A 115,343-nucleotide genomic window follows, 5' to 3' on the forward strand; every position below is an offset into this window, starting at 1 on the left:
CGATAACCGGTGTCGGGGTCGACCTCGGCCGGTTCGAGGAGTCCCACCTGGTGGTAGTGCCGGAGCGTCTTGACACTCAGGTGGGTCATCGTGGCGAAGCGTCCGACGCTGACGGTTGCGGTCATGATCGCTCAGTACTGGGGTGTGCGGTTATTCACGATGAACAACGTAGCGATCTTGGCGTCGTGGACCCTGATGTAGTTGGTCATGATCAGCGGGTCGGGCAGCCCCGTCTTGTCGTAGTCGCCGTCGTAGCGGCACCGCACGCACCACATGCCGGCGTTGTCGACCACCTCCACGGGTTCGACCGTGACGTGGGCGCCGGTCAACTCTTTGGTCACGAAAGCCCGGATGCGCTCGGCTCCCCAAAATTCCCGCGAATCGTCATTGACGAGGGCGTTATCGGCGAAGGTTTCCACAATGGCGTCCACGTCGAAGCTGTTGATCGCGGCGATGTGCGAGGCGATCACCGGGTCGAGTGCTGGCTGTGCGGTCATGTTTCCCTCCTGGATCGTTTGTCGACTTCGAATGAGTCACAGCGACAACCGTCTGCCCTCCCCCCAGGGGAGGGTCAAGCCCGCTCGCTCGATCCCGACGCGCGCAAGCCTCGATTGCGCGCGTCGATCTCCTCTTGGCTGGCCGGGACCAGCCGGTCGCCACCGGGCGCCGCGGTCGCCTGGGAGCGGACGGCGTGGGGCCGCTGGTCGTGTTCGTATTGCTCGAGCGCCCTTGTCAGGTCGGCGGGGTTCTCGCGCAGGGCTTGGGCGAGGAACCAAGCACCGGTCAATGCCAGCGCGGTGCCGCGGCCGGAAAGGGGCGAGGCGCAGTGCGCGGCGTCGCCGACCAGGACGACACGGCCATGGCGCCACGTGGGCATATGAATCTGGCTTACCGAATCGAAGTAGAGCTCGGGGTCCGCAACCGCCGCGTCGACCAGCTCCCGGACCCGCCATTCGGTGTGACCGGCGAACGCGTCGTTGAGTATTCGCTTCTATGCCGCGAGGTCGTGATAGTCGTAGTCGATCCACGGCGAGCGAAAGATCAAGACCGCCAACGCTTTATCGTGGTAGGCGGCGATGCCGGCCAGATGCCCCGGGAAGCTGTACATCGGGTTGGTTCGCCCGCTCGCGGAGTAATCCGGCAGGTCTGCGAGTGCGACGTAGAAGCCGAGGTGGTGAAGAAACCGCTGCTCGGGCCCGAAGGTGAGCCGCCGCACCGTCGAGTGCATCCCGTCGGCGCCCACCACCAGGTCGTAGCGATCGACCGCACCCGAGGTGAAGCGGACGTCGACGCCACGATCGCCATCGTCGATCGCGCTGACGGATTCGCGGAACCGCAACTGCACCGAGGGGCCCAGATGGTTGTGCAGGATCTTGGTGAGATCTTCGCGAGGGATCTCGATATCGTCGGAGGAATCACCGATGTCCTCGGGCAATTCGGCCACCACGGTCCCGTCGCGATCGACGAATTGCACCCGTTCGGTCATGTCGATCCGGCGCTCGCGGATCTCGACCAGCACGCCCATCTTGTCGGCGACGGAGATCGAGTCGCCGCGAATGTCGATGGGGGATCCGTTGACCCGCAGATGGTCTGCGCGCTCGACGACGGTGACGTCGTGGCCGTCGGCCCCAAGGTCGATCGCCGCGCTGAGGCCGGCAACTCCGGCGCCGGAAACGAGAATGCGCATCGAACGGATTCCTTCCAGTTTAAGATATGGTCTGTATCCTAGGAAGATAGGTCCGACCGTTAGGAAACGCAATGTCTCTTAAATCACGCGGCGGGCCGCAGCGGCGGCGGGGGCGCGCCCTGGAAGAGGCGCTGCTGGATTCCGCGTGGGAGGAGCTGACCGAGCGAGGTTACGACGCCTTCACCGTCGACGGCGCCGCCGCGCGGGCCGGGACCAGTCGCGCGGTGCTGTACCGGCGTTGGTCCAGCAAGCAGGAGCTGGTGGTCGCCACCTTGGCCTACGTGGCAGGCAAGGACGTGGTGGTAGCCCCCGACACCGGCAGTCTGCGTGGCGACGTCGTCGGGCTGCTGCAACAGGCCAACAAGGTCAGGATCGGGTTGGCGGTGCAGGTTTTCATGCAGCTCGGCAGCCTCTACCGCGAAACCGGTACCAGCCTGGCCGACCTCAGCGCCTTCGTCCGGGGCGGTCGGGACACCGCCATGGAGCAGGCGATCCAGCGCGCCGTCGATCGCGGCGAGATCGATCGCGAACGCGTGACCGAACGCATTGCCCGGCTGCCTGCGGACCTGTGGCGGCACGAGATCTTGACGACGCTGCAACCACTGCACGACGAAGCCATCGAAGAGATCGTCGACACCATCTTTCTGCCGCTGGTGGGCGCGCAGACGCCCGCATCGCCGCCGTGATGTAACCCGCCCGTGCAGCGCGGGAGAACATCGGCGCCGCGGGTGTCTCGGTAGGGTGTTATGGCTGATCATGACGATCGCGCGGTGTCCGGGGAAGGTGGGTGCGGAGTGCAGGTGTCGGATGAGCTGCGCCCCGGCAGGGGCGTGGGCGTGCGACTGCCCGCGCTGGCGGCTCAAGTGTGCGCGGTGTCGGCCGACGGCGGCGCTGTGCCGGACCTGCCGATCACCGGCGTGACGTTGCGGGCTCAGGATGTGCTGCCCGGCGACCTGTTCGCCGGGCTGCCCGGCTCGACCACCCATGGCGCCCGCTATGCCGGGGACGCGATCGGACGTGGCGCCGTCGCGGTGCTCACCGACGCCGCGGGCGTCGGCGAAATGGGCATCTCCGCCGTGCCGACCCTGGTGCACCCCGCGCCGCGCAGCGTGCTCGGCGGGCTGGCGGCCACCGTGTACGGAAACCCGTCCGACCGGATGACGGTCGTCGGCATCACCGGCACCTCCGGCAAGACCACCACCACCTATCTGGTCGAGTCGGGGCTGCGTGCCGGCGGCCACACCGCGGGCCTGATCGGCACCATCGGCATCCGCATCGACGGCGCCGACATCCCCAGCGCGCTGACCACTCCGGAAGCCCCCGCGCTGCAGGCGATGCTGGCCGCGATGGCCGAGCGCGGGGTGGACGCCGTCGTCATGGAGGTCTCCAGCCACGCGCTGACGCTGGGGCGGGTCGATGGAACCCGTTTCGCGGTAGGCGGTTTCACCAACCTGTCCCGCGACCACCTCGACTTTCACCCCACCATGGCCGACTACTTCGACGCCAAAGCGCTGCTGTTCGACCCGGCTTCGCCGTTGCACGCCCGCCGCGCCGTGGTGTGCGTCGACGACGAGGCCGGGCGCGCGATGGCCGGCCGGGCCGCCGACCCGATCACGGTCAGCGCCGAGGGACACGACGCCGATTGGCGCGCGACGGACGTGACACCGATCGGGGCAGGGGGGCAGGAGTTCACCGCCGTGGACCCCGCCGGGGGTCGACACCGGATCGGCATCCGCTTGACGGGTGCTTACAATATTGCGAATTGCCTTGTGGCGCTGGCGATTCTCGATGCCGTCGGGGTATCCCCGGAGCGGGCGTCGGCGGGGCTGCTGAACACCCGGGTGCCGGGGCGGTTGGAAGAAATCGACCGTGGCCAGGATTTCCTGGCCCTCGTCGACTACGCCCACAAGCCGGGCGCGCTGCGCGCGGTGTTGACCACCCTGCTGCGGCCGGGCCGTCGGCTTGCGGTGGTATTCGGCGCCGGTGGCGATCGCGACCCGGGCAAGCGCGCGCCGATGGGCGCCGTCGCCGCCGAGCTGGCCGACTTGGTCGTCGTCACCGACGACAATCCCCGCGGCGAGGACCCCGCGGCGATCCGCAGCGAAATCCTCACCGGCGCAACCGAAGTCGCCGCAAAAGCGGAAGTGGTCGAGATCGGCGACCGGCGCGAGGCGATCCGGCACGCGGTCGGCTGGGCCGGCCCCGGCGACGTGGTGCTGATCGCCGGTAAGGGTCACGAAACCGGGCAGCGCACCGGCGATGTCGTTCGCCCGTTTGACGACCGCGTCGAACTCGCGCAGGCGTTGGAGGACCGCGCATGATCGACCTGACCATCGCGCAGATCGCCGAGATCGTCGGCGGCACCCTCGCCGACATCTCCCCGCAGGACGCCGCCGAACGGCACGTCACCGGCACCGTCGAATTCGACTCCCGGGCCGTCGGTCCCGGCGGGCTGTTCCTGGCCTTGCCGGGTGCGCGCGCCGACGGACACGACCATGCGGCGGCCGCGATCGAGGCGGGTGCGGTGGCGGTGCTGGCCGCGAGGCCGGTCGGCGTCCCCGCCATCGTCGTCGCCCCCGAACCGGGGGACAGCCGCGCCGGGGTGCTCGAGCACGACCCCGACGGCTCGGGCGCGGCGGTGCTGGCAGCGCTGGCCAAACTGGCCAAGGCGGTAGCCGAGGAGCTGGTCGTCGGCGGGCTGACCATCATCGGGATCACCGGCTCGTCGGGGAAGACGTCGACCAAAGACCTGGTCGCCGCGCTGCTCGAACCGCTGGGCGAGGTGGTGGCCCCGCCGGGATCGTTCAACAACGAGCTCGGTCATCCCTGGACGGTGCTGCGCGCGACGCGGCACACCGACTACCTGGTCTTGGAGATGTCGGCGCGCCATCCCGGCAACATCGCCGCGCTGGCGCGCATCGCCCCGCCCTCGATCGGCGTGGTGCTCAACGTGGGCACCGCGCACCTCGGCGAGTTCGGCTCGCGCGAGGCCATCGCACGCACCAAATCCGAACTGCCGCAAGCAGTTCCAGCGTCCGGTGTGGTCATCCTCAATGTCGACGACCCGTCGGTGGCGGCTATGGCGCATCTCAGCTCGGGCTGGGTGGTGCGGGTCAGCCGCTCCAGCGAGACCGACTCGGGACCCAGCGACGTCTGGGCGGAGGGCGTGTCGTTGGACGAATTGGCCAGGCCGCGATTTACCCTGCACGCGATGGACGCGCGAGGCGCTCTCGAAGCCGAGGTACGCCTCGGCGTGTACGGCGAACACCAGGTCAGCAATGCGTTGTGTGCCAGCGCGGTCGCCCTGCAGTGTGGCGCCAGTATCGAGCAGATCGCCGCGGCGCTGGCCGCCGCCGGCCCGGTGTCGCGGCACCGGATGCAGGTGACCAACCGCGCCGACGGGGTCACCGTCATCGACGACGCCTACAACGCCAACCCCGATTCGATGCGGGCCGGACTGCAGGCATTGGCCCAGATCGCCCGCGGCGGACAGAACCAGAGGCGCAGCTGGGCGGTGCTGGGGGAGATGGGCGAGCTCGGCGAGGACGCGATAACCGAGCACGATGCCATCGGTCGGCTGGCGGTGCGCTTAGATGTGTCTCGACTCGTTGTCGTGGGAATGGGGAGGTCGGTAACCGCCATGCACCACGCTGCGGTCCTCGAAGGGGCATGGGGCTCGTGGGGTGACTCTGGAGATAGAGGGGCCGTGCAGGTGGCCGACGGCGACGCCGCCCTCGAGTTGTTGCGGGCCGAGCTGCGACCCGGCGACGTGGTCCTGGTGAAGGCGTCCAACGCTGCCGGACTCGGCGCCCTGGCCGAGGCGCTGGCCGCGGATGACTCGGCGGGCGGGGACCGCCCGTGAGGCAGATCCTGGTCGCCGTCGCGATCGCCCTGACCGTGTCGATTCTGCTCACCCCGGCGCTGATCCGGCTGTTCACCAAGCAGGGTTTCGGCCACCAGATCCGCGAGGACGGCCCGCCCAGCCACCACACCAAACGCGGCACCCCGTCGATGGGCGGTGTCGCGATCGTGGCGGGCATCTGGGCCGGCTACCTGGGCACCCACCTGGCCGGGCTGGCGTTCGACGGCGAGGGCGTCTCCGCGTCGGGTCTGCTGGTGCTGGGTCTGGCCACCATGCTGGGTGGCGTCGGCTTCCTCGACGACCTGATCAAGATTCGCAGGTCGCGCAACCTGGGGCTGAACAAGACGGCCAAGACCGTCGGGCAGATCCTGGCAGCGGTGCTGTTCGGGGTGCTGGTCTTGCAGTTCCACAACGGCAACAACTTGACGCCGGCCAGCGCGGATTTGTCCTATGTGCGCGAAATCGCCACCGTCACACTGGCTCCCGGGCTGTTCGTGCTGTTCTGCGTGCTCGTCGTCAGCTCCTGGTCCAACGCGGTCAACTTCACCGACGGCCTCGACGGGCTGGCCGCGGGCTGCATGGCGATGGTCACGGGTGCCTACGTGTTGATCACCTTCTGGCAGTACCGCAACGCGTGCGCCACCGCGCCGGGCCTGGGCTGCTACAACGTGCGCGACCCGCTGGACCTGGCCCTGGTCGCCGCCGCGACCGCGGGCGCGTGCATCGGCTTTCTGTGGTGGAACGCCGCACCCGCCAAGATCTTCATGGGCGACACCGGCTCGCTGGCGCTGGGCGGCATCATCGCGGGACTGTCCGTGACCAGCCGCACCGAGCTACTCGCGGTGGTGCTGGGCTCGCTGTTCGTCGCCGAGGTCGTCTCGGTGGTGCTGCAGATCCTGGCCTTCCGGACCACCGGGCGCCGGGTGTTCCGGATGGCGCCCTTCCATCACCATTTCGAGTTGAGCGGCTGGGCCGAAACGACAGTGATCATCCGCTTCTGGCTGCTCACCGCGATCGCCTGCGGTCTGGGTGTGGCCCTGTTCTACGGTGAATGGCTCGCCACGGTCGGCGCGTGACATGCCCGGGCTCGAACCTCTGGTGGCGGGTGCGCCCGTCCTGATCGCCGGCGCCCGGGTGACCGGCCGGGCCATCCTGGGTGCGCTGACCCGGTTCGGTGCCGTGGCCACACTGTGCGACGACGACCCGGCCATGCTGAGCCCATACGCCGAAAATGGCGTTCCGACAGTCGATCCCGCGACGGCAATCGAGCAGATTGCCGAGTATGCGCTGGTGGTCACCAGCCCGGGATTCCAGCCGTCGGCGCCGGTACTGGCCGCCGCCGCGGCGGCGGGCGTGCCGATCTGGGGTGACGTCGAGCTGGCCTGGCGCCTCGACGCCGCGGGGAGTTATGGGACGCCGCGCCGCTGGCTGGTTGTGACCGGGACCAATGGCAAGACCACGACGACGTCGATGCTGCATGCCATGTTGATCGCCGGCGGCCTGCGCAGCCTGCTGTGCGGCAACATCGGCGACCCGGTACTCGACGTCCTGGACCAGCCGGCCGACCTGCTGGCCGTGGAACTGTCGAGTTTCCAACTGTTCTGGGCGCCGTCGCTGCGGCCCGAGGCGGGTGTGGTGCTCAACATCGCCGAGGACCACCTGGACTGGCACGCGTCGATGGCCGAGTACACCGCGGCCAAGGCCCGGGTCCTGAGCGGCCGGGTCGCGGTCGTCGGGCTGGACGACGGCCGCGCCGCCGCACTGTTGAGCACCGCGGCAGCGCCGGTGCGGGCGGGTTTCCGGCTGGGCGAGCCGGCCGTGGGGGAACTTGGCGTGCGCGACGGTCAGCTGGTCGACCGCGCGTTTGCCGACGACCTGGCCCTGCTACCGGCCGCGTCCATCCCGGTGCCGGGCCCGGTGGGCGTGCTCGACACCCTGGCCGCGGCGGCGCTGGCCCGCAGCGTCGACGTGCCGGCCGAGGCGATCGCCGAGGCCATCTCGACGTTTCAGCCGGGCCGGCATCGCAGCGAGGTCGTCGCGGTGGCCGACGGAATCACCTACGTCGACGATTCGAAGGCGACCAACCCGCACGCCGCCGAGGCGTCGGTGCTGGCCTACCCGCGGGTGGTGTGGGTGGCCGGCGGTTTGCTCAAGGGCGCATCGCTGGACGCGGAGGTCGCCAGAATCGCATCCCGGCTGGTCGGCGCGGTACTGATCGGCCGAGACCGCCAAGAGGTTGCCGAGGCGTTATCGCGACACGCGCCCGATGTCCCCGTCGTCCAGGTTGTGACAGGCGAGGATGCTGGTATGCATGCGACTGCTGATACTAAAGTGACAAAAGTTGACAGTGTGGGGGATAGTCTCGGCGCTCGTGTGATGACCGCAGCTGTGGCGGCGGCCCGTGATTTGGCCAAGTCGGGCGATACGGTGTTGCTGGCACCGGCCGGGGCCTCGTTTGACCAGTTCAGCAGCTACGCCGACCGTGGTGACGCATTCGCGGCCGCCGTGCGCGCGGCGCTGCGGTAGGCGGGTGTGGGTAGCGCGCTGACCCGGCGCCTTCGCCGGGGCAACAAGAAGATCGAGGCCCCGCCGGCGGTGACGGCGGATTCCGTCTTGGAAGATGCCACGACCTTGGAAGATGCCACGGCCGACGGCGAGGCGCCCACCGACGCGATGGAGGCAACCGAGGCCACCGAGGCGCCCGAGAGCGCCGAGCGCACCGAAATCTCCGACGTCCCCGAGCCGGACGAGGCGACCACGGCCCAGCCGGCCCAGGCGGCAAAAGTCCAGCTCAAGGATCCGCAGCACAGCCCGCGCGCCCGGTTCGGCGCCTGGCTGAACCGGCCGATGACGTCGTTTCACCTGATCGTCGCGATCGCCGGGTTGCTGACCACGCTGGGGCTGACCATGGTGCTGTCGGCCTCGGGCGTGCGGTCCTACGGCGACGACGGGTCGGCGTGGGTGATCTTCGGCAAGCAGGTGTTGTGGACGGTCATCGGGGTGTTCGGGGCCTATGTCTCGATGCGGCTGCCGGTGCGGTTCATCCGGCGGGTGGCCTTCCCGGCCTACGTCGTCACGATCGTCCTGCTGGTGCTGGTGCTCGTTCCCGGCATCGGAAATCTCGCCAACGGCTCGCGGAAGTGGTTCGTCGTCGCGGGCTTCTCGATGCAGCCCTCTGAGCTGGCCAAGATCGCGTTCGCCATCTGGGGTGCACACCTGCTGGCGTCGCGGCGCCTGGATCGGGCCTCGCTGCGCGACATGCTGATCCCGCTGGTTCCGGCGGCCGTCATCGCGCTGGGGCTGATCGTGGCCCAGCCCGACCTCGGGCAGACCGTGTCGATGGGCATCATCCTGCTGGCCCTGCTGTGGTACGCCGGATTGCCGCTGCGGGTCTTCGGGACGTCCCTGCTCGCGGTGTTCATGGCCGGCGCGGTGCTGGCGATGTCGGCCGGTTACCGGTCGGACCGGGTGCGCTCCTGGATCAACCCCGAAAACGACCCGCAGGACACCGGCTACCAGGCCCGTCAGGCGAAATTCGCGCTGGCCCACGGCGGTATCTTCGGCGACGGCCTCGGTCAGGGCACCGCCAAGTGGAACTACCTGCCCAACGCGCACAACGACTTCATCTTCGCGATCATCGGCGAGGAGCTCGGGTTCATCGGCGCGTTCGGGCTGCTGGCGCTGTTCGGGCTGTTCGCCTACACCGGGATGCGGATCGCGCGCCGCTCGGCCGACCCGTTTCTGCGGCTGCTGACCGCCACCACGACGATGTGGATCCTCGGGCAGGCCTTCATCAACATCGGCTACGTGATCGGCGTGCTGCCGGTGACCGGCCTGCAGCTGCCGCTGATATCCGCAGGTGGAACATCGACGGCCGCAACGCTTTTCATGATCGGCATCATGTGCAACGCGGCACGCCATGAGCCGGAGGCGGTGGCCGCGCTGCGCGCCGGGCGCGACGACAAGATGAATCGGCTGCTGCGGCTGCCGCTGCCCGAGCCGTACTCGCCGACCCGCCTTGAGTCGTTTCGCGATCGCAAGCGCGCGCCGCAGCGACCGTCGCGGCCGCCCGCCCCGGCACGCGGCCGCAAGGCCCCCGCCCGCAAAGCCGAGCCACCCGCCCGCAAGGCCGCGCGCCAGCCCGAGCCGCCGCTGCGGCCGGTTTTCCCGCGGACAGCCGCCCGCGCGAAAACCCGCTCAAGGCATCATGGTTCTGATCAGCGCTACCCGAGACAGGGAGCCGGTCAGCGTCAAACACGGCGCGCTCGCGCATTGGAAGGTCAGCGTTACGGGTGAACCACACGATCAAGGAGCCGGCCGGCGGGCAGGGGGTTAGTCCCTCGCCCGCCGGTACCGCATCATCGGCCCGGCCATCGGTCAAGGCCGGCTTGTCGGTCGTGTTGGCCGGCGGCGGCACCGCCGGCCATGTGGAGCCCGCGATGGCCGTCGCCGACGCCCTGCGCGCGCTGGATCCGCAGGTCAGGATCACCGCGCTGGGTACCGCGCGCGGACTCGAGACCAGGCTGGTGCCCGCGCGCGGCTACCACCTCGAGCTGATCACCCCGGTGCCGCTGCCCCGCAAACCCGGCGGTGACCTGGCCCGGCTGCCACCGCGGGTGTGGCGCGCCGTGCGCGAGACCCGCGCGGTGCTCGACTCCGTCGACGCGGACGTGGTCGTCGGATTCGGGGGCTACGTGGCCCTGCCGGCCTACCTGGCCGCCCGCGGCATTCCCGGGATCCGGCGTCGCGTCCCGGTGCTGATCCACGAGGCCAACGCCCGCGCTGGGCTGGCCAATCGGGTCGGTGCCCGGTCCGCGGACCGGGTGCTGTCAGCGGTGCCGGATTCCGGGCTGCGGCACGCCGAGGTGGTCGGGGTGCCGGTCCGGGCGGCCATCACCACGCTGGACCGCGCGGCACTGCGCGCACGGGCGCGGGCACACTTCGGGTTCGCCGAGGACGCGCGGGTGTTGCTGGTGTTCGGCGGTTCGCAGGGCGCGGTCTCGCTCAACCGCGCGGTCTCGGCCGCCGCCGCCGACCTGGCCGCAGCGGGCGTGTCCGTCCTGCACGCGCATGGGCCCAAGAACACCCTTGAGCTGCGCGAACCGGAAGCCGGCGATCCGCCGTACCGGGCAGTGCCGTACCTCGATCGGATGGACCTGGCCTACGCGGCCGCCGACCTGGCGATCTGCCGGTCCGGGGCGATGACGGTCGCCGAGGTGTCGGCCGTCGGCCTGCCGGCCATCTACGTTCCGCTCCCGATCGGCAACGGCGAGCAGCGGCTCAACGCGCTGCCGGTCGTCAACGCCGGCGGTGGCATGGTCGTCCCGGACGCCGCCCTGACGCCGGACGTCGTGGCCCGCGAGGTGGCCGGGCTGCTCACCGACCCGCCGCGGCTGGCGACGATGACCGCGGCCGCCGCCCGGGTGGGGCATCGGGACGCCGCGCTCCAGGTCGCCGAGGCGGCCCTGGACATCGCCCGACAAGCACGCGACAGCGGGCCGCTGTCCGGCCGGAGGGGCGGGAAGACGCCGTGACCGCCGACCAGTTGCCGCCCGAGCTGCACCGGGTGCACATGGTGGGCATCGGGGGAGCCGGCATGTCGGGCATCGCCCGCATCCTGCTGGACCGGGGCGCGCAGGTATCGGGGTCCGACGCCAAGGAGTCCCGCGGTGTGGACGCGCTGCGGGCTCGCGGCGCGCTGATCAACATCGGGCACGATCCGTCGTCGCTGGACCTGCTGCCCGGCGGCCCCACCGCGGTCATCACCACCCACGCCGCGATCCCGAAGACCAACCCCGAGCTGGTCGAGGCCCGCCGCCGCGGCATTCCGGTGCTGTTGCGGCCGACGGTGCTGGCCAAGCTGATCGCCGGGCGCACCACGCTGATGGTCACCGGCACCCACGGCAAGACCACCACGACGTCGATGCTGATCGTGGGGCTGCAGCACTGCGGGCGCGACCCGTCCTTCGCGGTGGGCGGGGACCTCGGCGAGGCCGGCACCAACGCCCACCACGGCAGCGGCGACTGTTTCGTCGCCGAGGCCGACGAAAGCGACGGCTCGCTGCTCGAGTACACACCCGACGTCGCGGTGGTCACCAATATCGAGATCGATCACCTCGATTTCTACGGCAGCGCCGACGCCTACGTCGCGGTCTTCGACTCGTTCGTCGAACGGCTGACCCCGGGCGGGGCGCTGGTGGTCTGCACCGACGATCCGGGGTCGGCGGCGCTGGCCCGGCGCAGCAGCGAGCTGGGCATCCGGGTGCTGCGCTACGGCTCCGGCCCGCCGGGCGAGCCCGGCCGGGAGGCCCCCGCAAGCGGGAGGTACCCCCAGGCCGCCACGCTGCTGTCCTGGGAGCAACAGGGCACCGGCGCGGTCGCTCACATTCGGCTGGGTGACGGGCCGGTGCGGGCGATGCGGCTGTCGGTGCCCGGACGGCACATGGCGCTCAACGCGCTCGGGGCGTTGCTGGCCGCGATCGAGGTCGGCGCCCCGACCGACGAGGTGCTCGACGGGCTGGCCGGTTTCGAGGGCGTGCGCCGCCGCTTCGAGCTGGTCGGCACGGTGGGATCGGTGCGGGTGTTCGACGACTACGCCCACCATCCGACCGAGATCAGCGCCACGCTGGCCGCGGTCCGCACGGTCGTCGAGCAGGGCGGCGGGGGTCGCTCGCTGGTGGTGTTTCAGCCCCATTTATATTCGCGGACAAAGGCTTTCGCGGCGGAGTTCGGTCGCGCGCTGGATTCCGCCGACGAGGTTTTCGTCCTCGACGTGTACGGCGCCCGGGAACAGCCGCTGGCCGGTGTCAGCGGTGCCAGCGTCGTCGAGCACGTCAGTGTGCCGGCACGCTACCTGCCGAACTTTTCCGGGGTCGCCGAGCAGGTCGCCGCCGCCGCAGGTCCCGGGGACGTGATCGTGACGATGGGCGCGGGCGACGTGACGCTGCTGGGCCCCGAGATCATGACCGCGCTGCGGATGCGGGCCAACCGCGGCGCGCCCGGTGCGCCGGGAGTGTTGCGATGACCGAGCCCAACGACACCACACCCACCGACCTGGTCGCCGATTCGGCCGCCGAGCCCGGCGAAACAGGCCCAACCGTCGCCCCTGCCGAGTCGGCCGAGAACGCGATCACCGAACCGATCCCCGTCGACGAACCGCGACGCGCTCAACCCGAGGACGAGCAAGCCGAATTCGAGGGGCCACGCCGCCGGGCCCGCCGCGAACGGGCCGAGCGCCGCGCCGCGCAGGAACGCGCGACCGCGATCGAGCAAGCCCGCCGCGAGGCCAAGCGCCGGGCCAGCGGGCGCATCGGTAGCGGGCCCGACGGCCCGAAAAAGCCCGCGCGTGGCGTCGTCCGGGGCTTGAAGATGTTGCTCGCGACGGTGATGTTGGTGATCGTCGGGGTCGGACTGGCGCTGATCCTCTACTTCACCCCAGTGATGTCGGCGCGCAACATCGTGGTCACCGGCACCGGCGCGGTGACCCGCGAAGAGGTCCTCGACGCGGCGCAGGTGCGAGTCGGCACACCGCTGCTGCAGATCAACACCAACCAGGTCGCCGACCGGGTGGCGGCGATCCGCCGGGTGGCCAGCGCCCGGGTGCAGCGCCAGTACCCGTCGGCGCTGCGGATCACGATCTTCGAGCGAGTTCCGGTGGTAGTGAAGGACTTTCCCGACGGCCCGCACCTGTTCGACCGCGACGGCGTGGACTTCGCCACCGGCCCGCCGCCGCCGGCGTTGCCGTATATCGACGTCGCCAACCCCGGGCCGAACGACCCGACGACCAAGGCCGCGCTGCAGGTGCTGTTGGCGCTGCGCCCCGAGGTCGCGGGCCAGGTGGGCCGGATCGCGGCACCGTCGCTGGCCTCGATCACCCTCACGCTCGGCGACGGGCGCGTGGTCATCTGGGGCACCACCGACCGCACCGATGAGAAGGCCGAAAAGCTCGCCGCCCTGCTCACACAGCCGGGTAAGACCTACGACGTGTCCAGCCCGGATTTGCCGACCGTCAAGTAGCGAACTGCCCTCCGGGCACGCCAAACGTGAAAAAAATGACCAAAAATTGCGCGCGGCGCGTCGGCGCGCCTGCGGGGTTAGTGCGCGTAGTACCCATACCGTTCTGGTTGCGCGGAAGTACTTGACATAACTCTAACTCTATGGTTGAGGTTGAGAGTTTGCCAGGGGGAGCCGCCACTGTACCCGTAAGAACCGAATCCCCACCAGGGAGGAAGACGAGATGATGACCCCCCCGCATAACTACCTGGCCGTCATCAAGGTTGTGGGTATCGGTGGCGGCGGCGTCAACGCCGTCAACCGGATGATCGAACAGGGCCTCAAGGGCGTCGAGTTCATCGCGATCAACACCGATGCGCAGGCACTGCTGATGAGCGACGCCGACGTCAAGCTCGACGTGGGCCGCGACTCCACCCGCGGATTGGGCGCCGGCGCCGACCCCGAAGTCGGGCGCAAGGCCGCCGAGGACGCCAAGGACGAGATCGAAGAGCTGCTGCGCGGTGCCGACATGGTGTTCGTCACCGCCGGTGAAGGCGGCGGAACCGGAACCGGCGGGGCACCCGTCGTCGCCAGCATCGCGCGCAAGCTGGGCGCGTTGACAGTCGGCGTCGTCACCCGGCCGTTTTCGTTCGAGGGCAAACGACGCAGCAACCAGGCCGAAAACGGCATCAACTCGCTGCGCGAGAGCTGTGACACCCTGATCGTGATTCCCAACGACCGGCTGCTGCAGATGGGTGATGCCGCGGTATCGCTGATGGACGCGTTCCGCAGCGCCGACGAGGTGCTGCTCAACGGCGTCCAGGGCATCACCGACCTGATCACCACGCCGGGTCTGATCAATGTGGACTTCGCCGACGTCAAGGGCATCATGTCCGGCGCCGGCACCGCGCTGATGGGCATCGGATCCGCACGCGGAGAAGGTCGTTCGCTCAAGGCCGCCGAGATCGCGATCAACTCGCCGCTGCTGGAAGCATCGATGGAAGGCGCCCAGGGCGTGCTGATGTCGATCGCCGGCGGCAGCGACCTGGGCCTGTTCGAGATCAACGAGGCCGCTTCGCTGGTGCAGGACGCCGCCCATCAGGACGCCAACATCATCTTCGGGACCGTGATCGACGACTCGCTGGGCGACGAGGTGCGCGTCACCGTCATCGCGGCGGGCTTCGACGCGGCCGGGCCGGGACGCAAACCCGTGGTCGGCGCCGGCGCCGACAAGGGGGAGAAGGCCGGCGGTGCACACCGGATCGAGTCGGCGAAGGCGGGCAAGCTCACCTCGACGCTGTTCGAACCGGTCGACGCCGTCAGCGTGCCGGTGCACACCAACGGCGCGACGCTGAGTATTGGTGGCGATGACGACGACGTCGATGTGCCGCCCTTCATGCGCCGCTGAGAACGGCCATGCGCACCCGGCCACCCGACGGGGACGGCCGGCGGGCAACGAAATCTCCGGATACTGGTCCTGTGAGCGTTCGCATTCGACGAGTGACGACCACCCGCGCGGGCGGCGTCTCGAAGCCGCCCTTCGACACCTTCAATCTCGGCGACCATGTCGGTGACGACCCCGCGGCGGTGGCCGCCAATCGTGACCGGCTGGCTCGCGCGATCGGCCTGGGAGCACACCGGGTGGTGTGGATGAACCAGGTGCACGGCGATCGGGTCGAGGTTGTCGACAAGCCGCGGGGTGCCGCGTTCGACGACACCGACGCCTTGGTGACGCGCACGGCCCGGCTGGCGCTGGCGGTGGTGACGGCCGACTGCGTGCCGGTGCTGCTGGCCGACGCGCGCGCCGGGGTGGCCGCGGCGATCCACGCCGGGCGCGTCGGCGCGCAGCGTGCAGTGGTGGCTCGCACGGTCGAGACGATGCTGAAACTGGGCGCGCGGGCCGAGGACATCTCGGCGCTGTTTGGTCCGGCGGTCAGCGGACGCAACTACGAAGTACCCGCGGCGATGGCCGACGAGGTCGAAGCTGCGCTGCCCGGCAGTCGCGTCACCACGGCGAAGGGAACGCCCGGACTCGACCTTCGAGCCGGAATCGCTTGCCAGCTAAAGGATTTGGGCGTTATCTCGATCGACATCGATCCGCGCTGCACGGTCGAGGACCCCGCCCTGTTCAGTCATCGTCGCGACGCGCCGACCGGGCGGCTGGCGTCACTGGTCTGGATGGAGTGACCTCGATGGCGGTTGGAATGTCGGACTTGGGATCGAGTCAGGGCGGCCGCGAAACTGAATTGACTCATGCGTTGGCGGCAATGCGTTCGCGACTAGCGGCGGCCGCGGAAGCCGCGGGTCGCAATGTCAGCGAAATTGAACTACTCCCAATTACCAAATTCTTTCCGGCTACCGATGTCGCGATTTTGTCTCGATTGGGTTGTCGGTCGGTGGGCGAATCCCGCGAACAAGAAGCGGCGGCAAAGGTGGCGGAACTCACTCGCTTGGCAGGGTCTTCGGCGGCTTCCGGGCCGCATCAGGATTCGCGAGAGTTGCACTGGCACATGGTGGGACAGATTCAGCGCAAGAAGGCTCGTGCGCTGGCCCGCTGGGCGCACACCGCCCATTCGGTCGACAGCTCGCAACTGGTAACGGCGCTGGAACGGGCGGTAACGGCGACGTTGGCCGAGGGTGGACGCCAGGATCCACTGCGCGTCTACGTTCAGGTCAGCCTGGACGGCGACGTCTCGCGCGGCGGCATCGACATCGCGGCGCCGGGGACTGTCGACGAGGTCTGCGCGCAGGTCGAACAGTCGCCGGGCCTGGTCCTGATGGGACTGATGGGCATTCCGCCGCTGGATGCCGACCCCGACGCGGCCTTTGAGCGGCTGCGATCCGAACACCTGCGGGTGCTCGAGGCGCACCCGAATGCGCTCGGTTTGTCCGCCGGGATGTCCAACGATTTCGAAATCGCCGTGAAACACGGTTCGACGTGTGTGCGTGTCGGTACCGCGCTAATGGGCCCGCGGAGGCTACCGTCACCGTGAATAGTCACTTTAGTCACGCCTTCATCACAGACAACAGAAATCCCAGGGGCTAGAAGGGGTCGTACGCAATGAGCACACTGCACAAGGTCAAGGCCTATTTCGGTATGGCCCCAATGGACGACTACGAAGACGAGTACTACGACGACCGTGCGCCGTCGCGCGGTTTCCCTCGTGCTCGCTTCGACGAGGGCTACGGCCGCGGTTATGACGGCCCCGACTACGACGACCCACGTGGCGAGCCCGGTGACTACGCGCCTCCCGGTTACCGCGGCGGTTACGCCGACGAGCCGCCGCCGTTCCGCGGCCGCGAGTTCGACCGACCCGACATGGGCCGTCCGCGTCTGGGGTCGTGGCTGCGCAGCGGTTCGACCCGCGGCGCGCTGGCCATGGACCCGCGCCGGATGGCGATGATGTTCGAAGAGGGCCACCCGCTGTCGAAGATCACGACGCTGCGGCCCAAGGACTACAGCGAGGCCCGCACCATCGGCGAGCGGTTCCGCGACGGGACCCCGGTGATCATGGACCTGGTGTCGATGGACAACGCCGACGCCAAGCGGCTCGTCGACTTCGCGGCCGGGCTGGCGTTCGCCCTGCGTGGCTCGTTCGACAAGGTGGCGACCAAGGTGTTCCTGCTGTCGCCCGCCGACGTCGACGTCTCGCCGGAGGAGCGCCGCCGGATCGCCGAAACCGGTTTCTACGCTTACCAATAACCCCATCCGCCCCGCCTGGGCGCGGGGTCAGGTGTTGGGCGCTCGTCTGCCGATGCGGCCCATCTGAGGTGTCCGCTCAACGGCGAGTCGGTACTCTTGCGGTTGCCACGCTGTCGCGCGGGGATTGACATCTCATCGGTAAGGTCGGGCTCTCGTTGGTGCTGTTCTTTCAGATCCTTGGGTTTGCGCTGTTTGTCTTTTGGCTGCTACTCATCGCTCGGGTCGTCGTCGAGTTCATCCGGTCGTTCAGCCGTGACTGGCATCCCACCGGCATCACCGTCGTGATCCTGGAGATCATCATGTCGATCACCGATCCGCCGGTGAAGCTGCTGCGCCGGCTGATCCCGCAACTCACCATCGGGGCGGTCCGCTTCGACCTCTCGATCATGGTGCTTCTGTTGGTCGCGTTCATCGGCATGCAGCTTGCTTTCGGCGCCGCGGCGTGAGCCGTGTTATGTGCCGCGGGCTCTAAGCGACGGTTTGGCCACGGATCGGCCTCGGTTTGATGCGCGCGATTTGCAAATTCTAAGGATTGAGATTTTATGACTCTTAGTGTTTGAAATTGGTTCTTATTTATTGGGCTAATCGGCAACCGCCGGGTCTGGTGTGACAGGATGGGCGGCAGTTGCACAACCGCTGCCACTCCGTTCTACACTTTTGAGAACGTTTGACGGGAACTTGAGGGGACGAAACAATGCCGCTTACACCAGCCGACGTCCACAATGTGGCGTTCAGTAAGCCGCCTATTGGCAAGCGCGGTTACAACGAGGACGAGGTTGACGCGTTCCTCGACCTGGTGGAAAACGAGCTGACACGGCTGATTGAAGAGAACTCCGATCTGCGCCAGCGGGTCGAGGAGCTCGACCGTGAATTGGCCGCCGGTGGCGGCGCCGTCCCCGCTGCGCAGCCCGCTCCTGTTGCCGCCCCCGTCTTCGAACCCGAGCCCGAGCCGGAACCCGTCAAGGCGGCGCCCGCCCCGGTGGCCGCGACCGGCACCAACGAGGAGCAGGCCCTCAAGGCGGCCCGCGTGCTCAGCCTGGCCCAGGACACCGCCGACCGGCTGACCAGCGGTGCACAGGCCGAGTCGGAGAAGCTGCTGTCCGATGCGCGTGCCAACGCCGACCAGATCCTGACCGAGGCCCGCCAGAGCGCCGAAGCGCAGGTCGCCGACGCCAAACAGCGTTCCGAAGCGATGCTGGCCGACGCGCAAACCCGCTCCGAGGCGCAGTTGCGTCAGGCCCAGGAGAAGGCCGACGCCCTGCAGGCCGACGCCGAACGCAAGCACTCCGAGATCATGGGCACCATCAACCAGCAGCGCACCGTGCTGGAAGGCCGCCTCGAGCAGCTCCGCACCTTCGAACGCGAGTACCGCACCCGCCTGAAGACCTATCTCGAGTCCCAGCTCGAGGAACTCGGCCAGCGCGGATCGGCGGCGCCCGTCGACTCCAGCGCGGACGCCGGTGGGTTCGATCAATTCAATCGGGGTAGTAACTAGCCGGAAGCAGTGCCGCACGCCATGTTTGGCACACTGATGTGCACTGGACCTGGCTGGTCCCGCCCTGTGGCTGGAGGATGACCGATGCTGATTATCGCGCTGGTACTGGCCCTGATTGGGCTGGTGGCCCTGGTGTTCGCGGTCGTGACCAGCAACGAGCTGGTGGCCTGGGTGTGCATCGGCGCCAGCATCCTCGGTGTGGTGTTGCTGATCGTCGACGCCCTGCGGGAGCGGCAGCGTCGCGGCACGAGTGACGAAGCCCACGACGAGCAGCCGGCCGAAGACGCCGAAGCCGAGGCGGTCGACTACCCGGAGGAAATCGCGGACGAAAGCGCCGAGACGCCGGCCGACGACGAGACGGTGGCGGCTCGTGGCGAGGACTCGGCCAAGTAATTTCAGCGCGTCGGCGTACTCAGAAGCTGGCGCACCTCCTGATCGCCGACCTGGTGAAAGTCGCCGTACACCTGCCCGACGGCTTCGAATCCGGGCGGCATCGTCGTGCACACAACGTCGTCGGCCACCTGCGCGAGTTCGCGGCAGGCCGACGGCGGTCCGACCGGGACAGCGACGACGATCGACACCGGCGCGGCCGCCCGGATAGCCTGGACGGCGGCCAGCATGCTGGCGCCGGTGGCGATGCCGTCGTCGACCAGGATCACGATCTTGCCCCGCGGGTCGGCGGGCGGGCGGCCACCCCGGTACGCATGCTCACGTCGCGCCAGCTCGGCCGTCTCGCTATCGATGACCTCCCGCACCTGCTCTTCGGTGATATGCAGGCTGGCCACCACGTTGTCGTTCATCACCACACCGCCGCCGCTGGCCAGCGCGCCCATCGCGAGCTCCGAGAAGTGCGGCAGCCCGAGCTTGCGCACCAGGAACACATCCAGCGGGGCGTGCAGGGCCGAGGCGATCTCCCAGGCGACCGGAAGGCCGCCGCGCGCCAGCCCCAGCACTAGCACGTTGCCCTTTTCGCGGTAGGGCATTAGCTGCCCGGCCAGCGCGCGACCGGCTTCGTGGCGGTCCCCGAAGGTTCGCGAGGCTCGCGTAGCCGAGCGGCGAAGGAAGCCGTTCCGTGGGTTCATGGCCAGTGGCACAGTTTACGCGCCGCGGACCCTGCTGATCGAATAGCTTGTGCATCAATGGGATTGGCTAGCCGAAGGCGGGCAAACATTCGCCCCCGGCCAATACACTGCTCTGGTGACGTCACTCGAGGTGGATCTGGCGGTTATCGGCTTCGGCAAAGGCGGCAAAACCCTGGCGGGCGCTTTGGGCAGGCGCGGCTGGCGGGTGGTGATGATCGAGCAGTCGCCGTTGATGTACGGCGGCACGTGCATCAACATCGGCTGCGTCCCTACGAAATCGATGGTGTTCCGCTCCGAGCACCTCGACGCGGCCACCGCCCATCCGGATCGCTACCGCGAGGCCATCACCGCCACCGCGCAGTTGACCGCGTCATTGCGCGACATCAACTATGCGGCGCTCGATCGGATCGAAACGGTGACGGTGCTGACCGGCCACGCATCCTTCACCGATTCACATGTATTGAATGTCAAAACCATTGACGGACAATCGATTACCGTGACCGCGCAATGGATCGTGGTCGGTACCGGCTCGCGCCCGGTGTTGCCGCCGATCCCCGGCCTCGCCGATGCGCCCGCCGTGTACACCAGCACGGATCTGCTCGGCGAGGCCGCGCTGCCGCGGCGGCTGACCGTGCTGGGCGGTGGCTACGTCGGTGTGGAATTCGCGGCGATGTACGCCGCCTACGGGTCGCAGGTGTGCATCCTCGACCGCGGTCCGCGCGTGCTGAGCCGCGAGGACGACGATGTTGCCGACTGCGCCCGGGACATCCTTATCGGGCGCGGCATCGACATGGTCACCTCGGCGGCGGTCAGCGCCGTCTCCGCCAACGCCGGCGGCGGCTCGACCGTTTCCTACCGGGTCGACGGCGTCACGCGAACCGTCGACACCGACGCCATCCTGGTGGCGCTGGGACGCGAACCCGTCACCGACGGGCTCGACCTGGACGCGGCGGGCGTGGAGACGACGGCCGCGGGCGCGATTGTGGTTGACGACCACCTGCGCAGCAGCCAGCCGCATATCTTCGCGGTCGGCGATGTCAACGGCGGACCGCAGTTCACCTACATCTCGCTGGACGACTACCGGGTCGTGCTTTCGCAGCTGGCCGGCGATGGCAGCCGGAGCACCGCGACCCGTATGGCGGTGCCCTACGCACTGTTCATGACGCCCCCGCTGGCGCGGGTCGGCCTCACCGAAAAGGCCGCCAGGGAAACGCACGACGTCAAGGTCGCCACCATGCGGGTTGCCGAGATGGCAACGATGCCTCGGGCGCGGATCGTCGGCGAGGATGCCGGCCTGATGAAGGTCGTCGTCGATGCCGACAGCGATACCATTCTCGGCGCGGCGCTGCTGTCCTACGACTCGCACGAGGTCATCAACACGGTGGCGCTGGCGATCCGGCACGGCATTACCGCCACGGAGCTGCGGGATTCGATCTACACCCACCCATCGATGACCGAGGGGTTCAACGGCTTGCTCGCGGCGCTTTAGTCGCCTCGCATCGCGGCCACCACTTCGGCGGTATCGGCGACGTGATGCGCCAAGAAGGCGTAGTTCACCAGCGCGGCCGGGTAGCCGTCACCGCGGGTCGGATGCCGCGGCCCCGCCGTGGCATCGCGGAAGACGGTGACCTCGAAGCCCTGCTCGAGCAGATCCCGCAGGTGCGATTCCACGCACATGTTGGCGAGCATCCCGCACAGCACGATCTTGGTGATCCGCCGTTTGCGTAGTTGCAGGACGAGGTCATTGGTCTGTGGACCCCACACCTTGTGCGGGCTGGCGACGACGGTAGTCGCGTCCTCGATGAACGGTTTGAGCACGTCGAGCCAGTCGGCACCGGATTCGGCGAACCCGTCCAGGCTCAGCGCGCCGACACGGCCAAAGCTGTTGGTAGCCAGCTCGTCTGACTCGAGTGGGCCGTTGAAGAGCCACTTGTGGTCGGTGGGGTAGAAGTAGTGCGGTGAGACGAACAGTCCATAGCCGTGCGCCTTGGCGGCGGTGAAGATGTCGACCAAATGCTCGACGGTTTTGTTCTCGGTGACGCTGGCCTCCAGGACGGCCCAGTTCACCCCGTTGGGGCTCAGCACGTCGTTTTGCGGATCGATGACGACGACCGCGGTTTCGGCGGGGTCGTATTCCACTACGACTCCTGACTCGCGATTTTGCAAATGTGTCCGAGGGGGGACTTGAACCCCCACGCCCATTAGTAGGGCACTAGCACCTCAAGCTAGCGCGTCTGCCATTCCGCCACTCGGACCAGACCAACGAGAGTTGGCAGCTAAGGCTAGCGGATCGGCCCGCGCGAGCCCAACTTAGCTCGCCGACGAGTCGCCGCGAGAGTTCCGCTGCCTGAACCCGGCAACGGCGGCAGTGGTAGGAAAGGTGGTTGTGACAGTTGAGAACGGAGTTCCCAACCATCCGAGCGACGATGTGGTCGAAGTCGTCAGCAGGCTGATCCGGTTCGACACCACCAATACCGGGGACCCCGAGACCACCCAGGGTGAGGCCGAGTGTGCTCACTGGGTGGCCGAGCAGCTCGCCGAGGTCGGCTACCACCCCGAATACCTCGAATCCGGCGCGCCCGGACGGGGCAATGTCTTCGTTCGCCTGCCGGGTGCCGACCGCTCACGGGGCGCGCTGCTGATCCACGGGCATCTCGACGTGGTGCCGGCCGAGCCCGCCGACTGGAGTGTGCACCCGTTCTCGGGCGCCGTGGAGGACGGCTACGTCTGGGGTCGCGGCGCGGTCGACATGAAGGACATGGTCGGCATGATGATCGTCGTCGCCCGCCAGTTGAAGCAGGCGGGCATCGTGCCGCCGCGCGATCTGGTGTTCGCGTTCGTGGCCGACGAAGAGCACGGCGGCAAGTTCGGGGCACACTGGCTGGTCGACAACCGCCCCGACCTGTTCGAGGGCATCACCGAGGCGATCGGCGAGGTCGGCGGGTTCTCGCTGACCGTGCCGCGCCGCGACGGCGGCGAACGCCGGCTGTATCTGATCGAGACGGCCGAGAAGGGCATCCAGTGGATGCGGCTGACCGCCCGCGGGCAGGCGGGGCACGGCTCGATGGCCAACGACCGCAACGCGGTCACCCTGCTCGCCGAGGCGGTCGCCCGGATCGGCCGTCACCAGTTCCCGCTGGTGCTGACCGACACCGTCGCGGAGTTCCTGGCCGCGATCAGCGACGAGACCGGCCTGACCTTCGACGCCCAGTCCGACGATCTGGACGGCGCGATCGAAAAGCTGGGCCCGATGGCCCGCATGCTGTCGGCGGTTTTGCGCGACACCGCAAACCCGACGATGCTCAAGGCGGGGTACAAAGCCAACGTGATCCCCGGGACCGCCGAGGCGGTGGTGGACTGCCGCGTGCTGCCCGGCCGGCTGGCCGCATTCGAGGCCGAGATCGACAAGTTGATCGGGCCGGACATCACCCGGGAGTGGATCAGGGACCTGCCGTCGTATGAGACGACGTTCGACGGCGATCTCGTCGAAGCGATGAATGCCGCGATCTTGGCTGTCGACCCGGACGGCCGTACGGTGCCATACATGCTCTCCGGTGGCACCGATGCGAAAGCCTTCGCGCGCTTGGGAATTCGCTGCTTCGGCTTCGCGCCGCTGAAGCTGCCGCCGGAATTGGATTTCGCTTCGCTGTTCCACGGTGTCGACGAGCGGGTACCCGTCGATGCGCTGCGGTTCGGCACCGACGTGCTGGCCCACTTCCTGACCCACTGCTAGAAAACTCACCGAAACGAGAGGATCGCCCATGAGTTCGCCGTCCGACCCGTATGACGCCCTGCCCAAGCTGCCGTCGTTCAGCCTGACCTCGACCTCGCTCACCGACGGCCAACCGCTGGCCAAGCCGCAAGTCAGCGGCATCATGGGTGCCGGGGGAGAAGACATCAGCCCGCAGCTGAGCTGGTCGGGATTCCCCGCGGAGACCCGCAGTTTCGCGGTCACCGTGTACGACCCCGACGCCCCGACGGCCTCCGGGTTCTGGCACTGGGCCGTCGCCAACCTGCCGGCCGACGTCACCGAACTGCCTGCGGACGCGGGTGACGGTCGTGAGCTGCCCGGCGGCGCTTTGGAGCTCGTCAACGACGCCGGCATGCGCCGCTTCATCGGCGCCGCGCCGCCGCCCGGACACGGCCCGCACCGCTACTACGTCGCGGTGCATGCGGTCGACGTCGACAAGCTCGACCTCAGCGAGGATGCCAGCCCGGCGTTCCTGGGCTTCAACCTGTTCCAGCACGCGATCGCGCGGTCCTACATCGTCGGCACCTACGAACAGAAGTAGGTGAGCGCTCGCGCGTGCGTGCTCGTCCTACCGGGCGGCCGCGTGCGCAGCGATGAGGCGTCGCGGTGGTGGCAGCCGGCCAACATCCGGATGATGTTGGTCGCTGCCGCCCTGCGGTGGCGGCTGGGCCGCGGCGCCGAGGTGCGCCGGGTCCAGTACCGGCTGCGCGGCTGGAACAGCCCGCGTTACGACCCGGTGGTCGACGCGACCGCGGTGTTCGATGCCGTCCGTCGCCGTTTCGAGCCGAAAAACATTGTGCTGGTTGGCCACTCCATGGGCGGTCGAGTCGCGACTCGACTGGCCGCCGGCGGGCAGGTCGGCGCGCTGGTCGCGCTGGCGCCGTACTGGCCCCGGGACGACGGTGACCTGATCGAGGCGCCGACCCGGCTGCTGGTCGTGCACGGCACCGCCGATACCCGCACCGATCCGCAGGCCTCACGCGTCCAGACGCTGCGGGCCCGTGAGCGCGGGCTGGACGCGCAGTGGGTGGGAATCGAGGGTGCGGGCCATTCGATGGTGCGGCCGTACTTCGAATGGCACCGTCGCACAGGCGATTTCGTCGCCGAATATCTTTCGGGCCGCGCCTAGGCCGCGGCCCTTGTCGGTGGGCGGCAATAGCCTCCGGCCATGCGTTCTGTAATTGATCTGGCCGGGTCCGAGGTTGCCCTCGACGCCGCGCTGCTTGGTATTTCCAAGTTGTCGTTCGAGGGACTTACCACTGCCGAGCTGTGGGAGTTGCTGGAACGCTACGACTTCATGATGGGGAAGCTGGCGGCGCGCAAATACGAGCTCACCAGCCCCTTCTCGCGGCATCGCAACACCTAAATCACTCAAATCACTTGAGTCACTACCGTTTCAGTGGTCTCGCGCAGGACGTTCTTGTCGGTGGGCCTCGGTATCATTCGAACATGCGTTCGAGTAGCCGCGAGGAGATCCAAGCGGATTTCGACGCGCTGCGTGGCGCGGTGTCACGTGTCGTCGGGCATTCGTTTGATGCGTTGACCACTCCGGAGCGGTTGGCGTTGTTGGAGCGCCTCGAACGCGAGACACGGCGGCTCCGGGTACCGGGGCATGAGTTGATCAATCAGGTTGCCGAGCAGGCTACGCCGGAAGAGCTGGGCGGCAAGGTTTCTCATGCCTTGGCCGACCGACTGCGCATCTCTCGTGGCGAGGCCGGCCGGCGAATTGCCGAGGCCGCCGATTTAGGGCCGCGGCGCGCGATCACCGGCGAGCCGCTGCGGCCGCTATTGACCGCGACCGCTGAGGTCCAGCGCGACGGCAAAATCGGCCCATCCCACATCTCGGTGATCCGCCAGTTCTTCGACCGGTTGCCGCAGTCGGTAGACATTGAGACCCGGGAATGCGTCGAGAGGGATCTGGCCGAACACGCCGCCCAGTATCGGCCCGAGCAGCTCGCTAAGCTCGCCGACCGGCTGGCCGCTTGCCTGAATCCCGACGGCAACTACACCGACGAGGATCGTGCCCGCCGACGCGGATTCGTCCTGGGCAAGCAGGACATGGACGGCATGTCCCCGGTGCGGGGCTGGCTGACGCCGGACGCGCGCGCCACCGTGGAGGCGGTGTTAGCCAAGCTCGCCGCGCCGGGGATGTGCAACCCCGAGGACGAAACGCCTGTCATCGACTGCCCGTCCGATGACGCACCACGCGACCTCCGATCGATGGCCCAACGTAACCACGACGGCCTCCACGCCGCGCTACGGGCACTGCTGGCCAGCGGAAAACTCGGACAGCACAACGGTTTACCGGCCACGATCATCGTCACCACCACGCTGAAAGACCTCGAAGCGGCGACCGGCACGGGCCTTACCGCTGGAGGCGCCCTGCTACCGATGACCGACGTGATCCGCCTGGCCCGCCACGCCCATCATTACCTGGCGATCTTCGACGAGGGTGATGCCATCGGGCGGTATCACACCAAGCGATTGGCTTCACCCGGTCAACGAATAGTGCTCTACGCCAAGGATCGTGGTTGCACACACCCCGGCTGCGACGTGCCCGGCTACTTGTGCGAGTTGCATCACGTCGAGGACTGGGCCAGCACGCACCGCACCGACATCGACCAGCTCACCTTCGCGTGCGGTACTCATCACAAACTTCTCGAGACCGGCTGGACCACCCGAAAACGCAGAGACGGTGCGACCGAATGGATTCCACCACCGCATCTCGACCACGGCCAGCCGCTAATCAACACGTTCCATCATCCCGAGAACGTCTTGGTCGACGGCGAAGACGGTGCGGCCTAGCCCGGCGGGGTGCCGGGCAGCCGCTCCGCCGATCCGACCGCATCGCTCAGCGACGCGAAGCCGCCGTCGTGCAGCCGCTTCGCGATACCGTCGTGAATATGCTTGGGCCACAAGCCGCCTCCGTAGATGAAGCCGGTATAGCCCTGCAGCAGTGACGCGCCCGCGGTGATCCGCTCCCACGCGTCGTCGGCGTACTCGATGCCCCCGACGCTGATCAGCACCAGGCGATCACCGACCCGGCGATACAGCCGGCGCAGCACCTCGGCGGCGCGGTGTGCCACCGGCGGCCCGGAAATGCCACCAGGGCCCAGCTCGACGACGCCCGGCGTGCGCAGGCCGGCGCGCGACACCGTGGTATTGGTCGCGACGATGCCGGCTAGCCCCAGCTCGACGGCCAAGTCCGCGATGTCGTCGACGTCGGAATCGGAGACGTCGGGGGCGATCTTCACCAGCACCGGCACCGACGTCTCGGCGAGCACGGCTGACAGGATCGGCCGCAGCGACTCGACCGCCTGCAGATCCCGCAGCCCCGGCGTGTTGGGCGAGCTGACGTTGACCACCAGATACGACGCCAGCGGGCCGAGGAGCCGGGCGCTGGCGCGGTAGTCCTCGACGGCCTCGGCGGCGGGTGTGGCCTTGGTCTTGCCGATGTTCACCCCGATCGGCACATCCGGCCGCTGGCCGGCGAGACGGCCGGCCAGCGCCGCGGCGCCGTGATTGTTGAACCCCATCCGGTTCAGCAGTGCCCGATCCTCGGGCAGCCGGAACAGGCGCGGCGCCGGATTGCCGGGCTGTGGGTGCGCGGTGACGGTCCCGACCTCCGCATACCCGAAACCCAAGGCACCCCAGGTACTGAGCCCCATGCCGTCCTTGTCGAACCCGGCGGCCAGCCCGAGTGGCGCGGGGAAATGCACCCCGAACACCGTGCTGGACAACACCGGATCGGTCGGGCCCAGCAGCCGGTGCAGCAGCCGCCTCAACACCCCGGCGGACGTCGCACCGCGCAGGGCGGTGAACACCAGCGTGTGAATGCGCTCGGGCGGGACCAAGAAAAACAGCCGACGCAGTACGCCGTACAGACCGCTATCCACCGTCACAGTTCCGGCTGATCGGGCCGCCGGTCACTGACACGAGATTTCTTGCGGCGCAACAATACCCGTCTGCTGCCGTCGTTATACAGTCGCACTCGGGTCAGCTCCCAGCCGCGGTACTCCGCCTCGATGGACAGCCGGATCGAGGCGGTCAGCCTGGTCACCTCCGGCGGCAGGCGCAGCGGCACCCACTCGTAGTCGTCCGACATATCCGCGACCCAGCCCGCCGGCAGCCGACTCCACCGCGGCGCCGTCAACGTGTTCCCGCCGCGCGCTCGATGACCTGGACCCCCGCCCCGGACCCCGACACCACGTACAACGTGTCCGAAGCCTCGTCAAAGGCCAACGAGTTGGGTTGCTGCACAGTTGGGTAACGCACCTTTTCGACGGGAATTCCGGTTGATAAATCGTAACCAATAACAGTATTCGATGCGGTTTGAGACACCCAAGCCAAATCGCGCGAGCCCGCCAATCCATGCGGGGCCTGCCGCACCGGGTAGGCCTGCCGCAGGATCAGCGGGTCGACGCCGTACACCAGCAGTTCGTCGCCGCGGGTGTCGGCCACCAGGACCCGGCCCGCCGGATCGGCGGCCATCGTGGTCGCGCCGGCGCCGGCTCGCAGCGACTGCGCGACCCGGCCGTCGGCGCCGATCGTCGTCACCGAGGTCTGACCGCGATCCAGTACCACGGTGGTATTGCCTTGCGTGACAAGCCAATCGACCCGGGCGAAGATCTTCGTCCGGTTCTCGACGGCACCGCCAGACGAACCCAACGTGTACACGGCGCCGTCGGCGCTGCCCAGCACCAGCTTGCCGTCGGCACGGCGCGCGATCGCGGTGAAATCCACGTTCTCGGCGACATGCACCCGTGCAACATGGCCGTCGGCCAGATCCAGCACGACGTAGCCGCCGCGGGTGGCCAGGTAAACCGTGCCGTGGCCGTCCCTGGTCAACGCCCCAGCCGGTCCCGGCAGGCCGATCACACGCGGCGTGACCTGCCCTGGACCGAATATCGCGACGCTCGCGGAAGCCGCGGGATCGCCGCCGGGGGTCAACACCGCCAGTTGGTGAGTGCCGCCGTCGAACACCGTCGCCGTCGCAGCCCCGGCCAACGGACGCACGGTGCCGACCGGGTGCTGCGATGCCGGCGGCGACTGGGCGGGGCGCGCCGCTTCAATGGTCGGCGGGGCGCTTGCGAGCGGATTCGATGAACAACCGGCGATCAATATCAGCAAAGTGACAAGGCCAACAAAACATCGCTGAACTGTAAGTTTCTCGCGCTTAAGCCGTGATAGCAACAACCAACCTTGATTCGCCGGACGTGGAATACAAATTGTAAGGAACGGTTCCGCATCCAATAGGCCGATGTTGTCCACATCCGCCCGTACTGGAGAGGTATGGTCGAATTATGACCGTCACCGCAGACCGGCATACCGCGGACAATGAGTTTGCTGTCGAGGACATTTCGACAGGAATCTTCGCGAGCGGATATGGGCAAGTCGGTGACGGACGCAGCTTTTCGTTTCACATCGAACATCGTTCGCTTGTCGTCGAAGTTTACCGGCCCTGCCTTACCGGGCCCGTTCCGCAGGCTGAGGACGTGGTCGCGACGGCGGTCCGCGGTCTGGTCGACATCGATGTCACCGACGAGCGCAGTCTGACCGCCGCGGTGCGCGACTCGGTCGCCGCGGCGATTCCCGTCCCGCGCTAGTCGCTTCGGGTAGCGGCCTACCACACCAGGTACGGTCGTCGTCGTGGCAGCGGTTTCGGTGATGTCGTGGTGGCAGGTCACTGTGCTGTCGGTAGTCCAGGGTTTGACGGAGTTTCTTCCGGTCTCGTCGTCCGGACACCTGGCGATCGGCACGGTGGCGGCGACATGACCGTCATCCTGTTGCGCCACGGCCGCTCGACGTCGAACACCGCCGGCATCCTGGCCGGCCGCTCCGAGGGGGTCGACCTCGACGACAAGGGCCGCGAGCAGGCCATGGGGCTGATCGACCGGATCGGCGACCTGCCGATCCGCGCGGTCATCACCTCGCCGCTGCTGCGCTGCCGGAACACGGTCGCGCCGCTGGCCGACGCGCTGTGCCTGGAGCCGCTCGTGGAGGACCGGCTCGCCGAGGTGGACTACGGCGACTGGACGGGCCGCAAGATCGGCGAGCTGACCAACGAGCCGCTGTGGCGGGTGGTGCAGGTGCACGCCAGCGCGGCGGTGTTTCCCGGCGGTGAGGGCTTGGCGCAAGTGCAGTCGCGCGCGGTCGCCGCCGTGCGGGAACACGACCGGCGGCTCGGCGAGGAGCACGGCGGCGACGCGCTGTGGTTGGCTTGCACTCACGGTGATGTCATCAAGTCGTTGATCGCCGACGCGTGCGGCATGCATCTGGACGGGTTCCAGCGCGTCACCGCCGACCCGGCGTCGGTGAGTGTGATTCGATACACCCCGCTGCGGCCGTTCGTGGTACACGTCAACCACACCGGTGGACGGCTGGCCGCGGCGTTACGCGCGGGTCCGCCGCCCAAGACCGACGCCGAAAGCGACAAATCAGAAGAGCCGCAACAACAACCGGCCGAAGCGACGCCATCGAGCGACGCGGTCGTCGGGGGAACCACTGACTAACTCGGTTGCAGCAACCGAATCGAATCGCCTTGCGACGGCAACAGCCGGTATTTTGGAGGTGCCATGGCTCGCGCAATCCATGTATTCCGTACACCCGACCGCTTCGTGGCCGGGACCGTTGGTCAGCCCGGAAATCGCACGTTCTACATCCAAGCGGTGGGCGATTCGCGAGTGGTGTCCGTGGTGCTGGAGAAGCAACAGGTCGCCGTGCTCGCCGAGCGCATCGGTGCACTGCTGCTCGAGGTGAACCGCCGGTTCGGCACACCTGTCCCACCGGAACCGGCCGAGGTCGACGATCTCAACCCGCTCATCACGCCCGTCGACGCGGAGTTCCGGGTCGGCACGATGGGCCTCGGCTGGGACTCCGAAGCCCAGACCGTCGTCGTCGAACTGCTTGCCGTCACCGATGCCGAGTTCGACGCCTCGGTGGTGCTCGACGACACCGACGAAGGCCCCGACGCGGTGCGCGTGTTCTTGACCCCGGAGTCGGCGCGGCAGTTCGCCACCCGATCCAATCGCGTGATCTCGGCGGGACGCCCGCCCTGCCCCCTGTGCGAGGAACCGCTGGACCCCGAGGGCCACATCTGCCCGCGCGCCAACGGCTATAAGCGCAGCGCGCTACTCGGATCCACCGATGACCCCCCGGAATAACGAGCATGACGATCGCGAGGTCTTGCGGGACGGCGAGCTGACGGTTCTCGGACGGATCCGCTCGGCCAGTAACGCCACCTTCCTGTGCGAGTCCACGCTCGGCGACGCCAGCGTGCACTGCGTCTACAAGCCGATCTCCGGGGAGCAGCCGCTCTGGGACTTCCCCGACGGGACGCTGGCCGGCCGCGAACTCGCCGCGTATCAGGTCTCGACGCGGCTGGGCTGGAACCTGGTGCCCTACACCATCATTCGTCATGGGCCGGCGGGCCCGGGCATGTTGCAGCAGTGGGTGCAGCAGCCCGGTGACGCGGTGGACAGCGATCCGCGACCGGGCCCGGATCTGGTGGATCTGTTTCCCGCCGACCGGCAGCAGCCGGGTTATCTGCCGGTGCTGCGGGCCCACGACTACCGCGGCGACGAGGTCGTCCTGATGCACGCCGACGACATTCGCTTGTGGCGGATGGCGGTGTTCGACGTGCTGGTCAACAATGCCGACCGTAAGGGTGGGCACGTGCTGCGCGACCTCGAGGGCCACGTCTACGGCGTCGACCACGGCGTATGCCTGCACGTCGAGAACAAGCTGCGCACCGTGCTGTGGGGATGGGCCGGCAAGCCGATCGACGAAGACACCCTGGCCTCGGTTGCCGGCCTGGCCGACGCGCTCGGCGACGGATTCGGCGATGCGCTGGCCGGCCAGATCACCCGCACCGAGATCGCGGCGCTGGGCATGCGGACGCACGCGTTGCTGGACAACCCGGTGATGCCCACGCCCAATCGGCATCGCCCCATTCCCTGGCCCGCGTTTTAGGGTCCGGCTTCGCCGTCGGCGATACTGAAGCGGTGAGCCCGGCCGCCCCCAAAACGCGCAATGAGATGACTGACGCCGAATTGGCCGCCGATCTCGCCGCCGACGCGGGGGAACTGCTGCTGAAGGTGCGTGAGGAGGTCGGGTTCGGCCATCCCTGGATGCTCGGCGACGCCGGCGACAGCCTGGCCAACGAGTTGATCCTGCGCCGGCTGCGGGCCGAGCGTCCCGACGATGCGGTGCTCAGCGAGGAAGCCTACGACGACCTCGAGCGGCTCAAGCACGACCGGGTCTGGATCATCGACCCGGTGGACGGCACCCGCGAGTTCTCCACTCCCGGGCGTGACGACTGGGCGGTACACATCGCGCTGTGGCAGCGCTCCTCCACCGGCCAGCCCGAAAAGAATGGCGAAATCACCGACGCCGCAGTCTCTTTACCCGCGCGCGACAACATCGTGTATCGCAGTGACACCGTAAACGACAGCCAGGCCCGGGTCGGGATTCCGCACACACTGCGGATCGCCGTCAGCGCCACCCGGCCACCGGCCGTGCTGCACCGTATCCGGCAGTCGCTGGCGATCCAGCCGGTGGGGATCGGCTCGGCGGGCGCCAAAGCGATGGCCATCATCGACGGCGACGTCGACGCCTACCTGCACGCCGGCGGCCAATGGGAGTGGGATTCGGCCGCGCCGGCCGGGGTGGTGATGGCCGCGGGCATGCACGCGTCACGGCTGGACGGCTCGCCGATGCGCTACAACCAGGAAGATCCGTACCTACCCGACTTCGTGATGTGTCGTGCGGAGGTGGCGCCGATCTTGCTCGGCGCCATCCGCGACGCATGGCGCTAACCGGCCCGGCCTAGCCTGGATTGCCCGCCTTCTCAGCCGCCCGCTGCGCGGGCCGCATCGTCGGCGGGCCTAGAGTCGACAGCATGCAGTCGTGGTCTCCCGCACGGGTTCCGGTGGTGCCCGGACGCGGCCCGGAACTACGGCTCTACGACACCTCCGACCGCCAGGTCCGGCCCGTAGCGGCGGGACCCACCGCGACCATGTACGTCTGCGGCATCACCCCGTACGACGCCACGCATCTGGGACACGCGGCGACCTATCTGGCGTTCGACCTGGTGCACCGGCTGTGGCGAGATCTGGGGCACGACGTGCACTACGTGCAGAACGTCACCGACGTCGACGATCCGCTGTTCGAGCGGGCCAGACGCGACGGCATCGACTGGCGTGAACTCGGCGACCGCGAGGTGGCGCTGTTCCGTGCGGACATGACCGCGCTGCGGGTGTTGCCGCCGCGCGAGTACGTGGGGGCGACCGAAGCCATTGCCGAAGTCGTGGAGCTCGTCGAGAAGATGCTGGCGTCCGGGGCGGCGTACGTCGTCGACCCGGAAATCGGGGAGTATCCGGGCGTCTACTACCGCGCGGACGCCACACCGCAGTTCGGCTATGAGTCCGGCTACGACCGCGACACCATGCTGCGGCTGTTCGCCGAGCGCGGTGGCGACCCGGACCGCGCCGGCAAGACCGACCAACTCGACGCGCTGCTGTGGCGCGCCGAGCGGCCCGGGGAGCCGAGCTGGCCGTCACCGTTCGGCCCCGGCCGGCCCGGCTGGCACGTCGAATGCGCGGCGATCGCGCTCAGCCGCATCGGCAGCGGCCTCGACATTCAGGGCGGCGGCACCGATTTGATCTTCCCGCATCACGAGTTCACCGCCGCGCATGCCGAATGTGTAAGGGGCGAAAGGCGATTCGCTCGGCACTACGTGCACGCCGGGATGATCGGCTGGGACGGGCACAAGATGTCGAAGAGCCGCGGGAACCTGGTGCTGGTGTCGGGGCTGCGCGCGCAGGGCGTCGAGCCGGCGGCGATTCGGCTCGGCCTGCTGGCCGGGCACTATCGCGCGGACCGGTCCTGGAGCCAGCAGCTGCTCGACGAGTCGGCCGCGCGGCTGCAGCGCTGGCGCACCGCGACGACGCTACCCGCCGGTCCGGATGCGACCGACGTCATCGCCCGGGTGCGCAAGTACTTGGCCGACGATCTCGATAGTCCCAAAGCCATTGCGGCACTTGATGGTTGGACTGCTGACGTGCTCGAGTACGGCGGACACGACGAGGAAGCGCCCAAGCTGGTGGCCACCGTGATCGATGCGCTACTCGGCGTGGAACTGTAATCGCTGCGAAAGGTAGTAGACGGCCGTGACATCACTGCAAGACAAAGTCGTTCTGATCACCGGAGGCGCGCGCGGAATCGGCGCTGAGGTCGCGCGCCGGTTGCGCGCCTTGGGGCCAAACTCGTCCTGACCGACCTCGACAAGGCCGCGCTCGACACGATCGCCGTCGAACTCGGCGGCGACGAGCAGGTGCTGACCGCGGTCGCCGATGTGCGCGATCTGCCCGCCATGCAGGCCGTCGTCGACAACGCGGTGGCACGCTTCGGCGGTCTCGATGTCGCGGTGGCCAACGCCGGCATCGCCAGCTACGGGTCGGTGTTGCAGGTCGACCCCGAGGCCTTCAAGCGGGTGCTGGACGTCAACCTGCTGGGCGTCTTTCACACCGCCCGCGCCGCGCTGCCCGCGCTGATCGAGCGGCGCGGCTACCTGCTGATCGTCTCGTCGCTGGCCGCGTTCGCGGCGGCCCCGGGGATGGCGTCCTACGACGTGTCCAAGGCCGGTAATGAGCATCTGGCCAACGCGCTGCGCCTCGAGGTCGGCCATCGCGGCGTCGGCGTCGGTGTGGCGCACATGTCCTGGATCGACACGGCGCTGGTGCGCGACACCAAGTCGGACCTGGCCTCGTTCGGCGACTTCCTCAAGGCGCTGCCCTGGCCGTTGAGCAAGACCACCTCGGTGGACAAGTGCGCGACGGCCTTCGTCAAAGGCATCGAGGGCCGCAAGGCCCGCGTCTATTGCCCGGGCTGGGTGGTCGCATTCCGCTGGCTCAAGCCTTTGATGTCCAGTGCCGTCGGTGAACTTCCCGTTCGCAGAACTTCCGCCCAACTGGTGACCCAGATGGATGCCGAGGTCGCCGCACTCGGGCGGTCGACGAGTGCTTACAACGAGGACCTGGGCAAGGCCTAACTCACCAGCGCGCGGCGGACGCCGCCACCCGCTTACGCACCAGGAACCAACCCCCGATCAGCGCCGGGACGATGACGATCAACGCGGCGACGCTCGAGGTGCCGGCGGGCTCGTCGAATGCCATCAGCACCACAATGCCGACCAGGAAAACCAAGGTGATGTAGCCGCTGTAGGGCGTGAACGGCATCCGGAAGCCGGGGCGCTGCAGGGCCCCCTCTTGTGTCCGCTTGTAGAACCGAAGCTGACACAGCACGATCATTCCCCAGGACGCGATGATGCCCAAAGCGGCGTCGTGCAGCACGATTTCGAAGGCTTCACCGGGGTTGAAGGCGTTGAGCGCGATACCGCCGAGGCAGATGACGGCGGTCATGGCGATACCCCCATAGGGCACACCGCGTTTCGTCATTCGCATCGCGAATGTCGGGCCGCTGCCGCTCACCGCCAGCGAATGCATGACGCGGCCGGTCGAATAGAGCCCGGCGTTCAGGCTGGACAGCGCCGCGGTGAGGACCACGATGTTCATCAGATCACCGGCCCCGTGGAAACCAATATTGGAAAAAAACGTGACGAACGGGCTTTCGCCTTTCTTGTAGGCGGTGTAGGGCAGCAGCAGCCCCAGCAGCAAGACCGATCCGACATAGAAGATTGCGACGCGGAGGATCACCGAGTTGATCGCGCGCGGCATGATCTTCTCCGGCTCGGCGGTCTCGCCGGCGGCAATGCCCACCAATTCCACACCGGCGTAAGCGAATACCACTCCGGAGGCCGTCACCAGTAGCGGTACCACACCGGTCGGGACCAGGCCGCCATGGGAGTCCCAGATGCCGGGTCCGGTCTCATGCCCGTCGATGTGGAATCGCCCGGCCAGGAACACAATTCCCACGATCAGGAAGGCGACCAGTGCCACCACCTTGATCAGCGCCGCCCAGAATTCGAACTCGCCGAACCATTCGACGGAGATCAGGTTCATCGACAGCACCGCCACCAACGCGATGAGCGCGAGCACCCACTGCGGGATCGGCCCGAACGCGGCCCAGTGATGCAGGTAGGTGGCGATCGCGGTGGTGTCGACGATCGACGTCATCGCCCAGTTCAGGAAGTACATCCAGCCGACGGCGTAAGCGGCCTTCTCGCCGAAGAATTCGCGCGCGTAGGACACGAACGAACCCGACGACGGGCGGTGCAGCACCAGCTCGCCGAGGGCCCGCAGCATGAAGAACACGAAGATCCCGCAGAACGCGTACACCAGGAAAAGCCCGGGGCCGGCCTTGACGAGTCGGCCGCTGGCGCCGAGGAAAAGCCCGGTTCCGATTGCGCCGCCGATCGCGATCATCTGCAGCTGCCGGGGCTTGAGCCCCTTGTGGTAGCCGGCTTCTTCGTTGAGGGTGGCGGGTGGCTCCGCGCCCGGTTCGGGCTCGGGCGTATCGGGCACGGCGGCCATGGTGGATCCAATCGTCGTCGTTCGCCCAACCCGCTGGGCTGCCCCGGATCGGGTGCTGCTTATCCGGTTGGTTCGCCAGCGATCTTTTCGCAGTCGGCCGACGAGGGCAACAGGAGCAGACGCGCGGCTACCGGCCGAATCCGGGGCGACGACGGCGCAGGTAGCGCTCGAACTCCGCGGCCAGCGCGTCGCCGTCGATCTTGCCCAGGGCTTCGTTCACATCGACCTCGGCGTCGCCGCGTTGCTCCAGCGACTGGACATATTCGGCCAGGTCCTCATCCTCGGCGGCCATCTCGGTGACCGCCAGCTCCCACTCCTCGGCCTGGGCCGGCAAATGGGCCAGCGGAACCTCGATGTCGAGCACATCCTCGACGCGGCGCAGCAGGGCCACCGTCGCCTTCGGGTTCGGCGGGTGAGACACGTAATGCGGCACCGCGGCCCAGAACGTCACCGCGGGGATTCCGGCGGCCACGCAGGCGTCCTGGAACACCCCGGCGATCCCGGTCGGTCCCTCGTAGCGGGTCTCCTGCAGGCCGAAACGTTCGGCGGACTCGGGGGAGTAGGCCGCACCGGAGACCGGCACCGGCCGCGTGTGCGGAGTGTCGGCCAGCAGCGCACCGAGGATCACGACCGTGTCGACGTTGAGCTTGTCGGCGATCGCGACCAGCTCGGCGCAGAACGTGCGCCAGCGCATGTTGGGCTCCACGCCGTGCATCAGCACGATGTCGCGGTCGCTGCCGGGGGGCCGGCAGTGGGTGATCCGCATCGCCGGCCACACCAGTTCGCGGGTCACGCCGTCGACCTGGCGGATGACCGGGCGATTCACCTGGTAGTCGTAGTACGCCTCGTCGTCGATCTCCACGATCGGGTGGGCTTCCCAGATCGCGTCGAGGTGCTCCAACGCGTCGCTGGCGGCGTCACCGGCGTCATTCCAGCCCTCGAACGCGGCCACAACAATCGTGTTGTGGAGGTCGGGGAGCGCAGAGGCTTCCGGGCCACGATCCGGCGGAGTCACAGAATCAGCCTAAGGCCTGCCCGCTCGGCGACGGGCCTCAGCTGCGCGGTGGCCAGCGCACCAGGGCATTTGCATAGAACGACTATCCTTGTGGCGTGATTGCTGCGAGCGCGCTCGACTCCACGACCGGCGTCGACGCGGTCAAGACGAAATAGGTTCGACTGCAATCTGGTTAGACTTGTTAACTACTACAGTGCCGACAGGATCCGCCAGCTGGTATTCAAGGGCAACGGTCGCCAAGCGGGTCGGGTCGAGCTGGGCGTCCAGACGTGGGGTGACGACGTAGACTTTTACGTCGAGAGGCGTTGCAACGGCTATTTGGCGGGTCCTGGGCCCGCCCGGTATCCGCCACGCTCGGCAGAGTCAAGGACGCCTTCCGTCATGGAAGGAATGCATGTGACTGCCATCGAATCGCAGGTTTTCGCGCCGAACATCCGCCCCGACTGCACCGCCGAACTGACGGCAGCGCTGCGCGAGCGGATCATGGTGATCGACGGCGCGATGGGCACGGCGATCCAGCGCGACCGGCCGGACGAGGCGGGCTACCGCGGCGACCGGTTCACCGAGTGGCCGACCGCTCTGCAGGGCAACAATGACCTGCTCACCCTGACGCAGCCGCAGATCATCGAGGGCATCCACCGCGAGTACCTCGAGGCGGGCGCGGACATCGTGGAGACCAACACGTTCAATGCGAACGCGGTCTCGCTCTCCGATTACGACATGCACGAGCTGGCCTACGAGCTCAACTACGCCGGCGCCGCCCTAGCCCGTAAGGCCGCCGACGAATTCAGCACCCCGTCCAAGCCCCGCTACGTGGCCGGCGCGATCGGGCCGACCACGCGGACCGCGTCGATCTCGCCAGACGTCAATGACCCCGGGGCCCGCAACGTCTCCTACGACCAGCTGGTGGCCGCCTACCTCGAAGCCGCCAACGGCCTGGTCGACGGCGGCGCCGACCTCCTTATCGTCGAGACGATCTTCGACTCGCTGAACGCCAAGGCGGCGGTGTTCGCCGTCGAGACGCTGTTCGAGGAGCGCGGCCGCCGCTGGCCGGTGATCATCTCGGGCACCATCACCGACGCTTCCGGACGGACGTTGTCCGGTCAGGTCACCGACGCGTTCTGGAACGCGATCAGGCACGCGAAGCCGATCGCGGTCGGCCTGAACTGCGCCCTGGGTGCGCCGGAGATGCGGCCCTACATCGCCGAGATGTCCCGAATCGCGGACACCTTCGTCTCCTGCTACCCGAATGCCGGGCTGCCCAACGCCTTTGGCGAGTACGACGAGACCCCGGAGCGTCAGGCCGGCTACATCGCCGACTTCGCCGAGGCAGGCCTGGTCAACCTGGTCGGTGGTTGCTGCGGGACCGCGCCGCCGCACATCGCCGAGATCGCCAAGGTCGTCGATGGCAAACCGCCGCGCGAACTGCCGCAGATCGAGGTGGCCACCCGGCTCTCGGGCCTGGAGCCGCTCAACATCACCGAGGACTCGCTGTTCGTCAACATCGGTGAGCGCACCAACATCACCGGGTCGGCCCGGTTCCGCAACCTGATCAAGGCCGAGGACTACGACACCGCGCTGTCGGTGGCCCTGCAGCAGGTCGAGGTAGGTGCGCAGGTCATCGACATCAACATGGACGAGGGCATGATCGACGGCGTCGCCGCCATGGACCGGTTCACCAAGCTGATCGCGGCCGAGCCGGACATCAGTCGCGTCCCCGTGATGATCGACTCCTCCAAGTGGGACGTCATCGAGGCGGGCCTGAAGAACGTGCAGGGCAAGCCGATCGTCAACTCGATCTCGATGAAGGAGGGCGAGGAGAAGTTCATCCGCGAGGCGCGGCTGTGCCGCAAGTACGGCGCGGCCGTCGTCGTGATGGCCTTCGACGAGCAGGGCCAGGCCGACAATCTGGAGCGCCGCAAACAGATTTGCGGGCGCGCCTACCGGATCCTGACCGAAGAGGTCGGGTTCCCGGCCGAGGACATCATCTTCGACCCCAACTGCTTCGCGCTGGCGACCGGTATCGAGGAGCACGCCACCTACGGGATCGACTTCATCGAGGCGTGCGCCTGGATCAAGGAGAACCTGCCCGGGGTGCACATCTCCGGCGGCATCTCGAACGTGTCGTTCTCGTTCCGCGGCAACAACCCCGTCCGCGAGGCGATTCACGCGGTGTTCCTGTTCCACGCCATCAAGGCCGGCCTGGACATGGGCATCGTCAACGCCGGTGCGCTGGTGCCCTACGACTCGATCGACCCCGAGCTGCGGGACCGGATCGAGGACGTCGTCTTGAACCGTCGCGAGGACGCGGCCGAGCGGCTGCTGGAGATAGCCGAGCGTTTCAACAAGTCGGAAGGACCCGAAGACTCCAAGGTTGCGGAGTGGCGATCCTTGCCGGTGCGCGAACGGATTACGCACGCGCTGGTCAAGGGCATCGACGCGCACGTCGATGCGGACACCGAAGAGTTGCGGGCCGAGATCGCCGCCGCGGGTGGTCGCCCGATCGAGGTGATCGAGGGCCCCCTGATGGACGGCATGAACGTCGTCGGCGATCTGTTCGGCTCCGGCAAGATGTTCCTGCCCCAGGTGGTGAAGTCGGCCCGGGTGATGAAGAAGGCCGTCGCGTACCTGCTGCCGTTCATCGAGAAGGAGAAAGAGCAGAACGGCACCGCAGCCGCAAAGGACACCAACGGCACGATCATCATGGCGACCGTGAAGGGCGACGTCCACGACATCGGCAAGAACATCGTCGGGGTCGTCCTGCAGTGCAACAACTTCGAAGTGATCGACCTCGGCGTGATGGTGCCCGCCGAGAAGATCCTGGCCGCGGCGAAGGAACACGACGCTGACATCATCGGGCTGTCCGGGCTGATCACCCCGTCCCTGGACGAGATGGTCAATTTCGCCACCGAGATGGAACGCGGCGGGCTGGAGATCCCGCTGCTGATCGGTGGCGCGACCACCTCGCGCGCCCACACGGCCGTCAAGGTGGCGCCGCGTCGCAGCGGCCCGGTGGTGTGGGTCAAGGACGCGTCGCGCTCGGTGCCGGTGGCCGCGGCGCTGCTGGACGACAAACAACGACCAGCCTTGCTGGAGGCCACCGAGAAGGATTACGCCTCGCTGCGGGAACGGCACGCCCAGAAGAACGAACGGCCGATGCTGACGTTGGAGAAGGCCCGCGCCAACCGGACGCCGATCGAGTGGGACGGCTACACGCCGCCGGTGCCCGCACAAGGACTCGGCGTACGGGATTTTCAGGACTACGACCTCGCCGAGCTGCGCGAGTACATCGACTGGCAACCGTTCTTCAACGCCTGGGAGATGAAGGGCCGCTTCCCCGACATCCTCAACAACCCGGCCACCGGCGAGGCGGCCCGCAAGTTGTACGACGACGCCCAAGAGATGCTCGACACCGCGATCAAGGAGAAATGGCTGACCGCCAACGGGGTGATCGGGTTCTTCCCGGCGAACGCGGTCGGTGACGACATCGAGGTGTACACCGACGACACCCGCACCGAGGTGCTGACCACGTTGCACAACCTGCGCCAGCAGGGCGAGCACCGCGACGGCATCCCGAACCGGTCGTTGGGCGACTACATCGCCCCCAAAGAAACAGGTCTGGCCGACTACGTCGGCGCCTTCGCCGTCACCGCCGGGCTCGGCAGCCAGGAGAAGATCGCCGAGTTCAAGGCGGCCCTCGACGACTACAGCGCGATCCTGCTGGAGTCGATCGCCGACCGGCTGGCGGAGGCCTTCGCCGAACGCATGCACCAACGGGTCCGCAAGGAGTTCTGGGGATTCCAGCCGGACGAGCAGCTGGACAACGAGGCGCTCATCGGGGAGAAATACCGGGGAATCCGCCCCGCGCCGGGCTACCCGGCCTGCCCGGAGCACACCGAGAAGGTGACGCTGTTCAAGTTGATGGACGTGCAGGAGCGCACCGGCATCGAGCTGACCGAGTCGATGGCGATGTGGCCCGGCGCCGCCGTCAGCGGCTGGTACTTCTCGCACCCGCAGTCGCAGTACTTCGTGGTCGGCCGGATGGCCCAGGACCAGGTCGCTGACTACGCCAAGCGCAAGGGCTGGACCCTGGCCGAAGCCGAGCGCTGGCTGGGCCCCAACCTCGGTTACAACCCGGAGGATTAAGCCTTAAGCTCAAGGGAACATTCGGGGGAGGGATGTTCATGCTGGAGCAAGAGTTGAATCGCGTCGCCGTTATCGCTGCGGAAGCCGTCGACGTCACGGTACTGCATGTCCGGCGCATCGCGGCGGAGCTGGGCACCGCGCTTGACCGGACCAAGCGCGAAGTCAGCGACTTAGCCTGGGACTATACCGAATTGGCGGGAAGCGTGCGGCGCAGCAGCAGCGTGATCAGCGCGGCGACCGATCAGCACGTTGCCGACGTGATCTCGATCGACCTGCGTCGCCGGCAGGCCAACTGAGTTCAGCCGCGAGCGTCTGCCCGGAAAATGGCCGTGATCTCAGCGACTCGCGGATCGTCTCGCAGTTGTTCGAGCGTCTGCGGCAGCGGCAACCGCCAGTTCGGATACTCGTCGATGGTGCCGGGCAGGTTGGGTTGTCGCGGTTCGGCCACGACGTCATACGGCGAGATCAGTTTGAGCCGGCTCGGGGTCGCCGCCAGGTAGCGATGCATTGCCGAGATAATTGCCGTCTCGTTCGGATCGGCGGGCAGTAGCCCTTCGGATCGCAGTAGGTCGAGCCACTCTGCTTTTTCTTTAGCGGCCGAGGCTTGCTCAGCCGGCACTTCCACGAGCAGGCCGAGATCCGCACGAACCCGAACATGCTCAGCACGAAAGAAACCCGCCGCCGTGGGCAGGTCGTGTGTCGACAGGCTAGCGGCCGCCTGCGTCGGCCACTTCGATGCGGGCAGCAGCGGTTGTTCGGGGATGGACTCGTCACGGGTAAACCAGGACACCGCGCAACCCAGCATGCCGTTGTCGCTCAGCGCCTCGGTGACTTCTGGCTCTACAGTGCCCAAGTCCTCGCCGACGACGATCGCGCCAGCCCGGTGTGCTTCCAGCGCGAGCACCGCAAGCATCACTTCCGCGTCGTAGTGCACGTAGGTACCGCGGTCGGGGGTATCGCCCGGAGGGATCCACCACAGCCGCCACAAACCCGCGACATGGTCGATTCGCAAGCCGTCAGCATGAATAAGTATGGCGCGCAACATGTCTCGCAGCGCAGCGTATCCGGTGACCGCGAGCCGGTCCGGCCGCCACGGCGGTAGTCCCCAATCCTGGCCTCGCGGGGTGAAGTTGTCGGGAGGAGCGCCCACGTGTACTCCCGCCGCCAGTACGTGCGCCAGCGCCCACGAGTCGGCGCCATCGGAATCGACGCCTACCGGCAGGTCGTGCAGAACCCCGAGTGCCATCCCGGCGTTGCGCGCGGTGCCGCGCACCGCGGCGAGTTGCTGCGCGCACTGCGCTTGCACCCACGCGTGAAACGCGATTCGTGGCGCCAGCTCCTGGCGCGCCGCGACGACTGCTGGCCCGTTGACATCTCGTAACGCCTCGGGCCACTTCGACCAGCGCCCGCCGTGCCGTTCAGCCAGCGCGCAATACGTGGCCCAATCCCGCAACCCGGTTGCCGAGGGTGATTCCTCCAGCGGGCTCGGCCGGCTTTCGCTGCGCCAGAGTAATTCCAGCGCCGCGCGCTTGGCCGCCCAGACCAGGTCATGGTCGACCCGCTCGGTATCGGGAGCAACGCGGAGCGCATCCACTTCCGCACGGGTCTGCGGATCAGCCCGAAGGTAAGCGTCAAGATCCACGATGCGCAGCGCCAGAGGGTTGGCGAATCGTCTGCTGGACGGTGTGTACGGCGACGGCTGCACCGGGTGCGTCGGTCCGGGTGCATTCAGCGGGTTGAGCAGGACTGCGCCCGCCCGGTGCTCGGCGGCGGTCCAGTCGATGAACTCGCGCAAGTCCCCTAAATCCCCGATGCCCCACGATCTCTGGGAGCGCAGCGCATAGAGCTGCAGCATCCATCCCCAGGTGGTCGGGGTCTGGGGCACCCGGGGTGGGGCCGCGACCAGGGTGGCCTGCTTGCCGTCGTGGGTGTGCAGTTGGTACCAGCCGGGTGACAGATCTGCGGGCAATTCGTTGCGTAGCTCGCGTTCTGCTCCGTCTTCGCCGACCAAGTTCACCGCGCCGGGAAAGGGACGAGGGCGACCGTCCACGCGGATGGCGACCGTCGGCGCCAAGGCCCTTTCGTGCTCGGCGAGTTTGTCCAATTCGTGACGCCGGTCAGCGTCGGTGGCAGCTTCCACTTCCAGCAGGGCAAGCACTTTGACCACCACGTCGGCATCGACCTCAACCGGCTCACGCCGCTCATTGCGGTAAAAGGTCGCCAGCCCATGGGCTTTGGCGAGTCGGCACAGATCGTCGGGAATCGGGTACACGACCGGGGGTGTACCCACGCTGGCTCCGCTTACACAGTGCGGGCGTCCCAGGTGGTTCAGCCCAGCACGGCCGACAGATAACCGGAGGACCCGCCGAACGAGGCCAGCTCGTCTTGAGGAAGCTGAAAACCGTTGGCGGAGAACGCTTGTTTAGTTGTCAGAATGTCCACCCGCCAACCGCGCTCGCTGAGGTACTCGCCGGCGCTGTTGCGATCCCCGGTGTAGAACAGTTCGGCCAGATTGATCTTGGAGCCGATGCGCCGCGACCGCTCGGTGAGCTTCTCCGCCCAATCCGCCGGAATGCTGCGAAAGTCCATGTGCTCGCAAGCGATCCGGCTGCCCGGCGCCGAGAGCATGACGACGTTGTCGAACAATCGGTCCTGCGCCTCCGGTGGCAGGTAGACCAGCAGGCCTTCGGCGCTCCACGCGGTCGGCTTCGAGGGATCGAACCCCGAGCCGACAAGTGCGGCGGGCCAATCTTCGCGCAGGTCGATCGCGACGGTGCGACGTTGCGCGGGCGGCTTTGCGCCCAGGTCGGCCAGCGTGCGGGTCTTGAATTCGATCACCTCGGGCTGGTCGATCTCGTAGACCACGGTGTCGGCCGGCCATGGCAGCCGGTACGCCCGGGTGTCCAGACCGGACGCCAGAATCACGGCCTGCCGGATGCCCGCGTCCGTGGCTTGGGTGAAGAAGTCGTCGAAGTACCGGGTGCGCACGGTGATCTGCTCGAGCACGGCTTTGCGGTTCATCACGGGATCGTTTGTGTCGCCGAGCTTTCCGTCGATCAGCTTGACGAAGGTATCGCTGCCCACCGCGCGCACCAGGGGATCGGCCCAGGGGTCGTTCAGCAGCGGCTCCGGTCCTTGCGACGCCATCGCGCGCTGGGCCGCGACCGCGGTCGCCGTCGCTCCCACGCTGGACGCCAAATCCCAGCTGTCATTCTCGGTGCGCGCCATGGCTTCCCCATCTCCGCATTAGTTAGGTGACTTAATCACCTTCACTGTACGCAGCGGGCCGCTAGATGCGCAGGATCGGGCCCAGCGCCGAGAGCGGAATGTGCGCCTGCACGCTGCCACCGTCCATGTACCACTGCGGCAGGCCCGGCGAGAAGTTGATCGGCTCGTCGTGGCCGACGGGATAGTCCGGCATGTAGAGGATCAATTCGTCGGGAGTCAGCGCCCACGCCTTGTACGCGCCGGAGTAAACCTTGTCGGGCGTCCAGCGGTCGACGATGAACGGGTAGGTCCCCGGGTCGTGTGGCGGTGGCGCCTGGTTTAGCGCGGTCTCGATGAAGGGCTGCGCCAGCGGCGGAATGGCGGTCAACGGATTCGACGTCGTCACATCCGAGAGCTGCAGCCGTCTGCCGCCGGCCATGTCGAACGTGAAGGTGCGGTAGGCGTTGTTGGGCGTGGGCCCGTCGGCGTGATAGTCCTCGTGGAACACCGCGCTGAGCAGGTTGCCGTGCTGGAAGATCTGGTAGTTCTCCTCGCCATAGCTGTCCGCGGCCATGTGCGCGTTGGCATTACGCCAGTTGTCGACCAGGGTGTGCAGGTAGTCGCGCACCACGCCGCTCGTGGTGGGGTTGTCGATCAGCTCACCGGGCACCGCGACCTTGATGTCGCGCACGGCGTTGCGTTCCGACGTCACGGCGGTGTGGCAGTACTGGCCGTCCCAGTCGCCGCCGAGCTCGCCGCAGAACGACGGCGCCGACGCTCGCGCGATCCCCGCGCCCGGCATCGTTGCGGCCAAAGCCATTACCAGCGTCGCAAGGAGTCTTCCGATCACAGCAGCTGCACCTTGCTCGCCCGCCAGCGGCCGTCGACTTTCTCCATCGTCATCTTGATCCGGCTGCGGTCGATGCGCGGGTCGGGCGACTGCGAATTGGCCACGGTCTGGTCGATAAAGACAAGCACCACAACCTTATTCGTGGACTCGGATTGAATCGCCGAGTCCACCACTACCCCATGGGCGGACGCCTTGTTGTCGATCAGCAGCTGCCGAAGTTGCACGCTGGATTGGGTGTACATGTCCTTGAATTCGCCGGTCGCACCGTCGAGCACAGCCCGGAAGTTCTCGTCGACCTTGGTGGAGTCGATGCTCGTCAGCACCTGCGCGTAGGCGATCGCGGCCTGTTGAGCCTGCTGGCCCGCCTCCTTCACCTGGTGCTCCTGCCACAGCTTCCAGCCAAGGAAGCCGTTCACCGCAAGCGAGGCAATCAGTAACACCGGCAGCACGCCGCGGCGCAGATACCGACCCCAGGGCCGCTCGCGCAGCGGCGTCTTGTCGCCCTTCTGCTTCTTGGCCTTACGCCCGAACGGAATATCCTCGTCGTCGTCCTCGTCGGTCGCTTTGTCTTCAGGCTCGGCTTCGGCTTCGGCGTCCTCGTCCGTGACGTCAACGTCTTCTTTGGCGTCGTCTTCGGTGTCCTCGACGTCTTTGGGCTCGGCGGCTGCGCCTGGCGCTTCGGGCATTTCGGCCTCGGCAACTTTCTCGGATGTGGCGGTCACAATCAACTCCTCTATCAGAGCTTAGGTTGGTCCTAATGCGGCGGTTCGATCGGCAGCGGGGGTCCGCCGTAGGGCGTGGGAATCGTGAAGCGGCCCTTGGGTGTTGGATCGGTTCGACGGCCAAGGTCGGCTCCCATCGGCGGGCCGGCCGTGTCGTCGCCGCCCGGACGCGGCGCGTTCTTGGCCCCGCGGATCGACACGGCGGGGTCGGTGTCGCGGCAATAGGTGTACATGAACGGCTCGTAGTAATCCGCGGCCGACGGCGGATGCGCGGGTGTGCCGTAGTCGCACACATAGCGGGGGTACAGGTCGGCGATCGCCCAGACCCCGTGGTCGTGGAAGGAGCTGGACACCGCGTCCAGGACCGAGCCGCGGTAGTCGGGGAACAGCGCGTTGAGCGCCGGGACCCGCTGGTAGAGCAGCTGCGACATGGTGGCCATGCTGCCCAGTAGCTGCACCATCGTCTCGGAATTGTCGGAGAACAAATTATCGACCGCCGACAACGTGCGCGGCGTCTGCGCGGTCAGCCTCCGATACCCCGCCTGCATCCTGGCGACCCCGGACAGCGTGCGGTTGAGTTCGGTTGCGGTGGCCGCCAAGCCGGCGTTCTTATCGCTCGCCAGGGTGAGCACCACCCGGCTGGTCTTGATGATGCTGGTCGTCTGCGGCAGCACCGAATCCAGCGTCGACAGCAGGAAGGTCCCGCCGTCGACGATGGCCGACAGCTTCGCCGGGCCCTCCTTGCTCAGGCTCAGTTCCTTCTTGATCAGCGCCACCTTGCGCGGGTCGACCTGGGCCAGCATGCCGTCGGCATCGCCGAGCAACCGCGCCAAGCTCACCGGAACGCTGGTGTGGGCCAGCGTGATGAGGCTGCCGTCGTGCAGATACGGCCCGGCGTCGGATTCGGCTTGGAAGTCGATGTACTGCTCGCCGGCCGGTGACAGCGCCGACACGTGCACGACGCTGTTGGTCGGGATCCGCACCTTCGAGGTGATGCTGGCGATGGCGTTGACCCCGCTGTCGGTGATCTGCAACGACTCGACCCGGCCGATCCGCACACCGCGCAACGCGACGTCCTGATTGGGCAGCAGGCCACCGGATTCCGGCAACTGCACGGTGACCCGATAGGACGACGCAAACGGGGTGACCCGCAGCGCGCCGATCAGCAGGTAAGCGGTTCCGACCACCAGGGTCAGCACCAATCCGGCCACCGACAGCCAGACCTGTTGGCGGTGAGCGGCCCGCACCGCCCGGACCACGACGTTGGCGGCTTGAGCGATCACGGCGGTGGTCCCGGCGGCGGCCCCGGTGCCGGGGCGATGTCGATTTGGCCGGGGATGTTCGGGTCGGGCATCACTGGCACCTGCGGCGAGTTCGGGCCCCGTCCGACCACGCGTTCCTGCAGACGCCACAGGGTGTACTTCAGCGTCCCGACAAGCAGGTTCATGTTGTAGTGGTCCGGCCCGTGCAGCCCGATGTCGCCGGGGTATCCGATGTCTGGGAGCGATCCCAGGATCAGCTTGTCGACCCCCACGTGCACCGAAATCGCGCCTCCCGACGTCGATTTGACCAACGGGGGAATCAGCTTGTTGATGGCGTAGAAGCTGGTATCCGGGCTTACCGCAACGTCATTGGCGGCCCCGGCGATGGTGTTGAGGTCGCGGATGATGCTGCGGCCGCTGGTGTCGGTACCGCCGATGGAGGGGAACCTGGCCAGCAACCGTGAGGTGTCACCCACCTGCACGGCCAGGTTGGACAGCTCGGCGGTGTTGTCGGCCAGGGTCGCGGTAGCGGGGCGCGCCGCGGTCATCAGTTCGCTGATGGCCGCGTCTTTGGCATCGAGTTGGTCGGCGAGCCTTGACAATTGGGTCAGGGCGGAGGAAATCTGGTCGGACCTGGCGCCGAGCGTGCCGACCAGCTGGTTGGACTTGCGGATCAGCTCGCCGAACGCCTGGCCCTGGTCACCGGTGGCTTTGCCGAAGCCGTTGATGATGTTGGTGAAGTTGCGCACCGCTCCGCCATTCACCAGGATCGCCGCCGAGCTCAGCACCGACTCGACCGTCGCGGCGGCCGCGGTCGAATCCAGACCGATGGTGTCGCCGCCTCGCAGCATCGGATCGTCGGCGGGATCGTCGGCGGGTGGCTTCAGCGCCACGAATACGTCGCCCAGTGGGGTGGCGGTGCGCAATTCGGCGGTACTGCCGCGCGGCAGCCGCACGCCGTCTCGGATCCGTAGCGTGGTGACCGCGGTGTAGTTGCGCGCGACCATCGCTTCGACCTGCCCGACGTCGGCGCCGGCGAGTTTCACCTTGGCGTTCATCGGAAGGTTGAGCGCGCTGGAGAATACCGCGGTCAAGGTGTAGCCACCGGACCCCAGCCCGGGAGCCGGAAGGGGCAGGCTGGCAAGACCATTCGTGCCGCACCCCGAGGTGATCAGCACCGCGGCCGCGACGGCCAGGCCCGCCCGGATGGCCGTCATTTCTGCCCCATCGCGGCCATGCCGTCCAGCACATAGGTCAGCCCGAAATCCGGCCCGAAGTCCTGGATTGTGCCGGTGCTGCAGCCGAGTTGGCGAAGGCCCATCAGGTTGCAAATCTCTTTGGTGTATTGACTGTCGAAGACCAATCGGTCGGTGAGGAATCGGGCGCGCACGGCACCGTTGGCCCGGTCGATCATGTTGTAGGCGTTGTCGGCCAGCATCGGTGCCACATCGAGGAGTTCGGCGACGTCGCGCCGCTGGTCGGTCACCGTCTTCAGCGTGGACTTCCCGTTGAGCAGAGCCCGCTTGAAGGTGTCCCGGTTGGCGTCGAGCAGGTCGCCGGCCCGTTGAATCAACTGGTCGAATCTTCTTCCGGTGCTGCCGGTCCCGATGTCCTCGTCGGCCATGATCTGGCTGACCTGGTGGATGGTGGAGGCGAATTCGCGCAGCTTGCCGTCGTTGGCGGCCACCGCGTCGAACAGCGTGCTGATGTTCTTGACGATCGTGGTGATCTGTTCGCGGGTCGTCGCGCCGCCGTCGCTGGACAGCCGCAGCGCCTTGGACAGCTCATCGAGCGCCGATTTGATCTGCCCGCCATTGCCTTCGACAACCTTCGTCCCGTTGTTGAGGACGTCGGCGACGGGCCCGTCGCCATGGCCGTCGCCCTCGAGCGACTTGGTCACCTTGTCCAGCACGGTGAGCACCCGGCTGAATTCGATGGGCGTCTTGGTCCGGGTCAAGCCGATGGTGTCGTGGTTGGCCAACACCGGCCCACCGCGATACGGCGGCGTGAGCTCGATCTGCCGGTCGGTGAGGATCGAGGTGGACACCGTTACGGCCTGCGCGGTGGCGGGAACCTTGACGTGGCGGTCGACGGTGAATTCGACTTCGACGTAGCCGCCTTTTGCGTTGATCTTGGTGATCTTGCCCACCGGCATTCCCAGCACCGCGACCACATTGCCTTCGTAAAGTCCCGAGGCGCTGTCGAATTGGGCCGTCACCGTGATGGTGTCCTGATCGGGTGCGAGAACCCACCAGCCGATGCCGACGGCCGCGGCCAACACCACCACGGCGGCGCCGATCGCCACGGCCTTGGACCTGCGCTTCGACGCCGTCACTTGCAGTCCTTGAAGTACTGAATCATGCCGAACTGCTTGGCACGCCCGCTGATCGCGCACATCCACGAGTCGACGAGTGGGACGTTGTTGGCGTTGAAGTTCAGCGCGTTGCCCTCGCCGGTGAGGTTGGCCGCCTCGCGGAAGAAGATCGGGCTGATTTGCAGCAGGTTGGCCAGCAGGTCGTCGTGCTGGGCCATCAAACCGGTGAAGTCGCGCATGTCCGCGATCAGCGAGTCAAGACCCGACCGGTCGTTGACCACGATCTGGCTCATCGTGTCGACGAGGTTGGTCAGCGACTGCATCATCGCGTGGAAAACGGCTCGCAGCGCGACGAATTGGCCCAGCAGGTCCTGTCCCTGGTTGATCAGATTACCGATGCCGGCCTGCTGGCGCCGCAACGTGTTGGTCACCCGTTCGGTGCTGAGTAGCAGCTGGCCCAGCTGGTCGCGTCGCACCGAGATGATGGACGACAGCGAATGAATGTTCTTCATGGCCTGCGGCACCACCGCGGGCAGGCCCTCGAGCTGCTTGCCCAGCACCGAAAGGGACTGAGCGAACCGGTCGGAATCGACCTGCTCGAACGTCGTGGTGGCATCCCGCAATGCGGATTGCAGGTCGTAAGGGACCTCGGTGTGTGCCAGATCAAAGGTGTTGTGGGGCAGCGTGTTCGGGCCGTTGGGCTGCACGGAGAGGTAACGCGAACCCAGGATGGTGGTGACCTTGATGGTTGCTCGCGAATCCCTGCCCAGCACGATGTCGTCGCGGATCTTCAGGCCGGCCTCGACATGATCGCCGTCGAGCTTCATGCTGGTCACTTCGCCCACCGGGATACCGGCGACGACGATGGGGTTGCCGGCCCGCAGTGAGGCCGCCTGCAGAAACTCCGCGGTGTAGTGCCGGTACCCGGCGCCGACCGCGTGCACTGCCAGCATCGCCCCGATCAGCACCGCCACCACCGCGACGGCGATGAACCCCAGCCACGTCTTGTTGTAGCTCTCCAGCGGACGCTGCTTGATGCGCTGCCATGTATCAACCACCGGCGGTACTCCTGCATCTCGGTGTGTGCCACATCTTGTTTCCCGGGGTGGCGGCGGCGACGATGATGGGCACGACGTCGTTGAGGCCGGGGAAGAATCCCATGAAGTTGACGTCGCACACGTAGGCGTTGCCGTAAGCGCCCTGGTTGCCCACTCGGACAAGCCCTTTCAGTAGCAGCGGGATGTTGTCGCCGAAGAACGCCACCTGTGGCTCGACGTCCATCAGGTGCCTGGCCACACCGGGTTTGCGGTCGATGAATTCGCGCAGTGCCGGGTATACGTCGTTGGCCGAGGCGGAAAGCCGGCCCATCACCCGGGACAGCGAGCCCACCGAGGCGACCAGTTCCGGACGCCGCCGGTCGAGTTGGTCGACCACCTCGCGCGTTTGGGTGATGACGCCGTCGAAATTGTCGTTCTGCTGCGCAAGGTTGCCGACCACCTTGTTCAGGTTGGTGATCACATCGCCCAGGGCCTGGTCTCTTCCGGCGAAAGTTTCGGTGAGAGTTGATGTTTGGCTGATCAGCGTCGTCAGCGACGAGGTATCGCCCTGCAGCGACGCGATGATGCCCTTGGTGAGGTTGTCGGCATCCTGCGGGTTCAGCAGACTGAACAGCGGCTCGTAGCCGTTGAGCAGCGCGGTGACGTCAAAGGAGGGCTCGGTGCGTTCCAGCGGCAGCACACTGCCCGGCGGCAGGGGGCTTCGATTGCCCTCCGGTCCTAACGACAGCCCGAGGTAACGCTGTCCGACGATGTTTTGATAGGTGACGGACGCAACGGTGTTGCCGTATAGGTGCTGATCGGTCTGCACGACGAATGCGACTCGGGCGAGTTTCCCGTCGAGGTCGACACTTTCCACCCGGCCCACCCGCACCCCGGCCATCCGGACGTCGTCGCCCTCGCGCAGCCCGTAGACGTCGGTGAACAGCGCCGAGTACTTGGCCGTGTCGCCGGCAACGTCGCGCCGCAGGCTCACGTATACCAGCCAGGTGAGCGTTACCGCTACGACCATGAACAGCGTGAGGCCGATCAGTGGGGCCCGAAACTTCATTTCGGTTCTCCTGGTGCGGGTTTGAGCGAGACGGTGGATCCGCGAGCCACCGGTCCCAGCAGTAGCTCGGTAGCCGTCGTGGCGGTATGGCCGGTGATCACGCTCAGCATGTTTCGCTCGTACTGGCTGCCGACGGGTCCGACGTTGCCGCCGAAGGACGATTGCGGTATCCACGGAGCCTGCGGCGCGACCGGCGGGACCCATGGTGCGCTCGGTGACGGCGTCGCGGGAGCCCCGGGCGACGGGTTGTCCGGGTTGGCGCTGCCCGGGACCGGCGGCGACGGCGGAAGCCAGGACGGCAGTGGGGGATTGGGATCGGTCAGGTTGGGGCTCGGGTTGATCAGCGGCGGCCCGACCGCGACGAGGTTTCCGTCCGGACCGATGACGGTGCCCGGCGGCGGCGCCAGATCCTTGGGCGGGTGGTAGTTCTGCGGCAGCAGCACTTCCGGCATATCCGGCCGCACCGGATACTGTGGCGCGGTAAAGCAGCTGGGGCCCTTGAGTTCTCCGTAATGGGGACAGTCCGCGCGGGTGTAGGTGGACGACGGGGTGAACGTCAATATCGCGCGCATATTGCCGACATCTGCGCCCGGCCGCCAGACCTCTTCCATGAACCTGTTGGCCAGGTTGTCCAACTTGGTGACCGCGGGCACGAAGTTGTTCGACTTCATCGCCAGCACACCCAGCACCGGTGTGAAATCGGAGGTGATCCGGATCAATTGGTCGATGTGGTTACCGAACGACTCGCGCGTCGTACCGACCGTGTTCTCGGCGCCGGAGAGCAGCGCGGCCAACTGCCCGCGCGTCTCGGCGAAGGTCTGCATCGGCTCGACGGCCTGGTGCAACGAGTCCAGAAGATCGGGTGCCGTCTGTGCGAGTCCACTGGCCGCGTCGACGAGCGCGGACACGGTCGACGGTCCCGTGTCGGTACTGACAATCGAATTGAGTTGGTCGAGAAGGCGATTCAACTGCGCACCGGCATTAAGCAGGGAGACGCGGCGGTGATCGGTGGCCGCACCCAGCGCGGCCAGAATCCCGATTGACCTGTCGTCACGGCCGCGGCCGGCGGCAGCCAGCAGGTCGCGCAACTTGCTGATGGTGGTCTGAAACAGCACGGTCGGAAGCCGGGTGTCTTCGGGGATGTGCGCGCCTGGGCGGATCGCCCCGCCCGGACCCTCCTGCTTCGGGGAGCCGACCAGCTGCACCGACGACACCGCGAAGACATTGCTGGGAACCACACGAGCGGTCACTCCGGCCGGAATCGACTTGGCGAACTCGGGTTTGAGATCGATGTGGACGTAGTTGGGTTTTCCGTGGGACGCCGGAATCACATCGTCGACCATCCCGACGAGCACGCCGTGATACTTGACGTCGGACTTCTGCGGCAGCCCGTCACCGACGTTGACCAGATCGGCGACCACGCGAACGTAGTCGTTGAGCCGGCCGGTGGACTTCAGCAACATGGCGACGGTCAGCAGGGCCGCGACCACCACCACCGCCACACCGGTGGCAAGCAGCTGCCGGTCCGAGGGCCCGCGCCCATCCAGCTCAAAGGAATTCGGCATCAACCACCGAACCTGGCGCCGGCGTCTACCCCCCACAACGCCATGGTGAGCAACATGTTCACGATGATCACGACGGTGATGCTGGCCCGCATGCCGTGCCCGGCGGCCACCCCGACACCCTCCGGCCCGCCGGTCGCGTAATAGCCGAAGTAGCACTGAATCGTGGAGGCTATCCACACGAAGACGACGGCCTTGATCAGCGAGTAGACGATGTCTTGGCCCGCCAGCATCAACGTGAAGTAGTGCAGATAGGAGCCGGTCGAACCGCCGCTGCTGAACCCCACCACGAGCTGTGTGGTCAGATAGCCGATCGCCAGGCAGACCACATACAGCGGGACGATCGCCGCCACCGACGCGATCAGCCGCGTGGTCACCAGGTATGGAATCGGGCGGATCGCGATCGATTCCAGCGCGTCGATCTCCTCGGCGATCCGCATCGACCCCAGCTGGGCGGTGAAGCGGCAGCCACCCTGCATGGCGAAGGCCAGCGACGCCATCAGCGGTGCCAACTCCCGGGTGTTGACCAATGAGGAGACGAAACCGGTGGCCGGCCCAAGGCCCAGCAGGTCCAGGAAGTTGTAGCCCTCGATGCCGACTAGCGCGCCCACCGTCATACCGAGAACCACGGCCACGCCGGCGGTTCCGCCACCCACCACGATGGAGCCGTTGCCCCAGGTGATGTTCGACAACAGCCGCAGGAACTCGCCCCGATACTGGCGCAACGCGAGTGGCACCGCGACTAGTGCCCGGATGAAAAAGACCAGCAGGTGGCCGAGCCGAAGGATCGGGACCGTGCCCCGGCGATAGAGCCGGACAACCGGGACGGTGATCGGCGCGAACGGCCGGTAGGCGGAAACCGTCATGTCACAGACCCGTCCTGGGCACCAACATGATGTATAGCTGGCTGATCGCGACGTTGACGATCATCAGCAGCAGGATCGCCTCGACGACGGCCGCGTTCACCGAGTTCGCGACGCCGGTCGGGCCACCGACGGTGGACAGGCCCTTCTGCGCCGACACGACGGCCACGATGGCACCGAAGATGACCGCCTTCACCAACGCCAAGATCATGTCGTCGGTCGTCGCGAACGACGCGAACGTCGAGACGAAGCTGCCGGGCGCCCCGTCCTGGAAGTACACGTTGAACATGTAGCTGGCGAAGAATCCGACGAAGCACACCACACCGGTGAGCGCGACGCCGATCATGATCGCCGCGGCGAACCGCGGCACCACCAGCCGGCGGATCACCGATACGCCCATCACCTCCATCGCGTCGGTTTCTTCGCGCATGGTTCGCGAACCCAGATCGGCGGTGATCGCCGATCCGACTGCCGAGGCCATCAGAACGGCGGCGACCAGGGACGCACCCTGCCGAATGACCGCGAGTCCACTGGCCGCGCCGGCCAACGAGGTGGCGCCCACCTGCCCGGCGAGCAAGGCGAACTGGATGGACAACGTGACGCCGATCGGCAGTGACACCAGAATCGTCGGCAGCACCGCGGTACCGGCCATAAATGCGCCCTGGCGAACAAATTCGTGCCATTGGAATCGGCCGGTCACCAGGTCGAAAAAGAAATACTGAATGGTGCGCACACCGAGGACGAACTGTTCGCCGACGGTCGTCAGCGAGGCAAGCGGATGGCGTTTGACGTATCCGACAGACCAGTTCTGGATGGCGATGACGCCGTCTTCTCGCGTCGTCATCGCGCGGCTATTTGTCGTATGTCTAGCAAACTCAGGGCACCCGTCATTGCGAGCCAGTTACGTCCGAACCGCCGAGCGGAGGGGCCGGAGCTCGTGAAGCCCAACTTCACTAAAATAGCCTTATTGGGTTCCGTAACTTCGCAGCTCATAGGCGTGTGCTGAGTCACATTAGCCTAGTTGATAGGGACTATCAATAGTGTAGAGTCACTCATCTGGATCGCCGATGAGCGGCACCAACGGGCTGAAGTGTCAGATTGACGAAGGTGAAGGCATGCCCTCAGCAAACACTGGCTCGTTGCGAGACCGCCGTCGTGCTGAGCTAGTTTCGCAGATCCGGCAGACCGCCCAGCGGCTTTTCGCCGAACGCGGCTTCGACGCGGTGACGACCGAAGAGATCGCCGCGGCGGCCGGCGTGTCGATCAGCACCTATTTCCGGTACGCACCCACCAAGGAGACCCTGCTGGTCGGTCTTGTCCGGGAGGCCAGCGCCGAGATCGTCGAGTCCTACAGCGCGAGACCACCGGACGAGTCACCGGTCGAGGCGTTGATCCGGATATTCGTCGCGCGCGCCAAAGAGGTCACCGAAGTCCAGAAGCTCGACACCTGGCGCCAGGCCGTGGCCACTGCTCCGCGACTGTTGAGCCAATCGGTTCTGGTCACCGAGACCGAACGTCGCCAATTCGTCGCGCAGGTGGCCTCCCGCATGGGCGTCGACGCAGCGGCAGACATCCGGCCCGCGTTGTTGGTGCACACCAGTTTGGCCACGGCGAAATTCGTCATCGATCGCTGGCTCGCTCAACCCGTCGACGGTCCGGAGTTTCACGTTCAGCTCGAAGAGGCGCTGCGCATGGCGCTCACCGGATTCGATTAAGGGTTCTCGCCGGCCTCCCACGTGCGCGGCAGCATCGGCTCGGGCGACGCGCCGTCGAACTCACCACCGGTGCGGAGTCCTCGGGCTTGTGCGGCAGTCGTTTTCGGGATGCTTCCAGCGAAACCGAGTGACCCCGCACCTGCGCTGGCAGCCGCGACGTGCTCAGGTAGGGACAAGTGGTCCGGCAGCGCCAGGTCGAGATCCTGGTCCAGATATGCGAACTGATACTTGCGGCCGTGCTGGCGCAGTCCGGCCCGTCGTGTTGCTCCGGCCTCGGCTCCGCGGGCAAGGGCGGCGCCACCAGGCACCGCCGCGGTGGCATCCCCGGAGGCTTTGGCGCCGGACGTCAGGGTGAACCCCTCGCCGTCGGGATTGGCCCCGACGGCGTAGAGGGCATGAGCCGCCCCGGCGGCCGGGCCCGCGGAGGCGGCAGTTGCGGTGGGGCTCGTCGGGCTGCCCGGGGCCGTGGCGTGCGACGCCACGGGGCCGCCATTGACCGGCATCGCCGCGGTCGCGGCCGGCGAGCGCCGTGCATGGTCGCGCGGCGGGGACGGGTGGGATTCGGCGTCGTGCGGCCCCGGGTTGTCCAGGCCCGCCATGCCGAGGAGTCCGATTAGCCCGATGGGCGCTAAAACGCTCAGCAGCGGCGTGAACGGCCCGAAATAGATCAATGGATCCAATATCGCGTGCGCCAGAATCGAGAACATCTGGCTGGACACGATCGCGATCACCCAATCCAGCGCGTGCCTGATGAGTGAACGGAACGGTTCGGGCAAGACGTTGGTGACCAGCTTGGCCAGGTAGTTCAGCAGATTCTGCAGCGCCCGGATGAGCATTTTGACTATGTCAGGAAACTTGCGATGGCCGGTCGCTGCCGCGACGGTGGCGCGGGTCGTGATGATTCGGGGCGCGGCCGACGTAGTGGGGACTGCCGACAGGTTCTCCTGCGCCACCGCTTGGTAGACGCTCATGACGGTTGCCGCCTGAACCCACATTCGGGTGTAGTCGGCCTCGTTGAGTGCGATCGGGATTGTGTTGATGCCGAAGAAGTTGGTGGCCAACAGGGCGGCGTGCAGTGCGTGGTTCCCCGCGAGCTCTGTTGGCGTCGGCATGGCACATAGGGCCGACTCGTATGCGGCGGCCGCGGATTCGTGCCCGATCGTGGCCGCGGTAGCAACCGCGCCGGCGTCACTGAGCCAGAGCAGATAAGGCTGGTGCGCCGCGACGAACTGCTCGGCGGCCGGACCGTCCCAGTCGTCGGCCTGCGTCGCGGCGAGGATCCCGGTGAGCTCGGCCGCCGTGTCGCCGTATTGCGTTGCCAGGGCCCGCCACGCTTCGGCCGCGGCCAGAAGCGGGCCCGGTCCCGTACCGGCCGACAGCAAGGCCGAGTGGATCTCGGGAGGAAACGCGGCCCAAATCGGATAGGTCATGAATTGCTTCCTTAGGCAGATGTATACGAAAGAGGGGAATCTATATGATAGGCAAGGCTGGCCTAATTTATCCATGTCGGGTGCGTGGGCAACCATGCCCGGGCTCCGGCGAAACCGCCGTGACTTTGCTGGTGGACTCGTGAAACAATCGCTGGCCGTGAAGACATTCGAGGAGCTGTTCGCCGAGCTTGGCGATCGTGCTCGCACCCGACCGGCCGGCAGTGCCACGGTCGCCGCCCTCGACGGCGGGATTCATGGGCTGGGCAAGAAGATCCTGGAGGAGGCCGGCGAGGTGTGGCTGGCCGCCGAACACGAACCCAATGACGCGTTGGCCGAGGAGATCAGTCAGTTGTTGTACTGGGCGCAGGTGCTGATGATCGCGCGCGGGCTCTCCCTCGACGACGTATACCGGAAGCTGTGAGCATGTTGCGAGTCGCGGTTCCCAACAAGGGCACGCTGAGCGAGCCGGCCAGCGAGATCCTTTCGGAGGCGGGCTACCGGCGGCGCACCGATACCAAAGACCTCACCGTCATCGACCGGGCCAACCACGTCGAATTCTTTTTCCTGCGGCCCAAAGACATTGCCATTTATGTCGGTTCGGGACAGCTCGATTTCGGCATCACCGGACGAGACCTGGTGCTCGATTCGGACGCCCCGGTGCGTGAATGCCTGGCGCTGGGTTTCGGGTCGTCCAGCTTCCGGTACGCGGGGCCGGCCGGGCTTGACTGGACGACGGCCGATCTGGCCGGCAAGCGGATCGCCACCGCCTACCCGAATTTGGTGCGAAAAGATTTGGCGGACAGGGGAATCGAAGCGACCGTTATCAGGCTCGACGGTGCCGTGGAGATCTCGGTGCAACTCGGGGTGGCCGACGCGATTGCCGACGTGGTGGGATCCGGTCGCACCCTGAGTCTGCACGATCTGGTGGCCTTCGGTGAGCCACTGTGTGATTCGGAGGCGGTGCTGATCGAACGCGCCGACCACGGCGGCGAGGACGCGGCGCGAGCCCCGCGCGATCAGCTGGTTGCCCGGATTCAGGGTGTGGTGTTCGGCCAGCAGTGTCTGATGCTGGACTACGACTGCCCGCGCTCGGTGCTGGACCAGGCGACGGCGATCACGCCGGGGCTGGAGTCGCCGACCATCGCCCCGCTCGCCGACCCGGACTGGGTCGCGATCCGCGCGCTGGTCCCGCGTCGCGGCGTCAACGAGATCATGGACTCACTCGCGGCCATCGGAGCCAAAGCGATTCTGGCTTCGGATATCAGGTTCTGTCGCTTCTGATCGCGCGGTGACCTACTGCCGACAGCCTCAGCCGTGGTCCAGGGGCGTGTCGACGACGGTCTGAATGATTGCAGACACCGCGTCGGTCAAGCGTTCCGCGGCGGCTTCGGTGAGCGCGGGCGTCTGGATGACGCTTCGCATCAACCACACCCCGGCGATGACGGACAGTATCAACTCTGCGCGGAGTTGCTGGTCCGGTTCGGGTAGCTGGGTGGCGAGCCGTCGTCCCACGTGACGGGTGAGAGCGTCGCGCACGATCTGGGCGGCGCGGGGGTTGGGCACCGATCGCAACATGATCGGGAACCTGCCCAGTTGCTCGGCGTCGGGTGCGCTGAGTCCGACGAGGTTGTGGGCGGCGTCGCGTGCCATTGCTTCCGGGTCACCGCCGAAGAACGCCGGGGGCGCAAACGCCGCCTCGACCACCTCGGCGAAGAGCTGTTCCTTGGATCCGAAGTAGCGGTTGATCAGCATGGCGGTCACCCCGGCGTCCCGGGCGATGTCGCGGACCCCGACACCGTCATAGCCGTGCCGTGCGAAGGCCTGCAGCGCGGAGGCCAGGATGTCGGCGCGGGTTTTGGCCGCGTTACGCGGCCGACGGGTCGCGGACTGTTTCTTCGGATGCACCATATCTACGAGTGTAGACAATGGTGGTCGGCTTGGTCTACAGTTGTAGACATGATTGCTAATCTAGCCCCGGATCGCGGCTCTGTGTTGAGTCGACCTCGTGGGATCCGCATCAACGGAAAGGAGTAGATCAACGGACTCGTCAGTAATCTCGCATGCTCCTAAACTGGCACTTCGCCGAGAGATCCACCTGAACCACTGCATTGGGCCACTGCTAGCTAGCTAGGCTGGCACCGCGCCCACCGATTTGATGACTCTTACCCCCCGCGGACCAAAGTTGGTGGTCCGGTCCCATCTCCTCAGGAGGTTCCCGTGACACATTTCCTAATTCTTTTGTTGGCCTTACTGATTGGCGTCGTCGCCGGGTTGCGTTCGCTGACGGCTCCCGCGGTGGTCGCGTGGGCGGCGTACCTCGGCTGGATCGACTTGCACGGTACGTGGGCATCATGGCTGGGGAACATCATCACCGTCATCGTGTTCAGCGTTCTCGCGGTCGGCGAATTGGTGAACGACAAGCTGCCCAAGACGCCACCGCGCACGGCACCGCCGGTATTCGCTGCCCGGCTCGTGATGGGCGGGCTTGCGGGCGCGGCGCTCGGCGCATGGCCGCACTGGACCTTTTCCGCGCTCGGGGCTGGTGTCGTCGGCGCGGTGCTCGGCACCCTGGGCGGCTACCAGGCGCGCAAGCGGCTGGTAGCGGTAAGCGGTGGGCGGGACCTACCGATCGCGCTGCTCGAGGATGCGGTCGCGATCCTCGGCGGGTTCGCCATCGGAGCGCTGACGAGTCACGTGCTGGCGGACTACCTGGTCACGGCCGTTAAGTGACGACGCATTTCGACGCGATCATCGTCGGTGCGGGTCAGGCCGGGCCACCGCTCGCAGGTCGGCTGACGGCCGCCGGACAGCGCGTCGCGATCGTCGAGCGCAAGCTGATCGGGGGTACCTGCGTCAACAACGGGTGCATCCCGAGCAAGACGCTGGTCGCCAGCGCGCACGTCGCGCACCTGGCCCGTCGTAGCTCCGAGTACGGTGTCGCGACCGGGTGGATCAGCGTGGACATGGCGAAAGTCAAGGCACGCAAGGACGGCATCGTGCTGGCCGACCGCAAGGGTGTCGAGGACTGGCTGGACGGCATGGAGGGCTGCACCGTTTTTCGTGGCCACGCGCAATTCACCGATCCGCACACCCTGCGCGTCGGCGACGAGGAGCTACACGGCGACCGGATCTACCTCAATGTCGGTGGCCGAGCGATCGTGCCCGACATCCCGGGCCTGGACGGGGTCGACTACTTGACCAACGTGTCCATCCTTGAACTCGACACGCTGCCAACGCATCTCGTAATCATCGGTGGCAGCTACATCGCGTTGGAGTTTGCCAGATGTTCCGGCGGTTCGGGGCGGCGGTCACCGTGGTGGAGCGGGGCCCGCGGCTGGCCTCCCGGGAAGACGAGGACGTCTCGGCCACCATCAAGGCGATCCTGGGGCCGAAGGCATCAAGATCGTCCTCAACGCCGACGATGTGCGGGTCGCCAAGAGCGACAACGGATTCGAACTCACCCCACGCGCCGGCGCCGACCCGATAGCGGGTAGTCATCTGCTGCTGGCGGTGGGGCGTCGGCCCAACACCGACGACTTGGGTCTTGAGGCGGCCGGTGTGCGGACCGATGCGCGCGGCTACATCGTCGTCGACGATGCGCTCAAGACCAACGTCGATCACATCTGGGCGATGGGCGATTGCAACGGCAAGGGTGCGTTCACCCACACGTCCTACAACGATTTCGAGATCGTCGCCGCCAACCTGCTCGATGACGATCCGCGCCGGGTCAGCGACCGCATCACCACCTACGCGCTGTACATCGATCCGCCGCTCGGCCGCGCCGGGATGACCGTTGGTGAGGTCCGCGCGTCGGGCCGCAAGGCGCTGCTGGGCAGGCGGCCGATGACCAGAGTCGGCAGAGCCGTGGAAAAGGGTGAGACGCAAGGCTTTATGGAGGTCGTCGTCGACGCCGAAACTGAGCAGATCCTCGGAGCGACGATCCTCGGGGTCGGCGGCGACGAGGCGATTCACGCCATCCTGGACATCATGTCGGCCAAGGTGCCGTACACCACGCTGTCGCGCACGATGCACATCCATCCGACCGTCAGCGAGCTGATTCCGACGATCCTGCAGGAGATGTCACCGCTGGACTAACCCGCGGCGATCAGGCCGCCGGTTCGTTCGATCGCGAAATGGCTTGTGCCCAAACGTTATCCGGCCAACCCGGATAGGGCGGCGGAGTGCCGCCGAACACCGGGCAGTACTCGTGGTGCGGACACCAGTCGCACAACCGCGATTGGTGGGGGCGGAAATCACCTGTCGCACTGGCGGATTGGATGGTGCGCCAGATCGCCATCAGAGTCTTCTCGAAGCGCAGCAGCTCGTCGAGCTCGGGCGAGTAGTCCAGCACCTGCCCGTCGGCGAGGTAGATCAGGCGCAGCCGGGTGGGCGGCACGCCGCGAGTGCGCAGCAGCGCCACCGCATAGAACTTCATCTGGAACATCGCCTTGAATTCGGCCAGCGCGCGCGCTTCCGGCGGTGCCTTGCCGGTCTTGTAGTCGACGACCCGCAGCTCGCCGGTGGCGGCGATGTCGATCCGGTCGATGAACCCGCGCAGCAGCGTGCCGTCGGCGAGTTCCACCTCTACCCGGTGCTCGCAGCATTGCGGGTCGAATCGGGTCGGGTCTTCCAGACGGTAGTAACCGGACAGCAGGGCGCGCGCTTCGTCGAGCACCTGGGCCCGCAGCACGGCGTCGAGTTCGCCGAACCGGTCGGGCTCGGCGGCCATCACCTGCTCCCACGCGGGCTCCACCAGCAACATCGCGGTATCCGGGTCCCGTGACGTCGCGGGCAGGCCGTAGAGCTGCTCGAGCGCGGCGTGCACCACCGACCCGCGGATCTGCGCCGTCGACGGCGGCTCGGGCAGCCGGTCGATCGCCCGGAACCGGTAAAGCAGCGGGCACTGCTTGAAATCCGCAGCCCGCGACGGCGACAGTGCCGGTCTCGAAGCCGGTCTGGAAGCCGCGTCTGCTGGCTGGTCGGTCATATTCGCAGCCTAGGACGCAGCCCCGACAACCCCGAGCATCGGCAACGGCGAGTCGGCTGGCACCCTGAACGGCGTGTCCAACACCGGTCCATTCGCCGTCGGCGAGCGCGTTCAGCTGACCGACGCCAAGGGCCGTCATTACACGGTGGAGCTCACCGAAGGTGCGGAGTTCCACACCCACCGCGGCGCGATCCCGCACGACACGATCATCGGGCTCGAGCAGGGCAGCGTGGTCAAATCCAGCAACGGCAACCCCTATCTGGTGCTGCGCCCGTTGCTGGTCGACTACATCATGTCGATGCCGCGCGGCCCGCAGGTCATCTATCCGAAGGACGCCGCTCAGATCGTGCACGAGGGCGACATCTTCCCCGGTGCCCGCGTGCTGGAGGCGGGCGCCGGATCCGGGGCGCTGACGTGTTCGCTGTTGCGCGCGGTGGGCCCCGACGGCCGCGTCGTTTCCTACGAGGTGCGCGCGGATCACGCCGAACATGCGCGGCGCAACGTGGACGTCTTTTACGAGGGGGCGCCCGCCAACTGGGAGTTGATCATCGGCGACGTCGTCGACTCCGAGCTGCCCGACGGTTCGTTCGACCGGGTCGTGCTGGACATGCTCTCGCCGTGGGAGGTGCTCGACGCGGTGTCGCGGCTCGTCGTCGCCGGCGGGGTGCTGGTGATCTACGTAGCCACGGTGACCCAGCTCTCGAAGGTGGTGGAGGCGGTGCGGGCCCAAGAATGCTGGACCGAACCGCGTGCCTGGGAGACGATGCAGCGCGGTTGGCATGTCGTCGGCCTGGCGGTCCGCCCCCAGCACACGATGCGCGGGCACACCGCGTTCCTGGTGGTATCGCGCCGGCTCGCGCCGGGCACGGTGGCCCCGATGCCGTTGGGCCGCAAGCGCCCGGGTCGGGACGGTTAGTCCTCGCTGTCCTCGCTGCGCACCAGCGAGCGTCGCACCGACAGCAGCTCGAATTCCGGATGCGCGGCGACCAGACGTTCGGCCGCGTCCAGCACATCGACCGCATGGCCACGGCCACCGGACACCACGGCCACCCCGATGCCCGCTCGTCGATGCAGATCCTGCGAACCGGTTTCGGCGGCTGACACGCTGAACTTGCGGCGCAACTCGGCGAGGACGGGACGGATCACCGAGCGTTTCTGCTTGAGCGATCGCACCCCGAGCTCTGGGTCCAGCAACACGTCGAATTCGAGCCAGGCGATCCACATCAGCCGGGCGGGGCTTGCGTGGACTCGGGAGCGGGCGCGGGTGGCGGCGCCGCCGACGGTGGCGGTGTCGGCGGTGGCGGAGGTGGCGGTGCCGGAGGTGGAGGTGGAGGTGGCTGGACGGGTTCCGGCGGCGGGGGCAGCGGAAGCGTCGGGCTGGGCGGCGGTGCCTGGACCGGCGAGTTGCCCAGCGCCAACAGCATTTCCGCTGTTCGCCGGGAAAGCTGCCAACCGCCCTGGAAAGGCGCGAACTCCATCGGGAAGGTGAACGCGCCGGCGGGCCCCTTGGGGGTCTTGACGCCGACGGTGGCCACCACGTTGGCCGGGTTCTTGTCCGACCACGCGACGTTGTTCGCCGCGAAGGTCATCGGCAGGTAGCCGTTGTCGCGCAGCGCGTTGACGAACTTGTCCAGGTTGGCCGCGCTCTCCGGCGTCGCGCCTTCGACGAGGTTCACCTTGTTGACGCCCGGGACGTTCGGGTCGACGAGCCGGTTCAACACCTCGACCAGAGCCTCGGGCACGGGCAGGGGTGCGGTCGGGGGAGCCGCGACGAGCAACGGGCTCGACGTCGGCGCGATCGCCGGCGAACTCGTCGACGGGAGCACCTTGGGTTGGCTATGCGAGCACGCCGCGAGTCCGAGGGCCGCCACGGCGGTGGCGGTGCTCAGTGCTATGGACAGGTGTCGCTGCATCCTCGAACCAGCCGGACTATTCGGCGCCGTTTGATTCGAGGCCTGATTCTGGGAGGGCGGTGGCAGCCGCGGTCAGGCCAACTGGTGCAATGCAAGTCACAGTTGGAAACATTGCGTTGATGACCGCGACCACGGCAAGGCCTGTGGTGAGGCGTTTTGCGGTCAAGGGGTGTCCTCTCGGTGGTCCCAAATCGACGCCGAGGTTACCAGCGGGAGCAAACACGCAACTTTTGATGGCTTTTGGTTTCACGCATGAATGGCCAATCGCCGGTAGCGTTGTAAGGATCCACCGCGTCAATTCGGGGCGGGAAAGGAGCGCAACATGGGTGAGTCAGAGCGTTCTGAAGCATTCGGGATCAATCACGAAACCGGCATGTCCAGCAGCGATGCCGCAGAGCTGGAACAGTTACGTCGCGAGGCAGCGGCGCTGCGCGATCAACTCGAGCAAACCGCCGGGTCGGCGGGCAGCACGCGCTCCGCGCGCGATGTCCATCAACTCGAGGCGCGCATAGACTCGCTTGCCGCTCGCAATTCCAAATTAATGGAAACTCTTAAAGAGGCCCGGCAGCAGTTGCTCGCGCTGCGCGAGGAGGTCGACCGACTCGGTCAGCCGCCGAGCGGATACGGCGTCCTGCTCTCGTCCCATGAGGACGAAACGGTCGACGTGTTCACCTCGGGTCGCAAGATGCGATTGACATGCTCGCCCAACATCGACGTGTCGTCGCTGCGCAAGGGACAGACGGTCCGGCTCAACGAAGCCTTGACCGTTGTCGAGGCGGGGACGTTCGAATCCGTCGGCGAGATCTCGACACTGCGCGAGGTGCTCAACGACGGGCACCGCGCATTGGTCGTGGGCCACGCCGACGAGGAACGGATCGTCTGGCTCGCCGACCCACTGGTGGCGGAGGATCTGCCCGAGGGGCACCCCGACGCACTCAACGATGACACCAGGCCGCGCAAGTTGCGGCCTGGCGATTCTCTGCTGGTCGACACCAAAGCCGGCTACGCGTTCGAGCGCATTCCCAAGGCCGAGGTCGAGGACCTCGTACTCGAAGAGGTGCCCGACGTCAGCTACCAGGACATCGGTGGCCTGACCCGTCAGATCGAGCAGATCCGCGACGCCGTGGAGCTGCCGTTCCTGCACAAGGAGCTGTACCGGGAGTACGCGCTGCGCCCGCCCAAGGGAGTGCTGCTCTACGGCCCGCCCGGCTGCGGAAAGACGTTGATTGCCAAGGCAGTCGCGAATTCGCTGGCCAAGAAGATGGCCGAGGTCCGTGGCGACGACGCCCGCGAGGCCAAGTCGTACTTCTTGAACATCAAGGGCCCCGAGCTGCTGAACAAGTTCGTCGGTGAGACCGAGCGTCACATCCGGCTGATCTTCCAGCGGGCCCGCGAGAAGGCGTCCGAGGGCACCCCGGTGATCGTGTTCTTCGACGAGATGGACTCGATCTTCCGCACTCGTGGCACCGGCGTCTCGTCCGACGTCGAGACCACGGTCGTCCCGCAGCTGCTGAGCGAGATCGACGGTGTCGAGGGTCTGGAGAACGTCATCGTGATCGGTGCCTCCAACCGTGAGGACATGATCGACCCCGCGATCCTGCGGCCCGGCCGTTTGGACGTGAAGATCAAGATCGAGCGGCCGGATGCCGAAGCGGCACAAGACATCTTCTCGAAGTACTTGGTCGAGACCCTGCCGGTGCACGCCGACGACCTGTCCGAGTTCGACGGCGACCGTGGAGCCTGCGTCGGGGCGATGATCGAAAAGGTCGTCGAGCGGATGTACGCCGAGATCGACGACAACCGGTTCCTGGAGGTCACCTACGCCAACGGTGACAAGGAAGTCATGTACTTCAAGGACTTCAACTCCGGCGCCATGATCCAGAACGTCGTCGACCGGGCGAAGAAGAACGCGATCAAGTCGGTGCTCGAGACCGGGCAACCCGGTCTGCGCATCCAGCACCTGCTCGACTCGATCGTCGACGAGTTCGCCGAGAACGAGGACCTGCCCAACACCACCAACCCCGACGACTGGGCGCGGATCTCGGGCAAGAAGGGCGAGCGGATCGTGTACATCCGCACCCTGGTCACCGGCAAGTCGTCGAGCGCCTCGCGGGCCATCGACACCGAGTCGAATCTGGGTCAGTACCTCTAAGGCCCAGCGGCTCAGTCGAATTCGAACGAGTAAGTGTTCGTCAGGTCGTCCTGCGTCACGCGCGCGGGACGATCTGTCGTGTCCACCCGCAACGTGTCGGTGAGCACGCGCGGTTGATAGCGCCACCCCTCGGGCAGCTTGAGCCGGTCGGCCAGCCCGGCCAGCTCGGCCCGCGACAGATTGGGATCGGCGACCTGGCTCCAGGTCTGCATCACCCAGCGCTTGCCGTCGGGATCGATGAGTTCGTAGATTTCCTCGCCGGCGTTGAAGACGAACACCGTATTGCGGGTCACTTCGTTGACGGTGTACGGCGCCGGGTTCATCGACGACAGCGCCACGGTGGCTTGCTTGATCATCTCGATCCCGCCGAACGTCAACCGCTGCTGCGGACCGTCGGCTTGCTTTTCGATCGCGTTCATCAGCCAGTACCGCGGGCCGTTCAGCAACGCCGCCGCGGCGCCGTGTTCGGCGGCGATCGCTTGGGGGTCGAGCTTGGACCACAGCTCGGCCGGACAGTCGTTCAGCGGGAAGCTGTTGTAGACGGTCGCCAGCGGGCCGGCCTCGCCGACCTCGACGAGAAGTACTTCGCCGTAACGCTTTCCGGATAGATCGGACACTGGTTTACTCGCTTTCTATCGTTGCGACGTTGCCGAGATAGCGGTTGCGTGCCGCGAGCGCGGTATGCAGGTCGTCGATCAGCGGGTCCAGGAACATCCCGCGGTACTCGTCGTCGTCGACCGCCCGGGCGCTGATGTACATGAACGTCAGCGCGCCGAGGAACAGGCACATGTGGATTAGCGAATCCGGCGCGGGAAACGTCATGCCGAACACGGTCGCGGTCATGTTCTGGTTGTGCGTCCACTCCTTGAGCAGCGGTGGCGTCAGGATGATGACGCCCAGGATGAGATACATGGTGGCGCCGACGGAGGCCACCACCAGGATCTCGATGAGCTGCGAGGTCGCGAGCAGGAAGACCACATTGAGGCGCTCCGCCCGCTTCAGCGGTGAGCCGGACGCCGGGTCACCCATGGTGGCGAACGGTGTGTCGACGAGGCTCTGGCTGCCCTCGGGCAGCGAGGCCGTCGACTTCAGCAGCGGCCGCACCCGTTCCACGGTCTTGGAGATGACGAACGCTCCCGCGATCCCCATCAGAAAGACGATGGCCAACGTCAGCCGCTCCCCGTTGATGTTCGCGGCCATCAGCCACACATAGGTGTTGAAGAACACCAACGCGGTCAGCAGCACGATCGGCAGGGCCCGGATCGCCAGCGTGCCGACCGTCGAGAGATGCTCGAGCGTCATCCGCACCGCCCAGGCGAGCACCGACCCGACGCCGCTACCGGTCAGCAACAGCACCACGCCCAGAATGACCGCATCCCGGGTCAACTGGACCGGGCCGGACTCGATGACCCCGCAGCCGACCGCGAGGGCCAGCGCCGCGGTCGCGACGGCCGCGCGGGTGCCCCTGCTGGATATCCGGGACACCAGCCAGCCGGCCAGCGCGGCCAACGGGACAGCGAGCGCCAGCAACGCCAGGATCGCCCACTGACGGGTGGTCGGCGTCCCGTTGATGAACACCTCGTTGCCGTCGCTGATGAAATAGACGCCCAGCAGGCACGCTTCGACCACCGCCCACGCGGCCAGCATCGGAGCGCACCGCGGCGAGAGCCGTCGCCACCGGCCCCGCCGGGTCAGCACCGACGGCAGTCCGCGCTCCAGGAACCACCGTTCGGCCGCTGCCGCCTTCCGGCCGTCCGGCGTGCGGCGCTGAGTTAGACCCACACCGCGTCACCCTAGTGGCGCTCAGGCCCTATGCGCTGCGCCGTCTTCCCAGATCGTCCGCCACTCGCGCTCCTCGCCGCGCTTTTCGTGGTGCAACGCCTCAGACGGCTCGCTCAGGTGGATAGCGGGATGGGGCAGTGTGAAAAAGTCACCTTTGCCTTGAGCCGATGTGCCGCGCCCGGTATCGATGTAGCAATACCCCTGCCCCGACAGGGGAGTGCCGGTGGCCGTCTTTCCCAAATAGTGCAGGACATTGGCAGCGGCGCTCTTTGCGCCGTTTTTCGCGAATATCGCCGCCTTCGGTAGCGGGCGATCTGACGGCGAGATGACTGCCGTGGTGTCGCCGATCGCAAAAATGCCCGGGTGTCGAGTTTGCATCGTGGCCGGATCGACGTTGATCCAACCCGGGCCGTCCAGTGTCAACGCGGGTTCGTGTGGTGGCACGAAGACGCGCAGATCGAAACTCGTCGCGGCGCCGTTGCGGAAGTGGATCTGGCGGCGATCGGCGTCGATGCGAACCACGGCGTGCTCGCCGAAGAATTCAATGGCTTGCTCGTGGAGCAGCGCGACGAGTTCAGGTCCCGCGTGGGGGCCCGCCGAAGGCATCGGATGCTTTTCTGGCGTGTAGATGGCGATTTCGGTGGCGCCGCGCGACCCAATTGTCGCGGAGGAGGTCGGCGGCCAACAGTGCTCCTTCGTAAGGGGCGACCGGGCAACGGTAGGGCTGCGAAGTCACCAGCACCACCAGCCTGCCGCCGGTGAACGCGCGCAGCGCTTGGTGCGCTTGCGCCGCGGCGTCGGCACTGTAGAAGTGCACAGCAGCGCCGTTGTCGACAGTGCCGCGCAGGCTGGGAATGTTGTCGATTGCATTGCGCGCGCCGGTTGCGATCACCAACGCATCAAACGCGACGTCGGTGCCGTTCACGAGGGTGACGGTGCGGGACGTCGGATCGATGCCGTGGACCGCGCTCTGGACGCGGCGGACTCCGGCCAGCGCGTTGGAACCGGGCGTGATCGCCACGCTTGCTTGATCGCGCCAGCCGAGCATGACCCAGGGCAAGGTGAAGCCCAGAAAATGGGAAAAGTCTTCGTCAACCATCGTGATGTCGGGATCGTCAAGTGGCACCTTCGATTCGGCGAGTTCCTTGAGGACGCTGAGACCTCCGATACCCGCGCCGAGGATGACCAGCTTCTTCGTCATCTGTTCTGCCTTTCGATTGGATCTGTTGCCGGTGTGCGCTTATGCGCGCCGGCGGTGCTGTCATCCGCGTGACCGTCACACCAGCGGCCCGCCGGCACCCGGCGTTTGACCGCTTCGATGTGCAGCCCGCAACCGGCCCAGGTCGTCTTTCCGCAAGCGGAGCAACGCACGGCGTAGCACATGGACGTGGTCTCGGCTCGGGTTAAGCGTGGACGCGGGGCCGATGGAGCTCGCTGAACTGTGGTGTGAGCAAGAGGGACTTGACTGCCTCGAACACCGCCAGCGTCCGATCTGCGACGGGAACAGCAGTAAGGACCGGCCCGAAAGCCGTGTGACCGTCGACGGTGATCAGCGGACTGCCGCCCGTTTCGCCAAGCGCCTCTTGGCTCGCTTGGTGGCAGCGTGAGACCACCGCGTCGAGGCTGGTGTCGTAGATCGCGGCTGCGGTGGTACGCCGGGCCCCGACCGCCCGCAGAACGTGTTCCACAATTTCGTCGTCCAGGGCACGTGATCGATCGAAGTATTCGTCGCCAAAGGCGAAATACGCCGTGGCCATCGCGCCCTGGCCCAGCTCATCACGCAGAGCCGCCATCAGCCGGCCGACCCGTTGTGAGTCGTTCATGCGGGCTTGCTGTGGCGGTGCCAGCTCGCGTCCCTCGTTGAGGATCGCCAGATTCATCAGTTGCCAGTCGATGGCCAAGCCGGCCATCTCGGCGGCGGCTTTCAGCCAGCGTGCGGTGTTCCACGAGAAAGGACACACCGGGTCCAGCCACAGAGTAACCGTGCTTTGGGCGCGCTCAACGGGCCCCGCGTCAGTCATCGGCTGCCGCAACACAAATCGGGCCGGCCGCGCTGCCGATGGCGATAACGCCATCTCGATGTTTGTCCTGGCACATATCTCTGAGTACCATACCCCCTACCGTATATGTCGGCGCCGGGATCGGCAACGTCGGTTTTCGCCGGGTAGGGAATCTAAGCCGCCATTGTGACGAAAAGTAGCAATTCGCATCATCTTTCACGCGGTCAGCGGAGATCGCCGCCAGGAGGTCCGGGTGCCGGCGCGGCATCGCTGTATGTCCGTCGAGGGGCGAAGTCGGGTGCGGCCGCCGCCGGCCATCGGCCGCAAGCAGGGTGCCGGGTCCTGTTGTCAGGGCTACAGGCAATCTCGGTCTTGGTAATCCCCGCGGCGGTGCCGAATCCATGTGCGGTGACTTGTGGCGGCGTGCGTGTTCCACGATCGGCGGTTCCCCCAGCGCGGGCACGGTTCCTCACCCGGCCTACGCTTGACGCATGCAACGGATTATCGGGACGGAGGTCGAGTACGGCATTTCGTCGCCGTCCGATCCGACCGCCAACCCGATCCTTACTTCGACTCAGGCGGTTTTGGCCTACGCGGCCGCCGCCGGCATTCAGCGCGCCAAGCGCACCCGTTGGGATTACGAGGTGGAGTCGCCGCTGCGCGACGCCCGCGGCTTCGACCTGAGCCGCTCGGCTGGGCCGCCGCCGGTGGTCGACGCCGACGAGGTCGGCGCGGCAAACATGATCCTGACCAACGGGGCGCGGCTGTACGTCGACCACGCGCACCCCGAGTACTCCGCGCCCGAGTGCACCGACCCGCTGGACGCGGTGATCTGGGACAAGGCCGGGGAGCGGGTGATGGAGGCCGCCGCGCGCCACGTCGCCAGCGTGCCCGGCGCCGCCAAGCTGCAGCTCTACAAGAACAATGTCGACGGCAAGGGCGCCTCGTACGGATCGCACGAGAACTACCTGATGTCGCGGCAGACGCCGTTTTCGTCGATCATCGCCGGCCTGACGCCGTTTTTCGTGTCCCGGCAGGTCGTCACCGGCTCCGGCCGCGTCGGCATCGGTCCCTCGGGTGACGAGCCCGGCTTCCAGCTCTCCCAGCGCTCCGACTACATCGAGGTCGAGGTCGGGCTGGAGACCACGCTCAAGCGCGGCATCATCAACACCCGCGACGAACCGCACGCGGACGCCGACCGGTATCGCCGGCTGCACGTGATCATCGGCGACGCCAACCTCGCCGAGACGTCGACCTACCTGAAGCTGGGCACCACGGCCCTGGTCCTGGACCTGATCGAAGAAGGTCCGCAGCACGGCATCGACCTCAGCGATCTCGCGTTGGCCCGGCCGGTGCACGCGGTCCACGCGATCAGCCGGGATCCGTCGCTGCGGGTGGCCGTGGCCATGGCGGACGGCCGGGAGCTGACCGCGCTTGCGCTGCAACGGATCTACCTCGATCGGGTGGCCAAACTGGTCGACGGCCGCGACCCCGACCCGCGGGCTGCACACGTCGTCGAAACCTGGGCGCACGTCCTGGATCTGCTCGAGCGTGACCCGATGGAATGCGCGGAGCTGCTGGACTGGCCGGCGAAGCTGCGCCTGCTCGAGGGTTTCCGGCAGCGGGAGAACCTGAGCTGGTCGGCTCCGCGACTGCACCTGGTGGACCTGCAGTATTCCGATGTCCGGCTGGACAAGGGCCTGTACAACCGGCTGGTCGCGCGCGGCTCGATGAAGCGTCTGGTCAGCGAACACCAGGTGCTGGAGGCGGTGGACAACCCGCCGACCGACACCCGCGCGTACTTCCGGGGCGAATGCCTGCGCCGGTTCGGAGCCGACATCGCCGCGGCCAGTTGGGACTCGGTCATTTTCGATCTCGGTGGTGATTCGCTGGTGCGGATCCCGACGCTGGAGCCACTGCGGGGCAGCAAAGCGCACGTAGGAGCGCTGCTGGACTCCGTGGACAGCGCCGTCGAACTGGTTGAACAACTGACGAGCTGAGCCTCGTTACCCGAAGAAGAAGAGCGTTGACCGGTAGGGTAGAGATACCAACGGGCGGCTTAAGCGGCCAGTGAGCAAGCCCAGACAAAGCAGGAGGCGGCGATGGCGCAGGAGCAGACCAAGCGTGGCGGTGGCGGCGGCGACGAAGATGATGTCGTCGGCACTACCGCAGCTGGCCAAGAACGTCGCGAGAAACTGACCGAGGAAACCGACGATCTGCTCGACGAGATTGACGACGTCCTGGAGGAAAACGCCGAGGACTTCGTCCGCGCGTACGTCCAAAAGGGCGGACAGTGACCTGGCCTTTTCCCGATCGCCTGTCCACTAACTCGGCACTTCCCGGATTTTCTGCTGTAAATACGTCGTCTTTCGCCGACCTGTTGCGCCGTGAGGCGCCCGAATTGCTCCCGGCTGTGCTGGGTGGCGGCGGTGGCCAATCCGGTGGCGAGGCCGCGCATCTGCCGCACGGCACCACGATCGTGGCCCTGAAGTACCCCGGTGGCGTCCTGATCGCCGGTGACCGCCGTTCGACGCAGGGCAACATGATCGCCGGCCGCGACGTCAAGAAGGTCTACATCACCGACGATTACACCGCGACCGGCATCGCCGGCACCGCCGCCATCGCCGTCGAATTCGCCCGCCTCTACGCCGTCGAGCTCGAGCACTACGAGAAGCTGGAAGGCGTTCCGCTTACATTCGCCGGAAAGGTGAACCGGCTCGCGATCATGGTGCGCGGCAACCTGGCCGCCGCGATGCGGGGGTTGGTCGCCCTGCCGCTGCTGGCGGGTTACGACATCCACGCGGCCGACCCGGAAAGCGCCGGGCGCATAGTCTCGTTCGACGCTGCGGGCGGCTGGAACATCGAGGAAGAGGGTTACCAGTCGGTGGGGTCGGGATCGATCTTCGCGAAGTCCTCGATCAAGAAGCTGTATTCCCAAGTCTCCGACGCCGAGTCCGCGCTGCGGGTGGCCGTCGAGGCGTTGTACGACGCCGCCGACGACGATTCCGCGACCGGCGGGCCGGATCTGGTCCGCGGCATCTTCCCGACGGCGGTCACGATCGGCGCCGAAGGTGCGGCCGAAGTGACCGAGAGCCGCATCGCGGCGCTGGCCCGCGAGGTCATCCAAAGCCGCTCGCGTGCGGACACTTTCGGCCCGGACGGCGGTGAGAAGTGAGCTTTCCGTATTTCATCTCGCCCGAGCAGGCGATGCGTGAACGCAGCGAGCTCGCGCGCAAGGGCATCGCCCGGGGCCGCAGCGTGGTGGCGCTGGCCTACAGCGCCGGCGTGCTGTTCGTCGCGGAGAACCCGTCGCGGTCCCTGCAGAAGATCAGCGAACTCTACGACCGGGTGGGCTTCGCGGCCGCGGGCAAGTTCAACGAGTTCGACAACCTGCGGCGCGGCGGCATCCAGTTCGCCGACACCCGCGGCTACGCCTACGACCGCCGTGACGTCACCGGCCGGCAGCTGGCGAACGTCTACGCGCAGACGCTGGGCACCATCTTCACCGAGCAGGCCAAGCCCTACGAGGTGGAATTGTGCGTCGCCGAGGTCGCGCACTACGGCGAGACCAAACCGCCTGAGTTGTACCGGATCACCTACGACGGTTCCATCGCCGACGAGCCACACTTCGTCGTGATGGGCGGCACCACCGAGCCGATCACGACCGCGCTCAAGGAGTCCTACGCCGAAAACGCCGACCTACACGACGCTTTGGGCATCGCGTTGGAGGCGCTGCGGGCGGGCAGCTCCAACGGCGTCGACGAGCCTAGGTTGGATGTGGCTAGCCTCGAGGTCGCCATTCTGGACGCCAACCGGCCCCGGCGCGCGTTCCGGCGCATCGGCCGGACCACCCTGGAAAACCTCGTGCAGGAAGTGGATTCGAAGGGCTCGAAATCCGATTCTGAGCCGTCGGATTCCGAGGGCGAATCTTCGAATTGAACCCGCGGGCGCGGCTTGCTGACCGTCGCCCTGACACAACAAGTACCCTCGATGTTGTGCAGCGACGAATCATGGGCATCGAGACCGAGTTCGGTGTCACCTGCACGTTCCACGGTCATCGCCGTCTATCCCCGGACGAGGTAGCCCGCTACCTGTTCCGCCGGGTGGTGTCGTGGGGCCGCAGCTCCAACGTGTTCCTCCGCAACGGTGCTCGGCTGTACCTCGATGTGGGCAGCCACCCCGAGTACGCCACCGCCGAGTGCGACAGCCTGGTGCAGCTGGTCACCCACGACCGCGCCGGGGAATGGGTGCTGGAAGACCTGCTGATAGACGCCGAGCAGCGGCTCGCCGACGAGGGCATCGGCGGCGACATCTACCTGTTCAAGAACAACACCGACTCGGCGGGTAACTCCTATGGCTGCCACGAGAACTACCTGATCGTGCGGGCCGGCGAGTTCTCCCGGATCTCCGATGTGCTGCTGCCGTTCCTGGTCACCCGCCAGCTGATTTGCGGCGCGGGCAAGGTGCTGCAAACCCCCAAGGCCGCGACGTTCTGCCTCTCGCAGCGCGCCGAGCACATCTGGGAAGGCGTGTCGTCGGCCACCACTCGCAGCCGCCCGATCATCAACACCCGCGACGAGCCGCACGCCGACGCCGAGAAGTACCGGCGGCTGCACGTCATCGTCGGCGACTCCAACATGTGCGAGACCACCACGATGCTCAAGGTCGGCACCGCCGCGCTGGTGCTGGAGATGATCGAGTCAGGTGTGCCGTTCCGCGACTTCTCACTGGACAATCCGATCCGCGCGATCCGCGAGGTCAGCCACGACGTCACCGGCCGCCGCCCGGTGCGCCTGGCCGGGGGCCGTCAGGCCAGCGCGCTGGACATCCAGCGCGAGTACTACAGCCGCGCCGTCGAGCACCTGCAGACCCGCGAACCCAACGCGCAGATCGAGCAGGTCGTCGACCTGTGGGGCCGCCAGCTCGACGCCGCGGAAAGCCAGGACTTCGCCAAGGTCGACACCGAGATCGACTGGGTGATCAAGCGCAAGCTGTTCCAGCGGTATCAGGACCGCTACAACATGGAGCTGTCCGACCCCAAGATCGCCCAGCTGGATCTGGCGTACCACGACATCAAGCGTGGTCGCGGCGTGTTCGACCTGCTGCAACGCAAGGGCCTGGCGGCGCGGGCGACAACCGATGAGGAGATCGCCGAGGCGGTCGACAACCCGCCCCAGACGACTCGTGCGCGGCTGCGTGGCGAATTCATCAGCGCCGCCCAGGCGGCGGGCCGCGACTTCACCGTCGACTGGGTCCACCTCAAGCTCAACGACCAGGCGCAGCGCACCGTGCTGTGCAAGGACCCGTTCCGGGCGGTCGACGAGCGGGTGAAGCGCCTCATCGCCAGCATGTGACCGTCCTGTCTCAGCTGCGCTATCACGAGACTCCTGTGACCTGTGTGGCGTTGGCGAGTCGGTGCGCGCGCCGGGTGCGGGCCATCTAACCTGGAGCAAATGGCGACCTCGAAAGTCGAACGGTTGGTCAATCTCGTCATCGCCCTGCTGTCCACTCGTGGCTACATCACCGCGGAAAAGATCCGGTCCAGCGTGGCCGGCTATTCGGAAAGCCCAAGCCTCGAGGCCTTTTCCCGGATGTTCGAGCGCGACAAGAACGAGCTGCGCGACCTCGGCATCCCGCTCGAGGTCGGCCGCGTCTCGGCGTTGGACCCCGCCGAGGGCTACCGCATCAACCGCGACGCCTACTCGTTGCCCCCGGTCGAACTGACGCCGGATGAGGCGGCCGCGGTCGCCGTCGCCACCCAGCTCTGGGAATCACCCGAACTGATCACCGCGACCCAGGGCGCGCTGCTCAAGCTGCGCGCCGCCGGCGTCGACGCCGACCCCTTCGACGACGGGACCCCGGTGGCGATCGCCTCGCCGGAGGGCGTGCCGGGACTGCGCGGATCCGAGGACGTGCTCGGAATCCTGTTGTCCGCCATCGATTCTCGACAGGCCGTGCAGTTCCCGCACCGACCGTCGCGCGCCGAGCCGTACACCACGCGCACCGTCGAGCCGTGGGGCGTGGTCACCGAGAAGGGCCGCTGGTATCTCGTCGGCCACGACCGTGACCGCGACGCCACCCGCACCTTCCGGCTCTCCCGGATCGGCGTCGACGTCGAGCCGATCGGCCCCACCGGAGCGGTCACCGTCCCCGAGGGCGTCGACCTGCGCAAGATCGTCGCGCAGACCGTCACGGACGTTTCAGGGACCCCGACCGGCACGCAGGCCCTGGTGTGGGTCGCCGACGGGCGGGCCACCGCGTTGCGCCGGGCCGGACGGTCCACCGGTGCCCGGCAATTGGCCGGCCGCGACGGCGAGGTGATCGAGCTCGAGATCAGCTCCAGCGACCGGCTGGCCCGCGAAATCGCCGGATACGGGGTCGACGCCGTCGTACTCGAGCCGCGACCGCTGCGCGACGACGTCCTGGCCCGGCTGCGCGCCCACGCGGAGGTGGATGCGTGACTCCCGTGTCCACGCGCCTGGTGCGGCTGCTCAACATGGTGCCGTATTTCCAGGCCAACCCGCGGATCACCCGCGCCGAGGCCGCCGCGAAGCTGGGGGTGTCGGCCAAGCAGCTGGAGGAGGACCTCAACCAGCTGTGGATGTGCGGGCTTCCCGGCTACTTCCCGGGTGATCTCATCGACTTCGAGTTCTCCGGCGACACCATCGAGGTGACCTTCTCGGCGGGCATCGATCGCCCGCTCAAGCTCACCTCGCCGGAGGCCACCGGTCTGCTGGTCGCGCTGCGGGCGCTGGCCGACATCCCGGGTGTGGTCGATCCGGAGGCGGCCCGCAGCGCCATCGCCAAGATTGCCGCCGCGGCCGGGGCCGCCGGGCACCATGTCACGACCTCGGCGATCGACGAGCCGGCGCCGATCGAGAACCGGGCCGCGGCCGCCGTTCGAACGGCCGTGCAGTACAAACACGCGCTGGCCATCGACTACTACTCGGCCTCGCACGACACCCTGACCAGCCGGATCGTCGATCCGATCCGGGTGTTGCTGATCGGCGGACACAGCTATCTGGAGGCGTGGTCGCGCGAAGCCGAGGGCGTGCGGCTGTTCCGATTCGACCGGATCGTCGAGGCCACCGAGCTGGGCGAACCGGCGGCGCCACCGCAGCCGGTACTGCAGTCGCCGCCGGACACGTCGCTGTTCGACGGCGACCCGTCGCTGCCGTCGGCCAGGCTGCGGGTGGCGCCGTCAGCGTCGTGGATGTTCGAGTACTACCCGATGCGTGACGTGCGCGAGTTGCCCGATGGATCCTGTGAGGCGGTCATGACGTATGCCTCCGAGGACTGGATGACACGCCTGGTGCTGGGTTTCGGGCCGGACGTGCGGGTGGTCGAACCACAGTCACTTGCGCAGCGTGTACGGGGTGCCGCGGCGGCGGCCTTGGAGTCTTACCAGGCAGTGACGTCCTGACCCCACGGCGCGGACACGCCGGCACCAGGCCGCGCTGCGGTAGCATCGGGTGGACGTCTGGAGGTAATGAAAGTGGGCAGTCTCAGTCCGTGGCACTGGGCGATCCTCGCGGTCGTCGTGATCCTGCTGTTCGGTGCCAAGAAGCTCCCGGATGCAGCGCGTTCGCTGGGCAAGTCGATGCGAATCTTCAAGTCCGAGCTGCGCGAAATGCAGACGGAGAACAAGTCCGACGCGCCTTCCATCGAAACCCCGGCGCCGGCCCCTCAGCCCGTGCAGTCGCAACGCGTCGACCCGTCGACGGCGTCCGAGCAGGGCCACACCGAAGCGCGCCCCGCTTAGCGGGGCATCGGCCTCGTTGACCAAAACGGTGCCCGAGCGCCACTGACCGAGCGTCGTGAAAGCATTCAAGACTCCAGCGCGCACTGCTGCGCTCCTGAAGCATCTCAACCCGCGCAATAGGCGCAGTCGGACCAATCCCGACGCGACGATGTCGCTGGTCGACCATCTGACCGAACTACGCACCCGGCTGCTGATCTCGCTGGCCGCCATCCTGGTCACCACGATTTTCGGATTTATCTGGTATTCGCATCCGATCTTCGGGGCCGAAAGCCTGGGCGAGTGGCTACGCCACCCCTATTGCTCGCTGCCGCAGTCGGCGCGCGCGGACATCAGCGCCGACGGGCAGTGCCGGCTGCTGGCCACCGCGCCGTTCGACCAATTCATGCTGCGGCTCAAGGTCGGGATGACGGCCGGGATCGTAATGGCGTGCCCGGTGTGGTTTTACGAGCTGTGGGCGTTCATCACACCAGGGTTGTATCAAAAGGAACGCCGCTTCGCGATCGGGTTTGTGATCCCCGCCGCGCTGCTGTTCGTCGGCGGCGCCGTGCTGGCCTACTTCGTGCTCTCCCAGGCGCTGGGCTTCCTGCTGACCGTCGGCAGCGATGTTCAGGTGACGGCGCTGTCCGGCGACCGCTATTTCGGTTTCCTGATCAATCTGCTGCTGGTGTTCGGATTCAGCTTCGAATTCCCGCTGCTGATCGTGATGCTCAACATGGCTGGTGTGCTGCCTTACGAAAAGCTCAAGGCGTGGCGGCGCGGCCTGATCTTCGGGATGTTCGTGTTCGCGGCGGTGTTCACGCCCGGCTCCGACCCGTTTTCGATGACCGCGCTGGGGGTTGCGCTGTCGGTGTTGCAGGAGCTGGCCATTCAGATCGCCCGCGTCCACGACAAGCGAAAGGCCAAGCGCGAAGCCCAAAGCGCGATCCCCGACGACGAAGCGTCGGTCATCGAGCCGCCCGGGCCCATATCCGAGCCGCTGCCCGAGCCGTCGGTCAGTGCCGGGCAACACGACGACGTCACGTAGATGTCTGCGGCACCTGAGGGCGGCGTGACCGAGCTGACCGAGCTGCCTAGGTTCGCGGCGGAACTGCCGTTCGCGCTCGACGATTTCCAAACCCGGGCCTGCGCGGCGCTCGAACGCGGTCACGGCGTATTGGTTTGTGCCCCAACGGGTGCCGGCAAGACAGTGGTCGGCGAGTTCGCCGTCCATCTGGCGCTGGCCGCGGGCGGTAAGTGCTTCTACACCACCCCGATCAAGGCGCTGAGCAACCAGAAGCACACCGACCTGACGGCGCGCTACGGCCGCGACCGGATCGGGCTGTTGACCGGCGACGTGTCGCTAAACGCGGATGCGCCGGTGGTGGTGATGACGACCGAAGTGCTGCGCAATATGCTCTACGCCGATTCCGCTGCGCTGCAAGGACTTTCCCACGTGGTGATGGACGAGGTGCATTTCCTTGCCGACCGGATGCGGGGTCCGGTGTGGGAGGAGGTGATCCTGCATCTGCCCGAAGAGGTGCGCCTGGTGAGCCTGTCGGCGACGGTGAGCAACGCCGAGGAGTTCGGCGGCTGGATCCAGACCGTGCGCGGCGACACGACGGTGGTGGTTGACGAGCACCGGCCGGTGCCGCTGTGGCAACACGTTCTGGTCGGCCGGCGGCTGCTGGACCTGTTCGATTACGAGCACGAGAAACCGGCCGCCGATCGTCAACTCCGGGTGAATCCCGAACTGCTGCGCCATATTGCGCACCGCCGCGAGGCGGACCGGATGGGCGACTGGCGTGGCCCGCGCCGGCAGTCGGGACGGGGCAGGCCGGAGCGGCCGCGCTTCTACCGGCCGCCCGCGCGGCCCGACGTGATCGCGACGTTGGACTCCGAAGGGCTGTTGCCGGCGATCACGTTCGTGTTCTCTCGGGCCGGCTGCGACGCCGCGGTGCAGCAATGCCTGCGCTCACCGCTGCGGCTCACCAACGAGGAGGAACGTGCCCAGATTGCCGAGGTGATCGAGCACCGGTGCGGCGACCTCGCCGAAGGCGACCTCGCGGTGCTCGGCTATTACGAGTGGCGGGAGGGGCTGCTGCGCGGTTTGGCCGCCCACCACGCCGGGATGTTGCCGGCCTTCCGGCACACGGTCGAGGAGCTGTTCACCGCGGGGCTGGTCAAGGCGGTGTTCGCCACCGAGACCCTGGCGCTGGGCATCAATATGCCCGCCCGCACGGTGGTGCTCGAACGGCTGGTCAAGTTCAACGGCGAGGCGCATGTACCGCTGACGCCGGGGGAGTACACCCAGCTCACCGGGCGGGCCGGCCGGCGCGGCATCGACGTCGAGGGCCACGCGGTGGTGCTCTGGCACCCCGCCGAGGAGACCTCCGAGCCGTCCGCGGTGGCCGGGCTGGCGTCCACCCGGACGTTCCCGCTGAAGAGCTCGTTCGCGCCGTCGTACAACATGACGATCAACCTGGTGCAGCACATGGGCCCGGAGCAGGCGCATCAGCTGCTGGAGCAGTCGTTCGCGCAGTACCAGGCCGACCGGTCCGTCGTCGGGTTGGTGAAAGGCATCGACCGCGGCAAGCGGATGCAGGACGAGATCGCGGCCGAACTCGGTGGGCGCGACGCACCGATCCTGGAATACGCCCGGATGCGCGCGCGGATCACCGAGATGGAACGCGCGCAGTCCCGGGCGTCGCGGCTGCACCGGCGCCAGGCCGCCAACGACGCGCTGGCCGGGCTGCGCCGCGGCGACATCATCACGATCACCAACGGACGGCACAGCGGCCTGGCGGTGGTGCTGGAATCGGCGCGCGACGGGGACGACCCCCGGCCGCTGGTGCTGACCGAACACCGTTGGGCGGGGCGGATTTCGTCGGCCGACTACTCGGGTGCTTCGGCGCCGCTCGGGTCGATGCCGCTGCCCAAGCGGGTCGAACACCGTCAGCCGCGGGTGCGGCGCGATCTGGCGTCGGCGTTGCGCTCGGCCGCCGCCCCGCTGGACGTGCCGTCGCGCCGCCGCGTCGCGGATCCCGACGGCGGCTTCCACGACCCGGAGCTGACGTCGTTGCGGGAGGAGCTGCGCCGCCATCCGGCGCACAACAGCCCCGGCGTCGAGGCGCAGGTCCGCGAGGCCGAGCGATTCCTGCGCATCGAGCGCGACAACGCGCAGCTGGAAAAGAAGGTCGCCGCCGCCACCAACTCGCTGGCTCGCACGTTCGACCGGATCGTCGGGCTGCTGACCGAGCGCGGGTTCATCCAAGGCGCCGCGGGTGATCCGCGGGTCACCGACGACGGCCGGCTGCTGGCCCGGATCTACAGCGAGAGCGACCTGCTGGTCGCCGAGTGCCTGCGCACCGGCGCGTGGGCGGACTTGAAGCCGGCCGAGTTGGCCGCCGTCGTCTCGTCGGTGCTCTACGAAACTCGTGGCGGTGACGGTCCCAGCGCTCCGTTCGCCGCCGAGGCGCCCACGCCGCGATTGCGGCAGGCTTTGCAGCAGACAGCGAAGTTGTCGTTCGCGCTGCGCGCCGACGAGCAAACACATCGAATCGCGCCTAGCCGCGAACCCGATGACGGGTTTGTCACGGTGGTCTACCGCTGGGCCCGGACCGGTGACCTGGCCGCCTCGCTGGCCGCGGCCGACGCGAGCGGCAGCGGTTCGCCATTGTTGGCAGGGGATTTCGTACGGTGGTGCCGTCAGGTGCTCGACCTGTTGGACCAGGTTCGCAACGCCGCGCCGGATGCTGAGGTGCGGGCGACGGCAAAGCGCGCTATCAACGATGTTCGGCGCGGCGTCGTCGCAGTTGATGCCGGGTAGGCTGGCTCCGGGCTACCGTTACAGGGCCAGGACACAAGGCGATTGAGGAGAGATGATGAGCGGACCGCAGGGATCGGACCCGGGCCAGCAGTGGCAGCCGCCCGGCGAGGGTGGCGATCGCTCCCAGGAACCGACTCAGGTGGGTCAGGTGGGCTCGCCCTGGCAACAGCAGCAACCGCCCACCCAGGAAGGCACCTGGCAGGCGCCGGCGTACACGCCGCCCGCCGACTACCCGCAGTACCAGCAGCCGACTGAGCACGCCTACCAGCCGCCGTACTCCCAGCAACCGCAGCCGGGATACGGGCAACCCGAGCAGCAGTACGGCCAGTACGGCCAGCCGGGGCAATATGGCCAGCAGCCCGGCCAGTACGCGCAGCCCGGCCAATACGGTCAGCAGCCCGGCCAGTACGGCCAGCCGGGGCAATACGGTCAGCCCGGCCAATACGGTCAGCCCGCCCAGTATCCGCAGCAGTACCCGGGTCAGCCGCAGAAGAAGCGGTCGACGGGGCTGCTCCTCGGCGTGGGCGGGGCGATCGCCTTTCTGCTGATCGCGGTCGTGCTGGTGCTCGGTTTCTGGGAGCCCGGCTTTTTCGTCACGACCAAGCTGGACGTCAACAAGGCGCAGACCGGTGTGCAGCAGGTCCTGACCGATGAAACCAACGGCTACGGCGCCAAGAACGTCCAGAACGTCAAGTGCAACAACGGCGCCGACCCGACCGTGCAGAAGGGCGCCACCTTCGACTGCGCCGTGAGGATCGACGGTGCGCCGAAGAAGGTGACCGTGACCTTCCAGGACGACAAGGGCACCTACGAGGTCGGCCGGCCGCAGTAATTCACTGCGGCAGCGAGTCGAGTGCTTTCTGCAGGCGGGCGATCGAGGATCCGACGCCTAACTCCGTTGCGAGCGCTGCGGTGCGCTGCGGATCGGCAGCGACCAGCGGTAGCTCGTCGGTGGGCGTCGACAGCGTGATGGGCGCGTCGGTGGCCACCCGCACCACCTGACCGGCGGCCTCGATGTAGTCGGTCGCGCCCAGCAGTTTGGCCCGCAAACCCTTGGAGATCGTGGATTTCGGGTCGTGCGCGGCGACCAGAATCTGCTCCAGCGAGCCGTGTTGGGCCAGCAGGGTAGCGGCCGTCTTCTCGCCGACGCCCGGTACACCCGGCAGGCCGTCGGACGGGTCGCCGCGCAGCAGCGCGAGTTCGGCGTAGGCGGGGCCGGCCCGGTCGACCGGCACTCCGTACTGCTCGGCCACTTCCGGCGGGCCGAATAGGGTGGCCTTCGCCAGGCCGCGGCCCAGGTAGAGCACCCGGACCGGGACCGGATCGTCGGTCACCACCTGCAACAGGTCGCGGTCTCCGCTGACCACGACGACCGGGTCGTCGCGTTCCTGGGCGGCCAGTGTGCCCAGCACGTCGTCGGCCTCGAAACCCTCCGAACCGGCCGTCGAAATCCCGAACGCGTCTAGGAGCGCCATGATCATGTCGACCTGCGGCGACAGGTCGTCGGGCACTTCCTCGACGCCGGGGGTGCCTTCGGGTTCGGGCTCGGCCACCCGATGCGCCTTGTACGACGGAATCAGGTCAACCCGGAACTGCGGGCGCCAGTCCAGGTCGAGGCAGACCGCGAGCCTTTTCGGTCGCTGCTGGGTGATGACCGTTGCCATCGAGTCGATGAAGCCGCGGACGGCGTTGACGGGCCGGCCGTCCGGGGCGGTGATGGACGATGGCACCCCGAAATACGACCGGAACCACATGCTGGCGCCGTCGAGCAACAACACAGGTGCAGGCATGCGGCTATCCTGCCAGCGCGGTTAGCCTGGCTGCCATGGACTCTCACCGATTCGACGCCGAGGTCTACGCCCGTCGCCTGGCAGCGGCTGCTACGGCGACCGCTGAGGCCGGACTCGATGGCCTGGTGATCACCCCGGGATACGACCTGCGTTATCTCAGCGGGTCGCGTGCGCAGACGTTCGAGCGGTTGACCGCGCTAGTGGTGCCGGCGACCGGTGAACCGACTATCGTGGTGCCGCGGCTGGAGTTGGCTTCGCTGAAGGGGTCCGCCATTGCGGAATTGGGCTTGGCAGTGCGCGATTGGGTCGACGGCGACGACCCTTACCAGTTAGTCCTCGCGGCGTTGGGTGGTGGTCCGGTGGCGACGGCCGTCACCGATTCGATGCCGGCGCTGCACCTGTTGCCGCTGGCCGGAGTGCTGGGCGTGTCACCGGTATTGGCCACCGATATCCTGCGCATGCTGCGGATGGTCAAGGAGGAGTGCGAGATCGACGCGCTGCGCAAGGCCGGTTCGGCCATCGACCGGGTGCATGCGCGGGTGCCGGAGTTTTTGATCCCGGGTCGTACCGAGGCCGACGTTGCCGCCGATATCGCCGAAGCCATTGTCGCCGAAGGTCATTCGGATGTCTCGTTCATCATCGTGGGCTCCGGCCCGCATGGCGCCGACCCGCACCACAGCTATTCGGACCGCGAACTGCAGGCCGGCGACATCGTCGTCGTCGACATCGGGGGAGCCTACGAGCCCGGATATCATTCCGATTCGACGCGCACCTACAGCCTGGGCGAGCCTTCTTCTGAGGTGGCACAACAGTATTCGCTGCTGCAACAGGCCCAGCAGGCGGCGCTCGAGGCGGTTCGTCCGGGGGTGACTGCCGAGCAGGTCGACGCGGCCGCGCGCGATGTGCTGGCCGAGGCCGGGCTGGCGGAGTATTTCGTGCACCGCACCGGCCACGGTATCGGGCTCTCGGTGCATGAGGAGCCGTACATCGTCAGTGGCAATGATCTGCCGTTGACCGCGGGAATGGCCTTTTCGGTCGAACCGGGCATCTACTTTCCGGGTCGCTGGGGTGCGCGCATCGAAGACATCGTCGTCGTGACCGAGGACGGCGCGCTGCCCATGAACAACCGACCGCACGAGCTTGTCGTGGTGCCGGTCTCTTAGGAAGGTCGCACCGCCCGCAGGTCCGCGGAGTTGTGCGCCTCCATGTCGGTGAAGGTCGCGGCGGCCTGGTATGCCTTGCCGCCGACATCGGCCACCGTTTGCCCGTGGGCCTGAAGGTTTTTCACGTGCTTGCCGTGGGCTGCGCTGACCGCTTCGTGAAATTCCTCCGCCGCGACGAAGTTGCCGAACATTCCCGACATTAACGGCCCCCGCGACAGGCGATCAGCCGCGTCTTGAGCGTGCCCGCCGGCCCGGTGAGACTGGCTTCCCCCCGAGTGCAGTAATCCCGTGTCGACGTACATGGCCCCCAGTTCCTATTGGCTCATCGTCGTGCTGCAGGCCTGGAACCAGGCCAGGTGATAGTTCGCGGATGACTTGTCACCGGCCACCAGTGCGTCGATCGCGGCCAGCAGTTGCCAGTTGCCGACCTCGTGGAAGTCGACGTTTTCGGGATAGCTTTCCAAAACGCGGGTGCTGACCTCTTTGAGATGTGTTTGCAGGAGCTCGACCTCTTTTTCCAGCACTCCAGTGCCGCCGGTCGCGGCCTTGGCCAGGGTGTGGGCCAGTCTTGGTAGGCCATCGCGCCACTGGGTTGCCTGATTGAGTTCCCAACCTAGTTCGTCGATGTCGGGCAGACGCCGAGGACGTGGCGAGGTGGGGACCGGTTCGTCTTCCTCGGCAACGTGGTGGATCGGGGTGTAGCCGGCGGCAAGAGTGACTTCGCCGAGCAGGGTCTCGATATCGCCGCGACGGCGTTCGGGGGATAGCAGCGTGACCGCCGCCGGCAGATCGATCCCCGGTGGGATCCAGCCGCTGGCGAGATCGGTTGTCAACACAGTGGTTTCGTCGGGTCGGTCTCCGGCTGCCCAGGCCAGCCGGGGCTGCTGACGGGCGACGGCCGCGACTAGTCGCTCTAGCCGGGCGCGCTCGGTGGCGTTGGCCGATGCGGCTCCGGCGATCGCGCCGGTTGCGGTGGCAGCGACGGTCTCGGTGCCCAGACTTGACGGCGACGATGGCGGCGCCGGCGGGGGTGTTTGACGGACCATGGTGGGCCCAGCGGGGGTGCCTTGTCCGGCTGAGGGGTGCACGGGCGCCGAGCTTGCCATCGCCGACGGCGGTGAGCTTGATGGAAGGACTGGGGCGGAGGCCGCGGGGATGGTCGGCCTTATGTCGGAGGCGTACGCCGGCAATGGGCCCGCGGGTGCGGGTGCGGACGGAGCAGCTGCTGCCGATGGTCCCGCGACGACTTGCGGTGCCGGGGTCGCGTCGGGGGTGGCCGCGTGCGCGACCGGGGCGGGGGCGTCGTATGCCGGCGTGTTGACCGGGACGCTGCTCATGCCGGATGTTGGCGTCGTCGGCGGGGCTTGCGGTTCCGGGGGTTGAGCCGGCGGCATCGCGCCGGCCGTCGCCGAAACCGGTGTTCCTGCTTGCATTCCCTTGTCGAAGCTGTGCATCAAGTCGGCCGGTGTGACCGGCTGGACCGGGCTTGCCGGGGCGGTTGGGGCGCCGGTCAGGGGGGATACCGAGGACGCGGGCACACCCGCACTTGGCGCGCCACCGACTGAGGGCATGCCGGGGCGGGCGACTGACGGAGTGGCGGTCGGTATCGCGGGAGCGGAACCCAGTGCACCACCACCTTGGACTGGAGCCGCGCCCGTGGAATTTAATGCAGGCGGTACTCGACCTTGTAGCCCGGAGGCTGGTGGTTGTGCTGGGGGGAGGGTGGGGCCCCCCGGGTTGGACGCTGCGATTACGTGGCTTGGGGGTGTTGCGCCCTGCTGGTTAAACGCTGGCGGCTCCGGCCCATTGGTTCCCACGTCGGTAGTGGGAATTGCACCTTGTTGCGGCAGGGCTGGGGGCGCCCCCGGGTTGCCGACCGACCGCCGGACCTGGTCTTCTAGCGTCTGTTGATCCTCCGGTGGTCGGAACATCTGCCCGACGTTGACACCATGTGCTTGCGCGAACTGGCGTGCTGACTGCCCGGTGCCCTCTGCATCGAGAATCCGCTGCATCGCGTCAAATACGTTGCCGGAGTACTTCGCTGCCGTGATGGCGGCCAGTGCCCGGTACTGATGTATCGCGGCGATCATCTGCGGGACTTTGGCTTCCACGGGCTGTTTGGAATGCTTGATCTCATCGATCCGTTGATTGCCTTCTGCGGCCAAACTTGTCAGGTCCTGCCGAAGGCTTACCATGCTGTCGTAGGCAGTGCCGTATGCCCCCTCTTTGATGGCGTTCTTTTCGGCCACCTGGCGTGCTTGTTGTTCACCCTGCCGGAAGGCGTCGCGTAGATCATCAGCGGTAATGCCGTGCTGATCTGCCAGCGGCCCCGTCTGGGCACTACGGAGCACGTCACCGTAATTTGTAAAGCCGGCCTTGATGTTTCCTCGGTTCGTCCTGCCATGCAAAAGTGCCGTCAAATCCGGGTCGTCGACCCATTGATCACCGACTATCGCTAACGACCATTCTCCGGGTGGCAACATTATTTACAACGACCTTCTATTGCCAAGGTTGCATCATTTCCAGCTTGCAGTGGAGCATGCATCTGTGACTCATTCAGGCCATTCAAATAATCGACTGCGAGCTCTTGGAAAAAATCTGTAAGCTTTTGTATCTTGATAGCTAGGTCGTTTGGAGTCGCCGGCTCTTCGGAAAGGACTGTTCGTAGGTACTCGCTGCCCGCCAAGAGCGCTTGTCGTCCGTTTAAGGCAAATGCTAGTTGAGCCGTAGGGTCGCTACCTCTTCTCGCGCTGCGCTACCTTTGACCGCACTGTGCGCCTTCTCGTACGCGGCGCACACCTTCGACTTCGCGTCCGCGACCTGTTGGGCTGAGTAGGTCGGAGGCAATGGAGGTTTGGGCTGTAGCGGCCGGAACCAGCCGACGATCGCGGCACCGAGCGTCAACAACAGCACAACGACCAGGACCGCGAACATTATCCCGGTTCGCTGGGGTGGGGGTGGCACCGGTGCTGGCCAGGAAGGTGGCGCAGGCGACGAGGCCGGGAATGATCGGAAGTTCGACACAATCTTAATCGTATCGCCCAGTACGGATGTTGGTAGTCACCCTACGTTCTACCTGCAGCCAATCTTAAACAGATCACTTTATTAGTTCTTTTTTCGTAACCAGATAAACATAACGATGTCGCCAAAATCGAAAGTCGGTTTCACTTGCAAATGCAGCTTAGGGTCGAGTTCGGTTCGTCGCCAGCATGTAGCGATGATTCGGTTTCAGATTGGCTCGCTTCCGCCATATAGCCGATTGCAAGCTCCTGATACGAGTTTGCCAACCTCCGAACTGCCGCTGCCACCTCGGAAGGAGTCGCTGGTTCATCAGCCAGAGTCCGAAGAAGGTAGTCGCCACCGTCGTAAAGTGCGATCCTCGCGTTTGCAGCAAGCCCGAGTACCGCTGTCTGATCAGTACCGCCGCTTCGGCCAGTGTTAACTAGCACGGCTTGGTGCACCTTCTGGTAGGTGGCACATACCTTCGTTTTTGCCGCAGCAATTTGTTGTTCCGAAAACGTGGCTGCTGATGGGGTCGGCGACGGTTTGTTGTCTGGTACAGGATGGAACCAGCTGCCGATTGCGACGCCGAGTGCCACGAGCGCAATCGCTAAGGAAGCAATTGCGACGGACCGCGACGGATGTTTGGGCACCGCTGGCGACGTAGGCCATGACGCAGGAGCAGGGGATGGCGGCGGGTAAGGCAGATTGGACACGCGGGGAGCGTACCTCGCCGGGGGCATCGAGAAACCCCGTTTCCGACCCGGTTGCCTTCGGGGCCAAAATATGAGCCTGAGCTCGACAACAATCAGCTTTGGAGAAAGCAGCCGAAACGCGTTCTCGCGCAGATGGTTCGGCGAGACTATTAGTATCAGCGGCCTCCGGCCATCCGATGCCCTAGCTGCTCCCGTCCTTATCATTTTCATCGCGCTTCTGGTCGGGCAGGATGATGCGTCGACTCGCAACCGGTTTGCCTTCAATGCGTTTGACGACTTCGGGCACCGGCGGCGGAGTCGTGATACGTCCCTGGACGGGGGCGCCGTTCTTAACTGACGGCGCGACAATGCGTTTGGTGTCGGGCTTTTCATCTTTACCCCCGCCACCGGCTCCGTGCATGGCACCCGGCGGCATCATCGGCATCGCGCCCATCCCGCCCCTCGACATATTGGTCGGTGCCACCGCACTCGGCGGCGGGATCGAGCCAGTACGCGATGACGCTGGCTCAGTTCCGGCTGACGGAGCGGGAAGTGGATTGAGGCTCCCCGTTGGGGTGGTGGCGCCCAGTCCGCCGCCACCGCCCAAACCGCCACCGCCGGCGCCGCTTGTGGAACCCGTCAATTCGCCGGGAATTGCTGCGCCCGCTGCAGCCGCTTCTCCGCTGTGCTGCATCGCGCCCATGCCGGCTTGCATCATCTGCTGCCCGATCTGAGCGGCCTGCTGCGGAAGTTGACTCAAAGGTTGGAGGAAACCTTGCATGGCGCCCGAGATGCCGCCGGCGACGCCGGAGATCATCTGTGGAATCTGCTGGGCCATTTCGGCGGGACTGCCAGCACCACCCAACTTTCCGGCCGACTCTGCTTCGTTGGCAGGGAATTTGGCCATGGCGTCACCGACTTTGGCGTCGCGCTCGGCATATCCGGTTTGAGCGTCGCCCATGTCGCGGGGATCGCCGCCATTTGCGGCGAGGCCAAGGGCTCTCAATAGCTGGCTCAGGGGAACCTGACCCGTGGCCAGCTGATCGGGTGTGATTCCCGGCGGCAGTGGACCGCCACTCAACTTGGCCAGGTGCTCGAGAATTATCCGAATTTCATCGTCACCACTCATGGCATCCTCCCGAGCGCCGTCTGAGTGCAAGTAGGCGACGCTTGGATGGATTGGGGCGCAACAGTACCCGCGCAGCACGGCGGGACCGCTTCGCCAGCGAACCCGTGCCGGTCAACATACTCAACCATCCCCAGTTTCAAGATTCTCATGTCGTCACGATCGCGAAGACCGAATCCGTTGCCCGAATGCCGCAGATCCGTCAACTCAGTATGCCCCCATGCCCTGATGGCGAGGCTAATCATGGCATAGTTGCCGATCAATTCACTGTTACAGGCAACCGCCCCAACCTGGTAGGTAGCACCCACACGGTTGGGGGTGTTGAGGACGAATTGTGGCCAACGCCCGGCCACGGCTAGCGTCGTCCCGCAACCCTTGGGTGAAGTGCGTCGACGGCCGGCCTGGGCAAAAATCTCGCGCATGCCCATCCTCGCGGTAGACCCGGAGGCGCTCTTCGCCGCGGGCAGCGCCGTGGTCGCTACCGGCGATGGTCTGGCAGCCGCAATGGCGGTATTGACGGCTGGGTTCGGGGCTAACACGGGTCTGGATGTTGCCGGTGAGCTTTTCGGGCTGTCGTATCAAGGGACAGCGGAGTCGTTGTTAAATGCCGCCGCGGCAGCAATCAATGCGTGTCGGCGCAACGGGGTCATGATCCAAGTCGACGCGTCGAACTGGTCGAAGGCGGAAGCGGCCTCGCGGGTGGGTGGGGCTGCGAGTGTGTTGCAGGCGCCAGCGGAGCCCGTCAACATCGGCGCCCCGGGGCCGCCGGGAACACTAGGCCCAGGGGAGCCACCTCCGCTGCTGTGGGCGGTGGTGCAGTCATTCGTCGACGACGTGTGGCCCAACGGCGATGTGCCGGCGCTTCATGCCGCGGCCGGGTGCTGGCGCACGTTCAGCTCAGCGGTCAGCGGAATGCGAGGTGCGTTCGACGGATCGAGGACGCTGGTCGGCACGCAGCAGATCCCCGAGGGCGAAAAGATCGATCGCGTTTTATCGCAAATCGGCGTCGCGATGGACAAGTTGGGGGCGGGGTGCGTGGCGATGGCCTACACCCTCGAGGATTTCGCCAACCGGGTTGCGACGGCTAAAAACGACATCCGAAATCTGTTGCACCGCTTGGAGTCGCTGACTGATATCTGGCATGACGTGGTCTCGGTGCTCGATGGCGATGCGTTCGAAGAAATCAAGAAGATCGCGCGTGACATCAACGCCGTATTGCACGACTTGGGTCGGGAAGCAAGAGCTTTCGAGCAGGGGATAAAGCTTCTGATGCAGATGGCCGACGGCCTTGTCGTCGACATGGAAAAGTACACGCGCGGCCAGTTCACCCACTTTCTAGGTGACGCAGTCGGAAACCAGGTCGCCACTGTTTTCGACACCTTCGTCAACGCAAATGAAGGAGTTGTCAAAGGAGTCGCCCAAGCTGCTCTCGGCATGGCGGACTTGACCGCACCGTGGTTGCTCCTTGATCCCAAAGGGGCCGAGGCTACCTGGAAGGACATGGTGCAAAGCCAGTTCGAAGCAGGCACGCTCAACCAGATTATGAATCCACGCGAGGGCGGCGCGGCAAATCTGCAGATGTGGAAATCACTTCTGCACCTTGAGGATTGGAGTACTGCTCGGCCGGGATTGGGATTCGGAGAGAACGTCTTCGATGGAGCGACGTTTTTTCTTCCTGGACTCGGAGAAGCCGGCGCGGGGGCAAAAGCAGGGTCTGCGGCTGCACGCGGCGCGGAAGAAGCCGCTGAAGGCGCTGGCGCCGCGGGGCGCGCCGGGGAACTAGGGGAATTTGCCTCGACGACCGGTGCGCTGGGCGACATCGGCAAAGTCGGCACCAACCTGACGAAAGATCTCGACAGCCTAAAACTGGATGTGCCCAAGACGGACTTTCCGCCCGGGGGTCGTTCGGTCGGCCCACCGCGAGTTGAGAATCCGAGCGGGCCGCCGCCAAGGCCTGTGGAATCCGCGCCGCCAGGCACGCCCGCACCTCATTCGCCAACGGCGCCAGATGGTTTGGCCCACGGACATTCAGAGGCAGCGGCCGGAGGCGCACGAGAGCATGCATTGGTACCGGCCGCACCCGCCGAGCCCTTGCCGTCACGCAGTCCGCAGCTAGTAGAACCCAATCCGCCTCGCCTCCCGCCAGCAGCCGATGGTGCGCCGCTTGATGCCGCACCAGCTGCTACGCCATCAGCGCAGCAGGTGCCTGCGCTGACATCTGTGGTGCCCCATTCGAGTGCGCCTTCCGCCGAACTGCCAGCACCGGCTGGTACTGGTTGGCATGCGCCTAGTGACGGCGGCTCTGCGGGTGGCGGCCCACACGATGCCTCGCCGAGCGACTCAGGCCCATACGGGCTCGGTGATGGCGGGCCCCTAGGGGGCGGCGAGTCGCCAGGACCTCCATACGACGGCAAGCCTGGCGAACTGTCGTCTGATGGTGATGGTCCGTCGGCACATGGTCATCGGGGTCCGCACGACCCTGAGCCTGGTGATCCAGTGCATTCCGATGCACCGTCGGGCGACGGATGGGAGCGGTTGCCCGACCAACCGACTGATCCGCATTATGGCGAGCCCTTGCAAGAGCATTGGGCCTTCAAGGATGACCCAACCGAACTGGGTGGTATTAAGCCGTCGGTCGCTGAGCTGATCAGGGATCCGGAGGCGCTTTTGGGACGCGATCCTCATGGGGAGGCATATACTGCGCAGCAATATGCCGAGCGTTTCAACAAGTCAGGCCCAACTGGCCAAGAATGGATGAATTTTCCTGGCAACGAAGGCGCGGTGCCTGGTACCAAGGTTGCTTTTACCGACATCGAACAATTCGCCAAGTTCTACGGTAGAGAGTTGGACCGCATTGGAAATGACTCGGGCAAGTATTTGGCAGTGATGGAAGATGGAAGACCGGCGTCGTGGGAGGAACGCGCACTGCATGTCAACAGTCTCAGCGATCCATACCACTCCTATGTGCTCGAAAATCTTCCTGGTGGCTGGAAGGTCGAAGTTTCTGAAGTCGCTCCTGGGCTGGGCCAGCCAGGTGGGTCTATCCAGGTTCGAATACTCGACAGTGCGGGAAGGGCAATGACGATCGAAGAATTACTAGAGATCGGTGGTGTGCTGAGATGATAGTGCCCGTGGAAATCTCGCCGGAACTGGAGGAATGGGGAAAACTTGCTGGTTATATGGTTGCACACGGGTCTGAGACGGAAGATGGGCGAGCAACATTCTCGGCATCACTAGGTGAGATTCAAATCTTTGTAGGCCAAATTGGGAAGGGCCTGTTTCTCATCACGGATTCCGACCGAATGGGTCCTGAACACTTTATTTTAGCCGCTCCGTTGATGGCCACTATCGAGCGATATTGTTTTGGTAGATTTGGTTTGGAAATTAGGAGTCGTCTAGGCTTGCCTCGTGTCAAAGTGCCGATCTCGGCGGACGAATTGCCTCTTAATTTTAGTATCGAGACACGAAGATTCGATGATGCCGAGCACTGGGCCTTAGTTGCGCCAGATAATACTCTCGTTGCGATTGGTAGTACGGATCAAATAGCCGGGACTGCGGACCTCGTAAAACTGTCGTTGTATCTAACAGCCACGACTGATGAGATTCGCGAATCTACCCTCGATCCAGACGGAAAACCACTGTTTGAACTCCGCAATTAGGAGCGGCGTGCTCGCCACCTCGCCTCCCAATCGGCGCAAAAATTTCAAGAGGTCGTTGCCCACACGCGTTGCAATGAGGCATGTGAGTTGCGGCTCTCGCGGGTCGGTCGTAGCTTCGGCTAGGCCCGCTGCAGTCGCGTCGTCGAGGCATGTCGTAGGCGAGAACACGATGACCTCCTGCTGAAAAGGCCGGGTAGCGATCGGGAGCCGTGATATGAGTGAGAAGATTTGTGGAAAGGTGTTTTCCACACCGGAAGAAGAGGGCCGACCCGCACCGAGCGAAGACGAGTTGGCGCGTGCCCGCCACGCGTTTGCCGATTTCCGGAAGCAAAGAGCTGCTGTCCCGCCGGAAGATCGCGTGACAGAGTTATCGCCCAAATTCTGGGATGACACTTCGGGCACTGAGTTCGAGCGCCGCGAGCCCAGCGAATAAACCGCGAAAGCTACTCGCCGCCGCGGTCGAGCAGATCTGACGAACCCAGCACCCGCTCTACCTGAACTTCGATGACCACACGTCGGGGATTGGGTCGCGGAGTGCGGTAGCGCTGCGCATACCGCAGCTCGGCATCGCGCACGGCATCGGGATCGTTGTTGACCTTGGAGCTGCCCTCAAGCGATAGCCAGCGCGCACCGTCCACCTGGCTGAGCACCGCCACCCCGGCACGATCAGCATTGACGGCCTTCTGCGAGCCCCCAGTGGTGATCACCCGCGCGATATGGGTCACCGGGTCGAAGGTGAAACCGACAGCCACCACATGCGGCGAATTGTCCACACGAAGCGTGGTCAGCATCGCCAGATGACGTTCGGACAGAAAGGCCAAAGCGTCGTTGGTCAGCCGCGTCGTGGTGTTCGCCATCACCGCTCACGCTAGCGCAGGTGATAATCGCAGCCGTGGACGACACGGGCGCAGGTCCAGTTCTAATTCTGGGTGGCCGCAGCGAAATCGGCATTGAGCTGGCGCGACGGCTCGCTCCAGGCGCGACGGTGGTGCTGGCCGCGCGCCGAGCAGATCAGCTCGACGAGCAGGTCGCGGCGCTGCACCAAGCCGGCGCGTTGGCCGTTCACACCAGAGAATTCGACGCCGACAACCTGGCCTCGCACGCCCCATTGGTCGCCGAGATCGTCGCCGAGCACGGGTCCATCGGCACCGCGGTGCTCGCCTACGGAATCCTCGGCGACCAGGCCCGCGCCGAGGCCGACGCCGCGCACGCGGTGGCCGTCGTCCACACCGACTACGTCGCCCAGGTCAGCATGCTCACCCTCCTCGCGCAAGCTATGCGCAAAGCCAACAGCGGCCAATTAATTGTGTTCTCCTCGATCGCCGGCTGGCGGGTACGTCGGGCCAACTACGTCTACGGGTCCGCGAAGGCCGGCCTGGACGGCTTCGCGAGCGGCTTGGCCGACGCACTGCACGGCACCGGGGTGCATTTGCTCATCTCGCGTCCGGGTTTCGTGATCGGGCGTATGACGGAGGGCATGGCTCCGGCGCCACTGTCCAGCACACCGCAGCAGGTGGCTGCCGCGACCGCACGGGCGCTCGCCAAGAAAAAGCGCACGCTGTGGATCCCGTGGGCGTTGGGGCCTGCGGCGGCGGTGATGCGAATGCTCCCGCAATTCATCTGGCGCAGGATGCCGCGATGATCGTCGTGGTCGGTATCGGCGCCGACGGCATGGCGGGGCTCGGCGAAATTTCTCGCATCGAATTACAAACGGCCACAGTCATTTACGGCGGAGAAAGGCAACTGAAACTGCTCGACGGTACGGTCACCGCCGAGCGCAGGCAGTGGCCGTCGCCGATGATGCCCGCCCTGCAAACGCTTCCCCTGGATGACCGCATTCACATCGTTGCCAGCGGTGACCCGCTTCTGCACGGCATCGGCGGCACCCTGATCCGGCTCTACGGCCCGGAAAGAGTCCGCATCATTCCGCATGTCTCGGCGGTGACGCTGGCGTGCGCTCGAATGGGATGGAACGTCCACGACACCGAGGTGATCAGCCTGGTCACCGCGCCGCCGCATTTGGCGGTGCGCCGCGGCGGACAGGCAATCGTGCTGTCGCAAAACGGATGCACACCCAAAGCGGTGGCCGCGCTGCTCACAAAGCACGGCCGCGGCGATTCTGAAATCAGCGTGCTCGAACAGCTCGGAGGCCCGGGCGAACGCCGTCGCGACGGCACCGCGCTCCAGTGGGCCGACGACGACATCGATGATCTCAACGTGATCGCCGTGCGCTACCTGCCCGACGAGCGCGTCACGCCACTGCCCGACGACGTGTTCGCCCATGACGGCCAGATCACCAAACAGGGCATCCGGGCGCTGACCCTGGCGGCCCTAAAGCCACGGCCCGGCGAGCGACTGTGGGACGTCGGCGCGGGCTCCGGCAGCATTTCCGTCGAGTGGTGCCGCAGTTGGCCGGGCTGCAGCGCCGTAGCCTTCGAACACAACGAGCAGCGTCGCGGCAACATCGAATCCAACGCCGAAGCGTTCGGTGTCAACATCGACGTGCGCGGGGGAGCGCCCGACCAATTCGATGGCGCCGCAACGCCCGACGCCATCTTCATCGGCGGCGGCCTGACCCACCCCGGCCTCCTCGATGCGTGCCTCGAAAAGCTGCCAACAGGGGGGCGCCTGGTCGCAAATGTGGTCACGGCAGAATCTGAATCTATTCTGGTGCAATCTTATTCGCACCTCAAAGGTGATTTCAAGCGCTTTCAGCTCTACCACGGCGAGCCGCTGGGCGCGTTCACCGGCTGGCGGCCTCGGCACCCGGTCACCCAGTGGACGGTGACCAAGTGACGGTGTACTTCATCGGTGCGGGCCCGGGCGCCGCCGACCTGATCACCGTCCGTGGCCAACGCCTGATCGAGCGATGCCAGACCTGCCTGTACGCGGGGTCGATCATGCCCGACGATCTGCTGTCCCTGTGTCCGGCCGACGCGAAAATCGTTGACACCGGACCGTTGACGCTCGAGCAGATCGTCGAGGAACTCGCCACGGCGGACGGCAAGGGCCACGACGTCGCTCGGTTGCATTCCGGTGATCCGTCGCTGTACAGCGCGCTTGCCGAGCAATGCCGACGACTCGACGCGCTGGGCATCGGCTACGAAATCGTGCCTGGCGTACCGGCTTTCGCTGCCGCGGCCGCCGCCTTGAACAGAGAACTCACGGTCCCGGGAGTAGCCCAGACGGTCACGCTGACTCGCATAGCCACCTTGTCGACGGCGATGCCGCCCGGCGAAGACCTGCCAACCCTCGCCCAATCGGGCGGCACCCTGGTACTGCACCTTGCCGCCGCTCAGATCGACACAATCGTCGAGCAGCTGCGGACCGGCGGCTATAAACCCGAAACACCCTCAGCAGTAGTGGCTTTCGCAAGCTGGCCGCAACAAATAACACTACGCGGCACCCTGGAAACCATCGCCGATCAAATGCGCGAGGCTGCCATCACCAAGACCGCCGTCATCATCATCGGCAACGTCCTCAACGCTGAGGGTTTCAAAGACAGCTACCTGTACTCAAAAGCGCGCCGCGCAAAAGGACAACACTGATGCGGGTTCTGCTGCTCGGTGGCACCGCCGAGGGGCGCGCGCTCGCCGAAGCCCTGCATCCCGGCGTCGACGTGATCAGCTCGCTGGCCGGTCGGGTGCCGGATCCGGCGCTGCCAGTCGGCTCAGTGCGCATCGGCGGCTTCGGCGGCATCCACGGCCTACAGAGCTGGCTACGGCAAGAAAACATCGACGCCGTCGTCGACGCCACCCACCCGTTCGCCGCCACCATGACCGCGCACGCCGCCGAAGCGTGCAGCCAGGCCAAAATCCCGCATCTGGTGCTGGCCCGCCCGGCCTGGGATCCGGGCCCGGCAAAAGTCGTCCCTTCCGATGCCGAGGCCGCGAAGGCCGTCGAAAACCACTGTTATAAACGGGTATTCCTCACCACGGGCCGCTCGGGGACAAAAGCATTCCAACGCGGCGACGCGTGGTTTTTGATTCGTGCCGTCACACAACCGGACGTCGACTCGCTGCCGCGCCATCACCAGCTGCTGCTGTCCCGGGGGCCTTATCGCTACGACGACGAAGTCGCCATCATGCGGGACCATCGGATCGACGCCCTGGTGACCAAGAACAGCGGCGGCGACATGACCCGGGCGAAGCTGGATGCCGCTGCGGCACTGCATATTCCGGTGGTGATGGTCCAGCGCCCGCCACTGCCGGAAGGCGTGGACAAGGTCGATACCGTCGGCGAAGCCGCGGAATGGGTTGCGCGCCAGCGCCACAACTAACCGGTCAGATCGTCACGTTCCGCGTCGGCCAGCAGCGCATCGCGAGCCCGGGCGACCCGCGACCGGATGGTGCCCACAGGGCAGCCGCACACGGCGGCGGCGTCGGCGTAGGGCAGCCCCAGCAGCTGAGTCAGTAACAGGGCTTCGCGTTGTTCAGGAGTGAGGTTGGCGATCATCGTCGTCACCTCGACCAGGTCCTCGAATCCCCGCGCGTGCCGATCGCCGTTCAACACGTGCTCGGGGTTGGCACCGGGAGCGGTGCGTGGCTTCGATTGGACGTGGCGAATGTGATCGGCGACCACGCGGCGCGCGATCGACAGCAGCCAGGTGCGCGCGGTCGAGCGGCCGGAGAATCGTTCGATCGCGCCGATCGCCCGCAGGAACGTCTCCTGGGTCAGGTCGTCGGCGCTGCCCGCGTCGGACAGGTAGGTGACGAATCGCCACACGTCTTGCTGGGTGGCCTTGATGAATGCTTCGAGCGCTCGCTCGTTCCCGCGCGCGGCTGCCAAGGCCAGTTCGGTTACGGCCTCGTCGTCGCTTGACGCGGTCATGGCCAACCACCTTAGTTCCGCAGGTTCGGTCAGTCTACGACGGGCTGTCGTAGAGCTTGCGGCGAGGTCCGACGGGGACCGGTTGATCGGCCGCAGATGGCCGCGCCGCCGACCGGCGAACCGGTCGGGCAGCTCGCTGTCGAAAGCGTCGAAATCGGACTCCTGCGGCCGTTGCCCACCGGTTCGCTCGCGCGCCACCAACACCGCGAACGCCAGGCCCAGCAGCACGGGCACGTGACTGGCGACGCGCGTCGCGGTCACCTGTCCGTCGAGGGCGTCGGCGGCGACATACCCCATCAGCCCAAGCGAATAGGCGCCGGCGATCGCCGCGACCCCGGTCGCCATCGCGGGCCAGATACCGGCGGCGACCATCGCCACGCCCAGTGCGAGCACCCACGCGGTGGATTCGTGCAGCAGATGTTGGCCAGACATCGCACCGTGCATGTGATGCGACACCATGCCGAAATTGACTCCGGCGATTTGGGCACCCGCGATCGCCACCTGGAATCCGCCCACCGCGATGAGTCCCCAGCGCGCGTAGCGGGCCCGCACGGCGCGCATCCACCCCTGACGCGCTTCGGGGTCCTCGTCGATGCTCGCCATGATTTGGGCGACCAGATCCGGTCCGTCGCCGGGCTCGATCGAGGCGAGCCGCCGCGTCTGGGTGGCCGCGCCGATCAGCCAGGTGCGGCACCCGCGGCATGTCTCCAGGTGGGCATCGACCTCCTGCGCGAGCACTTCCGGACGCTCGCCGTCCAACCGGGCGGAAAGCGCCTCGCGCGCAACGTCACACCGCATCCCTGCATCGTTGCGCATGTGTGCGCCCGGCGCAAAGACGTGTGCCAGAAACCCGGCGGGAACTAAATCGCGCCGTCCAACGACCACTAGGAACAGCCCATAACTTCCCGGAAGGCCGCCTGCAATGACCGCCCCGATCTGGCTCGCGTTTCCACCGGAGGTGCACTCCACCCTGCTGAGCAGCGGGCCCGGACCCGGACCTCTGCTGGCGGCCGCGGGAGCGTGGTCGGCCTTGAGCACCGAATATGCCGACGCCGCCTACGAACTCACCGGGCTGCTGGGTGCGGTTCAGGCGGGCGAGTGGCAGGGCCCCAGCGCCGAGCGGTACGTTGCCGCCCACGCCCCGTATCTGACCTGGCTGCTGGCCAGCTCCGCGGACAGCACGGCCGCCGCCGCACTGCACGAAACGGCCGCCGGCCTATACGGCCGCGCTGGCCGCCATGCCGACGCTGGGCGAGCTGGCCGCCAACCACGCCATTCACGGCGCCCTGGTCGCGACGAACTTCTTCGGCATCAACACGATCCCGATCGCAGTGAACGAGGCCGACTACGCGCGGATGTGGGTGCAGGCGGCGACGACGATGAGCACCTATGAGGCGGTCAGCGAATCAGCGCTCGCCGCGGTTCCGCCGTCGACGCCCGCGCCGCAGATCATGATGGCGGCCGCGGATACGTCGACCGCTCAACAGCAAGCCACCGCCGCGGCGCCGACGTATCCGTCCTGGATGGATCAGCTCGAGGCATGGCTGCGCCAGTACACCAGCGGTTTTGCGTGGCCGGTGTCGAAATGGCTCAACCCCAATGGCTGGCCGTTCCCGCCGGTGCCGTGGGTTAATAGCCTTGCCGCATTTTTCACGCAGTTGGGATTTTCGCCCACCCTCGCGAGCGCGATGGGTTGGGCGATCTTCCACACCCTGATGATCTTCTGGCCGTTCCTCCAGATCGCGATTCAGCTGGCCGTCGTCGCGATCCCAGCCATGATGGTAATTGCGGCGGCGGGTGCCGCCGGTGCCGCGGCGGGCGCGGCGGCGATCGCGGTGGGCACCGCGGTACCCCTGGCCGTCCAGCCGGTGCCCGCCCTGGCTCCCACGCCGATGCCCACCGCGCCGGCGCCGGCGGGATTCGGCAACGTGCCGACCAGCGCGAGCGCCAGTGCGCCCGCGCCTGCTCCCGCGTCCGCGACGGCCGCCCCGGCCGGTGGGGCCCCGCCGGCCGGCGGGCCACCCGGGGTTGGATTCGGCCCGACCAGCACGAGCGGTCTGGGCGCGGGCATGTCCGACGCGCTGTGGGCTGTTGGGCTTTCGGGATTGTCGGGGAGCGCCAGCGCTAAGAATCGCTCGCGCCGCAAGTCCGAGGAGTCAGCGCCGGACGACGCCGACGCCCCGGCCGCTGCCGCGTCGGCATCCGCCAAGAAGCGGTTGAAGGCCCGCCGGCGTCAGGCGCAAGACGCCAAGGACAAGGCCTACCGCTACGAATTCATGGACCTCGACGAGGCTCCCGCTGGGCCGGACGACGCTGCTGCTGGGCCGGACGACGATCCCGCCACCTCGGCCGGGGAGTCCGGCGCCGGGCCGCTCGGATTCGCCGGTGCCGCAGCCAAATCCGGTGCCGGCCAGGCTGCAGGGCTGACGACGCTGGCCGGCGACGGCCTCAGCGACGGCCCCTCGTTGCCGATGCTGCCGAGCAGCTGGGGCAAGGACTAGCCAGGGTAGCGCCGGGGTGTGAACACCCTGTCGCCGGAATCTTCTGTGTACCACTGGGTTTGAGACGATCCGACGATCAGCAGGCAGCGCATGTCGACGTCGGCGGGATCCAGGTCCGCCAGCCGCACCACCCGGACGTCTTCGTCGGGCCCGGACACGTTGCGCCCGATCACCACTGGTGTCCCCGGTTCGCGGTGAGTCAGCAAGACGTCGCGCATCGCGCCGACCTGCCAGGTCCGGCTTTTGGACGCCGGGTTGTAGATGGCCAGCACCAAATCGGCTGCGGCCGCGGCGGCCAGGCGCTTCTCGATCACGTCCCACGGCTTGAGCCGGTCCGACAACGAGATCACCGCGTAGTCGTGCCCCAGCGGCGCACCGACCCGGCTGGCGACGGCCTGGGCCGCCGTCATCGCCGGGATCACGCGGACCTGTACTCCGGGCCATTTTTTGGCCTCTTCGAGGACGGCGGTGGCCATCGCGAACACGCCCGGGTCGCCGGACGACACCACCGCCACGGCTCGTCCCCGTTCGGCCAGCGCGCAGGCCAGTCGCGCCCGCGCGGGTTCGTCGGTGTTGTCGCTGGGATGACGCTGCTGACCGTCGCGGACCGGAACGCGATCCAGGTAGTTGCCGTAGCCGATCAGGTCGGTCGCGGCGGCCAGCTCGCGTCGGCTCTGCGGCGTCATCCAATCGACGTCGCCGGGACCGAGACCCACCACCGCGACGGACCCGACCGGCGCGCGGTCCTGAAACCGCCGTCCGCCCGGCAGCATCGCCAGGGAGAAGTACGGCACGCCGTCCTCGTCGACGTCCGCGGCTGCCGAGATGCGTTGCGCGGCGGTACTGGCCCGCTCTACATAGAAAGCCTCGTCCAGCCGCCCGGATGCCGAAAGCGCTTCCCGCACAGCATGATATGAACGTCCGAGCTTGAGGACGACGGCGGCGTCGGCGTCGGCGAGCCGGCGGGTCAGCTCGGCGACCGGCAAGGTTCCCGGCAGCACCGATAACACTTCGTCACCGGCCACCAGCGGTGTGCTCAGCGCGGCGGACGCGGCGCTCACCGACGTCACGCCCGGGACGATGACGGCGTCGAACCGCTGCGTGAGGCGGGTGTGCAAATGCATATAGGAGCTGTAGAACAGCGGGTCACCCTCGGCCAGCAGCGCCACGCTGCGTCCCGCGTCGAGGTGTGCGGCGATGCGTTCGGTGGCTTCGACGTAGAAGTCTTCGATCGCTCCGGCGTAACCGCCGGGATGCTCGGTGGCCTCGGTGGTCACCGGGTAGACCAGGTGCTCCTCGATCTGGCCGGGCCGCAGATACGGTTCGGCGATGCCGCGGGCGATGCTGCGCCCGTGCCGCGCGCTGTGGTAGGCCACCACGTCGGCCTCGCCGATCACCCTGGCGGCCTTGACAGTCACCAATTCCGGGTCGCCGGGGCCCAGCCCGACGCCCCAGAGTGTGCCTCGCTGGTTCCGGGGGGCCGTCATTCGGCGTCGCTCGCGATCGCGTTGACGGCGGCGGCGGCCATCGCGCTGCCGCCGCGGCGCCCCCGCACCACCAGATACGCCATGCCGCGCGGGCGGTGGATGAGCTCCTGCTTGGACTGCGCCGAGCCGACGAATCCCACCGGTCCGCCCAGCACCGCGACCGGCGCCGCGGCGCCCTCGTCGATCAGTTCGAGCAGCCGGAACAGTGCGGTGGGCGCGTTACCGATCGCCAGCACGGCGCCGTCGAGCCGGTCGGCCAACAGCTCGACACCGGCCGCCGAGCGGGTGGTGTGCCGTCGTGCGGCCAGCTCGGGCGCGCGTGGGTCGGCTACCAGCGACACCACCTCGTTGCCGGCGGGCAGCCGGGCGGCGGTGATCCCGGCGGCCACCATCGACGAATCGCACAGCACCGGAGCCCCATTTCGCAGCGCGGCGCCGGTCCGGGCGACGACGTCGTCGGTGAAGGTGACGTGCTCGGCGACGTCGACCTGCCCGCAGGTGTGGATCAACCGGATGACGACCCGTGACACGTCGGCGGGGAATCGTGCCAAGTCGGCTTCGGCGCGGATAGTCGCGAACGACTGGCGATAGATCTCCGCCGCGTCGCGGATGTAGTCGAGCACCTGCTCACCCTAGTCGCGAAGCAGCCGGTATCCGTCCTCGGTCGCGACCAGCACCTGACCGGTGGGCGGGCTACCGCAGGCGCGCTCGCAGCCGACCAAGTGGCGATGCACGGCGGAAGCGGTCCCGACGAGCTGCGCCGCGTCCGCGCGCACGTCGGCGGCCGAGCGTGCGCAGCCGGGGCTTCCGGTGCAGGCGCTGACGTCCAGCCAGGGGGAGTTCTCGTCGAACACCAAACCGAGCGGCGCCAGCACCCGCAACGCGACGTCGGCGACACCCTCGTCGAGGTCGCACACCAGCACCGAGCGCCACGGCGTGATCACCATCGGGGCCTCGATCGCGGCGAGGTACTCCGCGACCTGCGCGGGCAGGACGCCCAGCGGTACCGCGGCGCCCAACGCAATGCGGCCGTCATCCTGGGGTATCCAGCCCACCGGCGGTTTGGCGACGGGCGCAAAGGGGGCGGCACTGAGATCGGCGCCGGGCAGTAATTCCTCGACGTCGTCCAATTCATCAATGCGCCAAGCAGTTTCGCGTATCTCGGTGAAGCGGACAGCGACCCCGACCAGCGTCGCGACCACATCCTCGGCGGCCATGCGCAGGCCGGTGTCTCGTCCCATCAACAGTAGGGCATAACCGTCGTCGCAGACATGCACCCCGACGTCGGCGCCCAGCCCGGACACGTCGGCGCGGCCGTCGTCGATGCTGAACCAGAATCGGCCCCCCAGCTCGACCAGCTTGGGTTCGGCGCAGATCGCCGCATCCAGGGCGCCCACCCAGGGGCGCACGTCCGCGCGTCCGCCGGCGCGCCCGGACAGCGGCGAGGCGACGATGTTGCGCACCCGCTCATGTGTTGCCGACGGCAGGAGCCCTGCCTCGGCGATGGCCGCGGCGACCGCCGTTACGTCGGTGATTGCCCGCAACTGCACATTGCCGCGCACGGTCAGCTCCAAATTTCCGGAGCCGAAGCCACTGGATAACCCGGCCAGCGCCGCGAGCTGCGTCGCGGTGATCATCCCGCCGGGTAGTCGGACACGGACCAGGGCGCCGTCGGCGGCCTGATGCACCTGCAGCGCGCCGGGGCAAGCGTCGGTGTCGCGGGTTCGGGCCACGCCCTCCACGGTAAGGCAGAGCGCAACACTGAAAACACCAATTGTCTGGCTACTGCTGCGCCCACACGTTGCTGCGGCGTCGGTACCTTCGGCCTCATACGGGGGAGTTGGTGGTTGGTGATGACGCTGCAGCGGGAATTGAAAGTTGCGATAATCGGTGCCGGGGCTTCGGGTCTGTGTATGGCAGTCAAGTTGCAGGACGCCGGTATCCACTCGTACACGGTCTACGAAAAGGCCAACGAGGTCGGAGGTACCTGGCGCGACAACACGTATCCGGGTCTCACCTGTGATGTTCCGTCGCGGTTTTACTGTTACTCGTTTGCGCCCAACCCGAAGTGGTCGCGGCTGCTGTCGCCGGGACCGGAATTGCAGGAGTACTTCCGGCGGGTGGCCGACGAGCGTGGGGTGCGCCGGCACATCCGATTCGGCTGCGATGTCACCAAAGCCGAATACGACGACGGAAAATGGCATCTCAGCACGACATTCGGCGAAGAGACGTTTGACGTGGTGATCATCGCGACCGGGTTGCTGAGCGCACCGAATTATCCGGACATCCCCGGCCGGGAGACCTTCGCCGGCCCGGCTTTCCACTCGTCCCGGTGGGATCACTCGGTTTCCTTGCCGGACAAGCGAATCGGACTGATCGGAAACGGCTCGAGTGGGGTGCAGATCGTTGCGGAGCTCGGCGACGGCAAGGTGCGCCAGTTGACCCTGTTCCAGCGCACCGCGCAGTGGGTCATGCCGCTACCCAACGCGCGGTACTCGAGGTTGACTCGGCACGTGCTGTCACGCTTCCCGGTGTTCGACACGATGGGCCGCTGGTTTTGGGGCACCTTCTCCCGGCGCGTGTTGGGCCGCGCTCCGGTCCAACCGGGATTGCGCCGCAGTCTGGTTCAGACCGCGTGTCGATGGAACCTCAGCAGGGTGCGTGACCCGAAATTGCGAGCCAAACTCACCCCGACCTATGAGCCGATGTGCAAGCGGTTGGTGCTGTCGGGGCGCTTCTATCGGTCGGTGCAGCATCCCACCGTCGACGTGGTCACCGATCGCATCGATCGCATCGAGCCGCGAGGCATCGTGACCGCGGACGGGACCCTGCACGAACTGGATCTACTGGTCTATGCCACCGGGTTTGACGCCAGGGCCTACGTGCGACCCATGGAGGTGGTCGGCGAGGGCGGGATCACTCTCGACGAGGTCTGGGCCGACGGTCTGATCGCGTATCGATCCGTCGCGGTGCCGCGGTTCCCCAACCTCTTCATGCTGGTGGGTCCGCATTCGCCAATTGGAAACCAGTCCTTTATTGCCATCGCCGAGGACCAAGCCGACTACGCGATCTGGTGGATCGGGCAGCTGCGCGCCGGTGCGGTGCGCGCCGCCGCGCCGACCGAAGCGGCGACAAAGGAATACAACGAGCGCCTGAAAGCGGCGATACCGCAAACTATTTGGGCGTCGGGATGTAACAGTTGGTATGTGGGCAAGGATGGCCTGCCCGAGGTGTTTCCTTGGGTGCCCGAGGCGCATACCGAACTGCTGCGTCGGCCCGATCTCGCCGACTTCGACGTCCGTACCGGCTGAGTACTAGAACGGCGGCGGCTGATTTCGTTCGGCGACATGAGCGGCGTTGAGTGAGCGCTCGGCGTTGATCCGGTAGATGCGGTCGTGCTCTCGCGTGCGCCACCTCTTGGGCATCATTATGCCGCGACCGTCGGACCGATGATCAACCCTTGGCGGCGTGGGCAATTCACCGGTGGGCATGCAGAGCGTGGGAAAGAGCAGACGGCTACCCGGCCGTGTGGTGTAGGTGTGGCCGCTGGGAGATGTCCAGACGACGGTGCCATCGGGCCGCTGCTCATCGCGCCACGCTGTCCAGAAAGTCTTGAGCAGGTGATGTTTTCGGCACAGGCACTTGAGATTTGACGGGTGCGTAGGGCCGAAGGGATGGGGGATCGTATGGTCCACATCGCAGCACTCCGCGGGACGATCGCAATGGGGAAATCGGCAAGTCAGGTCACGGCATCGCACAAACGCGTCTAGCGCTGCCGACGGCCGATAGCCCGGCTCGCCCGCGCTGGCGCCGCCGGGATGACGCACGGGCCGCACCTGCGCCCCAGTGCGAATCAGGTCGGCGAGCCGTGGCGCAGGAACCGTTCCGCCACCCGCGATCAACGCGGAAGGTCGACCGGTGCTCGACGTTTCGGGCGCATCGGGCCGCGACTCGAGCGCCGATGCGTCGGCGACGACGTGGATGACGACACTCGTCGCCCGCTCGTCGCTCGCCAAGCGCTTCGGGCATTCCGCGTTATCGCAGCCGCAGCTGAGTCGCTCGGCCCCGGCGGCAAGTGCCCCCAACGCATCGGCTCGGCGCTGGGCAAGCGTGCGTGGGTCGTCATCGAAGACGTCGTGGGCCATTTGCAGCAGCCGTCGGTCCAGGGCGGCCGCATCGGTGGAGTACAGCCGGCCCCACAGCGCAGCGGTCCCGGACTCGTCGTTGGCCAGGTCGATCACCACATCGCGGCTCCGCGCGGCCGCTTGACTGCGGCGCAACGCCCCGGGGTCATGGCGGTCGACGATCGCGTCGATGGCTTGTGCCGTCTTGCTCACCGACAGCCGCCCATACCGAACTGCATTCTCGGCGAGCGCTGTATCGACCAGCTGCAGCGTGCCCGCGTCTTTGATCAAATCCGTGTGCCACACGATGGCCGCGGCCAGCCGCGCGCTGATTGCGCCGTCTGCGAAGACGGCCGCCACCCTAGGTAGCCGGTCGCGCAACGCGACGGCCAGATACATCTGACCGGATGCCATACCGTGGCTAATGCCTTGTGCCGCAGAGACTTCGGCAGCTATCGCATCCCAGTTGTCGCATGACCACATCGCATGGTCGACGGGACCCATGGCATGGCGGCGCACCAATTCGGCGATGGCCGCCAGCCGACGCGACGAAGCGGCGGCTTCGGCACGCGTCCATTCCGCGATCGCGGCTACCACGGTCGCGTCGTCGGCGCGCACCAGCGCGTCTGCACCCTGCAATCCATCGAACATGTGTTCGAGTATAGCGAGCGACTCCGACATTGATGCTGTTAAGGCGGCCGGTCGATGATGGTCGTGGCAGCCGCTGCCGGTGGTGACTCTTGCACTGACTGACGCAAGTATCGAGATTGCGGCGGGTTGCGATGGGCACACTCTTGCAGTGCAGACGATGGAATATGCCCCGGGCCGCTCGGCCGATGTCTTCGGCGATCCAACACAACCGGCCATCCTGCTGTGGCACGGCATGCAATCCAATGCCCGCGCCGTCGTCCGGCCTCTGGCCCAGTTGCTCGCCGGCCACGGAGCCGGCGTCGTGGTGCCCGACTGGAACTCCCACGTCGGCGACGGAGGCCACGCGGACCTATTGCGTTCGGTTGAATTCATGCAGCGGCGCAGCGACAGCTTCGTGCTCGTCGGCTGGTCTATGGGAGGTCTGGCGGCGGCAGGTCTGACGCTTTCCGATCAAGTTCTCCCGGGTTCGATAATCCATACGGTCTGTCTGGCAGGTGCTTTCATGGCGCCCGACCCGATCACCGGCCGTAACCTCAGCGAGGGGATGACTCCTGAACGCGACGGTCCACCGTTCACGTTGCTGCATGGCCTGGCCGACGACGTGGTCCCGGTGACGGCCAGCCGAGACTTCGCCGCCCACCTGGAGCGAGTCGGGTGGCCGGTGGAACTGATCGAGCTGGTCGCCGATCACGGGTCGATCGCCGGCGCCGAGTACGACCCGGCCGTGGACCGCTACTACGCCGCAGAGGTGCCAGAGGTCACTCGTGAAGTCGCCGCACGGATCGCGGCGATACTCGGCAAATGAATCGGCTTTGAACCCGCGCGTTCCGCCGCCCTTTGTGGCAATGTTTGCTGAGGGGGCGTACGCACGGAGAGCTGTGATGTTCGGGATAGCGAATCGCTTGGCACTCATCGTCCCGGTCGCCTTCGCGCTGGCCGTGATCACGACCTCGGTGTCGCCGGCAGTCAGCAGAGCGGCCCAATGTGGCGAAGGCACGATTTACGACGCGCCATCCAACACGTGCATCGTCGCCGCGCCCGCGCCACCGCAAGCCCTGCCGCCTCCACCGCCACCGCCACCGCCCCCGCCGCCGACCTGGTCCGCCCCCGCGCCGCGCGTCTGGGTCAGCATCTGCGCGCCCATCCGATTTATCAGCATCTGCACCGGGACCTGAGCGGCCGCCGCGCCTCCGATTGTCGCCTTGCGGTACGAATGATGGGTGGCTGAGCCGACTATCGTCCTGCTGTCGACGTCTGACACCGACCTGATCAGCGCCCGTTCCAGCGGGAAAAACTATCGGTGGGCCAACCCGGCGCGGCTGTCCGACGAGGAGCTGCCCGACCTCTTAGCCGACGCGCAGATCGTGGTGGTCCGGATCCTGGGCGGCTATCGCGCCTGGCAAAGTGGCATCGACGCGGTGATCGGCAGTGGCATTCCGACGATCCTGGTCAGCGGCGAGCAGGCCGCCGACGCCGAGTTGACCGGACTGTCCACGCTGGCCGCCGGCATCGCGGTGCAGGCGCACATCTACCTAGCGCACGGAGGCGTGGAGAATCTGCGCCAGCTGCATGCGTTCCTGTCCGACACCGTGCTGATGACCGGCGTCGGCTTCACCGAGCCCGTGGTGACCCCGACCTGGGGTGAACTGGAGCGGCCGAATTCGCGGCACATCGATGGCCCGACGATCGCGGTGCTGTATTACCGCGCGCAGCATCTGGCCGGCAACACGTCCTACATCGAATCGCTGTGCATGGCGATCGAAGACACCGGCGGACGGCCGCTGCCCGTCTATTGTGCGTCGCTGCGCACCGCCGAACCCGAACTGCTGCAACGGCTGAGAGACGCAGACGCGATGGTGGTCACGGTGCTGGCCGCCGGGGGACTCAAGCCCGCGACCGTGTCGGCCGGCGGGTATGACGACAGCTGGAACGTCGAACACCTTGCCGCGCTGGACGTTCCGATCCTGCAGGGTCTGTGTCTGACGAGCTCGCGCGCTCAGTGGAACGAGAATGACGACGGCCTGTCTCCGTTGGACGTGGCAACCCAGGTGGCGGTGCCGGAGTTCGACGGCCGCATCATCACCGTGCCGTTCTCGTTCAAGGAGATCGACGACGACGGGCTGATCTCGTATGTCGCCGATCCGGAACGCTGCGCACGGGTCGCGGGCCTGGCCATCCGGCACGCGCAGCTGCGGCACGTCGCCCCCGCGGACAAGCGAGTGGCCCTGGTGTTCTCGGCGTATCCCACCAAGCACGCCCGCATTGGAAACGCCGTCGGGCTGGACACCCCGGCCAGTGCGGTGGCACTGCTGCGCACGATGCGTGACCGTGGTTACCGGATCGGCGATCTGCCCGGCGTGGAGGCCAACGACGGCGATGCCCTGATCCACGCGTTGATCGAACGCGGCGGCCAGGACCCCGACTGGCTCACCCACGAGCAACTGGCCGGCAACCCGATCAGGGTGCCTGCCGCGGACTACCGGCGCTGGTTCGCCACGCTGCCCGAAGAGTTCCGCGAGGCCGTCGAAACCCATTGGGGTCCGGCACCTGGCGAACTGTTCGTTGACCGCGAGCACGATCCCGACGGCGAGACCGTCGTTGCCGCAATACAATCGGACAACCTGGTGCTGATGGTGCAGCCGCCGCGTGGGTTCGGCGAGAATCCCGTCGCCATTTACCACGACCCGGACCTGCCGCCCAGCCACCACTACCTGGCCGCTTACCATTGGCTGGACGCCGGATTCGGCGCGCACGCGGTGGTACACCTCGGTAAGCACGGCAATCTGGAATGGCTCCCCGGCAAGACGCTGGGCATGTCGGCGGCCTGCGGATCCGACGCCGCGCTGGGCAACCTGCCGCTGATCTACCCGTTCCTGGTCAACGACCCCGGGGAGGGCACCCAGGCCAAGAGGCGGGCCCACGCGGTGCTCGTCGACCACCTGATCCCGCCGATGGCTCGCGCCGAAAGCTACGGCGAAATCGCGCGTTTGGAGCAACTGCTCGACGAGCACGCCAACGTCGCCGCCCTGGATCCCGCCAAGCTGCCCGCCATCCGTCAGCAGATCTGGACGCTGATCCGGGCCGCCAAGATGGACCACGATCTGGGGCTGACCGAGCGGCCGGAGGAAGACTCGTTCGACGACATGCTGCTGCACGTCGACGGCTGGCTGTGCGAGATCAAGGATGTGCAGATTCGCGACGGACTGCACATCCTCGGGCAAAAGCCCACGGGCGAAGCAGAACTCGACCTGGTTCTGGCCATTCTCCGGGCCCGCCAACTGTTCGGCGGTGAGCAGGCGATCCCCGGCCTGCGACAGGCGCTCGGCCTCGCCGAAGACGGCACCGACGAGCGGACCACCGTCGATCAAACCGAGGCCATCGCCCGCGAACTGGTCGCGTCGCTGCAAGCCACCGGCTGGAACCCCGATACTGTCGACACGATCACCGACAACGCCGACGTCGCCACCGTTTTAAGGTTCGCGGCCACCGAGGTGGTGCCCCGGCTGGCCGGCACCGCCGCGGAGATCGACCAGGTCTTAAGGGCGCTGGACGGCCGGTTCATTCCGTCCGGCCCGTCGGGCTCGCCGCTGCGCGGCCTGGTCAATGTGCTGCCCACCGGCCGCAACTTCTACTCCGTCGACCCGAAGGCGGTCCCGTCCCGGCTGGCCTGGGAAGCCGGTGTTGCACTTGCCGATTCGCTGCTGGGCCGGTATCGCGACGACCACGGCGAGTGGCCGCAATCAGTCGGGCTGTCGGTGTGGGGCACCTCGGCGATGCGCACCGCCGGCGACGACATCGCCGAAGTCCTTGCACTGCTGGGTGTGCGCCCTGTCTGGGACGATGCGTCGCGGCGAGTGGTCGGTTTGACGCCGATCCCGCTGGCCGAGTTGGGGCGTCCGCGGATCGACGTGACCGTGCGGATCTCCGGGTTCTTCCGCGACGCGTTCCCGCATGTCGTCACGATGCTCGACGACGCGGTGGGCTTGGTCGCCGAACTCGACGAGCCCGCCGACAGCAACTATGTCAGGGCGCACGCGCAGGTTGATCTGGCTCAGCATGGCGACCAACGACGGGCCACCACACGGATTTTCGGGTCGAAGCCGGGTACCTACGGCGCCGGGCTGCTGCAGCTGATCGACAGCCGGAACTGGCGCGACGACGCCGATCTCGCGCAGGTGTACACCGCCTGGGGCGGCTTCGCCTACGGACGCGATCTCGACGGCCGCGAGGCGGTCGACGACATGAACCGCCAGTACCGGCGAATTGCGGTGGCCGCCAAGAACACCGACACCCGCGAGCATGACATCGCCGACTCCGACGATTACTTCCAATACCACGGCGGCATGGTCGCCACGGTGCGAGCGCTGACCGGCACGACGCCGGCCGCCTACATCGGCGACAACACCCGACCCGACGCGATCCGCACCCGCACCCTCTCGGAGGAGACCACGCGGGTGTTTCGCGCCCGGGTGGTCAATCCCCGCTGGATGGCCGCGATGCGTCGGCACGGCTACAAGGGCGCATTCGAGATGGCGGCCACCGTCGACTACCTCTTCGGCTACGACGCCACCGCGGGCGTAATGGCCGACTGGATGTATGAACAGCTGACCGAGCGCTATGTGCTGGATCCGGAGAACCGCAAGTTCATGACGGAATCCAACCCATGGGCGTTGCACGGCATGGCCGAACGGCTGTTGGAGGCGGCCGGGCGCGGCATGTGGGCCGAGCCGCAGCAGGAAACGATTGACGGACTGCGCCAAGCGCTGCTGGAAACCGAGGGCGATCTCGAAGGCTGACCTAGATGAAATCCGACCCGCCGTCGACATTCACCGTGGCTCCGGTGACGTAGCCGTTTCGCCGGGATGCCAGGTACGCGGTGATGGATGCGACCTCTTCGGGAAGCCCGGCGCGACGAAGGTCGCAGGGTTGGTGAAAGTTGTTGTCGATCCAGGTCATCACGTCGTGCGGGTCGGTGGCGTCCAGGCCGTCGGCCGCCAGGACGTCCTTCAGGTTTTCGGTGAAGCTGGCGGTCACGATGGTCCCCGGACACACGCAGTTGACCAAGATACCGTCGGAGGCAAGGCTTTTGGAGAGATTTTTGGTGACGCTCGCCAACGCCGCTTTCGACGCCGTATAGGCGACGATGCGCGGGTTCTGTCGTTGAATCGAGTGCGCGGACAGCGTCACGATGCGGGCCCAGTCCGCCGCGCGCAGCAGCGGCAACGAGGCGCGAATCGACCGCACGCCCGACATCGTGCCCAACGCAAAGGCTTCATCCCACTCGGCGTCGTCCATCTGCTCGAAGTAGCCGTCGCCCGGGCTGATCGTATGGACCAGGCTATTGAGTCGGCCCCAGCGCTCGGCGACCATTGCGAAGCCATCCGAGATCGACTTGGCATCGGTCATATCCACGCTGATGCCCACCGCGTCGGGAGCGCCGGCCTGCAGGAGTGATCCCACGGCTGCGTCGAGTGCGTGCTGACCGCGCGCCATGACCGCCACGCAGGCCCCCTCGGCCGCAAGGGCTTCGGCAATGGCCAGTCCCATCCCTTTGCTGCCGCCGGTGACGACGGCGGTCGATCCGGCAAAGCCCAGCTCCATGGATACTCCTTCGGTCAGATCTGATCGATCGCCTCGGGCGCCACGCCCAATGCGCGCAGGCAGAACCGGAGTGCGTCGTCGCGGACCGCGACGCGATCGCAATCGCCGGTCTGCCACTGCCGATTGATGCTTGCCCATACGACGCCCTGGATGAACTCGGCTTCGGTCACCGGATCGACGTCGTGGAACACCCCGTGCTGCAGGCCGCGCCGCAACGCGTCGCTGAGCGGCTTGAGCATTTCGGCGTACGCAGGCCGAATCAGGCCGGGGGAGGCGAACGTCTGCGACTGAGCTTCCAGCGACAGCCGCCGCAGATCGGATTTGATCGTGTCGTCGAACGCCAAGTCGAGCCGCCCGTCGATCCACGCCGCAACCGCTTCGATCTCGTTGGCCGCGGCCGACATTCGGCGTTGCAGCCGCCGCCTTTCTGCCCGCGCGGTCTCCAGGAAGACGGCGGCAACCAGTTCGTCTTTGGAGTCGAAATGCCGATAGAAGGCGCGGGTACTCAACTTGGCGCGGTCCAGCACCGCGGCAATACTCAGTCCGCGAACTCCGTGCTCGCGCAGGGTTGTCGACGCGGCGGCCAGAATTTCGCGGCGCACCGCCGGGTCTGGCTCCAGCTTGTCGCGGCGTCGCGTCCGAGGCGCGCCCTCAGGCTGTTGCGTCATAGGCGGCAAGGTAGTCGGCGAACCGTTCCCGAACTCCGTCGGGGGTCAGGCCGTAGTCGGCCAGGTCGTAGTCGTGTGCGCCGCGAGAGCCGGGTTTGTGCCCCTCGGCCCACTGACCGACCGCGTTCGAGGTGGCGTCGGTAAAGCTCAACCGCAGGCGTTCGTAGCCAGCTTGCAGCGTGCGCACCGGGTCGGTCTGCAAGTCGGCGAAGGAGACGTCGGCGAAACGTTCGTCACCCATCCGAGCGCGGAAATCCATTGCCCGCCGGACGGCTTCGACCCAGCTGTCGACCTGTTCGGCACCCAGCTCCTGGGGATCGTTGCGGTCGCTGCTCCAGCTGCGGACATATTGGATCAGGCTGCACACCGAACCCATCACCATGGCCGGATCGCGGTGGCTCCACAGGAATCGGGCGTTCGGGTACGCCTCGACGAGCGCGTCGAGGGCGAACATGTGCACGGGGGTTTTGAGGTGCCACAAAACCGGTGGGCAATGCCATTGCAACAGCTTGAGCACCCGCCGGTGAAAGGAGTACGTCTCGCGCATGTCGCAGTCCATCAGCCACGCCAGGTATCCCGGAGCACGCACCGCACCGTCAAAGTGGAAGGTACGAAAGCTCATTCCCATCAGGTCCTGGCATTCGGTCGCGGCCGTCGCTTCCGAGTTGTGCATCGTCTTCATCAACGGGAACATGTCGTCGAGCATGTTCAGGCCGGCCTCGGCCTGCGCGATCCGTGGATCGCTGTGCTGCGTCGCGGCCTCCGGCGGCGGCGTGGGTGCCTGGGATTCCCACATCCGCAGCGACCGGAATTGCGGATCAGCTGCCACCAGCTGGCTCAGGGCCGTGGTGCCGGTGCGGGGTAGGCCGATCACGAAGACGGGGCCGTCGATCACCTCGTCGTCGATCTCGGGATGCCGTCGGTAGGTGTCCTCGATGTGGAGGCGCTGAATCAGCGCGTTGCTGATGGTCGCGTGCTGGATGACCCGCCCCATCTCGTTGAGGTCCGCCTCGGTGTTCAGTGCGTCGACGATGCGCTCGAGTCCTTCGCGGTAGTACGAGGATCCGAAATCGTCGAGACCGGTCGCGGCACTTGCGCCGTTTTCCAACTTGTCGGCGTCAAACGTCATCGGGCGAATCTCTCGCGGACGGCCTCGCGCCGCGCCGCGAGGATGCAGGCCCGCTGCTCGGCGGTCACCGTCGCGGTGTCGGGCGGCAATTGGGCACGAATGTCGTCGAACGGCACCACACGCGTCGTCGGGGTCGGCGCCGTTGCGGTGCGCACGCAGCGCAAGATGATCGGCCCATTGCTATGGCCGGCCGTATCAAGCCAATTCGCGACACCCGGATCCTCAGCGCAGAGCACCACTCGCACCAGGCCGTCCGAATCCGCCGCCGCCTGATAGGCATTCAGGCTGGATTGATGTCGCCCGTAATGAATCGTCTCCCACCACGGATTTCCGATGGAAAAACTCCAGTAAACCCCTTCGGGGGGAACGACTTCCACGACCAGCGCCTCGCCGGGGTCCAACTCCCAGCGACCGATCACCGGCCGGTTCTCTGCCGCCGCGCCGATATCGGAGCGGTCGATCGGCGGCAGGAATCCGTTCGTCGGCGCTGCGGCACCGAATTGCAGGAAGAATGCCAGATTGTCCTGGACGAAATCACCGAGGGCGATCAGCTGTCGTGACACCGCCACGGTCGGATCGACCGAGCGGTGTGCTGTGCCGACCGCATCGCCGAGCCGCTCGATGCGCAGCGTCGACGCAACTTCGGTGTTCCAGTCGTAGAAAAAGTGCCGCACGGTCAACGTCGGGTGATCGCCGTCGAGCCGCATCCAATTGCCGGGCCGTTCGTCGGGGGAAAGCACCACCTCAAAGTTCCCGTCGGCGTCCACCTCGAGTTCGTCGACCAGTTCGTTGGCCGTCGCGACGTTGCCGTTCATCGTCTGCAGCCCGACGTAGCGTGCTGTACCCCGATTTCCGAACAGCCGATAGCTTTCACCGCCGCGCAGCACGGCACTGGTGTAAACGCAGTCCGGACACTCCATTCCCCAGGTCACCAGGTCGTCGGTGCTGGCGGCCCGCACAGACAGGATCGGGTCGGGGTCGAACCGCAGCACCTCGTGGATTCCCGCGGTGAGCAGCACCAGCAGGTGGCGCATGCCCGAGGCGAGATCGACCCGATTTCGGCTCGCCGGATCGGATTGCACGATCTGCGCTGCCTCGTTGAGCCGTTCCTGTAGATACGACCATGCCTGGGACAGGTCCATATCGTCGTGGTCGGAACCCGCCAGCGTTGACTCGGTGATCGAAAACGGCAGCCATGCCATCGGCCTCTTCGGATCGCTCACGGGCTTCTTCGCTCCGGTCGCTTAACTGAAAACATGGTTT

General features: G+C 66.7%; 105 protein-coding genes, 1 tRNA gene and 6 pseudogenes (1 of these 112 only partly in view). 63 read left to right on the forward strand and 49 right to left on the reverse strand.

What is annotated here, in order from left to right; translation table 11 throughout:
• The 4 genes from G6N54_RS01155 to G6N54_RS30065 form a co-directional block, all read right to left on the reverse strand.
• On the reverse strand, positions 1-125 hold the 5' portion of the coding sequence (locus G6N54_RS01155) for a MerR family transcriptional regulator (protein WP_163788194.1). 694 nt of this gene lie to the left of the window's left edge; only the first 125 of its 819 coding nucleotides appear in the window; the start codon lies at positions 123-125; the stop codon falls past the left edge of the window.
• A gap of 6 nt (positions 126-131) precedes the next feature.
• Positions 132-497, reverse strand: coding sequence for a nuclear transport factor 2 family protein (locus tag G6N54_RS01160; protein WP_163788196.1), 366 nt, complete (start codon positions 495-497; stop codon positions 132-134).
• A 74-nt stretch (positions 498-571) separates the two neighbouring features.
• Positions 572-877: an FAD-dependent monooxygenase gene (locus G6N54_RS30060; RefSeq protein WP_232073201.1), complete on the reverse strand. Its 306-nt coding sequence runs from the start codon at positions 875-877 to the stop codon at positions 572-574.
• A gap of 114 nt (positions 878-991) precedes the next feature.
• Complete coding sequence (locus tag G6N54_RS30065) at positions 992-1,687, reverse strand: FAD-dependent monooxygenase (protein ID WP_232073203.1); 696 nt, start codon at positions 1,685-1,687, stop codon at positions 992-994.
• Between the two features lie 71 nt (positions 1,688-1,758).
• Between G6N54_RS30065 and G6N54_RS01170 the strand changes: the two genes are divergently transcribed.
• The 16 genes from G6N54_RS01170 to G6N54_RS01245 all read left to right on the forward strand — a co-directional run bounded on the left by G6N54_RS01170 (position 1,759) and on the right by G6N54_RS01245 (position 19,132).
• A complete protein-coding gene (locus G6N54_RS01170) occupies positions 1,759-2,373 on the forward strand; it encodes a TetR/AcrR family transcriptional regulator (RefSeq protein WP_179969142.1) in 615 nt (204 codons plus the stop codon).
• A 60-nt stretch (positions 2,374-2,433) separates the two neighbouring features.
• Entirely contained in the window at positions 2,434-4,008 is a 1,575-nt protein-coding gene (locus G6N54_RS01175; RefSeq protein WP_163788198.1) for a UDP-N-acetylmuramoyl-L-alanyl-D-glutamate--2,6-diaminopimelate ligase, read from the forward strand.
• A complete protein-coding gene (locus tag G6N54_RS01180) occupies positions 4,005-5,549 on the forward strand; it encodes a UDP-N-acetylmuramoyl-tripeptide--D-alanyl-D-alanine ligase (RefSeq protein WP_163788200.1) in 1,545 nt (514 codons plus the stop codon). Before G6N54_RS01175 ends, G6N54_RS01180 begins: the two co-directional genes overlap by 4 nt.
• Positions 5,546-6,625, forward strand: coding sequence for a phospho-N-acetylmuramoyl-pentapeptide-transferase (mraY, locus tag G6N54_RS01185; RefSeq protein WP_163788202.1), 1,080 nt, complete (start codon positions 5,546-5,548; stop codon positions 6,623-6,625). The genes G6N54_RS01180 and mraY overlap by 4 nt, the downstream gene beginning before the upstream one ends.
• Position 6,626: 1 nt before the next feature.
• Positions 6,627-8,075, forward strand: a complete 1,449-nt coding sequence (gene murD, locus G6N54_RS01190) for a UDP-N-acetylmuramoyl-L-alanine--D-glutamate ligase (RefSeq protein ID WP_163788204.1) — start codon at positions 6,627-6,629, stop codon at positions 8,073-8,075.
• 6 nt (positions 8,076-8,081) lie between these two features.
• A complete protein-coding gene (gene ftsW / locus G6N54_RS01195; protein ID WP_372513272.1) occupies positions 8,082-9,845 on the forward strand; it encodes a putative lipid II flippase FtsW in 1,764 nt (587 codons plus the stop codon).
• Positions 9,842-11,083, forward strand: coding sequence for an undecaprenyldiphospho-muramoylpentapeptide beta-N-acetylglucosaminyltransferase (gene murG, locus G6N54_RS01200; protein WP_163788206.1), 1,242 nt, complete (start codon positions 9,842-9,844; stop codon positions 11,081-11,083). The genes ftsW and murG overlap by 4 nt, the downstream gene beginning before the upstream one ends.
• Positions 11,080-12,573: a UDP-N-acetylmuramate--L-alanine ligase gene (gene murC / locus G6N54_RS01205; protein ID WP_163788207.1), complete on the forward strand. Its 1,494-nt coding sequence runs from the start codon at positions 11,080-11,082 to the stop codon at positions 12,571-12,573. The genes murG and murC overlap by 4 nt, the downstream gene beginning before the upstream one ends.
• A complete protein-coding gene (locus tag G6N54_RS01210; protein ID WP_163788209.1) occupies positions 12,570-13,565 on the forward strand; it encodes a cell division protein FtsQ/DivIB in 996 nt (331 codons plus the stop codon). Before murC ends, G6N54_RS01210 begins: the two co-directional genes overlap by 4 nt.
• Positions 13,566-13,788: 223 nt before the next feature.
• Positions 13,789-14,949 (forward strand): cell division protein FtsZ, encoded by a 1,161-nt coding sequence (ftsZ, locus tag G6N54_RS01215; RefSeq protein ID WP_163794388.1) that lies wholly within the window; start codon positions 13,789-13,791, stop codon positions 14,947-14,949.
• Between the two features lie 71 nt (positions 14,950-15,020).
• Entirely contained in the window at positions 15,021-15,728 is a 708-nt protein-coding gene (pgeF, locus tag G6N54_RS01220) for a peptidoglycan editing factor PgeF (RefSeq protein ID WP_179969143.1), read from the forward strand.
• A 17-nt stretch (positions 15,729-15,745) separates the two neighbouring features.
• Complete coding sequence (locus tag G6N54_RS01225; protein ID WP_232073707.1) at positions 15,746-16,534, forward strand: YggS family pyridoxal phosphate-dependent enzyme; 789 nt, start codon at positions 15,746-15,748, stop codon at positions 16,532-16,534.
• Positions 16,535-16,602: 68 nt separating this feature from the next.
• Entirely contained in the window at positions 16,603-17,244 is a 642-nt protein-coding gene (locus G6N54_RS01230) for a cell division protein SepF (protein ID WP_085220446.1), read from the forward strand.
• Between the two features lie 155 nt (positions 17,245-17,399).
• Positions 17,400-17,690, forward strand: coding sequence for a YggT family protein (locus G6N54_RS01235; protein WP_163788216.1), 291 nt, complete (start codon positions 17,400-17,402; stop codon positions 17,688-17,690).
• A 248-nt stretch (positions 17,691-17,938) separates the two neighbouring features.
• Positions 17,939-18,739: a DivIVA-like cell division protein Wag31 gene (wag31, locus tag G6N54_RS01240; protein ID WP_163788218.1), complete on the forward strand. Its 801-nt coding sequence runs from the start codon at positions 17,939-17,941 to the stop codon at positions 18,737-18,739.
• Between the two features lie 84 nt (positions 18,740-18,823).
• Entirely contained in the window at positions 18,824-19,132 is a 309-nt protein-coding gene (locus G6N54_RS01245) for a cytochrome d ubiquinol oxidase subunit II (protein ID WP_163788220.1), read from the forward strand.
• Between the two features lie 2 nt (positions 19,133-19,134).
• Here the strand turns inward: G6N54_RS01245 and G6N54_RS01250 are convergent, their stop codons facing one another.
• Entirely contained in the window at positions 19,135-19,821 is a 687-nt protein-coding gene (locus tag G6N54_RS01250; RefSeq protein WP_163788221.1) for a phosphoribosyltransferase, read from the reverse strand.
• A 115-nt stretch (positions 19,822-19,936) separates the two neighbouring features.
• On the opposite strand from G6N54_RS01250, the gene G6N54_RS01255 reads away from it, so the two are divergent.
• The gene (locus tag G6N54_RS01255; RefSeq protein WP_232073204.1) at positions 19,937-21,310 is read left to right on the forward strand and encodes an FAD-dependent oxidoreductase; all 1,374 of its coding nucleotides are present in this window, start codon (positions 19,937-19,939) and stop codon (positions 21,308-21,310) included.
• On the opposite strand, the gene G6N54_RS01260 is transcribed toward G6N54_RS01255, so the two are convergent.
• Positions 21,307-21,960 carry an isochorismatase family protein gene (locus tag G6N54_RS01260; RefSeq protein ID WP_163788223.1) on the reverse strand — a complete coding sequence of 218 codons (654 nt, stop codon included), beginning with the start codon at positions 21,958-21,960 and terminating at the stop codon, positions 21,307-21,309. The two genes, G6N54_RS01255 and G6N54_RS01260, sit on opposite strands and share 4 nt — an antisense overlap.
• Positions 21,961-21,990: 30 nt before the next feature.
• Positions 21,991-22,076 (reverse strand) — tRNA-Leu (locus G6N54_RS01265).
• A 131-nt stretch (positions 22,077-22,207) separates the two neighbouring features.
• Between G6N54_RS01265 and G6N54_RS01270 the strand changes: the two genes are divergently transcribed.
• From G6N54_RS01270 to G6N54_RS01290, 5 genes are all read left to right on the forward strand, one after another.
• Positions 22,208-23,554 (forward strand): M20/M25/M40 family metallo-hydrolase, encoded by a 1,347-nt coding sequence (locus tag G6N54_RS01270; RefSeq protein WP_163788225.1) that lies wholly within the window; start codon positions 22,208-22,210, stop codon positions 23,552-23,554.
• Between the two features lie 28 nt (positions 23,555-23,582).
• Positions 23,583-24,113: a YbhB/YbcL family Raf kinase inhibitor-like protein gene (locus tag G6N54_RS01275; protein WP_163788227.1), complete on the forward strand. Its 531-nt coding sequence runs from the start codon at positions 23,583-23,585 to the stop codon at positions 24,111-24,113.
• A complete protein-coding gene (locus tag G6N54_RS01280) occupies positions 24,114-24,701 on the forward strand; it encodes an alpha/beta fold hydrolase (RefSeq protein ID WP_163788229.1) in 588 nt (195 codons plus the stop codon). It begins immediately after the preceding gene.
• 39 nt (positions 24,702-24,740) lie between these two features.
• On the forward strand, positions 24,741-24,938 hold the full coding sequence (locus tag G6N54_RS01285; protein WP_163788230.1) for a hypothetical protein: 198 nt from the start codon (positions 24,741-24,743) through the stop codon (positions 24,936-24,938).
• Positions 24,939-25,021: 83 nt separating this feature from the next.
• The gene (locus G6N54_RS01290; protein WP_163788232.1) at positions 25,022-26,377 is read left to right on the forward strand and encodes an HNH endonuclease signature motif containing protein; all 1,356 of its coding nucleotides are present in this window, start codon (positions 25,022-25,024) and stop codon (positions 26,375-26,377) included.
• Here the strand turns inward: G6N54_RS01290 and G6N54_RS01295 are convergent.
• The 3 genes from G6N54_RS01295 to G6N54_RS01305 are packed head-to-tail and all read right to left on the reverse strand — an operon-like array spanning position 26,374 to position 28,765.
• Positions 26,374-27,456, reverse strand: a complete 1,083-nt coding sequence (locus tag G6N54_RS01295; protein WP_163794392.1) for a quinone-dependent dihydroorotate dehydrogenase — start codon at positions 27,454-27,456, stop codon at positions 26,374-26,376. The genes G6N54_RS01290 and G6N54_RS01295 overlap by 4 nt on opposite strands.
• 14 nt (positions 27,457-27,470) lie before the next feature.
• On the reverse strand, positions 27,471-27,725 hold the full coding sequence (locus G6N54_RS01300; protein ID WP_163788234.1) for a DUF5703 family protein: 255 nt from the start codon (positions 27,723-27,725) through the stop codon (positions 27,471-27,473).
• Positions 27,722-28,765, reverse strand: coding sequence for a YncE family protein (locus G6N54_RS01305; protein WP_163788236.1), 1,044 nt, complete (start codon positions 28,763-28,765; stop codon positions 27,722-27,724). Before G6N54_RS01305 ends, G6N54_RS01300 begins: the two co-directional genes overlap by 4 nt.
• 110 nt (positions 28,766-28,875) lie before the next feature.
• Between G6N54_RS01305 and G6N54_RS01310 the strand changes: the two genes are divergently transcribed.
• From G6N54_RS01310 to G6N54_RS01345, 8 genes and pseudogenes are all read left to right on the forward strand, one after another.
• Positions 28,876-29,178, forward strand: a complete 303-nt coding sequence (locus G6N54_RS01310; RefSeq protein ID WP_163788237.1) for a hypothetical protein — start codon at positions 28,876-28,878, stop codon at positions 29,176-29,178.
• A 61-nt stretch (positions 29,179-29,239) separates the two neighbouring features.
• Positions 29,240-29,326: pseudogene (locus G6N54_RS01315) on the forward strand (undecaprenyl-diphosphate phosphatase); the annotation flags it as partial.
• Between the two features lie 17 nt (positions 29,327-29,343).
• Positions 29,344-30,084 carry a histidine phosphatase family protein gene (locus G6N54_RS01320; RefSeq protein WP_163788239.1) on the forward strand — a complete coding sequence of 247 codons (741 nt, stop codon included), beginning with the start codon at positions 29,344-29,346 and terminating at the stop codon, positions 30,082-30,084.
• 63 nt (positions 30,085-30,147) lie between these two features.
• On the forward strand, positions 30,148-30,735 hold the full coding sequence (locus G6N54_RS01325) for a DUF3090 domain-containing protein (protein WP_163788240.1): 588 nt from the start codon (positions 30,148-30,150) through the stop codon (positions 30,733-30,735).
• Positions 30,719-31,543 (forward strand): SCO1664 family protein, encoded by an 825-nt coding sequence (locus tag G6N54_RS01330; RefSeq protein WP_163788242.1) that lies wholly within the window; start codon positions 30,719-30,721, stop codon positions 31,541-31,543. The genes G6N54_RS01325 and G6N54_RS01330 overlap by 17 nt, the downstream gene beginning before the upstream one ends.
• Positions 31,544-31,608: 65 nt before the next feature.
• Positions 31,609-32,388: a 3'(2'),5'-bisphosphate nucleotidase CysQ gene (locus tag G6N54_RS01335; RefSeq protein ID WP_163788244.1), complete on the forward strand. Its 780-nt coding sequence runs from the start codon at positions 31,609-31,611 to the stop codon at positions 32,386-32,388.
• Positions 32,389-32,471: 83 nt separating this feature from the next.
• The gene (gene mshC / locus G6N54_RS01340; protein WP_163788246.1) at positions 32,472-33,716 is read left to right on the forward strand and encodes a cysteine--1-D-myo-inosityl 2-amino-2-deoxy-alpha-D-glucopyranoside ligase; all 1,245 of its coding nucleotides are present in this window, start codon (positions 32,472-32,474) and stop codon (positions 33,714-33,716) included.
• 25 nt (positions 33,717-33,741) lie between these two features.
• A pseudogene (locus G6N54_RS01345) lies at positions 33,742-34,622 on the forward strand (SDR family oxidoreductase).
• Between the two features lies 1 nt (position 34,623).
• On the opposite strand, the gene G6N54_RS01350 reads toward G6N54_RS01345, so the two are convergent.
• Both G6N54_RS01350 and G6N54_RS01355 read right to left on the reverse strand, forming a co-directional pair.
• Positions 34,624-36,063: an amino acid permease gene (locus G6N54_RS01350; protein WP_163788247.1), complete on the reverse strand. Its 1,440-nt coding sequence runs from the start codon at positions 36,061-36,063 to the stop codon at positions 34,624-34,626.
• 127 nt (positions 36,064-36,190) lie between these two features.
• Entirely contained in the window at positions 36,191-37,078 is an 888-nt protein-coding gene (locus tag G6N54_RS01355; protein WP_163788249.1) for a PAC2 family protein, read from the reverse strand.
• A 390-nt stretch (positions 37,079-37,468) separates the two neighbouring features.
• Between G6N54_RS01355 and metH the strand changes: the two genes are divergently transcribed.
• Both metH and G6N54_RS01365 read left to right on the forward strand, forming a co-directional pair.
• Positions 37,469-41,224 (forward strand): methionine synthase, encoded by a 3,756-nt coding sequence (gene metH, locus G6N54_RS01360; RefSeq protein WP_232073708.1) that lies wholly within the window; start codon positions 37,469-37,471, stop codon positions 41,222-41,224.
• A 38-nt stretch (positions 41,225-41,262) separates the two neighbouring features.
• Positions 41,263-41,520, forward strand: a complete 258-nt coding sequence (locus G6N54_RS01365) for a hypothetical protein (RefSeq protein ID WP_163788252.1) — start codon at positions 41,263-41,265, stop codon at positions 41,518-41,520.
• Positions 41,521-41,522: 2 nt separating this feature from the next.
• Here G6N54_RS01365 and malQ read toward each other — a convergent pair whose 3' ends face one another.
• From malQ to G6N54_RS01425, 12 genes are all read right to left on the reverse strand, one after another.
• Entirely contained in the window at positions 41,523-43,514 is a 1,992-nt protein-coding gene (gene malQ, locus G6N54_RS01370) for a 4-alpha-glucanotransferase (RefSeq protein WP_232073207.1), read from the reverse strand.
• Between the two features lie 38 nt (positions 43,515-43,552).
• Positions 43,553-44,452, reverse strand: coding sequence for a class I SAM-dependent methyltransferase (locus G6N54_RS01375; protein WP_163788254.1), 900 nt, complete (start codon positions 44,450-44,452; stop codon positions 43,553-43,555).
• 61 nt (positions 44,453-44,513) lie between these two features.
• The gene (locus G6N54_RS01380; protein WP_163788257.1) at positions 44,514-45,281 is read right to left on the reverse strand and encodes a mannan-binding family protein; all 768 of its coding nucleotides are present in this window, start codon (positions 45,279-45,281) and stop codon (positions 44,514-44,516) included.
• The gene (locus G6N54_RS01385) at positions 45,278-46,009 is read right to left on the reverse strand and encodes a DUF3329 domain-containing protein (protein WP_372513273.1); all 732 of its coding nucleotides are present in this window, start codon (positions 46,007-46,009) and stop codon (positions 45,278-45,280) included. Before G6N54_RS01385 ends, G6N54_RS01380 begins: the two co-directional genes overlap by 4 nt.
• 26 nt (positions 46,010-46,035) lie before the next feature.
• Positions 46,036-47,286 carry an MlaD family protein gene (locus tag G6N54_RS01390; RefSeq protein WP_163788259.1) on the reverse strand — a complete coding sequence of 417 codons (1,251 nt, stop codon included), beginning with the start codon at positions 47,284-47,286 and terminating at the stop codon, positions 46,036-46,038.
• A complete protein-coding gene (locus G6N54_RS01395) occupies positions 47,283-48,482 on the reverse strand; it encodes an MCE family protein (RefSeq protein WP_163788261.1) in 1,200 nt (399 codons plus the stop codon). The genes G6N54_RS01390 and G6N54_RS01395 overlap by 4 nt, the downstream gene beginning before the upstream one ends.
• A complete protein-coding gene (locus G6N54_RS01400) occupies positions 48,479-49,600 on the reverse strand; it encodes an MCE family protein (RefSeq protein ID WP_163788263.1) in 1,122 nt (373 codons plus the stop codon). The genes G6N54_RS01395 and G6N54_RS01400 overlap by 4 nt, the downstream gene beginning before the upstream one ends.
• On the reverse strand, positions 49,597-50,616 hold the full coding sequence (locus G6N54_RS01405; RefSeq protein WP_163794398.1) for an MlaD family protein: 1,020 nt from the start codon (positions 50,614-50,616) through the stop codon (positions 49,597-49,599). The genes G6N54_RS01400 and G6N54_RS01405 overlap by 4 nt, the downstream gene beginning before the upstream one ends.
• A 13-nt stretch (positions 50,617-50,629) precedes the next feature.
• The gene (locus G6N54_RS01410) at positions 50,630-51,685 is read right to left on the reverse strand and encodes an MlaD family protein (RefSeq protein ID WP_163788265.1); all 1,056 of its coding nucleotides are present in this window, start codon (positions 51,683-51,685) and stop codon (positions 50,630-50,632) included.
• Positions 51,682-53,250, reverse strand: coding sequence for an MlaD family protein (locus G6N54_RS01415; RefSeq protein WP_163788268.1), 1,569 nt, complete (start codon positions 53,248-53,250; stop codon positions 51,682-51,684). Before G6N54_RS01415 ends, G6N54_RS01410 begins: the two co-directional genes overlap by 4 nt.
• Complete coding sequence (locus tag G6N54_RS01420; RefSeq protein WP_163788270.1) at positions 53,250-54,113, reverse strand: ABC transporter permease; 864 nt, start codon at positions 54,111-54,113, stop codon at positions 53,250-53,252. The genes G6N54_RS01415 and G6N54_RS01420 overlap by 1 nt, the downstream gene beginning before the upstream one ends.
• A 1-nt stretch (position 54,114) precedes the next feature.
• Positions 54,115-54,954: an MlaE family ABC transporter permease gene (locus G6N54_RS01425; RefSeq protein WP_163788271.1), complete on the reverse strand. Its 840-nt coding sequence runs from the start codon at positions 54,952-54,954 to the stop codon at positions 54,115-54,117.
• 271 nt (positions 54,955-55,225) lie between these two features.
• Here G6N54_RS01425 and G6N54_RS01430 point away from each other — a divergent pair, with 271 nt between their 5' ends.
• Positions 55,226-55,825, forward strand: a complete 600-nt coding sequence (locus G6N54_RS01430; RefSeq protein ID WP_163788273.1) for a TetR family transcriptional regulator — start codon at positions 55,226-55,228, stop codon at positions 55,823-55,825.
• On the opposite strand, the gene G6N54_RS01435 is transcribed toward G6N54_RS01430, so the two are convergent.
• Positions 55,822-57,255 (reverse strand): PPE domain-containing protein, encoded by a 1,434-nt coding sequence (locus tag G6N54_RS01435; RefSeq protein WP_163788275.1) that lies wholly within the window; start codon positions 57,253-57,255, stop codon positions 55,822-55,824. The two genes, G6N54_RS01430 and G6N54_RS01435, sit on opposite strands and share 4 nt — an antisense overlap.
• Positions 57,256-57,394: 139 nt before the next feature.
• On the opposite strand from G6N54_RS01435, the gene G6N54_RS01440 reads away from it, so the two are divergent.
• Together G6N54_RS01440 and hisG are read left to right on the forward strand one after the other, a co-directional pair.
• Positions 57,395-57,676 (forward strand): phosphoribosyl-ATP diphosphatase, encoded by a 282-nt coding sequence (locus G6N54_RS01440; protein ID WP_163788277.1) that lies wholly within the window; start codon positions 57,395-57,397, stop codon positions 57,674-57,676.
• Between the two features lie 2 nt (positions 57,677-57,678).
• The gene (gene hisG, locus G6N54_RS01445) at positions 57,679-58,536 is read left to right on the forward strand and encodes an ATP phosphoribosyltransferase (protein ID WP_163794400.1); all 858 of its coding nucleotides are present in this window, start codon (positions 57,679-57,681) and stop codon (positions 58,534-58,536) included.
• A gap of 27 nt (positions 58,537-58,563) precedes the next feature.
• Here hisG and G6N54_RS01450 read toward each other — a convergent pair whose 3' ends face one another.
• Complete coding sequence (locus G6N54_RS01450; protein ID WP_163788279.1) at positions 58,564-59,163, reverse strand: TetR/AcrR family transcriptional regulator; 600 nt, start codon at positions 59,161-59,163, stop codon at positions 58,564-58,566.
• 309 nt (positions 59,164-59,472) lie between these two features.
• Here G6N54_RS01450 and G6N54_RS01455 point away from each other — a divergent pair, with 309 nt between their 5' ends.
• Complete coding sequence (locus G6N54_RS01455) at positions 59,473-59,985, forward strand: DUF4126 domain-containing protein (RefSeq protein WP_163788281.1); 513 nt, start codon at positions 59,473-59,475, stop codon at positions 59,983-59,985.
• A pseudogene (locus tag G6N54_RS30955) lies at positions 59,982-61,350 on the forward strand (FAD-containing oxidoreductase). The gene G6N54_RS01455 and the pseudogene G6N54_RS30955 overlap by 4 nt, the downstream one beginning before the upstream one ends.
• Positions 61,351-61,360: 10 nt before the next feature.
• Here the strand turns inward: G6N54_RS30955 and G6N54_RS01465 are convergent.
• On the reverse strand, positions 61,361-62,242 hold the full coding sequence (locus G6N54_RS01465) for a RecB family exonuclease (protein WP_163788283.1): 882 nt from the start codon (positions 62,240-62,242) through the stop codon (positions 61,361-61,363).
• A gap of 73 nt (positions 62,243-62,315) precedes the next feature.
• Here G6N54_RS01465 and trmI point away from each other — a divergent pair, with 73 nt between their 5' ends.
• Complete coding sequence (trmI, locus tag G6N54_RS01470) at positions 62,316-63,158, forward strand: tRNA (adenine(58)-N(1))-methyltransferase TrmI (protein WP_163788284.1); 843 nt, start codon at positions 62,316-62,318, stop codon at positions 63,156-63,158.
• Here trmI and G6N54_RS01475 read toward each other — a convergent pair.
• Both G6N54_RS01475 and G6N54_RS01480 read right to left on the reverse strand, forming a co-directional pair.
• Positions 63,155-63,466, reverse strand: coding sequence for a DUF503 domain-containing protein (locus tag G6N54_RS01475; protein ID WP_163788285.1), 312 nt, complete (start codon positions 63,464-63,466; stop codon positions 63,155-63,157). The two genes, trmI and G6N54_RS01475, sit on opposite strands and share 4 nt — an antisense overlap.
• The gene (locus G6N54_RS01480) at positions 63,466-64,155 is read right to left on the reverse strand and encodes a hypothetical protein (protein WP_163788286.1); all 690 of its coding nucleotides are present in this window, start codon (positions 64,153-64,155) and stop codon (positions 63,466-63,468) included. The genes G6N54_RS01475 and G6N54_RS01480 overlap by 1 nt, the downstream gene beginning before the upstream one ends.
• 322 nt (positions 64,156-64,477) lie before the next feature.
• Here G6N54_RS01480 and arc point away from each other — a divergent pair, with 322 nt between their 5' ends.
• Positions 64,478-66,307: a proteasome ATPase gene (gene arc / locus G6N54_RS01485; RefSeq protein WP_163788287.1), complete on the forward strand. Its 1,830-nt coding sequence runs from the start codon at positions 64,478-64,480 to the stop codon at positions 66,305-66,307.
• Positions 66,308-66,318: 11 nt separating this feature from the next.
• Here arc and G6N54_RS01490 read toward each other — a convergent pair whose 3' ends face one another.
• The 4 genes and pseudogenes from G6N54_RS01490 to G6N54_RS01505 all read right to left on the reverse strand — a co-directional run bounded on the left by G6N54_RS01490 (position 66,319) and on the right by G6N54_RS01505 (position 70,110).
• Positions 66,319-66,924, reverse strand: a complete 606-nt coding sequence (locus G6N54_RS01490; protein ID WP_163788288.1) for a hypothetical protein — start codon at positions 66,922-66,924, stop codon at positions 66,319-66,321.
• A gap of 4 nt (positions 66,925-66,928) precedes the next feature.
• A complete protein-coding gene (locus G6N54_RS01495) occupies positions 66,929-68,089 on the reverse strand; it encodes a hypothetical protein (protein ID WP_163788289.1) in 1,161 nt (386 codons plus the stop codon).
• Positions 68,090-68,110: 21 nt separating this feature from the next.
• Positions 68,111-69,290, reverse strand: a pseudogene (locus tag G6N54_RS01500) (NAD(P)/FAD-dependent oxidoreductase).
• Between the two features lie 202 nt (positions 69,291-69,492).
• Complete coding sequence (locus G6N54_RS01505) at positions 69,493-70,110, reverse strand: mycothiol-dependent nitroreductase Rv2466c family protein (protein WP_163788290.1); 618 nt, start codon at positions 70,108-70,110, stop codon at positions 69,493-69,495.
• Between the two features lie 470 nt (positions 70,111-70,580).
• Between G6N54_RS01505 and dop the strand changes: the two genes are divergently transcribed.
• From dop to G6N54_RS01560, 11 genes are all read left to right on the forward strand, one after another.
• The gene (gene dop, locus G6N54_RS01510) at positions 70,581-72,089 is read left to right on the forward strand and encodes a pup deamidase/depupylase (protein ID WP_163788291.1); all 1,509 of its coding nucleotides are present in this window, start codon (positions 70,581-70,583) and stop codon (positions 72,087-72,089) included.
• A gap of 102 nt (positions 72,090-72,191) precedes the next feature.
• Positions 72,192-72,386, forward strand: coding sequence for a ubiquitin-like protein Pup (locus G6N54_RS01515; RefSeq protein ID WP_085220395.1), 195 nt, complete (start codon positions 72,192-72,194; stop codon positions 72,384-72,386).
• The gene (prcB, locus tag G6N54_RS01520) at positions 72,383-73,264 is read left to right on the forward strand and encodes a proteasome subunit beta (RefSeq protein ID WP_163788292.1); all 882 of its coding nucleotides are present in this window, start codon (positions 72,383-72,385) and stop codon (positions 73,262-73,264) included. The genes G6N54_RS01515 and prcB overlap by 4 nt, the downstream gene beginning before the upstream one ends.
• Positions 73,261-74,028: a proteasome subunit alpha gene (gene prcA, locus G6N54_RS01525; RefSeq protein WP_163788293.1), complete on the forward strand. Its 768-nt coding sequence runs from the start codon at positions 73,261-73,263 to the stop codon at positions 74,026-74,028. The genes prcB and prcA overlap by 4 nt, the downstream gene beginning before the upstream one ends.
• A 56-nt stretch (positions 74,029-74,084) precedes the next feature.
• On the forward strand, positions 74,085-75,443 hold the full coding sequence (gene pafA, locus G6N54_RS01530; RefSeq protein WP_179969144.1) for a Pup--protein ligase: 1,359 nt from the start codon (positions 74,085-74,087) through the stop codon (positions 75,441-75,443).
• Between the two features lie 99 nt (positions 75,444-75,542).
• Positions 75,543-76,550, forward strand: coding sequence for a helix-turn-helix transcriptional regulator (locus G6N54_RS01535; protein WP_163788294.1), 1,008 nt, complete (start codon positions 75,543-75,545; stop codon positions 76,548-76,550).
• On the forward strand, positions 76,547-77,512 hold the full coding sequence (locus G6N54_RS01540) for a helix-turn-helix transcriptional regulator (RefSeq protein ID WP_163788295.1): 966 nt from the start codon (positions 76,547-76,549) through the stop codon (positions 77,510-77,512). Before G6N54_RS01535 ends, G6N54_RS01540 begins: the two co-directional genes overlap by 4 nt.
• A gap of 72 nt (positions 77,513-77,584) precedes the next feature.
• Positions 77,585-77,851, forward strand: coding sequence for a Sec-independent protein translocase subunit TatA (tatA, locus tag G6N54_RS01545; RefSeq protein ID WP_163788296.1), 267 nt, complete (start codon positions 77,585-77,587; stop codon positions 77,849-77,851).
• Between the two features lie 55 nt (positions 77,852-77,906).
• Positions 77,907-78,875 carry a twin-arginine translocase subunit TatC gene (tatC, locus tag G6N54_RS01550; RefSeq protein WP_372513274.1) on the forward strand — a complete coding sequence of 323 codons (969 nt, stop codon included), beginning with the start codon at positions 77,907-77,909 and terminating at the stop codon, positions 78,873-78,875.
• A gap of 24 nt (positions 78,876-78,899) precedes the next feature.
• Positions 78,900-81,656, forward strand: coding sequence for a DEAD/DEAH box helicase (locus G6N54_RS01555; protein ID WP_163794406.1), 2,757 nt, complete (start codon positions 78,900-78,902; stop codon positions 81,654-81,656).
• A 55-nt stretch (positions 81,657-81,711) separates the two neighbouring features.
• Positions 81,712-82,488: a DUF4333 domain-containing protein gene (locus G6N54_RS01560; RefSeq protein ID WP_163788297.1), complete on the forward strand. Its 777-nt coding sequence runs from the start codon at positions 81,712-81,714 to the stop codon at positions 82,486-82,488.
• A 1-nt stretch (position 82,489) separates the two neighbouring features.
• On the opposite strand, the gene G6N54_RS01565 is transcribed toward G6N54_RS01560, so the two are convergent.
• A complete protein-coding gene (locus G6N54_RS01565; protein ID WP_163788298.1) occupies positions 82,490-83,446 on the reverse strand; it encodes a 5'-3' exonuclease in 957 nt (318 codons plus the stop codon).
• A gap of 35 nt (positions 83,447-83,481) precedes the next feature.
• On the opposite strand from G6N54_RS01565, the gene G6N54_RS01570 reads away from it, so the two are divergent.
• A complete protein-coding gene (locus G6N54_RS01570) occupies positions 83,482-84,609 on the forward strand; it encodes a M24 family metallopeptidase (RefSeq protein WP_163788299.1) in 1,128 nt (375 codons plus the stop codon).
• Here the strand turns inward: G6N54_RS01570 and G6N54_RS01575 are convergent.
• The 4 genes from G6N54_RS01575 to G6N54_RS01590 all read right to left on the reverse strand — a co-directional run bounded on the left by G6N54_RS01575 (position 84,606) and on the right by G6N54_RS01590 (position 89,433).
• The gene (locus G6N54_RS01575) at positions 84,606-84,911 is read right to left on the reverse strand and encodes a DUF2563 family protein (protein WP_163788300.1); all 306 of its coding nucleotides are present in this window, start codon (positions 84,909-84,911) and stop codon (positions 84,606-84,608) included. The genes G6N54_RS01570 and G6N54_RS01575 overlap by 4 nt on opposite strands.
• 12 nt (positions 84,912-84,923) lie before the next feature.
• Entirely contained in the window at positions 84,924-85,946 is a 1,023-nt protein-coding gene (locus G6N54_RS01580; protein ID WP_163788301.1) for a DUF5631 domain-containing protein, read from the reverse strand.
• Positions 85,947-87,324: 1,378 nt separating this feature from the next.
• The gene (locus tag G6N54_RS01585) at positions 87,325-87,543 is read right to left on the reverse strand and encodes a hypothetical protein (protein WP_163788302.1); all 219 of its coding nucleotides are present in this window, start codon (positions 87,541-87,543) and stop codon (positions 87,325-87,327) included.
• A gap of 963 nt (positions 87,544-88,506) precedes the next feature.
• Complete coding sequence (locus tag G6N54_RS01590; RefSeq protein ID WP_232073217.1) at positions 88,507-89,433, reverse strand: hypothetical protein; 927 nt, start codon at positions 89,431-89,433, stop codon at positions 88,507-88,509.
• Positions 89,434-89,850: 417 nt separating this feature from the next.
• On the opposite strand from G6N54_RS01590, the gene G6N54_RS01595 reads away from it, so the two are divergent.
• The 3 genes from G6N54_RS01595 (at position 89,851) to G6N54_RS01605 (ending at position 93,522) form a co-directional block, all read left to right on the forward strand.
• Complete coding sequence (locus tag G6N54_RS01595) at positions 89,851-92,553, forward strand: glycohydrolase toxin TNT-related protein (RefSeq protein WP_163788303.1); 2,703 nt, start codon at positions 89,851-89,853, stop codon at positions 92,551-92,553.
• 8 nt (positions 92,554-92,561) lie between these two features.
• Complete coding sequence (locus G6N54_RS01600) at positions 92,562-93,089, forward strand: TNT antitoxin family protein (protein WP_232073224.1); 528 nt, start codon at positions 92,562-92,564, stop codon at positions 93,087-93,089.
• Between the two features lie 214 nt (positions 93,090-93,303).
• Positions 93,304-93,522: a hypothetical protein gene (locus G6N54_RS01605; RefSeq protein WP_163788305.1), complete on the forward strand. Its 219-nt coding sequence runs from the start codon at positions 93,304-93,306 to the stop codon at positions 93,520-93,522.
• Between the two features lie 10 nt (positions 93,523-93,532).
• Here G6N54_RS01605 and G6N54_RS01610 read toward each other — a convergent pair whose 3' ends face one another.
• On the reverse strand, positions 93,533-93,946 hold the full coding sequence (locus G6N54_RS01610) for a F420-dependent biliverdin reductase (protein WP_163788306.1): 414 nt from the start codon (positions 93,944-93,946) through the stop codon (positions 93,533-93,535).
• A gap of 35 nt (positions 93,947-93,981) precedes the next feature.
• Between G6N54_RS01610 and G6N54_RS01615 the strand changes: the two genes are divergently transcribed.
• The 4 genes from G6N54_RS01615 to G6N54_RS01630 are packed head-to-tail and all read left to right on the forward strand — an operon-like array spanning position 93,982 to position 97,368.
• Complete coding sequence (locus G6N54_RS01615; protein WP_163788307.1) at positions 93,982-94,731, forward strand: SDR family NAD(P)-dependent oxidoreductase; 750 nt, start codon at positions 93,982-93,984, stop codon at positions 94,729-94,731.
• Entirely contained in the window at positions 94,728-95,885 is a 1,158-nt protein-coding gene (cbiE, locus tag G6N54_RS01620) for a precorrin-6y C5,15-methyltransferase (decarboxylating) subunit CbiE (protein WP_163788308.1), read from the forward strand. The genes G6N54_RS01615 and cbiE overlap by 4 nt, the downstream gene beginning before the upstream one ends.
• Positions 95,882-96,637 carry a precorrin-4 C(11)-methyltransferase gene (cobM, locus tag G6N54_RS01625; RefSeq protein ID WP_163788309.1) on the forward strand — a complete coding sequence of 252 codons (756 nt, stop codon included), beginning with the start codon at positions 95,882-95,884 and terminating at the stop codon, positions 96,635-96,637. The genes cbiE and cobM overlap by 4 nt, the downstream gene beginning before the upstream one ends.
• Complete coding sequence (locus G6N54_RS01630) at positions 96,637-97,368, forward strand: cobalt-precorrin-6A reductase (protein WP_163788310.1); 732 nt, start codon at positions 96,637-96,639, stop codon at positions 97,366-97,368. The genes cobM and G6N54_RS01630 overlap by 1 nt, the downstream gene beginning before the upstream one ends.
• On the opposite strand, the gene sigC is transcribed toward G6N54_RS01630, so the two are convergent.
• Together sigC and G6N54_RS30960 are read right to left on the reverse strand one after the other, a co-directional pair.
• Positions 97,365-97,919 carry an RNA polymerase sigma factor SigC gene (gene sigC, locus G6N54_RS30085; RefSeq protein WP_232073710.1) on the reverse strand — a complete coding sequence of 185 codons (555 nt, stop codon included), beginning with the start codon at positions 97,917-97,919 and terminating at the stop codon, positions 97,365-97,367. The two genes, G6N54_RS01630 and sigC, sit on opposite strands and share 4 nt — an antisense overlap.
• A 132-nt stretch (positions 97,920-98,051) precedes the next feature.
• Positions 98,052-98,735: pseudogene (locus G6N54_RS30960) on the reverse strand (DUF2275 domain-containing protein); the annotation flags it as partial.
• Positions 98,736-98,841: 106 nt separating this feature from the next.
• Between G6N54_RS30960 and G6N54_RS01640 the strand changes: the two are divergent.
• Positions 98,842-100,420, forward strand: a pseudogene (locus tag G6N54_RS01640) (PPE domain-containing protein).
• Here the strand turns inward: G6N54_RS01640 and G6N54_RS01645 are convergent.
• Genes G6N54_RS01645 through cobG form a run of 3 tightly spaced genes read right to left on the reverse strand, consistent with a single transcriptional unit; the run spans position 100,417 to position 103,640 of the window.
• On the reverse strand, positions 100,417-101,907 hold the full coding sequence (locus tag G6N54_RS01645; protein WP_163788312.1) for a precorrin-2 C(20)-methyltransferase: 1,491 nt from the start codon (positions 101,905-101,907) through the stop codon (positions 100,417-100,419). The pseudogene G6N54_RS01640 and the gene G6N54_RS01645 sit on opposite strands and share 4 nt — an antisense overlap.
• Positions 101,904-102,530 carry a precorrin-8X methylmutase gene (locus G6N54_RS01650; RefSeq protein WP_163788313.1) on the reverse strand — a complete coding sequence of 209 codons (627 nt, stop codon included), beginning with the start codon at positions 102,528-102,530 and terminating at the stop codon, positions 101,904-101,906. Before G6N54_RS01650 ends, G6N54_RS01645 begins: the two co-directional genes overlap by 4 nt.
• A gap of 9 nt (positions 102,531-102,539) precedes the next feature.
• Positions 102,540-103,640, reverse strand: a complete 1,101-nt coding sequence (cobG, locus tag G6N54_RS01655; protein WP_163788314.1) for a precorrin-3B synthase — start codon at positions 103,638-103,640, stop codon at positions 102,540-102,542.
• A 120-nt stretch (positions 103,641-103,760) separates the two neighbouring features.
• On the opposite strand from cobG, the gene G6N54_RS01660 reads away from it, so the two are divergent.
• Positions 103,761-105,218 (forward strand): flavin-containing monooxygenase, encoded by a 1,458-nt coding sequence (locus G6N54_RS01660; RefSeq protein ID WP_163788315.1) that lies wholly within the window; start codon positions 103,761-103,763, stop codon positions 105,216-105,218.
• Positions 105,219-105,221: 3 nt separating this feature from the next.
• Here G6N54_RS01660 and G6N54_RS01665 read toward each other — a convergent pair whose 3' ends face one another.
• On the reverse strand, positions 105,222-106,682 hold the full coding sequence (locus G6N54_RS01665) for an HNH endonuclease signature motif containing protein (RefSeq protein WP_163788316.1): 1,461 nt from the start codon (positions 106,680-106,682) through the stop codon (positions 105,222-105,224).
• Between the two features lie 148 nt (positions 106,683-106,830).
• On the opposite strand from G6N54_RS01665, the gene G6N54_RS01670 reads away from it, so the two are divergent.
• The 3 genes from G6N54_RS01670 (at position 106,831) to cobN (ending at position 111,478) form a co-directional block, all read left to right on the forward strand.
• Positions 106,831-107,487 (forward strand): alpha/beta hydrolase, encoded by a 657-nt coding sequence (locus tag G6N54_RS01670; RefSeq protein ID WP_179969145.1) that lies wholly within the window; start codon positions 106,831-106,833, stop codon positions 107,485-107,487.
• 76 nt (positions 107,488-107,563) lie between these two features.
• A complete protein-coding gene (locus G6N54_RS01675; RefSeq protein ID WP_163788317.1) occupies positions 107,564-107,857 on the forward strand; it encodes a hypothetical protein in 294 nt (97 codons plus the stop codon).
• 45 nt (positions 107,858-107,902) lie between these two features.
• Complete coding sequence (cobN, locus tag G6N54_RS01680; RefSeq protein ID WP_163788318.1) at positions 107,903-111,478, forward strand: cobaltochelatase subunit CobN; 3,576 nt, start codon at positions 107,903-107,905, stop codon at positions 111,476-111,478.
• A gap of 1 nt (position 111,479) precedes the next feature.
• On the opposite strand, the gene G6N54_RS01685 is transcribed toward cobN, so the two are convergent.
• From G6N54_RS01685 to G6N54_RS01700, 4 genes are read right to left on the reverse strand one after another with little or no spacing between them, the layout of a single operon-like run.
• A complete protein-coding gene (locus G6N54_RS01685; RefSeq protein ID WP_163788319.1) occupies positions 111,480-112,283 on the reverse strand; it encodes an SDR family NAD(P)-dependent oxidoreductase in 804 nt (267 codons plus the stop codon).
• A 14-nt stretch (positions 112,284-112,297) separates the two neighbouring features.
• Positions 112,298-112,951: a TetR/AcrR family transcriptional regulator gene (locus tag G6N54_RS01690; RefSeq protein ID WP_163788320.1), complete on the reverse strand. Its 654-nt coding sequence runs from the start codon at positions 112,949-112,951 to the stop codon at positions 112,298-112,300.
• Entirely contained in the window at positions 112,935-114,080 is a 1,146-nt protein-coding gene (locus G6N54_RS01695; protein WP_163788321.1) for a sulfotransferase family protein, read from the reverse strand. The genes G6N54_RS01690 and G6N54_RS01695 overlap by 17 nt, the downstream gene beginning before the upstream one ends.
• The gene (locus G6N54_RS01700) at positions 114,077-115,303 is read right to left on the reverse strand and encodes a DUF1214 domain-containing protein (RefSeq protein WP_179969146.1); all 1,227 of its coding nucleotides are present in this window, start codon (positions 115,301-115,303) and stop codon (positions 114,077-114,079) included. The genes G6N54_RS01695 and G6N54_RS01700 overlap by 4 nt, the downstream gene beginning before the upstream one ends.
• Between the last annotated feature and the right edge of the window lie 40 nt (positions 115,304-115,343).

Origin of the sequence: Mycobacterium stomatepiae, assembly GCF_010731715.1 — a bacterium.
GTDB classification, from domain to species: domain Bacteria; phylum Actinomycetota; class Actinomycetes; order Mycobacteriales; family Mycobacteriaceae; genus Mycobacterium; species Mycobacterium stomatepiae.

Bases quoted from the DNA above. Each gene is read 5' to 3' on its own strand.
- G6N54_RS01230 (WP_085220446.1), top strand. From the start codon at position 16,603: ATGAGCACACTGCACAAGGTCAAGGCCTATTTCGGTATGGCCCCAATG.
- hisG (WP_163794400.1), top strand. From the start codon at position 57,679: ATGTTGCGAGTCGCGGTTCCCAACAAGGGCACGCTGAGCGAGCCGGCC.
- G6N54_RS01410 (WP_163788265.1), bottom strand. From the start codon at position 51,685: ATGAAGTTTCGGGCCCCACTGATCGGCCTCACGCTGTTCATGGTCGTA.
- wag31 (WP_163788218.1), top strand. From the start codon at position 17,939: ATGCCGCTTACACCAGCCGACGTCCACAATGTGGCGTTCAGTAAGCCG.
- G6N54_RS01275 (WP_163788227.1), top strand. From the start codon at position 23,583: ATGAGTTCGCCGTCCGACCCGTATGACGCCCTGCCCAAGCTGCCGTCG.
- G6N54_RS01475 (WP_163788285.1), bottom strand. From the start codon at position 63,466: ATGTGGATCGCCTGGCTCGAATTCGACGTGTTGCTGGACCCAGAGCTC.
- G6N54_RS01290 (WP_163788232.1), top strand. From the start codon at position 25,022: ATGCGTTCGAGTAGCCGCGAGGAGATCCAAGCGGATTTCGACGCGCTG.
- G6N54_RS01350 (WP_163788247.1), bottom strand. From the start codon at position 36,063: ATGGCCGCCGTGCCCGATACGCCCGAGCCCGAACCGGGCGCGGAGCCA.
- G6N54_RS01425 (WP_163788271.1), bottom strand. From the start codon at position 54,954: ATGACGACGCGAGAAGACGGCGTCATCGCCATCCAGAACTGGTCTGTC.
- G6N54_RS01285 (WP_163788230.1), top strand. From the start codon at position 24,741: ATGCGTTCTGTAATTGATCTGGCCGGGTCCGAGGTTGCCCTCGACGCC.
- G6N54_RS01675 (WP_163788317.1), top strand. From the start codon at position 107,564: ATGTTCGGGATAGCGAATCGCTTGGCACTCATCGTCCCGGTCGCCTTC.
- G6N54_RS01535 (WP_163788294.1), top strand. From the start codon at position 75,543: ATGGCGACCTCGAAAGTCGAACGGTTGGTCAATCTCGTCATCGCCCTG.
- dop (WP_163788291.1), top strand. From the start codon at position 70,581: ATGCAACGGATTATCGGGACGGAGGTCGAGTACGGCATTTCGTCGCCG.
- G6N54_RS01335 (WP_163788244.1), top strand. From the start codon at position 31,609: ATGACTGACGCCGAATTGGCCGCCGATCTCGCCGCCGACGCGGGGGAA.
- G6N54_RS01575 (WP_163788300.1), bottom strand. From the start codon at position 84,911: ATGTACGTCGACACGGGATTACTGCACTCGGGGGGAAGCCAGTCTCAC.
- G6N54_RS30065 (WP_232073203.1), bottom strand. From the start codon at position 1,687: ATGCGCATTCTCGTTTCCGGCGCCGGAGTTGCCGGCCTCAGCGCGGCG.
- G6N54_RS01160 (WP_163788196.1), bottom strand. From the start codon at position 497: ATGACCGCACAGCCAGCACTCGACCCGGTGATCGCCTCGCACATCGCC.
- G6N54_RS01590 (WP_232073217.1), bottom strand. From the start codon at position 89,433: ATGAGTGGTGACGATGAAATTCGGATAATTCTCGAGCACCTGGCCAAG.
- G6N54_RS01515 (WP_085220395.1), top strand. From the start codon at position 72,192: ATGGCGCAGGAGCAGACCAAGCGTGGCGGTGGCGGCGGCGACGAAGAT.
- G6N54_RS01665 (WP_163788316.1), bottom strand. From the start codon at position 106,682: ATGTTCGATGGATTGCAGGGTGCAGACGCGCTGGTGCGCGCCGACGAC.
- G6N54_RS01250 (WP_163788221.1), bottom strand. From the start codon at position 19,821: ATGAACCCACGGAACGGCTTCCTTCGCCGCTCGGCTACGCGAGCCTCG.
- G6N54_RS01690 (WP_163788320.1), bottom strand. From the start codon at position 112,951: ATGACGCAACAGCCTGAGGGCGCGCCTCGGACGCGACGCCGCGACAAG.
- G6N54_RS01325 (WP_163788240.1), top strand. From the start codon at position 30,148: ATGGCTCGCGCAATCCATGTATTCCGTACACCCGACCGCTTCGTGGCC.
- G6N54_RS01605 (WP_163788305.1), top strand. From the start codon at position 93,304: ATGAGTGAGAAGATTTGTGGAAAGGTGTTTTCCACACCGGAAGAAGAG.
- G6N54_RS01245 (WP_163788220.1), top strand. From the start codon at position 18,824: ATGCTGATTATCGCGCTGGTACTGGCCCTGATTGGGCTGGTGGCCCTG.
- G6N54_RS01505 (WP_163788290.1), bottom strand. From the start codon at position 70,110: ATGACTGACGCGGGGCCCGTTGAGCGCGCCCAAAGCACGGTTACTCTG.
- G6N54_RS01210 (WP_163788209.1), top strand. From the start codon at position 12,570: ATGACCGAGCCCAACGACACCACACCCACCGACCTGGTCGCCGATTCG.
- G6N54_RS01660 (WP_163788315.1), top strand. From the start codon at position 103,761: ATGACGCTGCAGCGGGAATTGAAAGTTGCGATAATCGGTGCCGGGGCT.
- G6N54_RS01365 (WP_163788252.1), top strand. From the start codon at position 41,263: ATGCTGGAGCAAGAGTTGAATCGCGTCGCCGTTATCGCTGCGGAAGCC.
- G6N54_RS30060 (WP_232073201.1), bottom strand. From the start codon at position 877: ATGCCCACGTGGCGCCATGGCCGTGTCGTCCTGGTCGGCGACGCCGCG.
- G6N54_RS01630 (WP_163788310.1), top strand. From the start codon at position 96,637: ATGCGGGTTCTGCTGCTCGGTGGCACCGCCGAGGGGCGCGCGCTCGCC.
- G6N54_RS01480 (WP_163788286.1), bottom strand. From the start codon at position 64,155: ATGCAGCGACACCTGTCCATAGCACTGAGCACCGCCACCGCCGTGGCG.
- G6N54_RS01420 (WP_163788270.1), bottom strand. From the start codon at position 54,113: ATGACGGTTTCCGCCTACCGGCCGTTCGCGCCGATCACCGTCCCGGTT.
- G6N54_RS01435 (WP_163788275.1), bottom strand. From the start codon at position 57,255: ATGACCTATCCGATTTGGGCCGCGTTTCCTCCCGAGATCCACTCGGCC.
- G6N54_RS01580 (WP_163788301.1), bottom strand. From the start codon at position 85,946: ATGAGCAGCGTCCCGGTCAACACGCCGGCATACGACGCCCCCGCCCCG.
- G6N54_RS01395 (WP_163788261.1), bottom strand. From the start codon at position 48,482: ATGACGGCCATCCGGGCGGGCCTGGCCGTCGCGGCCGCGGTGCTGATC.
- cbiE (WP_163788308.1), top strand. From the start codon at position 94,728: ATGATCGTCGTGGTCGGTATCGGCGCCGACGGCATGGCGGGGCTCGGC.
- G6N54_RS01465 (WP_163788283.1), bottom strand. From the start codon at position 62,242: ATGACCGACCAGCCAGCAGACGCGGCTTCCAGACCGGCTTCGAGACCG.
- G6N54_RS01695 (WP_163788321.1), bottom strand. From the start codon at position 114,080: ATGACGTTTGACGCCGACAAGTTGGAAAACGGCGCAAGTGCCGCGACC.
- G6N54_RS01330 (WP_163788242.1), top strand. From the start codon at position 30,719: ATGACCCCCCGGAATAACGAGCATGACGATCGCGAGGTCTTGCGGGAC.
- G6N54_RS01450 (WP_163788279.1), bottom strand. From the start codon at position 59,163: ATGGTGCATCCGAAGAAACAGTCCGCGACCCGTCGGCCGCGTAACGCG.
- G6N54_RS01310 (WP_163788237.1), top strand. From the start codon at position 28,876: ATGACCGTCACCGCAGACCGGCATACCGCGGACAATGAGTTTGCTGTC.
- arc (WP_163788287.1), top strand. From the start codon at position 64,478: ATGGGTGAGTCAGAGCGTTCTGAAGCATTCGGGATCAATCACGAAACC.
- G6N54_RS01645 (WP_163788312.1), bottom strand. From the start codon at position 101,907: ATGACGGCCCCCCGGAACCAGCGAGGCACACTCTGGGGCGTCGGGCTG.
- ftsZ (WP_163794388.1), top strand. From the start codon at position 13,789: ATGACCCCCCCGCATAACTACCTGGCCGTCATCAAGGTTGTGGGTATC.
- murD (WP_163788204.1), top strand. From the start codon at position 6,627: ATGCCCGGGCTCGAACCTCTGGTGGCGGGTGCGCCCGTCCTGATCGCC.
- G6N54_RS01320 (WP_163788239.1), top strand. From the start codon at position 29,344: ATGACCGTCATCCTGTTGCGCCACGGCCGCTCGACGTCGAACACCGCC.
- metH (WP_232073708.1), top strand. From the start codon at position 37,469: ATGCATGTGACTGCCATCGAATCGCAGGTTTTCGCGCCGAACATCCGC.
- G6N54_RS01595 (WP_163788303.1), top strand. From the start codon at position 89,851: ATGCCCATCCTCGCGGTAGACCCGGAGGCGCTCTTCGCCGCGGGCAGC.
- G6N54_RS01375 (WP_163788254.1), bottom strand. From the start codon at position 44,452: ATGGCGCGCACCGAGAATGACAGCTGGGATTTGGCGTCCAGCGTGGGA.
- sigC (WP_232073710.1), bottom strand. From the start codon at position 97,919: ATGACCGCGTCAAGCGACGACGAGGCCGTAACCGAACTGGCCTTGGCA.
- G6N54_RS01685 (WP_163788319.1), bottom strand. From the start codon at position 112,283: ATGGAGCTGGGCTTTGCCGGATCGACCGCCGTCGTCACCGGCGGCAGC.
- G6N54_RS01180 (WP_163788200.1), top strand. From the start codon at position 4,005: ATGATCGACCTGACCATCGCGCAGATCGCCGAGATCGTCGGCGGCACC.
- G6N54_RS01170 (WP_179969142.1), top strand. From the start codon at position 1,759: ATGTCTCTTAAATCACGCGGCGGGCCGCAGCGGCGGCGGGGGCGCGCC.
- G6N54_RS01415 (WP_163788268.1), bottom strand. From the start codon at position 53,250: ATGCCGAATTCCTTTGAGCTGGATGGGCGCGGGCCCTCGGACCGGCAG.
- G6N54_RS01560 (WP_163788297.1), top strand. From the start codon at position 81,712: ATGAGCGGACCGCAGGGATCGGACCCGGGCCAGCAGTGGCAGCCGCCC.
- G6N54_RS01175 (WP_163788198.1), top strand. From the start codon at position 2,434: ATGGCTGATCATGACGATCGCGCGGTGTCCGGGGAAGGTGGGTGCGGA.
- G6N54_RS01430 (WP_163788273.1), top strand. From the start codon at position 55,226: ATGCCCTCAGCAAACACTGGCTCGTTGCGAGACCGCCGTCGTGCTGAG.
- mshC (WP_163788246.1), top strand. From the start codon at position 32,472: ATGCAGTCGTGGTCTCCCGCACGGGTTCCGGTGGTGCCCGGACGCGGC.
- G6N54_RS01610 (WP_163788306.1), bottom strand. From the start codon at position 93,946: ATGGCGAACACCACGACGCGGCTGACCAACGACGCTTTGGCCTTTCTG.
- G6N54_RS01225 (WP_232073707.1), top strand. From the start codon at position 15,746: ATGTCGGACTTGGGATCGAGTCAGGGCGGCCGCGAAACTGAATTGACT.
- G6N54_RS01570 (WP_163788299.1), top strand. From the start codon at position 83,482: ATGGACTCTCACCGATTCGACGCCGAGGTCTACGCCCGTCGCCTGGCA.
- G6N54_RS01585 (WP_163788302.1), bottom strand. From the start codon at position 87,543: ATGTTCGCGGTCCTGGTCGTTGTGCTGTTGTTGACGCTCGGTGCCGCG.
- G6N54_RS01565 (WP_163788298.1), bottom strand. From the start codon at position 83,446: ATGCCTGCACCTGTGTTGTTGCTCGACGGCGCCAGCATGTGGTTCCGG.